The sequence below is a fragment of the Pseudomonas sp. H2_A10 genome (assembly GCF_054680085.1).
The window spans coordinates 1,763,697-1,879,039 of record NZ_CP162821.1; the positions used below are offsets into that span (position 1 = coordinate 1,763,697).

Consider the following 115,343-nt stretch of genomic DNA (forward strand, 5'->3'; position numbering starts at 1 on the left):
TTGGTCAGGCCCATTACGAACCATTTCTGGCCTGGCTCATCAGGATCTACCTGTGATTCGAGAACAGGGAGCACGCCGGGTATGTCTGCACAGAGTCGCATGGACATTACTTCGTCATGAAAACGGTTTCTGGCTTTGGGCGAGTCATAACGCAATATTTTCATTGCGCCTTTTTGCTCTCCCTTTTGGGCAAGTCGAACGATTCCGTTCCCACCACTTCCGAGTTTTTTGGAGAGGCGCCACCCGCCGATCTCGTTCACTCCAACATCCTTGTTACCCGCCATTACGTCACACCACCTAGACAAAAATTGCAGTCTAGCAACATACCTTGTGCATGTGAGTACCCCGAGGGCGACTGAATCGCCTCGGATTCTCTAGGCACTTGCAAGCCCATGAGTTGTACCCCGCCAAAAGGTTGAGTTGTAGGCGGTTGCGGGGTATTTGAGATTCGAAGCGAGCAAGCTCGGAATGTTGAGCTAGCTTGATAGGCTAGTGACACGCCACGCCTACGAGAAAATCAACAGCCAGTACATCGGCAAGGAGCGCTTCATGCAGAATAATTGCTTGGCCAGAGATGTTGGGGCAACCACTATGCGTCATTCCGGGGGGGAAATGAGGAAAGCCATACTCGTTGCGTTAATCCTTTTCACAGTCGGCATTGGCGGGTGTAGTAGCAATAGATTCTCCCCTTTCCCAAAATTCGGTGGAAAAATTGAAGGGGTCGCGTGGTGCAGCTCGCGATACCTCGACATGGTAAACGAGTATCAGGTAATTAAGCCTAATGGGGAAGTTGCGAGAAAGCTTAAGTTGGCCAGCGACGGCTATATTTATGCTTTGGCCGCGACTTTGACACTCCAGAAGGAGAACGCCGACCAACAATATAATTTTGTGCGCCCTAGTGAGCTGGAGTTAATACCAGAACTGTCAGTTGATTCGTGGAATGGCTTTCAGGCCGAGACCTACAAGCTGAATAAAGGCAGCATAGGAAACAATGAGATGATCATTGCATTCCGTGGCTCAGACCAAATGTTTATCGATTATGTCTTCCAGAACTTTGGAATTTGGCAAGTGCAGAATAAACCGGCCAGAGAGTATGTACATAAAGCAGTGGCTTACAGAAATGCGCATTCGAGCGAGTTCGGACCCAAGGTTGTAGTTACCGGAAACTCCCTCGGCGGGGCGCTCGCCGTTCACGTAACAAATAATGCTGAAACGGGAGGTTTAATTACTGACGCCTGGGTATTTAATCCTAGCCCTCGCCCTGGTGTATCACCTCCCCCGAACGGTAATCCGAAAATTCGACTGCTTTCGACGTACTCTGAACAGCTAAATATGTTCAATCGAGACAAACTTGGCGCCCAGTCCCAGAACACCTACACAGATTTCAATTTGATTGAGAGCAGTGCCATCTACAATCATTACCGCTGGATTTTAGCGAGAGAAATTCTTTGGTATGCTGACTTTGGTTTATATATCGAATCTAATAAAAAAGCTGTTGATACACCTCCTTTGTTAATTCTTAAACAGCAGCACGTGAGAGATGCCAACTGTGAACTTACGGAGCCTAAAACCCAAGCGTTGCGGACGGCTTATAACAAAAAAGTAGAAGCTGCAAAGTCTGCGAGCAAGTCGCCTGATCCGGCACTCGGAATGATCGAAGCAAGTCAGTTGCAAGGGATCGATGCCAAAGTCCTGACCGAGTAGTTTTAGGGTATGACGTGTACACATGCCAGGGAGCGACCTTGAAAAGGTCATCCCAGGCAAACAAACGCTTTGGTTGTGAATAGCTAGGACAACCCACGAAGCGAAGCCGCGTGCTCCAAGCGGCGGTGTAGGCCGATTCCTGACCGTCGTAACTGTCAGCTAGTGGGGGGACTGGAAAGCATAGAGCATTGAGATTTTGGATAAAGTGATAGTGTTAAAGCACGTCCTCGATACGACGATCGTATCCTGAGTTTTGTGGCCTTAATGGACGAGAGCTGGTCGTTAGGGTGACCCGCGGTAACTGAAAGCGGTTTAATACCTTGTGAGAGGATGCTTACATTGATTTGACCGATACCAGCTCTACAAACCTGAATTTTTTTCGGGCCGTTTTAGTTGCTTCTTGCTCTGCAATTAAGGAGCTCAGCGTATCGGCCTCATGTACCATTTCGTGCATCTTGCCTTCAAATTCATTTCCAACCCGTAGCGTGACTCTCAGCCTGGGCGTGAAGCCTTTTGAGACTTTCTTTTTCTTCGCTGCCTTTACCGGTTGCACCATCACGACACCCGGGGCAGTGTCTTGCACGTATTTGTTAATTGAAGGCGCAGGGGACTCAGAATCACCGAATAGCGCCCGGCGCATCTCTTCTTCCGTCAATTCTGTATTCATACCATTTCTCAGAGGGTGTTATGTACCATCTCACTGATTCTATCAGCCTGGGCGGACTTTGCAGTAAATCGTCACAGAGTCTGTCATGAAGCGGTAGAGGGCCACCAACTACCAGCGAGCGTTAGCGTCTGGGCCAGCAGCCTTCGTTGGAATGTATATCTTATTGATACTGCCCGCTTGTGTTGTCGCGTCTTCACATTTACGCTTTGCTCCGTCGCGGTCAATCCCGTGGCCGGGTGTCAGAACCTGAATTGTTCGAGGCGCATAGCGCCATAGCCAGCGTTCAAGTGCTTAGAGAGGCTTAGCCGCTGCTTTTCTATGGCGGTCCGTGCGGGGCAGGCTTCGGCCTCGGTCGGTTCCCTCGGACGCCGGTTTCTGACCCCCGTACGGTCCGCCACCCAATTCGTGTCAGAACGGCTGGGTGGACGGCTCCTTAACTGTCCGAGGAGATAAGGAAAATGACCTGTCCCCCTTTTAAGCTCGTGCGCCACCCCGGTCAAATGGTCCAAGCTGCAAACGATCTCGGAGGATTCCGTGATGTTTGATCTTTCGCTTCTCATCGGCCTCCCCAAACCCAACCGCATCGATACTTCATCGCTTACCCCTGAAGATGCAGCGGTTAAACTGCGGCAGGCTGCCACTCTCCGGCTTAACGGAGCCCAGAGTATTCTGCTTCATTTTCCGCAAGACGTTGAGCTGGCAGTAGAGCTGTTAGATGACGCCGCCGTGTTGTACGACAAGGCATTCCGGAATTTAACTGGCATTCCAGCTCAAAGCTTTCATCAACAGATCCATGAGTATGTCTCTGTCCCCTCCGCTGAGGGGGCTCCCGCGATCCAAACCCCGTGGGGCGATGAGTTCGCTTCGGTAATCAAGGAGGGTGTTCGTTGCGCAGAGACTTGGCTTGAGGGCTCATCATTACCGTTATGGTGGGCGCTGTCTCAGAACCGAAAACGTCATCGTCTAGGTGATCCCCAAGAGGCATTTGAAGCAGGTTTTTTGTTGCGGTTGCAGCAGACGCTGATCATGCGACGTGAGGTCGTCACTTCCCAATCAACCCGCTTTGATGCCTGAGTCTGTAATTGACGTTTGAGATTTGCTTTTCCCGCTAAACCCTCTGATCAAGCGATCTTTGATCGCGCCGATCGGAGGGTTCACTCGCTTTTTCTCGAATCCGCTGCGTTCCACTCTCCATGCTCAAATTTAATTCACACCACGCCTGCTTTCACCATCAGTAATTCCCCGCGATTTCTATCGAGCGCAACATTATTCAGTGCGTGTGTTCGAATCCTTTCGTTGGGTATAGATGTAGGTATGGCGACAGCGGCGACGCCGGCGACAACCCAGGTATAACGTGGTCTGGAGCATGGCGACAGAAGTGGCGACAGTCGCCACTTTCTCAGCGCATTGGCTGTGACGCTTGACCGCCTTTTCGAGTGGGTATAAAAATTGGCGCACGGAACGCTTTCGTTGACAGCGCCTGCCCAGGTAGCCAGAACCTTTAAGGCTACGCCACTCGTGTGGTGGTTCTTCCCCAAGTGCGATTAGCGTCCGGCGGCTCGCACGGTCACTCCCCAAGAGTGATGGATGCCCACTCGACCAATCTGCCCACTGCGGCTGACGATGGACCTACCTCGCTGCATTGCAGCAACCTCACCCTTCGGCACTATTCGCTGCGCCAGACTGCGCCCGTCTCTTTCTCCTGGAAAGAGACGGGCGCTTGTACCACTGCTGCAAGCCACGTCGTACAGGGCACTGCCGCAACTCTCCTCGTGACAATCGGCCTGACAAATCCGATTCGTCGCCATCCGCAACGACACAGGCACCGGTGCCGCAGCCCATGGAAGTGCTGCACCTGACTGACAGTCAGGCATGCCCCAGGTGCCTAGGTCTTTGCCTTCTCCCTCCCAGGGTCTCTAGCTGCCGAACTCGTCAGTCGGCACAGCCTCCACCCGCCCGCATTTTCTGATGCGTCTAAGGAGGCCAGATTTATGGGTTCATGCCCTCGCTCCCGGTTGTAAGGAGCCGTTCGTTCCGCGTCAGTGAACACCTCACAGGCCGCAGGGGCCTTGATCCCTGATAACACTCAACAGCCGTGGCGGGAATACGTGAGGACAGTCAGCAATCACCGAGGAGAGGGCCCATGCAGCAGTTAGATCCGAAGCTTGAACTACCACGATCACCTCGACCGTTGATTGAGTCGAACCCCGTGCCCCAGCCTTATCCGGTGCAGGCACTGGGTGGGATTCTTGGGCCTGCGGTGGAGCGCATGGCCGAGGTCATCGGCGTGCCCAAAGCACTGGCCGCGCAATCAGTGTTGGCTGCCTCGGCGCTGGCCACTCAAGGTCATGCGGGCTTGCAGCTCGACGGGAGAAATTATCCCCTGTCGCTGTACCTGATCACGGTGGCCGCGTCAGGTGATCGCAAGACCGCCGCAGACCGATGTGCATTGCTGCCTGCACGGCAATGGGAGCGTGAACAGTGGCAGCGCTATCGCGAACAACTTGCCCGGTACCGTGCCGCACAGCGACAGGCGCAGCGTATCAAGCCTGGCGATCCTGAGCCCTCAAACGGAATGTCGCTCGAAGCGGAGCCCTCAGCCCCTAGACTGATCACCACCGACCCGACTATCGAGGCCCTGATCAAGGGGCTCTGTCATGACTTGCCCAGCATGGGGCTGTTCTGTGATGAGGGCGGACAATTTCTTGGCAGCAGTACCATGAGTCGGGATAACCGTTTGAAAGCGGTCACGACCTTGTCGTCACTCTGGGATGGCAGCCCGATAGATCGCGCGCGTTCCATGGTTGGTGAAAGCTTGCGAGCCTATGACCGACGCTTGAGCCTCCACCTGATGCTGCAACCGTATTTGGCCATGCAGTTACTCAGTGATCCGTTGCTGCAGGGGCAAGGCATTCTAGGGCGCTGCTTCATGACCTGGCCCACCAGTCTAGCCGGGCAACGTAGCTACCAGGCTGTCGACTTGTCCAAAGACGCTGCCCTTAAGCGCTATCATCATCGCCTTTCGGCTCTGTTTTATCAGCCTTGGTCACTTTCCGCTGACGGGGCCTTGCAACTGTCAAAGCTGAGCCTCAGTCCGCTGGCGCGTCGTCGCTGGATTGATTTGCATGATGCTATCGAAGCTCAACTGGGTGAGTTTGGCGAGCTGGTCAGCGTGCGGCCCAGCGGTTCGAAGGCCGCCGACAACCTGTTGCGCGTCGCCGGCATTTTGGCCGTTGTGGAGGAGAGCAGTGTCGTGGAGGTCGACCATATCCAGCGGGCCTCGGCCTTAGTTGGATACTACCTCACCGAGATCCAGCGCCTGACCGAGCAGGAACCGGTGTGCAGGGTAAAAGAAGAGGCGGACCGGCTGTTGCGCTGGCTGCAGGTCAAGGAGTGGACGCGCTTCAGTATTCGAGAGCTGAATCGCAACGGTCCCCGCTTTGCCCGCAAGAGCAGTCGTCATGCCGCGAAGCTGCTGGTCGAGTTGATTGATCATCAGTGGTTGATCTCCGACGGCCACACCTTCGAGGTGCGCCATGTTCAATCTTGATGAAGCGCTGCGCAACCATCTGGCTCAACGCCAAAAGGAGCCGAAAGTGCGATTTGTCGCCGGTACTGTCGCCACTTTGTCGCCACGCTCAAAGGCAGGCAATGCAAGGGTTGTCGCCGGCGTCGCCGGTGTCGCCACCCTCCATAGAACTATCACCTCGACGACTTCCATTATCCAATGGTTGGAAGAGCAGGGCGCGCATCTTTACGTCACCGACAACACGCTGTGTTTTCGCCCGACTGATTGGGCTCAGTTCGCGATTGTAAGTGCGCACTGGCGAGCCCTTTTGCATGATCTCGCAGCAGCCGATCAGGAACAGAAAAATGGCTCGGGTCGGTAAGCGAGCAGGGCGCAATTTCGGCTTCGGTCGCCAGCTCAGCTATGCCGGACTGCAAGCACTGAAAGACCTGTTTGGCGACGGCCATTTTGCTACCGTCAAAGCCCATAGTGATCGCTGGCAGGCCTTCGTGCGTTGGTGTCTATCCGAGGAAGGGCCGAGGCTCAATGATGCGCGACAGATCGACCGCGAAGTCCTAATGCGGTACGCCGTCCACGTGCGGGAGCAGGTTGATCAGGGCAACGTCGGCATTGCCACCGCGCAGAACCGACTGTCCAGCGTGAACCGAACGATGGCTGCGCTGCGCGGTGATCAATACGTCAAAATTCCGAGTCCGAGCAAGGCGCTTGGCTTGCAGCGCTCAAGCGTGCGTAGTGAGGCGCCACAAGGCCAAGACCGTGTGCAGGTCAAGCTGATTGCGCAAGCGCTGTCAGAGCGACAGCAACTGAGGGTGAGTGCCATCTTGCTCCTCGCTCGGGAGACCGGCATGCGCCTACGTGAAGCGATCTTGGCGGACTTGCCCCGGCTGCAACGTGAGGCTCGGCAACTGGGCAAGATCAATATCCAGGACGGCACCAAAGGCGGTCGATCAGGCGCATCGGCACCGCGTTGGATTGCGGTCACGGATCTAGTTCGTGGCGCCCTCGACAGGGCCAGCGAGGCCTCACCCAAGGGCAGTCGGAATCTGTTAACACCTGATGAAAGCTACAAAGATTTCTTACAGACAATCGTACGACCGGCGCGGGACATCATGCATGAGCATGGATTGAAAGGCTTTCATGAACTGCGGGCGGCTTACGCCTGTGAGCGCTATGAACAACTGACCGGCTTCTCCGCGCCCATCAATGGCGGTCGTGGTCAACGAGAGGATCGAGCACTCGATCAGCGTGCACGTCAGCAGATCAGCCACGAGTTGGGGCATAACCGCATCGACGTGGTGAGTGCCTACATCGGAGGTCGTCTATGAAGTCCGAGTTCGATATGGCGTTGTTTCTGAGCCCCGTGCTCAAAGGTGCGCATGCCACGCGGCAGCGGCATATCAGGCAGGCAGAAAGGATGCACGAGGCGATTCGTGAGCGCTGGAGTTTTGCGACCCCTTGGTCCTGGAAGGAAAAGCACACCAGATGGTTTTTAGAGCACTACCTGCGTTGCTCAGCACCAGCGACCATCTATTACTATGAGTTAACAGCAGGGCTGATCCGCCGCAGAAAGGCGCAACTCGTGGTTGTCTGATAGATCTTTAAGCGTGAGCCCCTAAGTATGGGAATGCGGAGCCTTCCCATACTTAGGGGCTTGGCCGAAGAAGCGCAGGAATGCGGCTGATTTAGCGACAGTCGCCACTTCAGTCGCCCTGCTGCACGGCACGAATTGTCGCCTGCTCAGCGTATCGGCAAGACGTTACGGTCCCTTGTTTGATTGATGGCGGATGCCGACAGGCTGCCGGTGGCTGCCTTCTGGATATGTTCACTCCACCAGGCCATCATCGGACGCCGGCGTTCGATGTAATCCGCCCGGTTGTAGGCGCTTCGAACTTCGTCTTTATCGACATGCGCCAGCGCGACTTCGATTAGCTCCGGATCCCATCCATGCTCATTCAGAATTGTGCTGGCCATGGAGCGCATGCCGTGGCTGACTAAGCGGTCCTGAAAGCCCATTCGTTTCAATGCCATGTTGGCTGTCTGGCTATTCGCGTGGGTGCGCGGATTTCTATCTGACGGGAACACATATTCCCTGTGGCCGCTATGGGGCTTAAGCGTCTCCAATAACGAGAGTGCATGTTCGGTCAGCGGGATTGTGTGCGGACGACGCTTTTTCATTCGCTCCGGAGGGATGGTCCAGATGCGTTTTTCGAAGTCTATGTCTTCCCATCGGGTAGTCGCCGCTTCGGCAGGGCGGGTCATAGTGTGTAGCTGCCATTCGATCAGGCAGCGGGTTGTCCGCTTGATGCTGGCGTTCGCGATTTCCATCATGAGCTCCGGAAGCTCATCTGGTGGTAGCGCTGCCATGTTCTCTTTCTTAGGTTTTTTGAACACCGCTCGAATGCCGCTGAGAGGGTTGGCAAAGATCATTCCGGAATTGACCCCGTAGGTCATGATCTCGTTAAGGCGCTGGCTCACTCGCTTAACTGTCTCGAGGCTGCCTTTGACCTCAATCGGACGAAGGAGCTTGATGACCATTGGGGCGCTGACTTCGGAGAGAGGCGTTGATTTCATGCTCGGAAAAACATGCAGTGTGAGGGAGCGCCAAATGTCTTCGGCATACGCCGGCGTGACGGAATCCTTCTTCAGCTCGAACCAGGCGGTGGCCACGTTCTCGAAGGTGTGTTCCGTTTCCGCTCGTTTGGCTTCCTGTAGCTCATTGCGCTGAGCTTTTGGATCGATGCCCTGTGCAAGCAGCTCTCTAGCCTCAACGGTTTTCTTCCTCGCTTGCGCAAGAGAAACCTCGGGATAAGAGCCGAGTGCCATGTTGATTCGATTTTTGGTGACGGGATGCCGGTAGTTGAAATTCCACTGCATCGAGCGATTGACCCTAACTCGCAGCTGGAGCCCGTCGCCATCGGTGAGGACGTAATCCTTGTCTTTCGGTTTGACCGCCTTGAGCTGGCGGTCGGAGAGGCGGGTGGTTTGAGCGCACATGAGAAGTACTCCATGACACCTTTTGGTATTCCCAAGATTAGCGCCGGGTAGCCGGGAATACCATTGGGAATACCAAATCACCTGGAACTCAAAAAACCTCGAAAGCCCCCAATAGCCCTGTAAGCCGCGTATTTACTGGATTTCAGGCACAAAAAAAGACGTCCGTGGACGTCTTTAGATGTTGAAGTGGTGGAGCCGGGGGGATTTGAACCCCCGTCCGCCAGTACTCCGCTGTCGGTACTACATGCTTAGCCGTGTCTATTAAGTTAACCCTCAGCGACCCGACTGGCAGGGTGCTTTGGGCGAGTTGTGTAAGTTTTAGCCGCTTCGTCCACAACGTACTGCACGGCGATTCTGTTCTATATGACAATCACTTTGGGTTTACAGACATCCCCTGGTGATTGCTGGACCCGAAGGTACCAGAAGCTCAGGTCTAAGGCTGCTTACGCAGCGATAGCGAATTCCTGGCCGTAGTTTTCGTCATTGGCAACTATAAGTAGTTGCAACAGTGGATTTACGAGTTCTGTTACCAACTCGGCATGCACCTAAAGTTTCGCGACCGGCGTCGAATCCTAAACGGCCCCGTGCTTGTAACTCGTTGTTTCCAGTGAGTGACAAGCCTGTGCAGTGTACGCCAAATGCTCACGGAAGGCCAACCCGTAGGTTGGCCCATCGTTTACTGACCGCCTTTCTCGTTGTTCTGCAAATCTTGCAGGGCTTTGGACGTGATCTCGATGCACTTCTTGTCGTCACCGGCGGCGTGGGCGGCTTTGGCCTGGGAGACGGCGGTGTCGATTTCGCCGCTTTTGCCCGTGGTGTCGGTCGCGAGCAGCGCCTTGCCGTTGTTGATTTTATCCAGGTTGATCTTGCACAGATCGGGCTCGCCCGCCGCGAAAACAGGGGAGGCCAGCATTGCCGCGGTAATGAACAAGCCAGCAAGAGCGGAACGCTTCATAGGGTATCTCCTTGCGCAAAAGGGCTCGACGCTGCTGGCGTTCAAGTGCTGCCAGCGACATCACTGATGGGCCTCGTTCGCCGAGGCCTATGCAGATGACTGCGCCGGAGCGCAGGGGTTCTGTTTTTTTGCAGGATTAGTGGAGGGCGCGGGCCTGGGTAACGCGGTCCACGAGGTATACCAACCCGTGGTAGTCGATGCCGCCATGTTGGCTCAGGCCGATTTCGCAGGTGCGGCTGGTGGAGATACCTTCGCTGCAATGTTGCACCGCGTCTTTGAGGGAGCGCAGCGAGTGGGCGTTGAGTTCCGGCGTGGTGAAGCCTTTGTCACCGGCAAAGCCACAGCAGTGGATGCCTTCCGGGATCACTACGGTTTTAGCGCAGCGCCGGGCCAGGTCGATCAATGCCTGGCTCTCGCCAAGGTGCTGGGTGCTGCAGGTGACGTGCACGGCGATTGGCGCATCCTGAGGTGTGAAATCAAGGCGGTCGATCAGGTGCGTGCGGATAAAACGCACGGGGTCGTAGAGGTCCAGCCGCGTTTCGCCGAGGTCTTGCACCAGGCGCAGGGTGCAGGGGCTGGTGTCGCAATAGATGGGGTCAAGGCCACCACGGCTGGCGTGGAGCAGGGCGCCGATCAGTTCCTGGCGTTTGTGTTCGGCCTGTTCGGTGTAGCCTTTGGAGGCGAACGGCTGGCCGCAGCACAGGCTGTCCTGGTTGTCGGGAAGTACCACCTGGTAACCGGCTTTTTCCAGCAGGCCACGGGTTTTGTCGTACAGCGACATTTGCTCTTTATCATCGGCAGCCGGGCCCATGGCACGTGACACGCAAGCCGCGAGGTAGACAACGCGAGGGCGTTCGTCCATCACCGGCGGGCTGAAGCGAATGGCTTTTTCCGGCTGAGGCATGGCGTTGGTCCACTGCGGGATTTGCCCGTTGGACAGTTTGGTCACCTTAGCCGATAGCTTCGCCAGGCGAGGTGCGCCCAGCAGCATGCGTGCGCCATTAGCCACGTGCAGGGTAAAGCGTGCTCCCTGCAATGCGGTGGCGAAATGGGTGGCAAGCCATTCGGCCGTTTTCGTACGGTCGGCGTTACGGCTGCGCAACTTTTTCACCAGATCGCCGGTATTTATTCCCACAGGACAGCGTTGGGCACACAGCCCGGTAGCCGCGCAGGTGTCGATGCCTTGATAGTGGTAGGCCTCTTCCAGTTTTGCGGTATCGATGCCGGCGCGTTTCTTCGCCTGGATATCACGCCAGATCACGATGCGCTGGCGCGGGCTCAAGGTCAGCCCCTTGGATGGGCAGACCGGCTCGCAGAACCCGCACTCGATGCACTTGTCCACCAGTTCATCGGCGGCAGGCAGCGGTTTGAGGTGCTTGAGGTGAATCTGCGGGTCTTCGCTGAGCACCACATCCGGGTTGAGGATGCCGCTGGGGTCGAGCAGGCGCTTGAGCTGCCACATCAACTGGTAAGCCTCGCTGCCCCATTCCAACTCCACGAAAGGCGCCATATTGCGGCCGGTGCCGTGCTCGGCTTTCAATGAGCCGCCGAACTCCACGGCTACCAACTGTGCGACGTCGTCCATGAACGCTTGATAGCGTGCGACTTCTTGCGCGCTGTTGAAGCCTTGGGTGAACACGAAGTGCAGATTGCCTTCCAGGGCGTGTCCGAAAAGGATGGCTTCGTCGTAGTGATGTTTGTCGAACAGCTCGATCAAACGGTTCACGCCGATGGCCAGTTGTTCGACCGGGAAGGTCACGTCTTCGATAATTACCGTGGTGCCGGTTTTGCGCACCGCGCCGACGGCGGGGAAGGTGTCTTTGCGGATTGCCCACAGCCGCGCGTTTTCTGTGGGGTCTTCGGTGAAATCGACCTGTTTCTCAACCGGAAAAACGGCCAGGGACGCCATGATCAGCGCCAGTTGTTCGTGCAGCAGGGAGGGCGACGCAGCGCGGGATTCGATGAGCAGGGCGCAGGCATTTTCCGAAAGGTGCTGTACGAAAGGCGGCATGCCCGGTTTGTCCTGCACCGAGCGCATGCTGCGTCGATCCAATAATTCTACGGCTGAGACTGGTTGGGTTTTCAGAACGGTCACTGCGTTGCAGCAGGTTTCAACGTCCGGAAACACGATTAATGCCGACGCCTTGTTCGGGTGATCGACCACAGTGTCGTAGGTGATGGCGCTGATAAACCCCAAGGTCCCTTCGGAACCTATCAGCAGATGGCTGAGAATATCCAGCGGCTCGTCAAAATCGACCAGGGCGTTGAGTGACAGGCCGGTGGTATTTTTCAGGCGATATTTGTGGCGGATTTTCGCAGCCAGTTCGGCATTTGCCCGCGTCTCGCGCCCCAATGTCGCCAGGCGCTCAAGCAGAGCGCCGTGCTGTTCGCGAAAGGCGCTGACGCTGGCCGCGTCTTCGGTGTCCAGGCGACTGCCGTCGGCCAGCACCAGGCGGATGCCGGCGAGGGTGTGATAGGTGTTTTGAGCGGTACCACAACACATGCCGCTGGCATTGTTGGCGGCGATTCCGCCGATCTTGCAGGCATTGATCGACGCCGGGTCCGGCCCGATCTTGCGCCCGAACGGTGCCAGCCACGCATTGACCTGGGCGCCGATCACGCCGGGCTGCAAGCGGATCTGCGTGCCTTGCCCGCGAATTTCGCGGCCGTTCCAGTTATCCCCCAGCACGATCAGCACCGAGTCGCTTATCGCTTGCCCGGACAGGCTGGTGCCGGCTGCGCGAAAAGTCACCGGCACGCGGTCGCGCTGGGCCAGTTGCAGCAGAGCGACCACTTCGTCTTCCGACTCCACGCGGATAACCAGTTGTGGGATCAGTCGGTAAAAGCTGGCGTCTGTGCCGAATGCGAGGGTGGAAAGCGGGTCGTCAAAGCACCGCTGTTTCGGAATCAGCTGTGCGACGTCAGCAAGGAAAGCGGCAGGCAGGCTCATGGGTCCTCCAGAAGTAGCTGACGCCGGTATAAGGGACCGGCGTCGGTTCTTACCCTATTACGTGCAGGTCTCAGTGCACCAGCATGCCGGTAAACCAGTAGGCCTGGGCCAGCGTGATCAGCCCGACGATCGTGGCGAAAAACAGGCTGTGCTTGAGGGTGAAGCGGAACAGGTCGGATTCTTTGCCGACCAGCCCGGTGGCGGCGCAGGCCACGGCGATTGATTGTGGTGAGATCATTTTGCCGGTCACGCCGCCGCTGGTGTTCGCGGCCACCAGCAGCGTGTCGTTGACGCCGATCTGGTGCGCGGTGGTGGCTTGCAGCGAGCTGAACAAGGCGTTGGAGGATGTGTCGGAGCCTGTCAGGAAAACCCCCAGCCAGCCAAGGAACGGCGAGAAGAACGGGAAGGCTGCGCCGGTGCCGGCCAATACCAAGGCCATGGTCGAGGACATGCCGGAGTAGTTGGTGACAAAGGCGAATGCCAACACCATGCCGATAGACAAGATTGGCCAGCGCAGTTCGTAAAAGGTCTCTTTAAAAGTGGTAAGACCAGTTTTTATGTCGATCTTCAGGACCAGCATTGAGATCAGGGCAGAGAAGAAGATCGCGGTGCCGGTCGCTGAAATCGGGTCCAGCTTGAAGACGGCCGCAACGGCGGTCGGGGCGGTGACGATCGGCGCGACTTTGACCACCAATTGGTCCAGATGTGGGATCGCGAAGTTGAACACCCAGCTGTACATCGACCCGCCGGCGGCGAACATCGCCTTGAACGGTTTGAGGGTCCAGATGGTGACGAGTACGGTGAGGATCAGGAACGGCGACCAGGCTTTGAAGATCTGGCCCAAGCTGTAAGGCGAGGCGACGGTGCTGCGGGGTAAGCCGAAGCCGCCGGCGCTGGCGGTGATCGCTACGCCGGAGGTGGCGCCGGCAATCTGCGCGCCTGCGGTGCGCTTGGGTTGCCAGACTTTCAGGAATAGGGTGAGGGAAATCAGGCTGGCCAGGGCCGAGGTGATGTCCGGCAGTTCGGGGCCGATGAAGTTGGAGGTGAAGTATTGGGTGATAGCAAAGCTCAAGCCTGCCACCAGTGCTGCCGGCCAGGTTTCGCGCACGCCGCGCAGGCCGTCCATCATGAACACTAGCCAGAACGGCACGAACAGTGACAGCAGGGGCAGTTGCCGGCCTGTCATGGCGCCAATCTTGAACGCATCGATGCCGGTCACTTGGCCGGCAACGATGATCGGGATGCCCAGGGCGCCGAAGGCAACGGGCGCGGTGTTGGCAATCAGGCACAGCCCGGCTGCGTACAGCGGGTTGAAACCCAGGCCTACCAGCAATGCGGCGGTGATCGCCACGGGAGCGCCGAAGCCGGCGGCACCTTCGAGGAAGGCCCCGAAGCAGAAGCCGATCAGCAGGACTTGCAGGCGCTGGTCGTCAGTGATCGACAGGACTGAGCTGCGAATGATCTCGAACTGGCCGCTCTTGACGGTGAGTTTGTAGAGGAACACGGCCGCGACGATGATCCACGCGATAGGCCAGAGGCCATAGGCGAAGCCATAACCGGCGGCTGCGAACGCCATGTCCACCGGCATCTGGAAGGCAAAGATTGCGACCAGGATCGACAGCGCGAGCGTGATGCTGCCAGCTACATGGCCTTTGAGGCGGAACACGGCCAGGGCCAGGAAGAAGAATACGATCGGAATGACGGCGGCCAATGCGGACAGGCCGAGGCTGCCGAGTGGGCTGTAGAGCTGTTGCCAGGTTTGCATATGGGGTGGCCCCTGATTGTTGTTGTTTGGTCAGCTTGGATAATTGGTAATACCAATTTACAATCGCTGTCGGCTAGGTTAAAAGCCTTCGGAGGATGTGTCAATTTGCCGCCTGCGAAACTTTGGTCGTAGGTCGCTGCTGGAGGCCTCTGATCGGGTAAAACGAAGGTGTTCTGATAGGTGCTGGAAGTTTGGCGATAGGCCAGAATAGAGGGCCCGGCGAGTGGTCGGGATGGTGGAGAGCGAGTTATGGGGTTTGATCAGGTGCGTCAGCGCCGTTTGTCTGACGATATTGTCGAGCAACTTGAGGGCATGATTCTCGAGGGCACGTTGAAGTCGGGCGAGCGCTTGCCGGCCGAGCGCGCCTTGGCTGAGCGGTTTGGCGTATCGCGCCCATCGTTGCGGGAGGCTATCCAGAAGCTGGCTGCCAAAGGGCTGTTGGTGAGTCGTCAGGGCGGCGGCAATTATGTCGCAGAGTCCCTGGGGTCGACCTTCAGCGATCCGCTGCTGCACTTGCTGGAAAACAACCCTGAAGCGCAGCGCGACCTGCTGGAGTTTCGTCAGACGCTTGAAGCGTCCTGTGCCTATTACGCCGCGTTGCGTGCGACCGAAGTCGATCGCGAGCGGCTGACCGCTGCGTTTGATGCCCTTCAGGATTGCTACACCCGTGTCGACGAAGTGAGCCGGGCCGAGGAGGGGGTGGCGGATGCGAGGTTCCACTTGGCAATTGCCGAGGCCAGCCATAATGCGGTGTTGCTGCACACCATTCGCGGTTTGTTCGACCTGCTCAAGCGTAACGTGGTGACCAACATTGGTGGCATGTACCAGCAGCGTACGGAAACCCGCGACATGCTGATCAGTCAGCACCGGGATTTGTACCTGGCGATTATCGAAGGGCGGGCCGAGCAGGCGCGAGAAGTCTCAACGCGTCATTTGGAGTATGTGCAGGAGGTGTTGGAGGAAGTGCGTCAGGAGGTTCAGCGGGTAGCGCGTGCGGAGCGGCGTAAAGGAATGTAGCCCAGGGGTTACCCAGGGCTACATCGTGGCAACGGCTATTCTTCCTTGCCTTTGTTGCGTACCGCGCGGTGCAGCTCGCGGTTGGAATCGCGCTCGCGCTCGGTATCACGCTTGTCGTATTCCTTCTTGCCCTTGCCCAGGGCGATCTCGCACTTGACCAGATGCTTGCTCCAATACCAGGACAGGCAGATGCAGGCATAGCCCTTCTGCTGTACGGCGGCAGCGAGTTTTTCCAGTTCGCGGGCATTGAGCAATAGCTTGCGCGTGCGCACCGGGTCGGCAATCACGTGGGTGCTCGCGGTGGTCAGCGGGGTGATATGACTGCCGAGCAGCCATGCCTCGCCATCTTTGAGCAGTACGTAGCTGTCGACCAGTTGCAGCTTGCTGGCGCGCAGACTTTTTACTTCCCAGCCGGCCAGGACCAGACCAGCCTCGAAACGATGTTCGATGAAGTAATCGTGTCGCGCCTTTTTATTTTGCGCGATGGTCCCTGTGGGGTGTTTCTTTTGTTTAGCCATAGGGGCGGCATTATAGGGAGTTGCGAGCGTATCGGCTACGGTCAACCTGCGTGCTTGAGCGTGTTGGACGAATCCCGGACAATGCGGGCAGTTCTTTGGTTTTTTTCTCTCGCGAATCGGCCTGTTCTTTCGCGATGTTTGCTGCTCAGCTGTGGAAATAACGCACACATGACGACGCATATTCAACGCTCGGCCCTGCTGCCTTATCCGGCGCAGGCGCTATATGACCTGGTCAACGACGTGGCGCGTTACCCGGAATTCTTGCCGTGGTGCTCCACCGCCGAAGTGTTGGAAGGCAGTGAGGAGCACATGGTCGCCAGTGTCGGGGTGGCCAAGGGTGGCCTTAGCCAGCATTTTGTGACGCGCAATGTGCTGGTGCCGGGCAAGTCCATTGAAATGAATCTGCAGGAAGGGCCATTTACCCAACTGCACGGCGTGTGGGTGTTCAAGGCGCTGACCGACAAGGCTTGCAAGATCAGTCTGGACCTCTCGTTCGATTACGCGGGGCCGATTGTGCGCGCGACGTTGGGGCCTTTGTTCAATCAGGCGGCCAACACCTTGGTCGATGCATTCTGCCAGCGAGCCAAGCAACTGCATGGTTGAGATTGAGGTGGTGTACGCCGCTGTTGATCGTCAGGTTCTGTTGGCGGTTGCGGTGGCGCCGGGAACCAGTCTGCGAGCCGCGGTGCTGGCGTCGGGGATGGCGGCGCAATTTCCTGGAGTGGACCTGGCGGGCTGCCCTTTGGGGGTCTTCGGCAAGGTAGTCGCAGACGCTGATGCGCGCGCTGTGCAAGCGGGGGATCGTATTGAAATCTACCGCCCCTTGCTGGTAGACCCTAAGGAAGTCCGCAGGCTACGTGCGGCCAAGGCGGCGCTGGCCAAGCAGCAGTCTTTATAAAGTCGCCAAACCACAGGCAACAAAAAGCCCGGCATGCCGGGCTTTTTGTTGAGCGCCACGAAGTTACTGCGGGCTGGTGTCCAGAGGCTGAGGCGTCGGGACTGGAACGGTTTCGACCCCGTCGACGTCCTTCTGGATCTTGTCGAGCAAGGACCCAGGCTTGGCCGGTACTTCGGACTTCGGCTTCTCGCTTTCCTGCGCTGGCGCGGTCACGTTGGTCCCGTTGTCCTTGCCGAGCAGGGCTTCGTCACGGCTCACGCCAGGCATGAAGTCGCCGGACAGGCTGACGAGCTGGTCATTGCCATTGAAAATGACGCTGACGCGCTCCTGTTGGCGTTCACCGCCACCAGGCTGGAGGCTATAGAGATAATCCCAGCGATCGGCATGGAAAGTGTCGGTCAGCAGGGGATTGCCCATGATAAACCTTACTTGCCGTCGGGTCATTCCCGGGCGTAACTGGTCTATCATGTCCTGCGTGACGACATTGCCCTGCTGGATGTCGATTTTGTAAACCCCGGGGAATGAACAACCGGCGAGTGCGAGCAGTCCCACAAAGGTGAAACTGGTTAGCAAGAGCTTGGTGTTTTGCATCGGTGGGCGACTTCCACTATCTTGGCTGGGACAACGTAAACGCCGATCATACCCGTATTAAGAGAAGCTGCGAAGCAGCATCCGCGAGAAAGCTAACCATGGTTGAAAATAGCGAACTACGCAAAGCCGGTCTTAAAGTGACTCTGCCACGAGTCAAGATTCTACAAATGCTCGATTCTGCTGAGCAGCGTCACATGAGTGCCGAGGATGTTTACAAGGCGCTGATGGAGTCTAACGAGGATGTCGGCCTGGCCACGGTTTACCGTGTACTGACCCAGTTTGAAGCCGCAGGGCTGGTGGTTCGTCATAATTTCGACGGCGGTCATGCGGTGTTCGAATTGGCTGACGGTGGTCATCACGATCACATGGTTGACCTGGATACCAACGAGGTTATCGAGTTCACCAGCCCCGAAATCGAAGCGCTGCAGCATAAGATTGCTGAAGAGCATGGCTTCGATCTGGTCGACCACAATCTGGTGTTGTACATCCGTAAGAAAAAGTAAAAACGACGCAGAATTGCTCTGCGAAACGATCGAAGGCGACCTTAGGGTCGCCTTCGTGCTTTCTATAGGAGAGGTATTCAGGCCTTGGCGGCTACAACCATTTTTTTGGCGTGAGCCAAAGACTCTTTGGTCAAGTCTATCCCGCCGAGCATTCGCGCCACTTCTTCCACTCGCTCCGACTTGTTCAGCTTGGATACCGCAGTATGTGTCGCATCGCTGCCTCTTACCTTGTGCACAAACAAGTGCTGGTGCCCTTGGGCTGCCACTTGTGGCAGGTGCGTGACCGTAAGCACCTGGCCCCGGTCCCCCAGGCGGCGCAACAGCTGGCCAACAATTTCCGCAGTCGGCCCGCCGATACCGACGTCAACTTCGTCGAATACCAATGTCGGTACCCGTGAGGTTTGCGCGGTAATCACCTGGATCGCCAGGCTGATTCGCGACAGCTCGCCACCAGACGCCACTTTTGCCAGTGCCTTGAGCGGCTGGCCTCGGGTTGGCGCTGACCAGTAGTTCTACCTGTTCCAGTCCGTGGGGCTGCAGCTCATGGCCGGCGTTGGCGCGCAGCTCAATGGTGAAGCGCCCACCCGGCATGCCCAGGCGCTGAATTTCCTGCTCTACGGCGCTGGCCAGGCTTGTGGCGGCCTGTTGGCGCAGGTCGCTCAGTTCCCGGGCTTTCTCTTGATAGTGGCGGGCAAAAGAGGTGAGCTCTTCGCCCAGTCGCTCAATGGATTCGTCATTGGCATTCAACGTCTCGATTTCATCGAGCAGTTTTTGCTGCATCGTTGCCACTTCAGTGGGCTGGATTCGATGTTTGCGCGCCAGGGTATAGATGGTGTCCAGGCGCTCTTCTATTTCTTGCAGGCGCGCCGGGTCGGCATCGAAGTGGTCCAGAAAACGATTCAGTTCGCCCACAGCCTCCTCGACTTGTATTTGCGCACTGGTCAGCAGCGTGGTCGCCTCGCTTAGCGAGCCTGAGGCGCTATTTACGCTGGATAGCCGATTGAGGCTGGCGGTAAGTGCGTTGAGCACATTGCCAGAATCGCTTTCGCTGCATTGCTCCACCACCTGGCGGCAGATACCCAGCAGGGTTTCGGCATTGGTCAGGTTTTTGTGTTCCTGCTCCAGTTGCTCCAGCTCCGTCTCGCCAAGACCCAGGCTTTCCAATTCTTCAAGCTGGTAGCTGAGAAGTTGATGCCGAGCACGTTGTTCATCGCCCGAGTTGGAGAGGCGTTCCAGCTCTTGGCGCGTTTGGCGCCAGCGTTGGGCAGCCAACTGGACTTGGCGCGCAAGGTCAGTGGCGCCTGCGTATTCATCGAGCAGCCGGCGATGGGTATCGGTTTTGAGCAGTGACTGGTGTTCGTGCTGGCTGTGGATGTCGATCAACAACTCGCCCAGGGCTTTCAAATCGCCAAGAGGGCAGGGGGTGCCGTTGATATAGCCGCGGGAGCGCCCTTCGGCGGTGATGACCCGGCGCAGAATGCAGGGGCCTTCATTATTGAGGTCGCGCTCGGTCAGCCAGGTTTCGGCTTCGGGAATGTCTGATAGATCGAAGGTGGCGAGGATGTCGGCCTTTTCTGCACCGGGGCGCACTACGCCACTGTCGGCGCGGTCGCCCAGGGTCAGGCCCAGGGCGTCGAGCATGATCGACTTGCCGGCGCCGGTTTCGCCTGTGATTACGCTCATCCCGCGATCCAGTTCGAGATCCAGATGTTCAACGATGGCGTAGTTATGTACAGACAGGTGCACGAGCATGACGGCCGCTCCCAGGTGTTAGGTCTGGTTATTTATACAGTGTTTTGTCTGGAGCTGACAATCCTCGCGCTTAGCTCGATTCGTTTGATGTGAACGTTTTTTAAGCGCGACGGGGAATGTAAGGAGCAGGAATTGATCCTGGGCACCGGAAAGACTTTTGCTGACGTTCGCGCTCTTGAACCTGGAAATTGTGACCCCATATACCGGAACAGAAGCGCGAGTTGAGCTCGTGCATGATTTTGAAAGGAGAAAACTATGGCTGACGAACAGACGCAGGATACGCAAGCTCCAGACGCCAATTCGGCCGTCGGTGATGAACTGGCAACTCGCGTGCAAGTGCTCGAAGAGCAGTTGGTCGCTGCGCAGGATCAGTCTTTGCGTGTTGCCGCCGATCTGCAGAACGTCCGCCGCCGTGCCGAGCAGGATGTAGAAAAAGCGCACAAGTTCGCGCTGGAGAAATTTGCCAGTGATTTGCTGCCGATCATCGACAGCCTGGAGCGTGGTCTTGAGCTGTCCAACCCGGACGACGAAAACATCCGTCCGATGCGCGAAGGGATCGAGCTGACGCTGAAAATGTTCCAGGACACCCTGAAGCGTTATCAGTTGGAAGCCATCGATCCGCAAGGCGGCGAGCCATTCAATGCTGAGCATCACCAGGCAATGGCCATGCAGGAAAGCCATGACCTTGAGCCAAACAGCGTGTTGAAAGTGTTCCAGAAGGGTTATCTGCTCAACGGCCGCTTGCTGCGCCCGGCGATGGTGGTGGTGAGCAAGGCTCCTGCACCCGTTTCGCCTTCTATTGATGAGCAGGCTTGAAATCTGCCGCAAGGCCCCCATTTATAAGTCAAGCGTTTAAGTGCTACCGCAGTTAGCCACCACTGCTGCGGCAACCAAATTCAAGTTTCGGGAGAGTAAATCATGGGCAAAATCATCGGTATCGACCTGGGGACCACCAACTCCTGCGTCTCCGTCATGGAAAACGGCAAAGCCAAAGTTATCGAAAACGCCGAAGGTGCGCGTACTACGCCGTCGATCATTGCTTACGCCAACGATGGCGAGATCCTCGTTGGTCAGTCGGCCAAGCGTCAGGCTGTCACCAACCCGCACAACACCCTGTACGCGGTAAAGCGTCTGATCGGTCGTAAGTTCGACGAAGAAGTCGTACAAAAAGACATCAAGATGGTGCCGTACAAAATCGCCAAGGCTGACAATGGTGACGCCTGGGTTGAAGTAAACGGCAACAAAATGTCTGCACCGCAGATCTCGGCTGAAGTCTTGAAAAAGATGAAGAAGACAGCCGAAGACTATCTGGGCGAAGCCGTCACCGAGGCGGTGATCACCGTTCCGGCCTATTTTAACGACAGTCAGCGCCAGGCGACCAAAGACGCCGGCCGCATCGCGGGCCTGGACGTAAAACGTATCATCAACGAACCTACCGCGGCTGCTCTGGCCTACGGCATGGATAAGGCCAAGGGCGATCACACAGTGATCGTTTATGACCTGGGTGGCGGTACCTTCGACGTTTCCGTGATCGAGATCGCTGAAGTGGACGGCGAGCACCAGTTCGAAGTGTTGGCCACCAACGGTGACACCTTCCTGGGTGGCGAGGACTTTGACATTCGTCTGATCGACTACCTCGTTGACGAATTCAAGAAAGAAAGCGGCATGAACCTCAAGGGCGACCCGCTGGCGATGCAGCGCCTGAAAGAAGCTGCCGAGAAAGCCAAGATCGAACTGTCTTCCGCTCAGTCGACCGACGTGAACCTGCCGTACATCACTGCAGACGCCACGGGTCCTAAGCACTTGAACGTGAAAATTTCCCGCGCCAAGCTGGAAGCGCTCGTTGAAGACTTGGTGCAGCGCACCATCGAGCCTTGCCGTATCGCACTGAAAGACGCCGGTATCGACGTTGGCTCCATCAATGACGTCATCCTCGTTGGTGGCCAGACTCGTATGCCGCTGGTGCAGCAGAAAGTCACCGAGTTCTTCGGTAAAGAAGCGCGTAAGGATGTGAACCCGGACGAAGCAGTTGCCATGGGTGCTGCCATCCAGGGCGCGGTATTGGCCGGTGACGTGAAAGACGTGCTGCTGCTGGACGTCAGCCCGCTGACCCTGGGTATCGAAACCATGGGCGGCGTGATGACTGCGCTGATCGAGAAAAACACCACGATTCCTACCAAGAAATCCCAGGTGTTCTCGACGGCTGATGACAACCAGGGCGCTGTGACCATCCACGTGCTGCAAGGTGAGCGTAAGCAGGCTGCGCAGAACAAGTCCCTGGGCAAGTTCGACTTGGCCGAGATTCCACCGGCTCCACGTGGCGTGCCGCAAATCGAAGTGACCTTCGACATCGATGCCAACGGCATCCTGCACGTCGGCGCGAAAGACAAGGCGACCGGCAAAGAGCAGAAGATCACCATCAAGGCCAACTCCGGTCTGTCTGATGAAGAAATTCAACAGATGATTCGTGATGCTGAAGCCAACGCCGAAGCGGATGCCAAGTTCGCAGAGCTGGCCGGTGCGCGTAACCAGGGTGATGCGCTTGTTCACTCGACGCGCAAAATGGTTGCGGATGCTGGCGACAAAGTGACCGCTGAAGAGAAGACCGCGATTGAAGCTGCCGTGGTTGCCCTGGAAGCTGCCATCAAGGGCGACGACAAGGCCGCGATCGAGGTCAAGGTCGAGGAGCTGTCGAAAGTCTCCGCGCCGGTTGCCCAAAAGATGTACGCCGAGCAAGGCCAGCCGGCTGAAGGTGCTGCGCAGCAAGCAGAGTCTGAAGCCAAGCATGATGACGTTGTCGATGCTGAGTTTGAAGAAGTCAAAGACCACAAGTAAGTTGGTCGCCCGGTTGACCGCTGTCCAGCGGTGACTGGTAGGATGTCGCCGCGCGGGAGCTTGCTCCCGCGTTGGTGTGTCTGGGGTATGCGAATTTTTACAGCGTGCGACAACGTTCGGATGCTGGCGGTGTGATCGGGAATGCTCCTGCTTTCCGAGCAATAAATACCGCTTTTTTGGCCGGGTCCCTGGCTAAAAGCAGTAATGTCCAGGATCGTTGAATTGACGTGAGTTGGGTCCGGGCCTGTATTGGGGCTCAACGAGTTTGGCGAGGCTCAGGAGGGTCTGGCTGAACGTCCTTAAGAGTGCAAAGACTTATGGCAAAGCGTGACTATTACGAAGTATTGGGTGTGGAGCGTGGCTCCAGCGAGGCGGACCTGAAAAAGGCTTACCGTCGCCTGGCGATGAAGCATCACCCAGACCGTAATCCGGATAGCAAAGAATCCGAAGAAATGTTCAAGGAGGCCAACGAGGCCTACGAATGCCTGTCTGATCCCAACAAACGTGCGGCCTACGACCAGTATGGCCATGCTGGTGTCGATCCAAGCATGGGCGGCGGCGGTGCCGGTTTTGGTGGTCAGAATTTCTCCGATATTTTTGGCGATGTATTCAGCGACTTCTTCGGTGGTGGTCGGGGTGGCCAGCGTGGTGGCGCCCAGCGTGGCAGCGACTTGCGCTACACCCTTGAGCTGAACCTGGAAGAAGCCGTGCGCGGTACCAGCGTCAATATCCGTGTGCCGACGCTGGTGAACTGCAAGCCGTGCGACGGTTCGGGTGCCAAAAAAGGCTCCGCGCCGATTACGTGTCCGACCTGTGGCGGTATTGGCCAGGTGCGGATGCAGCAGGGCTTCTTCTCGGTGCAGCAGACCTGCCCGCGCTGCCATGGCCAGGGCAAGATCATTTCCGATCCGTGCGACTCCTGCCACGGCGAAGGTCGTGTCGAAGAGTACAAGACGTTGTCGGTGAAAGTGCCGACCGGCGTGGATACCGGGGATCGTATTCGTCTGTCGGGTGAAGGCGAGGCGGGTGCTCAGGGTGGCCCAACGGGCGACCTGTACGTGGTGATCAATGTGCGCGAGCATTCGATCTTCCAGCGCGACGGCAAGCACCTGTTCTGTGAAGTGCCAATCAGCTTTGTCGATGCGGCCTTGGGTGGCGAGCTGGAGATCCCGACTCTTGATGGTCGCGTGAAGCTCAAGATCCCTGAGGGGACGCAGACCGGCAAGCAGTTCCGTATTCGCGGCAAGGGCGTTGCCCCGGTGCGTGGCGGCGGTGCTGGCGACCTGATGTGTCGGGTGGCGGTGGAGACACCGGTCAATCTGAATCGCCGTCAACGCGAGCTGCTTGAGGAGTTTCGCAGTTCGCTGGAAGGCGACGACACCCATTCGCCGAAAACCACTGGCTTCTTCGAAGGCGTGAAGCGCTTCTTCGGCGACCTGTAAGGAAGTGAGTATGCGACGTATAGCCGTAATGGGTGCCGCCGGGCGCATGGGCAAAACATTGGTCGAGGCGGTGCAGCAGCGCTCGCCGGCCTCGGGGCTGACAGCGGCCATTGTTCGCCCTGGCAGCACGTTGATCGGTGCGGACGCCGGTGAGTTGGCCTCGTTGGGTCGTATCGGGGTGTCGATGTCCGGCAGTCTTGAGCAGGTGGTTGAGGAGTTCGACGTACTGATCGATTTCACCTTGCCCGACGTCATGCTCAAAAATCTTGCATTCTGCCGCAAGGCAGGCAAGGCCATGGTCATTGGTACCACCGGCTTGACGGCTGAGCAAAAGCAATTGCTGGTGGAGGCGGGCAAGGATATCCCTGTCGTCTTCGCCGCCAACTTCAGTATCGGCGTGAACCTGTCGCTCAAGTTGCTGGATATGGCGGCTCGTGTGCTTGGGGATGAAGCGGATATCGAGATCATCGAAACTCATCACCGTCACAAGATCGATGCCCCGTCCGGGACTGCGCTGCGTATGGGAGAAGCGATTGCCGATGCGCTGGGTCGCGACCTGTCGAAGGTGGCGGTGTACGGTCGTGAAGGTCATACCGGCGCACGTGCGCGTGACACCATTGGTTTTGCAACCGTTCGCGGTGGTGATGTGGTGGGTGACCATACCGTGCTGTTCGCCACAGAAGGCGAGCGGCTGGAAATCACTCATAAGGCCTCCAGTCGCATGACATTTGCCAAGGGCGCGGTGCGTGCGGCGCTCTGGTTGGAAGGTCGCGAACCTGGCCTGTACGACATGCGCGATGTGCTGGATTTGCACTAATCAGTAGCTAAAACAGGGCCTCGGGATTATCCTGAGGCCCCGTTTTTACCCGCTAAGCGACGCCCTGTCGCATTCTCCTGCCTTTTAGGCTCTTTAGCGGTGGACCAAAAAAACCTTTTTCTGTAAGCTACAGCTTTAGTGTGTCCACTAAAAGCGCGCAGAATAATTCAGTGAAGAAGCGGGGTGACGTGTCCATACGTCACTCCGCTTTTTTACAACCTGCGATCGCCCTTTCAGGCTTTATTTACGGGAGGTCTTCTTGACTAAGCCAGCCATACTCGCCCTTGCTGATGGCAGCATTTTTCGCGGCGAAGCCATTGGAGCCGACGGTCAGACCGTTGGAGAGGTGGTGTTTAACACCGCCATGACCGGCTATCAGGAAATCCTTACCGATCCTTCCTACGCCCAACAGATTGTTACCCTGACCTATCCGCACATCGGCAACACCGGTACTACGCCGGAAGACGTCGAGTCTGATCGTGTCTGGTCGGCCGGCCTGGTGATCCGTGACTTGCCGCTGGTTGCAAGCAACTGGCGTAACACGATGTCGCTGTCGGACTACCTGAAAGCCAACAACGTTGTGGCGATTGCCGGTATCGATACGCGCCGCCTCACGCGCATCCTGCGTGAAAAAGGCTCGCAGAACGGCTGCATCATGGTCGGCGACGATATTTCCGAAGAGGCGGCGATTGCCGCGGCGCAAGGCTTCCCTGGCCTGAAAGGCATGGACCTGGCGAAAGTCGTCAGCACCAAGGAACAGTACGAGTGGCGCTCCACCGTCTGGGATCTGAAGACTGACAGCCACGCGACCATCGAGTCCGCGGACCTGCCTTACCACGTTGTCGCTTATGACTACGGTGTGAAGTACAACATCCTGCGCATGCTGGTCGAGCGTGGCTGTCGCGTTACCGTGGTGCCGGCGCAAACGCCTGCCAGCGACGTACTGGCCCTGCAGCCGGACGGTGTGTTCCTGTCCAACGGGCCGGGTGACCCGGAACCTTGCGACTATGCCATCCAGGCAATCAAGGAAGTGCTGGAGACCGAGATTCCGGTATTCGGTATCTGCCTCGGCCACCAGTTGCTGGCCCTGGCCTCCGGCGCCAAAACCCTGAAAATGGGTCACGGCCATCATGGTGCCAACCATCCCGTGCAAGACCTGGATACCGGCGTTGTAATGATCACCAGCCAGAACCACGGTTTTGCGGTGGATGAGGCGACTTTGCCGGGCAACGTCCGCGCCATTCACAAGTCGCTGTTCGACGGCTCCCTGCAAGGCATCGAGCGCACCGACAAGAGCGCGTTCAGCTTCCAGGGCCACCCTGAAGCCAGCCCGGGCCCGAACGACGTCGCGCCGCTGTTCGACCGTTTCATCAATGAGATGGCCAAGCGACGCTGAGTGAGCGGCCTGCGGGCGGCCCCGAACCTCGGTGGCCCCCGCTGGCTCTTCAAAGATTGTTCAAGACGGCTTGCCGACTGACCTGCGGATTTGAGTGACAAACCCATGCCAAAACGTACAGACATAAAAAGCATCCTGATTCTCGGCGCTGGCCCGATTGTGATCGGCCAGGCCTGCGAATTCGACTACTCCGGCGCCCAGGCCTGTAAAGCCCTGCGCGAAGAGGGCTACCGCGTCATCCTGGTGAACTCCAACCCGGCCACCATCATGACCGACCCGGACATGGCCGACGCCACCTACATCGAACCGATCAAATGGCAGACCGTTGCCAAGATCATCGAAAAAGAGCGCCCGGACGCGTTGTTGCCAACCATGGGTGGCCAGACTGCCCTGAACTGCGCCCTGGACCTGGAGCGCGAAGGCGTCCTGGAGAAGTTTGGCGTAGAGATGATCGGCGCCAACGCCGATACCATCGACAAAGCTGAAGACCGTTCGCGTTTCGACAAAGCCATGAAGTCCATCGGCCTTGACTGCCCGCGTTCCGGCATCGCCCACAGCATGGAAGAGGCCAACGCGGTTCTCGAAAAACTGGGCTTCCCGTGCATTATCCGTCCGTCCTTCACCATGGGCGGCACCGGCGGTGGCATTGCTTACAACCGTGAAGAGTTCGAAGAAATCTGCGCCCGTGGTCTGGATCTGTCGCCGACCAAAGAGCTGCTGATCGACGAGTCCCTGATCGGCTGGAAAGAGTATGAGATGGAGGTTGTCCGCGACAAAAAGGACAACTGCATCATCGTCTGCTCCATCGAAAACTTCGACCCGATGGGTGTGCACACCGGCGATTCGATCACCGTTGCTCCGGCGCAGACCCTGACGGACAAGGAATACCAGATCATGCGTAACGCCTCGCTGGCGGTATTGCGTGAGATCGGCGTTGAAACCGGTGGTTCCAACGTTCAGTTTGGCATCTGCCCGGATACCGGCCGCATGGTCGTGATCGAGATGAACCCGCGTGTATCGCGTTCTTCGGCGCTTGCCTCGAAAGCTACTGGCTTCCCGATTGCGCGTATCGCTGCCAAGCTGGCTATCGGCTATACCCTGGACGAGCTGCAAAACGAAATCACGGGCGGCGCTACGCCGGCCTCTTTCGAGCCGTCCATCGACTACGTTGTGACCAAGCTGCCGCGCTTTGCCTTCGAGAAATTCGCCAAGGCTGACGCGCGCCTGACCACCCAGATGAAGTCTGTGGGTGAAGTCATGGCCATCGGCCGCACTTTCCAGGAATCCCTGCAGAAAGCCCTGCGTGGCCTGGAAGTGGGCGTTTGCGGTCTGGACGAGAAGCTTGACCTGAGCAACCCGGAGAGCATGAGCGTGCTCAAGCGCGAGCTGACCGTGCCGGGTGCCGAGCGTATCTGGTACGTGGCTGACGCCTTCCGTGCGGGCATGACCGTCGAAGATATCTTTGGCATGAACATGATTGACCCTTGGTTCCTGGTGCAGATCGAAGATCTGATCAAGGAAGAAGAGAAGGTCAAGACCCTAGGTCTGTCGTCTATCGACCGCGACCTGATGTTCCGCCTCAAGCGCAAAGGCTTCTCCGACCAGCGCCTGGCCAAATTGCTGGGTGTGACCGAGAAAAACCTGCGCACGCATCGCCATAAGCTGGATATCTTTCCGGTCTACAAGCGCGTTGACACCTGCGCCGCCGAATTTGCCACCGACACTGCGTACCTTTACTCCACCTACGAGGAAGAGTGCGAAGCCGCACCGTCGGGCCGCGACAAGATCATTATCCTGGGCGGCGGTCCGAACCGTATCGGCCAGGGCATCGAGTTCGACTATTGCTGCGTACACGCCGCGCTTGCGCTGCGCGAAGACGGGTACGAGACCATCATGGTCAACTGCAACCCGGAAACTGTTTCAACTGACTACGACACGTCCGACCGTTTGTATTTCGAGCCGGTAACGCTGGAAGACGTGCTGGAAATCTGTCGCGTCGAGAAGCCTAAAGGCGTGATCGTCCAGTATGGCGGCCAGACACCGCTGAAACTGGCGCGTGCCCTTGAGGCCGCCGGCGTGCCGATCATCGGTACCAGCCCGGATGCAATCGACCGTGCCGAAGACCGTGAGCGCTTCCAGCAGATGGTTGAGCGCCTGAACCTGCGTCAGCCGCCGAACGCCACCGTGCGCAGCGAAGACGAAGCCATCCGTGCAGCCAGCAAGATCGGCTACCCGTTGGTGGTGCGCCCGTCCTACGTACTGGGCGGTCGTGCGATGGAAATCGTCTACGAGGAAGAAGAGCTCAAGCGTTACCTGCGTGATGCGGTGAAAGTATCCAACGACAGCCCGGTGCTGCTGGATCACTTCCTCAACTGTGCTATCGAAATGGACGTAGATGCGGTCTGCGACGGTACCGACGTGGTGATCGGCGCGATCATGCAGCACATCGAGCAGGTCGGTGTTCACTCCGGTGACTCCGCGTGCTCGCTGCCACCTTACTCGCTGCCGCTGCATATCCAGGACGAGATGCGTGAACAGGTCAAGAAGATGGCGCTGGAGTTGGGCGTGGTCGGCCTGATGAACGTACAGTTGGCGCTGCAAGGCGAAGACATCTACGTCATCGAAGTCAACCCGCGCGCTTCGCGTACCGTGCCGTTCGTTTCCAAGTGCATCGGTGTGTCCCTGGCCATGATCGCTGCCCGCGTGATGGCTGGTAAGACCTTGAAGGAAATCGGCTTCACCAAGGAAATCATCCCGAACTTCTACAGCGTGAAAGAGGCGGTGTTCCCATTCGCCAAATTCCCTGGCGTGGACCCGATCCTGGGCCCAGAGATGAAGTCCACCGGTGAAGTGATGGGCGTGGGCGATACCTTTGGCGAGGCGTTCGCCAAGGCTCAGATGGGCGCAAGCGAAGTGCTGCCGACCGGCGGTACCGCGTTCATCAGCGTGCGTGATGACGACAAGCCACTGGTTGCAGGTGTGGCGCGTGATCTGATCAACTTGGGCTTCGAAGTCGTCGCCACTGCCGGGACCGCCAAGCTGATCGAAGCTGCCGGCCTGAAAGTGCGTCGCGTGAACAAGGTAACGGAAGGCCGTCCGCATGTGGTCGACATGATCAAGAATGACGAAGTCACCCTGATCATCAACACCACCGAAGGTCGCCAGTCGATCGCGGACTCCTACTCCATTCGTCGTAACGCCCTGCAGCACAAGATTTACTGCACCACCACCATTGCTGCTGGCGAAGCTATCTGCGAAGCGCTCAAGTTCGGTCCGGAAAAGACCGTGCGTCGCTTGCAGGATCTACACGCAGGATTGAAGGCATGACCAAATACCCAATGACAGTCCAGGGCTTCAAGGCGCTGGAAGAGGAGCACGCTCATCTGACCAAGGTCGTACGTCCAAAGCTGAGCCAGGACATCGGTACGGCCCGCGAGCTGGGTGACTTAAAGGAAAACGCCGAATACCACGCTGCTCGCGAGCAGCAAGGTATGGTCGAGGCGCGGATCCGTGACATCGAAGGCCGCCTGCAAAATTCGGTGGTGATTGATGTGACGACCATTCCTCGCACCGGCAAGGTGATTTTCGGTACTACCGTGGAAATCGCCAACGTTGAGACTGACGAAAGCGTTGTCTACCACATCGTTGGAGAGGATGAAGCTGACTTCAAGCTCGGCAAGATCTCTGTGGGTTCACCGCTGGCCCGCGCCTTGATTGCCAAGGAAGAGGGTGATGTGGTGGCCGTCAAGACGCCTGGCGGCGTGATCGAGTACGAGATCGTTGAAGTTCGTCACATCTGAAAGGCGGCGCCCGCTTCGTGCGGGCGCCATGCTTTGGCAGCTTGTCCAGATGTTGTGGGTGGGCGGCCTTTGGCTGCTGCACATCGGTGTATTGCCGGCGCTGGGTCTGATAGGCCTGGCTCCGCTGCTCATCGATGAAATCGATGGATTGCTGAGCGGGTTGCTGGTGGGTTTTTCGGCGGCGTGCGTGACGATCCAGGCATTGGTGCTGGTCAAGGCTGAAGGCTTGGGGAGTTTGTGGCGGGATATTCGCGGCCAACTGCTGTTGATGGCGCTGTATGCATGCGCATTGTTTTGCGTATTGCATGTGTGGGTGCCGGAAGCGTTGCGCTGGCAGTTATTCAGCTATCTTGTGCTAGGGTTCTCTGGCTTGGTGCTGATTATGCAGCCTGCACCGGGGTGGAGTGGCGGGGCGCGCGAAGCACGCCCTTGACCCTTTTCATCACTTGAAGCGATGGACGTTCGACAATTGCTTATTGGCGCTGAAATTCTTGCGATACAGCAGCGCCATCTTGCCGATGACTTGAACCAAGTCTGCCTTGCCCACCTTGCACAGTTCTGCAACGGCGGCCAGGCGCGCTTCGCGATCAAGGATATTGACCTTGATCTTGATCAGTTCATGATCATTGAGTGCGCGTTCAAATTCGGCTAACACACCTTCAGTCAAACCGTTGTCTGCCACAATCAGAACTGGTTTCAGATGGTGGCCAATGGATTTGTACTGTTTCTTCTGCTCTTGAGTGAGCGGCATAATCTGACCCCTGCGTCTGATCTTGTAAAAAGCGGCGGCCAGTTTACCCGAGCGAGTCCGGGACCGCCCAGTTAATCACGACCCGTTTTATTTTCGAGGTGGCCCGTGGCCCGTTCCAAAACCAGCCTTAAGTGGCTACAAGAGCATTTCAACGATCCTTACGTCAAAAAGGCGCAAAAGGATGGTTACCGTTCCCGGGCCAGCTACAAGCTGCTGGAGCTGCAGGACAAGGACAAATTGTTTCGCCCCGGCATGAGCGTGATAGACCTGGGCGCTGCGCCGGGTGGCTGGTCCCAGGTGGCCAGTCGTCTGATTGGTGGGCAAGGTCGGTTGATCGCTTCCGATATCCTGGAGATGGACAGCATCCCCGATGTGACCTTCGTGCACGGCGATTTTACCCAGGATGCCGTTCTGGCCGAGATCCTGGAGGCTGTGGGAAATTCACAGGTTGACCTTGTGATTTCCGACATGGCCCCCAATATGAGTGGATTACCGGCTGTTGATATGCCGCGAGCCATGTTCCTTTGCGAGCTGGCGCTGGACCTGGCCGGGCGGGTATTGCGTCCGGGTGGGGATTTCCTGGTCAAGGTCTTCCAAGGGGAAGGCTTCGACGAATATCACAAGAACATCCGCAAGCTGTTCGACAAGGTTCAGATGCGTAAGCCGGACTCTTCCCGAGACCGCTCGCGCGAGCAATACCTGTTGGCGCGGGGGTACCGCGGCATCGAAGGTGCCGCCAGTGATGAGCGTCTTTGAAGGTTTGAAGGGAGTCGATAGGTTTTTTTATATCGCTTTCGTCACGAAGCTTTACGAATATTGTGTAGTCAAAGTTTCACAAAGGGTTACAGACGGCGCCTGCCAGAGTTGTAGGTAATGTAGTAAGTTAGGCCGGTGAATATCATGCGAAGCACGCGCCAGTAGCGGAGCTTGCTTCAGAGGGTAGTTAATTGAACGATATGGCAAAGAATCTGATCCTGTGGTTGATCATCGCGGCTGTCCTTGTGACGGTGATGAACAACTTCTCCAGCCCTAACGAGCCACAGACCCTCAACTATTCCGACTTCATCCAGCAAGTCAAGGATGGCAAGGTAGAGCGCGTGACGGTCGATGGCGCGGTTATCACCGGCAAGCGCAACGATGGCGATGGCTTCAAGACCATTCGCCCGAATATCCCAGACAATGGCTTGATCGGCGACCTGGTGGATAACCACGTGGTTGTCGAGGGCAAGCAGCCTGAGCAGCAGAGCATCTGGACTCAACTGCTTGTAGCCAGCTTTCCTATCCTGGTGATTATTGCTGTGTTCATGTTCTTCATGCGCCAGATGCAAGGCGGTGCTGGAGGCAAGGGCGGGCCGATGAGCTTTGGCAAGAGTAAGGCGCGCCTGCTCTCCGAAGATCAGGTAAAGACTACCCTGGCGGACGTTGCCGGTTGCGACGAAGCCAAGGAGGAAGTCGGCGAACTGGTCGAGTTCCTGCGCGATCCAGGCAAGTTCCAGCGTCTGGGCGGTCGTATTCCCCGTGGCGTACTGATGGTTGGACCTCCGGGTACCGGTAAAACCTTGCTGGCCAAGGCGATTGCCGGCGAGGCCAAGGTGCCGTTCTTCACTATTTCCGGTTCTGACTTCGTAGAAATGTTTGTCGGTGTGGGCGCCAGCCGTGTTCGCGATATGTTCGAGCAGGCCAAGAAGCATGCTCCCTGCATCATTTTTATCGACGAAATCGATGCCGTAGGTCGCCATCGTGGCGCCGGCATGGGTGGCGGTCATGATGAGCGTGAGCAGACTCTCAACCAGTTGCTGGTCGAGATGGATGGCTTCGAAATGAATGACGGCATCATCGTTATTGCCGCAACCAACCGACCAGACGTACTGGACCCGGCGTTGCTGCGTCCAGGCCGTTTCGACCGGCAGGTCGTGGTGGGCTTGCCAGATATTCGTGGGCGTGAGCAGATTTTGAAAGTGCACATGCGCAAAGTGCCAATGGGTGATGACGTAGCCCCAGCGGTGATTGCGCGGGGTACGCCAGGCTTCTCTGGTGCTGACCTGGCCAACCTGGTGAACGAAGCGTCGCTGTTTGCTGCCCGTACCGGCAAGCGCATCGTTGAGATGAAGGAGTTCGAGCTGGCTAAAGACAAGATCATGATGGGCGCTGAGCGTAAATCCATGGTCATGTCTGAAAAAGAGAAGCAGAACACTGCTTATCATGAGGCGGGTCATGCCATTGTCGGTCGCGTAGTGCCTGAGCACGATCCGGTCTACAAAGTGTCGATCATTCCTCGTGGTCGGGCGCTGGGTGTCACCATGTTTCTGCCGGAAGAAGATCGTTACAGCCTCTCCAAGCGTGCGCTGATCAGCCAAATCTGTTCTTTGTATGGCGGTCGTATCGCTGAAGAGATGACCTTGGGTTTCGACGGCGTAACCACCGGCGCTTCCAACGACATCATGCGGGCCAGTCAGATTGCACGAAATATGGTGACGAAATGGGGCTTGTCGGAAAAGCTGGGCCCTCTGATGTATGCTGAGGAAGAAGGTGAAGTGTTCTTGGGGCGTGGCGGTGGCGGTCAGAGTGCCAGCTTCTCCGGTGAAACAGCCAAGCTGATCGACTCCGAAGTGCGCAGCATCATTGACCAGTGCTATGGCACGGCCAAGCAGATCCTGACCGATAACCGCGACAAGCTGGACGCAATGGCTGATGCGCTGATGAAGTACGAAACCATAGATGCCGATCAGATCGATGACATCATGGCGGGTCGCGAGCCTCGTGAGCCTCGCGATTGGGAAGGCGGTTCGGGCACTTCTGGCACCCCGCCAGTCGTTCAGAATGAGCGGCCTGAAACCCCTATCGGCGGCCCGGCAGCTGATCACTAAGGTTTGAAATGACTTCTGTGTTGTCCTCCACCCGGTTGCCTTGCGGCAACCGGGTTCTTGATTTGGCCCATACGCATGTCATGGGCATTCTCAATGTAACCCCCGATTCCTTTTCCGATGGTGGCCGCTTCAGCCAGTTGGATGCCGCGTTGCGTCATGCCGAGGCGATGATGAACGCTGGCGCGACCTTGATTGATGTCGGTGGTGAGTCCACCCGGCCGGGCGCTCGCGTAGTTTCTCCTGTGGAGGAGCTTGAGCGAGTGGCTCCAATAGTAGAGCTTATCGCCCGTGAGCTGGATGTGATCATCTCGGTTGATACATCGACGCCTGCCGTGATGCACGAAACGGCGCGTCTGGGGGCGGGGCTGATCAATGATGTGCGTTCCCTTCAGCGTGACGGCGCCTTGGATGCGGCTGCGGCTACCGGCTTGCCCGTGTGCCTTATGCATATGCTGGGAGAGCCCGGCAATATGCAGGACAGTCCGCACTATGATGATCTCGTTGGTGAAGTAAGTGGGTTTCTTGCTGAAAGGATGACTCAATGTGCCAGCGTAGGAATTGCGCCGGAGAAAATCATCCTTGATCCCGGATTTGGTTTCGCCAAGACCCTGCAACATAACTTAAGCCTGTTCAAGCATATGGAATCCCTGCATGCCCTTGGTCGGCCTTTGTTGGTCGGTGTTTCGCGCAAGAGCATGATAGGGCTCGCGTTGAATCGCCCGGTGGGTGAGCGGCTGTACGGTGGTCTTGCACTGGCAGCGCTTGCGATGACCAAGGGCGCGCGTATTTTGCGTGTACATGACGTCGCCGAAACCGTGGATGTGGTGCGCATGCTTGCCGCAGTAGAATCAGCCGAATAAGAATGATGGAGCACTTATGACTAAAAAATACTTTGGCACCGACGGTATCCGTGGTCGGGTCGGCGAATTTCCGATTACTCCTGATTTTATGCTCAAGCTGGGTTGGGCGGCAGGCATGGCGTTCCGCAGCATGGGCGCTTGCCGCATCCTGGTGGGCAAGGACACCCGAATTTCGGGATACATGTTTGAGTCCGCGCTGGAGGCTGGTCTGTCTGCCGCAGGTGCTGATGTGATGTTGCTGGGGCCAATGCCGACACCGGCGATCGCTTACCTGACGCGTACCTTTCACGCTGAAGCCGGTATCGTGATCAGCGCCTCGCACAACCCTCATGATGACAATGGCATCAAGTTCTTCTCGGGGCAGGGCACCAAGCTGCCGGACGAAATCGAGCTGATGATCGAAGAGCTGCTGGATGCGCCGATGACGGTGGTTGAGTCCAGTAAATTGGGCAAGGTGTCGCGTATTAATGACGCGTCCGGCCGCTATATCGAATTCTGCAAGAGCAGTGTGCCAACCAGCACCAACTTCGCAGGCCTGAAAGTCGTGGTGGACTGTGCTCATGGCGCCACCTACAAAGTGGCGCCAAGCGTATTCAGAGAATTGGGTGCGGATGTGACGGTGCTGTCGGCCCAGCCAAACGGGTTGAACATCAACGAAAACTGCGGTTCCACCCATATGGAGCAGTTGCAGGCAGCCGTGCTTGCTGAGCATGCCGATCTGGGTATCGCCTTCGATGGTGACGGTGATCGTGTCTTGATGGTCGATCATACGGGTGCAGTGGTCGATGGTGACGACCTGTTGTTTATCATTGCTCGCGATTTGCATGAGCGTAACAAGCTGCAAGGTGGTGTCGTCGGGACGCTGATGAGCAATCTCGGTCTCGAGTTGGCGCTGGCAGACCTGGGTATTCCCTTTGTGCGCGCCAATGTCGGTGACCGTTATGTCATTGCCGAACTGTTGGAGCGTAACTGGCAAGTAGGTGGTGAGAACTCCGGGCATGTCGTGTGCTTCCAGCACACCACCACGGGCGATGCGATTATTGCGGCATTGCAGGTGTTGCTGGCCTTGCGTCGTCGAGACGAGAGCCTGGCCCAGGCGCGTCAGGCGCTGCGTAAATGCCCTCAAGTCTTGCTTAATGTGCGTTTTGCGGGCGGTGAAAACCCGATTGAGCACCCAGCTGTCAAAGAAGCGTGCGAGCGTGTGACCCTGGCAATGGCGGGGCGTGGCCGGGTGCTGTTGCGCAAGTCCGGCACAGAGCCTTTGGTGCGCGTTATGGTCGAGGGTGACGATGAAATACAGGTTCGTGGCCATGCCGAAGACTTGGCAAAACTAGTAACTGAAGTTTGCGTCTGAATTCGGCTTGCCAGTGATGATGTGGTTGGGTAACATCTGCGCCCACTTTGACCGACGAGGTACAGCATGCGTCGCACTATGGTAGCTGGTAACTGGAAGATGCACGGTACCCGCGCCAGTGTCGCTGAGCTGATCAACGGCCTTCGTCACTTGGCCTTGCCTAGCGGTGTTGATATCGCGGTTTTCCCGCCTTGCTTGCATATCACCCAAGTGGTTGATGGCTTGAAAGGTAAGTCGATCCAGGTCGGCGCGCAGAATTCTGCGGTGGAAGCCATGCAAGGTGCCTTGACCGGTGAGATTGCACCGAGTCAGCTGGTTGATGCGGGTTGTTCCTATGTGCTTGTCGGGCACTCCGAGCGCCGTCAGATGATGGGCGAGCGTGATGGGACACTCAATCGCAAGTTCGCAGCGGCACAGGCTTGTGGCTTGATTCCGGTGTTGTGCATAGGGGAAACCCTTGAGCAGCGCGAATCGGGCAAAACTCTTGAGGTTGTCTCGCGTCAGCTTGGCAGCATTATCGAGGAGCTGGGTGTTGGTGCGTTTGCAAAGGCAGTAATTGCTTACGAGCCGGTCTGGGCCATTGGTACCGGGCTGACTGCTACACCACAACAAGCGCAGGATGTGCATGCAGCCATTCGCGCTCAGTTGGCGGCAGAGAATTCTGAAGTCGCACAAGGTGTGCGTCTTCTATACGGCGGCAGCGTGAAGGCGGCCAATGCGGTCGAACTGTTCGGCATGCCGGATATCGATGGGGGGCTCATTGGTGGAGCCTCCCTGAATGCAGATGAGTTCGGTGCGATCTGTCGCGCCGCGGGAAACTGAAAAAATGCTGGAAACAGTCGTAGTCGTTTTTCATCTGTTGGCTGCCCTGGGCGTAGTTGCCCTGGTTTTGTTGCAACAGGGTAAAGGTGCGGATGCTGGTGCGTCTTTCGGTGCAGGTGCTTCAAATACTGTGTTCGGAAGCCAAGGTTCCTCTACCTTTCTTAGTAAGTTTACTGCTATACTTGCCGCCGGTTTCTTCATAACCAGCTTAGGGTTAGGTTACTTTGCTAAAGAGAAAGCTCATGTGCTGACTCAGGCAGGTTTGCCAAACCCAGCAGTGTTGGAAGTACCAAAAGCAAAACCGGCTTCTGATGATGTCCCGGTGCTTCAAGAGCAAAAGTCGGCTACTCCAGCGACTGACGTGCCTCCAGCTCAAGAGCAGAAGTAAGAAGGGTTGTAAACGCTGTATTGCCGAGGTGGTGGAATTGGTAGACACGCAACCTTGAGGTGGTTGTGCCCATAGGGTGTAGGGGTTCGAGTCCCCTTCTCGGTACCAATTATCAGGAGAGCCCGCTGTTGCGGGCTTTCTTGTAGGTGGAAGGTTACATTGACCCTGTAAGGGATCGGTCGTATACTTCCGCCCCAGCTTTGTCGCGGGGTGGAGCAGTCTGGTAGCTCGTCGGGCTCATAACCCGAAGGTCGTCGGTTCAAATCCGGCCCCCGCAACCAGTTTTAGCGGAGCCCCTTTTAAGGGGCTTTTTGTTAGCTGGACACTTTCAACGCCGCTATTCGACGGCGTTTCAAGGATGGGCGTTTCGCCCATTTTTTTATTTTGCACAGCATGCACATACATGCACGAGGGGGTTCAGGTGTCGAGCAAGCTAGAAGAGTTGCAGGCCTTGTTGGCCCCGGTGGTCGTGGCCCTAGGCTATGAATGCTGGGGTATTGAGTTTTCGGCTCAAGGTCGCCACTCAATGTTGCGCGTTTATATCGATAAAGAGGGCGGCGTGCTGGTGGACGATTGTGCCATTGTCAGCCGTCAGATCAGCGGTGTCCTGGATGTTGAAGATCCGATCGCCGTTGAGTACACCCTCGAAGTTTCCTCGCCAGGCATGGAACGCCCACTGTTCACTATTGATCAGTTTGCAAAATTTGCCGGTGAACAAGTGAAGATCAAGCTGCGATCTCCCTTTGAGGGGCGACGCAACTTTCAGGGCCTTCTGCGTGGTGTAGAAGAGCAGGATGTCGTGGTGCAGGTAGAAGACCATGAGTTCCTGTTGCCGATCGATATGATCGACAAGGCCAACATTATTCCCAGTTTTGACTGAGACGCGGATCCCGCGGATCCAATGGCTTGCGAAAGGCGAGGCGTACGATGAGCAAAGAAGTACTGCTGGTTGTTGAGTCGGTATCCAATGAAAAGGGCGTACCGGCAAGCGTGATTTTTGAAGCGTTGGAGCTGGCCCTGGCCACTGCTACCAAGAAACGTTTTGAAGACGAAGTAGATCTGCGTGTGGAAATCAACCGTCACACGGGTGCCTATGAGACTTTCCGTCGTTGGACGGTGGTTGAAGAGGACGATCTTGATGATCCGGCGATCGAGACCTGGCCGAGCAAGGTTGCGCAAACGCACCCGGGCGCCAAGGTGGGTGACGTCGTCGAAGAAAAGATCGAGTCGATCGAATTCGGCCGTATTGCTGCACAGACCGCCAAGCAGGTGATCGTGCAAAAGGTTCGCGAAGCCGAGCGCGCTCAAGTCGTTGACGCCTATCGCGAACGCCTGGGTGAAATCATCTCCGGCACCGTGAAAAAAGTAACTCGCGACAACGTGATCGTTGACCTGGGCAACAACGCTGAGGCGTTGCTGGCTCGCGAAGACATCATCTCTCGCGAAACTTTCCGAGTTGGCGTGCGTCTGCGTGCGCTGCTCAAGGAAATCCGCACCGAGAACCGTGGCCCTCAGTTGATCCTGTCGCGCACTGCGCCGGAAATGCTGATCGAGCTGTTCCGTATCGAAGTGCCGGAAATCGCCGAAGGCCTGATCGAAGTCATGGCTGCGTCCCGCGACCCGGGTTCGCGCGCCAAGATCGCGGTTCGCTCCAAGGACAAACGCATCGACCCGCAAGGCGCGTGCATTGGTATGCGCGGTTCGCGCGTCCAGGCCGTGTCGGGCGAGTTGGGTGGTGAGCGTGTGGACATCGTCCTGTGGGACGATAACCCGGCGCAGTTCGTGATCAACGCCATGTCGCCAGCTGAAGTGGCGGCAATTATCGTTGACGAAGATGCCCATGCGATGGACATCGCCGTTGGCGCAGACAATCTGGCTCAGGCCATTGGTCGTGGTGGTCAGAACGTGCGTCTGGCCAGCCAACTGACCGGTTGGACCCTGAACGTGATGACCGAATCGGACATCCAGGCTAAGCAGCAAGCTGAAACCGGCGACATCCTGCGCAACTTTATCGAAGAGCTTGAAGTCGATGAAGAACTGGCACAGGTGCTGGTGGACGAAGGCTTTACCAGCCTGGAAGAGATTGCCTACGTACCGGTGGAGGAAATGCTCAACATCGACGGCTTTGACGAGGATATCGTCAACGAGCTTCGCGCTCGGGCCAAGGATCGTTTGTTGACCAAAGCCATCGCTACTGAGGAAAAGCTGGCAGACGCCCATCCGGCCGAAGACCTGCTCTCGCTTGAGGGTATGGACAAGGATTTGGCGATGGAACTGGCGGTGCGCGGCGTAATTACCCGCGAAGACCTGGCCGAGCAGTCTATTGACGATCTGCTCGACATCGACGGCATTGACGATGATCGTGCCGGCAAGTTGATCATGGCCGCCCGAGCCCATTGGTTCGAGTAATTAGGCGCGGCCTGAGGAGAGAAGTGCATGACGCAAGTCACGGTGAAACAACTGGCCGATGAGGTCAAAACACCGGTAGAGCGCCTGTTGCAGCAGATGCGTGAGGCAGGTCTGCCGCACACCGCCGCCGATGAAGGTGTGAGCGATAGTGAGAAGCAGTCTTTGCTGACTCACTTGAAGAGCAGCCACAAGGCGAAAGTGGAAGAACCGCGCAAGATTACATTGCAGCGCAAAACCACCAGCACCCTGCGTGTTGCTGGTAGCAAAAGCATCAGCGTTGAAGTACGCAAGAAGAAAGTCTTCGTACAGCGCAGCCCGGAAGAAATCGAAGCCGAGCGCAAACGCGAACTGGAAGAACGTCGCGCAGTAGAAAATGCTGCTCGTCAGAAGGCTGAAGAAGAAGCCAAGCGTCGCGCCGAAGAAGAAGCGCGTCGCCAGCCTGCTGCTGCGCAACCTGCTTCCACTGAAGCGGTCGCCGCGCCCGGCGCTCCTGCAGAGGCTGTACGCGAGGCCGCTCCGGTTGCCGCTGCGCCGGCACCTGCTGCCGATGCGCGCAAGCGCGACGAACCTCGTCGCCCGGACAAACCACGTGCCGACGATAACAATCGTCGTGGCGGTGGTGGCGATGGCGAGCGCAAAAACGCTCCGCATCGTGCGTCGGTCAAAGAAAAAGCGCCCGCACCACGCGTTGCTCCACGTACTACCGACGAAGAAAGCGATGGCTTCCGTCGTGGTGGTCGCGGCAAGGCCAAACTGAAAAAGCGCAACGCCCACGGTTTCCAGAGCCCAACCGGCCCTGTCGTGCGTGATGTGCAGATCGGCGAGACCATCACGGTTGGCGACCTCGCCAACCAGATGTCGGTCAAGGCTGCTGAAATCATCAAGTTCATGTTCAAACTGGGTACTCCAGCGACCATCAACCAGGTGCTTGATCAGGAAACTGCTCAACTGGTAGCCGAAGAGCTGGGCCACAAAGTGACCCTGGTCAGCGACACGGCCCTGGAAGACTCCCTGGCCGAGTCCCTGAAGTTTGAAGGCGAGACGTTCTCTCGTGCGCCAGTTGTGACCGTAATGGGTCACGTTGACCATGGTAAGACATCGCTGCTCGACTATATCCGTCGTGCCAAGGTAGCTGCGGGCGAAGCCGGCGGCATCACCCAGCACATCGGTGCCTACCACGTTGAAACCGAGCGCGGCATGGTCACCTTCCTCGACACCCCAGGTCACGCCGCGTTTACCGCGATGCGTGCCCGTGGTGCCAAGGCGACTGACATTGTGATCCTGGTAGTTGCAGCGGACGACGGCGTGATGCCGCAGACCATTGAAGCTGTCCAGCATGCCAAGGCCGCAGGTGTTCCATTGGTTGTTGCCGTGAACAAGATCGACAAGCCGGGCGCCGATCTGGATCGCATCCGTAGCGAACTGTCGGTTCACGGTGTGACCTCTGAGGAGTGGGGCGGTGATACGCCGTTCGTTTCGGTCTCGGCCAAAGTCGGTACCGGCGTAGACGAGCTGCTCGAAGCGGTCCTGCTGCAAGCTGAAGTACTCGAACTCAAGGCAACCCCATCGGCCCCAGGCCGCGGTGTTGTGGTTGAATCGCGTCTCGACAAAGGTCGTGGCCCGGTTGCTACCGTACTGGTTCAAGACGGTACCCTGCGCCAAGGCGACATGGTTCTGGTCGGTTCGAACTACGGCCGTGTACGTGCCATGCTCGACGAAAACGGTAAGCCGATCAAAGAGGCCGGTCCTTCCATCCCTGTCGAGATCCTCGGCCTGGACGGTACCCCGGACGCTGGCGACGAGATGAGCGTGGTTGCGGACGAGAAGAAAGCCCGTGAAGTGGCTCTGTTCCGTCAAGGCAAGTTCCGCGAAGTCAAACTGGCTCGTGCTCACGCCGGCAAGCTGGAAAATATCTTCGAGAACATGGGTCAGGCAGAGAAGAAGACGCTCAATATCGTCCTCAAATCTGACGTCCGCGGTTCTCTCGAAGCGTTGAACGGCGCCTTGAACGGCCTGGGTAACGACGAAGTGCAAGTGCGTGTGGTGGGTGGCGGTGTCGGTGGTATCACCGAATCCGACGCCAACCTGGCACTGGCTTCGAACGCTGTACTGTTCGGCTTCAACGTGCGTGCCGATGCCGGCGCTCGCAAGATCGTTGAGCAGGAAGGCCTGGATATGCGTTACTACAACGTCATCTACGACATCATCGAAGACGTCAAGAAAGCCCTCACCGGTATGCTTGGCAGCGACGTTCGGGAAAATATCCTGGGTGTTGCCGAGGTGCGTGATGTGTTCCGTTCGCCGAAGTTCGGCGCGATCGCCGGTTGCATGGTTATCGAAGGTGTTGTGCACCGTAACCGTCCAATCCGTGTACTGCGTGAAGACATCGTTATTTTTGAAGGCGAGCTGGAGTCCCTGCGCCGCTTCAAGGATGACGCTTCCGAAGTGCGTGCCGGTATGGAATGCGGTATTGGCGTCAAGAGCTACAACGACGTCAAAGCTGGCGACAAGATCGAAGTGTACGAGAAGGTTCAGGTTGCTCGCAGCCTCTAACTCGCGCACTTCAGGAGCCACGCAGCGTGTGGGCATGCACATGCCCCGCGCCGTGTCAGGACTCTAAACGCAACGCCCGGTCTGGCTTTTGTCAGGCCGGGCGTTTGCCGCTTTCAGACCCCATGGGTTTCACCATGTGGCAGTAACAGGTAACAAGACATGGCAAAAGAATACAGCCGCACCCAACGTATCGGCGATCAGATGCAGCGTGAGCTGGCCCAACTGATCCGTCGCGAAGTCAAAGACCCGCGCGTTGACCTGGTCACCATCACCGCCGTTGAAGTGAGCCGTGACGTGGGTCACGCCAAAATCTTCATCACCGTGATGGGCCAGGACAACAGCGAAGAAATCGCGCAAAGCATCAAGGTGCTCAACTCGGCTGCAGGCTTCCTGCGCATGCAGTTGGCCCGTGAAATGAAGCTGCGCAGCGTGCCTCAGTTGCACTTCCACTACGACGAAAGCGTCGTGCGGGGGGCGCACCTGTCGGCACTGATCGAGCGTGCGGTGGCTGAAGACAGCCAACATCCGTCCACACCTGAAGACGCCAAGGAGTAAGCGGTGGCTCAGGTCAAACGTATCCGTCGCAACGTCAGCGGCATTATTCTGCTCGACAAGCCCATTGGCTTTACCTCCAATGCCGCTTTGCAGAAGGTTCGCTGGCTGCTCAATGCCGAGAAGGCCGGGCACACCGGCAGCCTCGACCCCCTGGCCACCGGTGTGTTGCCGTTGTGCTTTGGCGAAGCTACCAAGTTCTCGCAATACCTGCTCGATTCCGACAAGGGTTACGAAACCCTGATGCAACTGGGCAAGACCACCACCACGGCCGATGCTGAAGGTGACGTCTTGCAGGTTCGCGACGTGACCGTTGGTCGCGCTGATATCGAAGCGGCTTTACCCGCTTTTCGTGGGCAAATCAGCCAGATACCGCCGATGTACTCGGCTCTCAAGCGCGACGGGCAGCCTCTTTACAAGCTGGCACGTGCAGGCGAAGTGGTGGAGCGTGAACCGCGTTCTGTTACTATTGCCCGGCTGGAATTGCTCGCCTGTGAGGGTGACACTGCCCGATTGGCGGTGGACTGCAGCAAAGGCACCTATATCCGTACCCTGGTAGAGGATATTGGTGAGCAACTGGGCTGCGGCGCATACGTTGCCGAACTGCGACGTACACAAGCCGGTCCTTTCACCTTGGCCCAGACGGTCACGCTGGAAGAGTTGGAAGCGGTACACGCCGAAGGCGGCAACGAAGCGGTTGATCGCTTCCTGATGCCTTCGGACAGCGGTTTGCTCGATTGGCCATTGCTGCACTTCTCGGAGCACAGCGCGTTCTACTGGCTCAACGGCCAGCCGGTACGCGCCCCGGATGCCCCGAAGTTCGGCATGGTGCGAGTACAGGATCACAACGGTCGCTTTATCGGTATCGGTGAAGTGAGCGAAGACGGGCGTATCGCGCCGCGTCGACTGATTCGGTCAGAATGACCGAACGAGTGTGGCTGTTAACAGGCACGGTCACTACTCATTTTTAGATACAGGGATTTGTCCCTGGCCTGTTGAAACTGCCCTTTGGGTGGTTTCCTGAAAAAAGGATTGCCTCATGGCTCTCGACGTTCAAGAAAAAGCACAAATCGTAGCTGACTATCAGCAAGCTGTTGGTGACACTGGTTCGCCAGAAGTGCAAGTTGCACTGCTGACCCACAACATCAACAAACTGCAAGGTCACTTCAAGGCCAACGGTAAAGACCACCACTCCCGTCGTGGTCTGATCCGCATGGTAAACCAGCGCCGTAAGCTGCTGGACTACCTGAAAGGCAAGGATCTGGGTCGTTATCAGACTCTGATCGGTCGCCTGGGTCTGCGTCGCTAATCAGCGATTGCGCTAGAGGTTGGTTGTCTGCCGTGTGTCATCGGGATTCCCGTTGGCCCATGGTAGGCTCCCAGCCTCAAGTTTTATCTGGATGCATGTTTTACCCCTGGACAAGGGTTGGGCCGATTCCCGACATTGCCCAAGAATTTCGCAAGAAGACACGTTCCCCCAAGAGCCACAAAGAAGGTAGGACACCGTGAACCCGGTTATCAAAAAATTCCAGTTCGGTCAGTCGACCGTTACCCTCGAGACAGGCCGTATCGCCCGTCAAGCCTCCGGCGCAGTGCTGGTTACCGTTGACGATGACGTGACCGTATTGGTGACCGTTGTTGGCGCCAAGACCGCTGACCCGAGCAAGGGCTTCTTCCCTCTGTCCGTTCACTACCAGGAAAAGACTTACGCTGCCGGTAAGATCCCTGGCGGTTTCTTCAAGCGCGAAGGCCGTCCTTCCGAGAAAGAAACCCTGACTTCCCGACTGATCGACCGTCCGATCCGTCCGCTGTTCCCAGAAGGCTTCATGAACGAAGTGCAGGTTGTCTGCACCGTCGTTTCCACCAGCAAGAAGACTGATCCGGACATCGCTGCGATGATCGGTACTTCGGCGGCCCTGGCCATCTCCGGCATTCCTTTCGATGGCCCGATCGGCGCTGCCCGCGTTGCGTTCCACGAAAGCACTGGTTACCTGCTGAACCCGACTTACGAGCAACTGAAAGCATCGAGCCTGGACATGGTCGTTGCCGGTACCTCGGAAGCCGTCCTGATGGTTGAATCGGAAGCCAAAGAGCTGACCGAAGACCAGATGCTGGGCGCCGTACTGTTTGCCCATGACGAGTTCCAAGCGGTTATCAAGGCTGTCACCGAGCTGGCTGCCGAAGCTGCCAAGCCAACCTGGACCTGGGCTGCTGCCCCGGAAGCCACCGAACTGCTGGGCGCTATCCGCTCCGAGTTCGGCGCTGCCATCTCCGATGCCTACACCATCACCGTCAAGGCCGACCGTTATGCTCGCCTGGGCGAGTTGAAAGACCAGGTTGTAGCCAAACTGTCCGGTGAAGAAGGTCAGCCTTCGGCCAGCGACGTTAAAGCTGCATTCGGTGAAATCGAATACCGCACCGTTCGCGAGAACATCGTTAACGGCAAGCCACGTATCGACGGTCGCGACACCCGCACCGTACGTCCGCTGAACATCGAAGTCGGCGTTCTGCCGAAAACTCACGGTTCGGCACTGTTCACCCGTGGCGAAACTCAGGCTCTGGTAGTCGCGACCCTGGGTACTGCCCGTGACGCACAGCTGCTGGACACCCTGGAAGGCGAGAAAAAAGACCCGTTCATGCTGCACTACAACTTCCCTCCGTTCTCGGTGGGCGAGTGTGGTCGCATGGGCGGTGCTGGTCGTCGCGAAATCGGTCACGGCCGTTTGGCGCGTCGTTCGGTCCAGGCCATGCTGCCTGCCGCTGACGTGTTCCCGTACACCATCCGTGTTGTGTCGGAAATCACCGAGTCCAACGGTTCCAGCTCCATGGCTTCCGTTTGCGGTGCTTCCCTGGCCCTGATGGATGCCGGTGTGCCGATGAAGGCACCGGTTGCCGGTATCGCCATGGGCCTGGTTAAAGAAGGCGAGAAGTTCGCCATCCTGACCGACATCCTGGGTGACGAAGACCACCTGGGCGACATGGACTTCAAAGTAGCCGGTACCGCTAAAGGTGTTACCGCGCTGCAGATGGACATCAAGATCAAGGGCATCACCGAAGAAATCATGGAGATCGCCCTGGGCCAAGCCCTGGAAGCGCGCCTGAACATCCTCGGTCAGATGAACCAGATCATTGGTCAGTCGCGTACCGAGCTGTCGGAAAATGCTCCGACCATGATCGCGATGAAAATCGACACCGACAAAATCCGCGATGTTATCGGTAAAGGCGGCGCGACCATTCGTGCGATCTGTGAAGAGACCAAGGCTTCGATCGACATCGAAGACGACGGCTCGATCAAGATCTTCGGCGAAACCAAGGAAGCGGCTGAAGCAGCACGTCAGCGCGTTCTGGGCATCACCGCTGAAGCCGAAATCGGCAAGATCTACGTTGGTAAGGTTGAGCGCATCGTCGACTTCGGCGCATTCGTCAACATCCTGCCTGGCAAAGACGGTCTGGTTCACATCTCCATGCTGAGCGACGCTCGCGTTGAAAAAGTGACCGATATTCTGAAAGAAGGCCAGGAAGTGGAAGTGCTGGTACTGGACGTGGACAACCGCGGTCGTATCAAGCTGTCCATCAAGGACGTAGCAGCAGCCAAGGCTTCGGGCGTTTAATCACCCCACAGCTCAAGCTGAAAAAAAGGACTCTTCGGAGTCCTTTTTTTATGGGGACCGGAAAGTGCCTAAAAATCAGTCGCTTAATACACTGCAAAACCCGCAACTTGCATGCAGGCGCGATCCACTTCATGCAAGTTGCACGATTTCAAAAAGCACAGGTTTTTGTAACCTGTTGATTTAAAAGGTTTTAATGGGTGATTGGGAGTTGGCACACTGCCTGCAATATCCCTGTCAACGCTGCAGCATCAAGGTTCACACACTGCAGACTTTTAATAAAACAGGAGTTACTCGTATGAAGAAGTTCGCTCTCGCTACCGCAACTGCTACTGCCCTGACCCTGGCCATGGCTAACGCCGCCTTTGCTCAGCCTACCCAAGCGCCAATGACCCTGGCCGCTGGCGAAATGACCAAAGCCAAAGAGTCCACTTCGGATACCTGGATCACCACCAAAGTCAAAGCCGACCTGCTGACTGAAAAAGGCATCCCAGGTTCGGACATCAAGGTTGAGACCAACAAAGGTGTGGTTTCCCTGTCGTCGGACGTAGCTATCTCGGACGCGCAGAAAGCGACTGCTGTAGCGATCACCAAAAAAATCAAAGGTGTGACTGCCGTATCCGCTGATGGCCTGCTGGCTGGCGGCGCTACCAAAGCAGACGGCATCGACAAAACCAAAGGCGCAGCCCATGACGCCAAAGAGACCACCAGCGACACCTGGATTACCACCAAAGTGAAAGCTGACTTGGTGACCGAGAAGGGTATTCCTGGCACCGACATCAAGGTCGAGACCAATAAAGGCGTGGTTTCCCTGTCGTCCGCCACTGCCGTGACGGAGTCGCAGAAAGCCACCGCTGTAGCGATCACCAAGAAAATCAAAGGCGTTAAAGCTGTATCGGCTGACGGTCTGAAAGCCGAGTAACGCTTGACACTGAGTTTGAACTAAACAGCGGCGGCGGCGCGTGAGTTAGATATCCACTCAATGCACCTCTGAGGTTCATGCGACCGACCACACGGATGTGGTCATTACAGGCCCCGGCACTTTGTGTCGGGGCCTGTTCTATTGCGGGGCGGTTATTCGGCGTCCAGGTGCAGCGGCGTGACCACCCGGCCGTCTTTCTCTGCCTGGCCCAGGTTGGCATCGATGAAGTACACCCGGTCATCTTCCAGTTGGCCCTTGTCGACCAGGTAGTCTTTGATGGTGCTGGCACGGTCCTGGCCGAGTTGGCGCAGCAGCACATCGCTGCCGCTCCAGAACTTGATCACACCTTCACGCAGCTTGGCGGTGCGGTCGTCACGGCTCAGGTCCTTCCACTCGGCCGGGGGCTGTTGTTTCACGCGGGTCCGGAAGATACCTTCGAGCAACGGTGCTTTTTCGCTTTCCGGAACTTCCAGCAACGAGGCCTGGGCCGGAACCTTGTCGCCGCGACGCTGGAGCATCTTGTAATAGTTGTATTGGTATTCACGTTCCAGTCGCTGGGCGGCCAGGAAGGGGCCATCGCTGCTGGCAGCGGCCGTGCCTTCGATTTCCAGGCGCAGGGCAGGACGTTCCTTGAGCGCCTTGGCCAGCGTGTTAAGAGCGCCTTCGGCATCTTTGTTCAATTCGCTGGACCCGGCGGCGAATGACACGTTGCCAAGGTCCTCCGCGCCGCCGCCGGTGACCAGCCCGCCGATAAACTTGAACGGCGCGGTGGCCGCGCGTGCCACCAGGTTGCGCAGGGTCTGCCACACAATCGGCATCACGCTGAATTGCGGGTTATTCAGGTCGCCGCTCACCGGCAGTTCGATGGAGATCTTGCCGTCAGTGTCCTTGAGCAGGGCGATTGCCAGGCGAATCGGCAAATCCACGGCATCGGCGCTGTCGACTTTCTCACCCAGTTGCAGCTGCTCGATCACCACTTTGTTTTCGGCCTTCAGCTGGCCCTTGGTGATCACGTAGTGCAGGTCGAGGTTGAGACGGCCCTTGCGGATACGGAAGCCGGCGAATTTGCCGGAGTAAGGTGTCAGTGTGGTCAGCTCTACGCGCTTGAAGCTGGTGGCGATATCCAGCGCGGCCATAGGATCAAACGGATTCACGCTGCCTTTGATGGTCACCGGGGCATAGCGATCCACCTTGCCCTTGATATCGACGCTGGCCGGTTTGTTCTGGCGACTGTCAATGGTGCCGATCTGGCCGTTGAGCTGTTGAATCGCCGTGGCAAAGTTGGGCGTGAGGCTGAAGTCGGCAAAGTTGGCCGAACCGTCGTTGATCGCAACCTGCCCGATATGAATGCCCAGGGGCTTCTCTTTGCTCGCGGGGGCTTTGCTCGACGACTTGGCGCCGCTGTCGGCCGGCTGCGGAATCAGCAAGTCGTCAACGTTGGTGGTGCGGTCGTCGTTGATCATGAAGCGCGCATAAGGTTGCAACAGGTTGACCTTGTCGATCGACAGGCTGTCCCCGTGTTGATAGTTCAGGCCCTCGATGACCAACCGCTGCCATTTGAGAAAATCACGGGTCTTGAGCGTATCAAGGGTGTGCAGTTGGTCGACCTGCGCACGGTCGGTGATCTGCAAGGCCAGTGGCGCGGTGCTTTTCAGGTTCACGTCGAGGTCGCTGCCGAGCATACCGCTACGCAGTTCCAGGCGGATAAACGGGCTGATGTAGGACTGCGCAACCCGCAGGTCGATGTCTTTGGTATTGACCTTCAGTTTGGCGCTGACTGGGTTGAGGTTGACCACGCCGGCGGCCTGGAGCTTGCCTTGCTTGCCCACGCCGCTGTCGATCTTGAGTGTGAAGGGGTTCTGGTTGAGGCTATCGAAGTTCTGCACATCGACGTTCAATGGGCCCAACTCCAGTGCCACAGCGGGCTTAGCCTGGCGGTCAGCCAAGTGCACTTGATAGTTGCGCAGCTGTACGTCCTTGAGCAGTACTTGCCAGGGTTTGCTTGGCGCAGCGGGCTCGGGCTTTGGCGAGTCAGCGGTGGCGGGGGCCGTCGCCGGCTCCGGCGCCTTGGCGGGTTTGCTCGGTTGGCTGGCGAACAGTTTTTGCCAATCCAGTTGACCATCGGCTTCAAGGGCGGCCCAGGTTTCCAGCTTATTGCTGCGAATCTTGCCGACTAGCACCTGCTGCTTGGCCAGGTCTACGGAGGCTTCGCTGACGTCCAGACGCTCCAGGCGTACCAGCGGACGGCCATCCGGTGCCTTGATGGCGAATGGCGCGATGCTGGCGGCGGTGTTGGTCAGGTTCAGTTCGGTTTGTTTGGCCAGGCTGAATTTATACTCGGTGCTGAAATTGAGCACGCCGTCTTCCAGTACCAGAGGCAGTGCGTCGCGCACGTAGGGCCACCAGGCTTTCATCTTGCCGCCGGTGACTTTCAAGGTGCCTTCGGAGGTGATTGGCACCAGGCTGAAGTTGCCCTTCCAGTCGATCTGCCCGCCTTCAGGGCCTGCCGCCACGAGGGTCATGTCGGCATTGTCTTCGGGCAGGGTGCTGAGGTTCTTCAGTTCGAAGTCGAGTGTGTCGTAGAGGAACTCGATGGGCTCGCTGGGGCGCAGGTCTTCGAAATGCACGTAGCCGCCGGCCAGCTTGATGCTGTCGATGCGCAGCGGGAACGGCTTGGCATCGGGGTCAGTCGGCGTTGGTTCGCTTGGTGGCAGTTTGAACAGCTGCGCCAGGTTCAACTTCCCGCTCTTGTCGAACAACAGCTCGGTCTTGGGTTTGTCCAGTTGCACGTCAGCCAGGTGCAGGGCGCGGGTCCACAGGCTGTCGATCTGCAGGTTGGCATAGAGCCGTTCGAAACCCACCTGCTCCTTGCCGGGTTCGCCGATTTTCAGGCCCCAGAGCGTCAGTTCCAGGCTGAATGGGTTGAGTTCGATACGCTCGATGCGTGCAGGTGTCGTGGCGTAATGGGCCAACTGTTGGTTGGCAACGCGAAGGGCGATGCCGGGCAGAATCAAAAAGCCCAGCAAGCTGTACAGAGCAAGGGCAGTCAACAAGGCGCCAGTGGCGCGGATCAATCCTTTGGGCATGGGGCGGCGCCATCTATGTCGAACAAGAGTGCCTTGGAGTATGGCACGGGTTTTCGGTTCCGAAGAACCGAGCCTATGGGAAGAGTCCTACAGCTGAAGTATCAGAGTTTTCAGGGGAGGCTGCTGGTCCAGTGAAGGAAAATCCGCCCCCGGCGTCATGATTTTCCAGTCACGTACCGGTCGCCCGGCTTTTTCCGCGCAACGCAGGACCTGTTCGCGCCACTCGTGCATGCTGACTTTTGCCAGGTTGTTGCAGCAGATCAGCACGCCGTTGTCGGCAGTGGCGAGCAGGGCGGGCTTGAGCAGGCTCTGGTAGTCGCGCAACAGGTCGACGGTGCCGAATGCACTCTTGGCCCAGGCGGGTGGGTCGAGCAGCACCAGGTCGTATTGGCGTTGTTCCAGGCGCGGATAGCTCGGCAGTTTCTGCCCTCGACGCTGGGTGATCGGCAAGCCGGCCAACTGGCGAATCGCCGGGAAGTAGTCCGATTGCACGAACTCCATGGCCGGCAACTGCGGGTTGAGCAGGCCGTTCTCACGGCCGACCGCCAGGTTGCTTTCGGCGAAGTCCAGGTTGCACACCTCGCGTGCGCCCCCGGCGGCTGCGCTCAGGCCCACGCCGCAGGTGTAGGCGAACAGGTTCAGCACGCTTTTGCCGGCGCTGTGGGCTTTGACCCAGCCGCGGGTGTTGCGCAGGTCCAGAAACAGCAGCGGGTCTTGCCCGACATGGCGCCCACGTACGCGGTAATTCAGGCCCCATTCGTGACCGACCAGGTCTTGCAGCGCGGCGGGTTCTGCGCGGTACACCGAGTCTTCGCGATCGATCCGCGAGTTGCCGCGGGAGCGGTCGTTGTACACCAACAGTAATTCCAAACCCATGTACTGGTTGATCAGTTGGTGCAGGTCCAGCAGCTCTGCGGTTTCCAGCGACTGGTGAAAGCTTTGCACCAGCAACTGCGGGCCATAGCGGTCGATGGTCAGGCCGCCGGCGCCTTCCTGGCTGCCGTGGAACAGGCGATAACAATCGGTACCCTGGGCGTGCAGTTCGCTGATCAGGTCTTGGCGATGATCGAGGGCGGCGCGCAGCGCCTGATTCAAGGAAGACATGGAGCGCGCCTTGCTAAGTAAGGGGGGGCAGTGAGGGCGCGGAGTTTAACAGCTATGGGGCCTCGGCTACATCAACCCCATCCGTCGGTGTGCCCGTTGCACCGAACCATTGCGCATTGCCCAGCGCAACAATGGCGCGCTGCGCTTGACCCCGGCACGAATCAGATGGCGCTGCAGCGGGCTTTGGTGCTGGTCGAGCAGGGCGCTGGCCCAGTCCGGCAGCAGGTCGATACCGGCTTGCATCATTAATGCGCCAAACGGCTTGGCCAGCGGACTTGGCGCGGGCGCATTCAATAGCAGGCGCAGCACTTCGCGGCTGCGCTCGTCGCACAGCAATTGCGGGCGGATGCGTGCCAGGTAAGTGGAAACTTCCTGCCGTGAGTGCGGTACTTGCCGTGCGCCCAAGCGTTCCGCCACCAGGGCGATTTCACTGTAGTAACGGTCTTGGTCGCGCCCCGAAAGCCCGGGGTTGCGGTAGCGCAGGTGAGCGGCCAGAAAGTTGCTCACTTCGGCAACATGCACCCAGGTCAGCAGTTCCGGGTCGCTTGCCGCATATGGCCGCCCGTCCGGTGCATGGCCGACTACCTGCAAGTGAATGGTGCGCACCTTTTCGATCAGCCAGTCGGCGTCCTTGCGCGAACCGAAGGTGGTGCCGGAAATGAACTGTGATGTGCGCCGCAAGCGCCCAAGCATGTCCTGGCGAAAGTTCGAATGGTCCCACACGCCCGCCAGGGCCAGCGGGTGCAAGGCTTGCAGCATCAAGGCGCTGATGCCGCCGATGAGCATGCTGCTGAAGTCGCCATGCACTTGCCAACTGACCGAATCCGGTCCGAACAGGTCGGGGTCGCCCTTGGGGTTTTCCAGGTCCAGTTGGCCCAGTGACAAACCGGTAAGGCTCATCAACTGGGTTTCGATACGGCTGCGGATAAATTCCATGGCGACTCGGGGTGTCTCCTAGCGGTTCAGGCGTTTGTCGATAAGACCGTCCACCACGCTGGGGTCGGCCAGGGTTGAGGTATCACCGAGGCTGTCCAGTTCGTTGCAGGCGATCTTGCGCAGAATCCTGCGCATGATCTTGCCGGAGCGGGTTTTCGGCAAGGCCGGTGCCCATTGAATCAGTTCCGGTTTGGCAAAGCTGCCGATTTCCTTGCTGACCAGTTCCAGCAGGTGTTTTTTCAGCGCTTCGCTGGGCTCCACGCCATTCATCGGGGTGACGAAGGCGTAGATGCCCTGGCCTTTGACATCGTGGGGGTAGCCGACCACGGCGGCCTCGGCGACCTGGTCGTGCAGCACCAGTGCGCTTTCCACCTCGGCCGTGCCGATACGGTGGCCGGACACGTTGATCACATCATCGATGCGTCCGGTGATCCAGTAGTCGCCGTCCTCGTCGCGGCGCGCGCCATCGCCGGTGAAGTAATAGCCGGGGTAGGGTTTGAAATAAGTGTCGACCATGCGCTGCGGGTCACCATAGACGCTGCGGATCTGCCCCGGCCAGCTGGCTTTGATGACGAGTACGCCGCTGCCGGCGCCGCTGATTGCTTTGCCGTGCTCATCCAGCAGCACAGGCTGTACGCCAAACATCGGTTGGGTCGCGCAACCCGGTTTGATCCGTTGGGCGCTGACCAGTGGGCTGAGCATGATGCCGCCGGTTTCGGTCTGCCACCAGGTGTCCACAATCGGGCAGCGCTGTTCGCCTACCGCATTGAAATACCAGTCCCAGGCCTCCGGGTTGATCGGCTCACCCACACTGCCGAGCAGCCGCAGGCTGGCGCGGGAGGTGTTCTCCAGCGGGCCGTGGCCCTCACGCATCAAGGCGCGCAGGGCGGTGGGCGCGGTGTAGAAGATATTCACCTGATGTTTATCGATCACCTGCCAGAAGCGCGAACTGTCCGGGTAGCTCGGCACGCCTTCGAACATCAGCGAGGTCGCGCCATTGGCCAGCGGGCCGTAGACGATATAGCTGTGGCCGGTGACCCATCCCACATCCGCCGTACACCAGAACACTTCGCCATCACGGTAATCGAGTACGTACTTGAAGGTCATCGCGGCCTGCAGCAGATAGCCGCCGGTGGTATGCAGCACGCCCTTGGGTTTACCGGTGCTACCCGAGGTGTACAGGATGAACAGCGGGTCTTCGGCGCCCATCGGCTCGGGGGGGCAGTCATCGCTGGCGGCATCCAGGGCTTGCTGGTACTTGAGGTCGCGGCCTTCGCTCCAGTCCAAGGGCGCACCGGTACGCTCCACTATCAGCACGGTATTGACCCCCGGGCAGCTTGCCAGGGCCTTGTCGACGTTCTTTTTCAAGGCCACTGGCTTACCGCCGCGCACGCCTTCATCGGCGGTGATCACGGTGCGGCAGTCGGCATCGAGGATGCGGTCGCGCAGGGCATCCGGCGAGAAGCCCCCGAACACCACCGAGTGCACCGCGCCAATCCGCGTGCAGGCCAGCATGGCGTAGGCCGCTTCCGGGATCATCGGCATGTAGATGCACACGCGGTCGCCTTTCTTCACGCCACGGCTTTTCAGCACATTGGCCAGGCGGCAAACGTTGTGGTGCAGTTGGCGGTAGGTGATTTTGGCAGACTTTGTCGGATCGTCGCCCTCCCAGATGAAGGCCACTTGATCGGCGCGTTGCGCCAGGTGACGGTCGATGCAGTTGTAGCTGACGTTCAGTTGGCCGCCGGCAAACCATTGGGCTGCGCCGGTGTGGATATCCGAGTGTTGAACGGTGTGCCAGGGGGTTATCCAGTCGAGAAAGCCCTTGGCCTGTTCGCCCCAGAAGGTATCGGGTTGCTCGATGGATTGACGATAGAGGCGCTGGTAGTCCTCTTGACTGAGTTGCGCAGCCCGGCGGACGGCATCGGCGGTTGGAAACGTGCTGATATCGAACATGAGCGATCCTTATTCTTGTTTTTGCGACAAGTGATAAAGATGCACCCTGTGGGAGGAGGGTTCAAGGCCAACGTCCAAACGGATGTTGGCCTTGCGTTACCTGCATCAGCCGCGGTGACGACCGCGGAAGTAGTTGATCAGGCCCTGGGTCGAGGCATCCTCGGCTGAGGTTTCTTCAGCGCCGGTCAGGCGGTTGTACACGCCCTTGCCCAGCTCTTTGCCCAGCTCAACGCCCCATTGGTCGAAGGCATTGATGCCCCAGATCACGCTCTGCACGAACACCTTGTGCTCATACATTGCCACCAGCGCGCCCAGGCGACGTGGGCTGATGCGCTCTACCACCAGGGTGTTGCTTGGACGGTTGCCCGGGATCACCTTGTGCGGGGCGAGCTTCTGCACGTCGTCTTCGGCGATGCCCTTGTCGCGCAGCTCGGCTTCGGCTTCGCTGCGGGTCTTGCCGAGCATCAGCGCCTGGCTTTGCGACAGGCAGTTGGCGTACAGCCACTGATGGTGGTCGGACACCGGGTTGAAGCTGACGATCGGCACGATGAAGTCGGCCGGGATCAGTTGGGTGCCTTGGTGCAGCAGTTGGTGGTACGCGTGCTGACCGTTGCAGCCCACGCCCCCCCAGATCACCGGGCCGGTGTCGGTGGACACCGGTTTACCGTCCTGGCGCACGCTCTTGCCGTTGGATTCCATGTCCAACTGTTGCAAGTGTTTGGTGATGTTACGCAGGTAGTGGTCGTACGGCAGGATCGCATGGCTCTGCGCGCCCCAGAAGTTGCCGTACCAGACACCCAGCAGGCCCAGCAACACGGGCATGTTTTGCTCGAACGGCGCGTTCTGGAAATGCTGGTCCATGGTGTAGGCACCGGACAGCAGTTCCTTGAAGTTGGACATGCCAATGGCCAGGGCGATTGGCAAGCCGATGGCCGACCACAGCGAGTAGCGGCCGCCGACCCAGTCCCACATCGGGAAGATGTTTTCTTCACGGATGCCGAACGCCACGGCTGCCGCGTTGTTGCTCGATACGGCGATAAAGTGGCGGTACAACTCGGCTTCCGAGCCACCCTGGGCCAGATACCAGGCGCGGGCGGCCTGGGCGTTTTTCAGGGTTTCCAGGGTGTTGAAGGATTTCGACGAGACGATAAACAGCGTGGTCTCGGCGCGCAGCTTCATGGTCAGCTCGTGGAACTCGCTGCCGTCGATGTTCGCCAGGTAGTGGCAGCGCACGCCTTTATGGGCGTAGGACAACAGCGCTTCAGAGACCAGCTCCGGGCCGAGGAACGAACCACCAATGCCGATGTTCACCACGTCGGTAATCGGCTTTTCGGTGTAGCCACGCCACAGACCATCGTGGATGCGGCCGACCAGATCGGTGATCTGGTTCAGCACCTTATGCACGTCCGGCATGATGTTCACGCCGTTTACCGACAGCTTGTCGCCCACCGGGCGGCGCAGGGCGGTGTGCAGGGCAGGGCGGCCTTCGGACGAGTTGACCGGCTCGCCGGCGTACAGCGAATCGATCGCGTCTTTCAGACCGACTTCCTTGGCCAAACCCACCAGCAGGTCGCGGGTTTCGCTGGTAATCAGGTTTTTTGAGTAATCGAGGAAAAGTCCGCAGCTGCTCAAGGTGAACTGGGAGAAGCGCTGGGGATCGGCATTGAACGCTTCGCGCATGCTGAAATCCTGCATGGCTTGGCGGTGTTGGTTAAGCGCTTGCCAGGCGGGCAGAGCGGTAACGTCATGAGGGGTGCGGTAGTACGCCATCGCTGCGGGTTTCCTTTTATTACGGGGACTGCCTTTAGGACACTTCAAAGTCCGGAACATCCAGTCTTTCTATCAAGGATTGGGTTCCAGACAGCGCTAACCTTAGCGCCGGGCGATTACATTAAACCTAGCGTGTCGATATGTCTTGGCTTTGTCTGCGCTGTGGCCGGTACTTTTTTATACCGGCGCAGCATTCAGGGCAACAGGCGAGCTGTTCGGAGGGGGTCAGTTGAGGTTCAGGTGCAAGTTGTCGATGAGGCGGGTCGTACCCAGAAAGGCCGCGACCAGAATCACAATGTCCCGATCTTCAGGCGTGGCGGGGCGCAGGTGCAGGCCTTGGCGAACTTCCAGGTAGTCCAGGCGCAGTCCGGCGGCTTGGATCTGTTGTACCTGTTGCGCGCGCAATTTGGCGAAATCGAGGTCACCGTCCTTGATGGCGGCGGCAATCTGGCTGAGGCTGCGAAACAGCACCGGCGCAATCGCACGTTGCTCTTCGCTGAGAAAGCCATTGCGTGAAGACAGCGCGAGGCCGTCGTCGGCGCGCACGGTAGGTTCGCCGATGATCTGGATCGGCATGTTCAGGTCGTGGACCATGGCGCGGATCACCGCCAGTTGCTGGTAGTCCTTTTGGCCAAACACCGCGATGTCCGGCTGCACCATGTTGAACAGCTTGCTGACCACCGTGGCCACGCCTTCGAAGTGCCCGGGACGGCTGGCGCCGCACAAGCCTTCGGACAATTGTGGAACGCTGACGCGGGTCTGGCCGGTCATGCCGCCGGGGTACATTTCTTCGACGGTGGGCGCGAACAGCAGGTTGCACCCGGCTTGCAGGAGTTTTTCCTGGTCGGCGGCGAGGGTGCGGGGGTATTTGTCCAAGTCTTCGCCGGCGCCAAATTGCAGCGGGTTGACGAAGATGCTCGCGACGACAAAGTCGGCCTGCTGCACCGCCTTGTTCACCAGGGTCGCATGGCCGCTGTGCAGGTTGCCCATGGTGGGCACGAAGCCGATGCGTTTGCCGGCTTTGCGGGCGTGGGCGACGGCAGCGCGTAGTTCGCGTACGGTTTTTACGGTGTTCATGCAGAGAATCCGTGTTCGGCGCCTGGGAAGGTCACGCCTTTGACTTCAGCGACGTAAGCACTCAACGCAGCATGGATGCTGTCCTGGCCGGTCATGAAGTTCTTCACGAACTTCGGCACGCGGCCGGTCATCGACAGGCCGAGCATGTCGTGCAATACCAGCACCTGGCCATCCGTTGCCGAGCCTGCGCCAATACCGATCACCGGCACCTTAACGGCCTGGGTGATTTCCGCGGCCAATTCGCTGGGCACACACTCAAGCAGGATCATCGCCACGCCCGCTTGCTCCAGGGCGATGGCATCGGCACGCATCTGGCGCGCCTGGGCTTCATTGCGACCTTGCACTTTATAGCCGCCGAGGATGTTCACCGACTGCGGCGTAAGGCCCATGTGCGCACACACCGGCACGCCGCGTTCAGCCAGCAGGCGGATCGATTCGGCAAGCCATACGGCACCTTCCACCTTGATCATGTGCGCGCCGGCCTGCATGAGTTTGCCGGCGTTCAGGAAGGTCTGTTCAAGCGTGGCATAGCCCATGAACGGCAGGTCGGCGATGATGAACGCGCCCTCATTGCCGCGCTTGACGCTGGCGGTGTGGTAGGCGAGTTCATCGGTGGTCACGGGCAGGGTGCTGTCATTCCCTTGAAGAACCATGCCCAGGGAGTCGCCTACCAATAACACTTCAACCCCAGCCTGGCAGCAGGCGTTGGCGAAGGTGGCGTCATAGCAGGTCAGCATGGTGATTTTTTCACCTTTGAGCTTGAGGCTCTGCAAGGTGGTCAGGGTAATGTCTGGCATGAAAAGGGTCCTCGTTCAGGCGCTTGGAAACAGCGAGTAACGCGCGTGAGTCTTCGTTTATACAGGCGCACCGTCTTGAGAGCAGTGCTTATAAGGCCTGGATTGCGCCCTTTAGCGCCGGGTTGGCGGCAGCGGGACGCCTATAGTCGTGAGGAGGACACGGGAAGTCAATTGGATGTGTTACCGCATTGTTACGACGGGGGTGTTACCGCTGTTACTGATGCGATTCAGCAGCGCGAAGGCGTTCCAGGCCGACAAACGGGCAGGCTTCAAGCAGGGCACCGAGGCATGTGCCATCCGGCAGTTGCAATGCCGCGGGCGCCAGTTCGGCCAGCGGATACAACACAAACGCACGCAGGTGCATCTGGTAGTGGGGCACCTTCAGGCGCGGTTCATCGATCAGGCGATCGCCAAACAGCAGAATGTCCAAGTCAAGCGTGCGTGGGCCCCAGCGCTCCAGGCGCTCGCGGCCTTGGTCGTTTTCGATGGCTTGCAGCGCATCCAGCAAGTCGAGAGGCGCAAGGCTGCTGTCCAGGGCGGCAACCGCGTTGGTGTAGCGCGGTTGGCCAGGGAGCAGGGAGTCACTTTGGTAAAAGGCGGACACACCCGCGACGCAAGTGCCTGGCAACTGAGCCAGCGCTTGGATAGCGCTGCGCAATTGCTGGTCCGGGGCGGCCAGGTTGCTGCCCATGCCGATGTAGATGCGTTCCACGTTTATTCGCCTGCGGCGCCCGAGGCATCGGCTGCGCTGCGCTTGCGCTTGGTACCGCTGCGCCGGCGCTTCTTCGGCCCTTCGCCGGTTGCTTCACCTTTGCTGCCCAGCTCACGAATCATCTCGCGACGCTCGCTGTCATTGGCGTCCTGGTAATCGGTCCACCATTCGCCCAGGCCGTCGGTCTGTTCGCCGGCGCTTTCGCGCAGCAGCAGGAAATCGTAGCCGGCGCGGAAGCGTGGGTTGTCCAACAGCAGGTCGGCGCGTTTTCCGCTGCGGCGCGGCAGGCGCTCCTGCATGTCCCAGATCTCTCGGATCGGCATGGTGAAGCGCTTTGGAATGGCGATGCGCTGGCACTGTTCGGCAATCAGTTCGTGAGCGGCTTCCTGCATGGCCGGAATCGGCGGCATGCCACGGTCCTGCAAACGCAGTACACGTTTTGGCAGGGCTGGCCACAACAGGGCGGCAAACAGGAACGCCGGGGTGACCGGTTTGTTCTGCTTGATGCGCAGGTCGGTGTTGATCAGCGCTTCGCTGATCAGCGTGTGGGTATAGGTTGGGTTGTATTCCAATGCTTCGGCGCTGGCCGGGAACAGAGGGTCGAACAACTGCAGGTCGACGAGCATCTCGAACGTGTCGGCGGCGTAGCCCGAGAGGAACAGCTTGAGCACTTCTTCGAACAGACGTGCCGAGGGAATTTCCCGCAGCATGGGCGCCAGTTCGCGAATCGGCGCAGCGGTATGCTTCTCGATGCCGAAGTTGAGCTTGGCGGCAAAGCGCACGGCCCGCAGCATACGTACCGGGTCTTCCTGGTAGCGTTGCGTCGGGTCGCCGATGAGGCGGATCAGGTTGTTGCGGATGTCGTGTACGCCGTTGGCGTAATCGAGGATGCGTTCGCTGACCGGGTCGTAGTACAGGGCATTGATGGTGAAGTCGCGGCGTTGCGCGTCTTCTTCCAGGGTGCCATAAACGTTGTCACGCAGGATGCGACCGCTCTCGTTGCGGGAGGACTGATTGGTGTCTTCCTCTTCATCGTTTTGCGGATGGCCGGCGCGGAACGTTGCGACTTCGATGATTTCGCGCCCGAAATGGATGTGCACCAGCTTAAAGCGGCGGCCGATGATGCGCGCATTGCGAAACTCGGCGCGCACCTGTTCAGGCGTGGCACTGGTGGCGACGTCGAAATCCTTGGGCGTGATATTAAGTAGCATGTCGCGTACGCAACCGCCGACCAGATAGGCCTGGTAACCGGCGTTCTGCAAACGTTCGACGATATTCACCGCATAACGGCTGAACTGAGCGCGTTGCAGCGAATGTTGGCTGCTATTGAGCACTTCAGGCGTGCTGCGTTTGTGTTGCGTACGACGCAAGGGAGAACGGAATGACTGGAACAACTTCTTCAGCATGGGATGCACTGTTTGAAGGAATGTTCGGCCATAACGAAGAATGACCGCATGATGGGCGGGGATTCTAGCATTTAGTCGGGGGATGGTGTAGGAACAAGCTGCAGGCTTTGCGCCAGAAGCCTTTGAGCGTCGAATTCGTAGCTATTTACCAGAAACTACAAGGGGAGCCGAAGCTCCCCCAGAAGTAGTTGCGTGCTCTATTTTTATTATTGGTTTCGGGCTTCTTGTTTTTGTTGATCGCCCTCGCCATGAAGCTTCACCTTCATGACACTCCCAATCGGGAGTCAAGAGCAAACGGATTGCTTTGGTCGCTGTGTTGCTGATCTATGATCCAACCAGTTCAGGCTCTGCCTTAGGGCAGTTTTTGTTGTTCTCGGCCTGGTTGCGGGGCAAGCCCCAAATGCAACGCCTCTCCAAAAGAATCAGTTAGCTGCGCCTCCGCCGTGTTGTTTTTGTTATGCGTGAGTCGATTCGTCTTATTTTTATTGTCTTGTACAAAGCTTGTTATTGTTTTTGTACTAAGCATATAGCAGGGTGCGTGCCAACTTTTGCGCCGCCTAACAAAACCGGGGGTTTGAGGGGTTTTTGGGTTTTTGACGGGCCAAAAAAAGCCGGGGCTTCGTTACCGTAAGCCCCGGCTTTTGTTACGCAAAAAATCAGCGGTAACAGTTTTTTCACATCTGTGGGTGTTACCTAAGGGCGCGCGCCCTCAACTTTCGCTGGCCACACCGGTCTTGCGCCGTGGGATGCCCAGGCGCTGGCGCCGCTCCCACAGGCATTTACGGCTCACGCCCAGTTTGCGCGCCAGTTCGGTTTCGGTCATATGGTCCTGATGTTCCAGAACAAAATGCTGGAAGTAATCTTCTAGTGACAAATCCTCGGTTGGCTCATGGCTGGTATTGCTACCGCCCTGTTGCGGGGCCAGGCCGATGAAATCGTCATCCTCCAGGTCGCTGAGTTCGATATCGATGCCCAGCAGCTCGGCGGAAATTTCCGGGCTCTCGGACAGGATCACCGCGCGCTCGACCGCATTCTCCAGTTCCCGCACGTTACCCGGCCACGAGTAGTGCCTGATCGCCTGCTCGGCATCCGGCGCAAACCTCAGGTCGGTACGGTTGATGCGCGCACTCTGGCGCAGCAGGAACGCGTTGGCGATCTCGTTGACGTCGGCACCACGCTCGCGCAAGGCCGGCAGCTTGAGCGCGATCACATGCAGGCGGTAGTACAAGTCTTCACGGAACTGGCCGATCTTGGCCAGGCTCTTGAGGTCACGGTGGGTGGCCGCGATCAGGCGAACATCTACCTTCTGCGACTGCACCGAACCCACGCGGCGGATCTCGCCTTCCTGCAGCACGCGCAGCAATCGCGCCTGTGCTTCCAATGGCAACTCGCCAATTTCGTCGAGGAACAATGTACCGCCGTCCGCCGCTTCCACCAGGCCCGCACGCCCGGCGCTGGCACCGGTAAACGCGCCTTTTTCGTGGCCGAACAATTCGGACTCGATCAGGGATTCGGGGATTGCCGCGCAGTTCACCGAGATCATCGGTGCCTTGGCGCGCTTGGACAGGTTGTGCAGGGCGCGAGCCACCAGTTCCTTACCGGTGCCCGACTCGCCCTGGATCAGCACATTGGAGTCGGTAGGCGCCACTTTGCGGATCTTGCCGTACAGGTCCTGCATCGGTGGGCAGGAGCCGATGATGCCGATCTCGCCATTACTGTTGTCGACGCCCGGTTTGTCGGCGCCGCCGGCGGCTTTGCCGGTGGGGCGTTGTTCGGCCGGTGCGCTGCTGGCCGACTGACGGTCGCGCAGGATGCGCGCCACGGCCTGGAGCATTTCATCGTGATCGAAAGGCTTGGCAATGTAGTCCACCGCGCCCATCTTCATCGAGTCTACCGCCGAGCGCAGGCTCGCGTAGCTGGTCATGATCAGCACCGGGGTGCCTTGGCCAAGCTTGATCAACTCGGTGCCAGGTGCGCCAGGCAGGCGCAGGTCGCTGACAATCAGGTCGAACGTGGGGATGCTGAAACGCTCTTGTGCTTCCTGCACCGAGCCGGCTTCGCTGACCTGGTACTGATTGCGTTCAAGCAGGCGACGCAAGGCAGAGCGGATAATGGTTTCGTCTTCGACGATCAAAATGTGCGGCATTGATTCAATTCTCTCGACGGTCTCAGTTCACAGCGGACGTCGCTTCGACATGACGCGGCAAGGTCACCCGAATACGGGTGCCGCGTTGGCTTTCGGTGTCAGCCGGGCTGTCGATGGTGATTTGTCCATAATGCTCTTCAACGATGGAATAGACCAGTGCAAGGCCCAGACCGGTGCCTTCACCCGGATCCTTGGTGGTGAAGAAGGGTTCGAACAATCGGTCCATGATGTTCTGTGGAATGCCGCTGCCTTCGTCCTCCACGATCAGGTCGACCGTGTGCTCGAAAGCCTCACTCTTGACCCGTACTGCGCCACCGGCGGGCGTCGCATCGCGGGCGTTTGACAGCAGGTTGATCAACACTTGGGCCAAGCGTTGTGAGTCGCCGTCGACCCAATGGTCCGGGTCGCACAGGTTGAAAAACTGTACTTCGAAATTGCGCCGGTTCAAGGCCAGCAGCCCAATGGCGTCCTGTGCCACTTCGGCCAGGCACACGGCCTCATCAAGGTTCTGATGGGCGCCGGCGTGGGCAAAACTCATCAGCGACTGCACGATGCGTGACACGCGTTTGGTCTGTTCGAGGATCTGCCCGCTGATTTCGATGATTTCGCCATCTTCCTCGCGTTCTTCGCGCAGGTTTTGCGCCAGGCAGGCAATCCCGGTAATCGGGTTGCCGATCTCGTGGGCCACGCCCGCCGCCAGCCGCCCGATGCTGGCCAAACGTTCGGAGTGTACCAGTTTGTCTTCGAGCATCTGGGTTTCGGTCAGGTCTTCGACCAGCAGCACCAAGCCGCTGTTACCGGGGGCCAGGGGCTCGTCGATGGCCGCTTTGTGCAGGTTGAGCCAGCGGGTCTGGCCATCGAGGGCCAGGTGCTGCTTGTGCAAATGCTCATCGGGCACGTCGATAAAGCCTTGCAGCAGTTCTTTCCACGGCTCGCCCAGGGTGTTCAGGCGCGACCCCACGACCCGTTGCGCGGCGATACCGGTGAGTTCTTCCATGGCTTTGTTCCACATCAGGATCTCTTGATCCTTGGCCAGTGAGCACACGCCCATCGGCAGTTCCTGCAGGGTCTGGCGGTGGTAGCGGCGCAAGGCGTCGAGTTCGGCGGCAAGGCCGGTAAGGCGTGAGTGGTAATCCTCCAGCCGGCTCTCGATGAAGTGGATGTCTTCGGTGACATAGTTTTCGCCGCCAGCCTTGTAGGGCAGGAAGGTTTCCACCATGTCCTGGGACACGCTGGGGCCCATCAGGCCGGACAAGTTGGCCTCGATCCTGTCGCGCAAGCGGCGCAGCGCATAGGGGCGCCGCTCGTCGAACGGCAGGTACAGATCGCGCAGCGCCTGCTCGACTTCCTTTTGTGCGGCCTTGGCGCCCAGTGGCTTGGCCAACTGCGTGGCGAACTCCTGGGGCGAGGCGGCGTGCAATTCGCGACGTTGCGGGCGACGCACGTTATCCACGGCGCAGGCTTCGGCGGCGCTGGTTTCCTCGGGGCTGGCATTGGTGAACAGCGAGATCAGGGTGAACATCAGTACGTTGGCGGCCAACGAAGCAATCGCGGCCATGTGCCAACTGGTGTCGTCCAGCACATAGATCATATTCAGCAGCGGGATGTAGAAGCCCTGCAGGTTCCCGACCAGCGGTAGCAGCATGGTCACGACCCAGACCAGAATCCCGGCGAGCAGACCGGCGATAAACCCACGGCGATTGGCGGTCGGCCAGTACAGCACCGACAACACGCCCGGCAAGAACTGCAGGGTGGCGACAAACGCAACGATGCCAAGGTTGGCGAGGTCTTGCCCGGCGCCCAGCAACAGGTAGAAGCCGTAGCCGGCCATGATGATCGCGACAATCAGCGCGCGACGCGTCCACTTCAGCCAACGGTAGATATTGCCTTCGGCGGGGGGCTGGTACAGCGGCAGCACCAGGTGGTTAAGCGCCATGCCCGACAGCGCCAGGGTGGTGACGATGATCAAGCCGCTGGCGGCCGACAAACCACCTACATACGCGAGCAGGGCCAGCGCGGGACTATTGGCGGCAATGCCGATGCCGAGCGTGAAATATTCGGGGTTGGTGGTGGCGCCCAGCTTGAGGCCCGCCCACAGAATCAACGGCACCGCCAGGCTCATCAGCAGCAGGAACAGCGGCAAGCCCCAACTGGCGCTGACCAGCGAGCGTGGGTTGAGGTTCTCGGTAAATGTCATGTGGTACATGTGCGGCATCACGATTGCCGAGGCGAAGAACACCAGCAGCAGCGTACGCCAAGGGCCCTCCTGCAATGGCGTGTGCAGGGCGGCGAGGGCGGTCTGGTTTTGCAGCAGCCACAGTTCCAGCTGTTGGGGACCATCGAATACGCCGTAAAGCGCATAGAGGCCCACGCCGCCGATGGCGATCAGCTTGATCACCGACTCGAAGGCAATCGCAAATACCAGGCCTTCGTGCTTCTCGCGGGTGGCGATATGGCGCGAGCCGAAGAAAATCGTAAACAGGCTGATCAGTGCACAGAAGGCCAGGGCAACCACATGTTGCACCGGTGCGCGGGTGAGGATGCTGATGGAGTCCGCCACGGCCTGGATTTGCAAGGCCAGCAAGGGCAATACGCCAATCAGCATGAACACGGTTGTCAATGCGCCGGCCCAGGTGCTGCGAAAGCGGAAGGCAAACAGGTCGGCCAGGGACGACAGTTGGTAGGTGCGGGTGATCTTCAGGATCGGGTACAGCAGCACCGGCGCCAGCAAAAAGGCGCCGGATACACCGAGGTAGCTGGACAGGAAACCGTAGCCGTACTGATAGGCCAGACCGACCGTGCCATAAAACGCCCAGGCGCTGGCGTACACGCCAAGGGACAAGGTGTAGGTCAACGGATGGCGAATGATCGCCCGCGGGATCATTCCGCGCTCACTGATCCAGGCGACGCCGAACAGCGCGGCCAGGTAGGCGGCGCTGATCAGCAACATCTGGGTGAGGCTAAAGCTCATCGGCATCTTTTTGGCTCTGCAGGATGAAAGTCACGACGATCAGGATCAGCCACAGCAGATAGGGGCGATACCAGGCGCCCGTGGCGTCGATCCACCAATCCATGATGGCGGGGGAAAACAGGTAGATCCCGACGACCAGCAGCAGGACCAATCGATAGATGTACATGTTGGCCTCTGATTAAAAAACTGCGGCGATGGTAACGGATGCCGGGCAAGCTGCAAGCGCCTTCAGCTCAATTGCGCCTCGGCCAGCGTCAGTGTGCGTGGGATCAGTGTGGCATCCCAGTGCTCGATGCCCCAGTCGAGCAGCTCCCGCGGGCTGGCATGAAGCAGTTCGGCCGCCGGTTGCTGGCCGAGCGCGCGCAAGGCCCTGACCAGCAAGGGGGTGGCCTGGCCTGGCGTCAACGGCGGTGAACGGTAGGACTTGCCCAGCTTGTTACCGTCCGGCTGGACGATCAATGGCACGTGCAAATAGCGTGGTTGGCGCAGGCCCAGCAGCTCTTGCAGGTACAGCTGGCGCGGGGTGGAATCGAGCAGGTCGGCGCCGCGCACGATATCGGTAACGCCTTGCCAGGCATCATCCAGCACCACGGCCAGTTGGTAGGCGTAGAGACCGTCACGGCGACGGATAACGAAGTCTCCTGCATCGCGGCCCAAGTGTTGTCGGAATTCGCCTTGCACGCGGTCGGTAAAGTGGTATTCCAGCTCAGGAACACGCAAGCGGATGGCCGCATTCTGCTGCTCATGGCCGGCATTGCGGCACAGGCCGGGATAGATCCCGTTATAGGGTTCCAGCTGTTTGCGCGAGCAGGTGCAGGCGTAGGCCAAGCCATGGTTGAACAGGTCGTTCAATACCTTGGCGTAGGCATCATGCCGCTCGCTTTGTCGGACCAGTTCACCGTCCCATTCGAAACCATAGCTTGCCAATGCATGAAGAATCGCAGCCTGTGCGCCGGGCTCTTCGCGGGGAGGGTCAAGGTCTTCCATGCGCATCAGCCAACGGCCTTTGTGGGCGCGGGCGTCAAGGTAAGAAGCGAGGGCGGCGACCAGTGAGCCGAAATGCAAATGGCCGCTGGGCGTGGGGGCAAAACGCCCGATATAGGTAGAGGCTGTCATGGGCCGGATACTACTGGAAAATCGGTAAACGCCAGAAACAAAAATGGGGCGTTCGCACGCCCCATTCGTTCAGCCCGGCAGGATTACTTGCCGACCTGTTTTTCCTTGATTTCGGCCAAGGTCTTGCAGTCTACGCACAGGTCCGCAGTCGGGCGGGCTTCCAGGCGGCGAATGCCGATCTCGACGCCGCAGGATTCGCACCAGCCGTATTCTTCGTCCTTGATCAGTTGCAGGGTCTTGTCGATCTTCTTGATCAGCTTGCGCTCGCGGTCACGGGCGCGCAGTTCGAGGGCAAATTCTTCCTCCTGGCTGGCACGGTCGGCCGGGTCAGGAAAATTGGCTGCTTCGTCCTTCATGTGGTCAACGGTGCGGTCAACTTCCTGCATCAAGTCCTGTTTCCACTTGTTCAGGATCTTGGTGAAATGCGCGCGCATGGGCTCGCCCATGTACTCCTCACCTTTCTTTTCTACGTAAGGTTCGAAGCCGCTGATGTTTTGCTTGTCTTGGGTGGACATGAATAGACCGCCTCTCACTCTTCTAATCCATTGCGCAGGATTGCAACGTCACCGACACCTGCCGGCCCTGCGGCTGCAAGCGGGCGAACTTACCAGATAGATTCGGGGTGCGCCACTCCCGGTTGTCGAGGCCCGTCGCGCAGAGGTTGCAAACTGCAATCGCCTGTCGTGGCTGGGTATGTCTCGGCTCGGATGTTGATTTTAGTCGTTTTGTACGCGCTTGCCCGGACCACACAGGCGGCCGAACAGGCAATAGAGCATGTTTTAGCGCCAGGGTTCGGTAGAATCCGGATTTTGTCCTCACCGTTAAGGAAGGCTAATGGCTCAGCCCTACAGTGCGCGCAGTCGCGCCATCGAACCTTTTCATGTCATGGCATTGCTGGCGCGGGCCAATGAGCTGCAGGCTGCTGGCCATGATGTGATCCACCTGGAAATCGGCGAGCCGGATTTCACTACCGCCGAGCCGATTATCCAGGCCGGCCAGGCGGCGCTGGCCAATGGCAAGACCCGTTACACGGCCGCTCGTGGCTTGCCGGAGTTGCGCGAAGCCATCAGCGGGTTTTACCAGCAGCGTTACGGATTGTGCGTAGACCCCGAGCGCATTCTGATCACGCCTGGCGGTTCCGGCGCGTTGTTGTTGGCCAGCAGCCTGCTGGTCGATCCGGGTAAGCACTGGCTGCTGGCAGATCCCGGTTACCCCTGTAACCGGCACTTTCTGCGGCTGGTTGAAGGTGCCGCCCAACTGGTGCCCGTGGGCCCTGAAGTGCGCTACCAGTTGACTGCCGACCTGGTCGCCAAGCACTGGGACCAGGACAGCGTAGGCGCGCTGGTCGCCTCTCCGGCCAACCCTACCGGGACGATGCTCACGCGGGACGAGTTGGCTGGGCTTTCGAGCGCGATCAAGGCACGTGACGGCCATCTGGTGGTGGACGAGATCTATCACGGTCTGACTTACGGCACAGACGCCGCGAGTGTGCTGGAAGTCGACGACGATGCCTTCGTGCTCAATAGTTTTTCCAAGTATTTCGGTATGACCGGCTGGCGCCTGGGGTGGCTGGTAGCCCCGCCGGCGGCGGTAAGTGAACTGGAAAAACTGGCGCAGAACCTCTATATCAGCGCACCCAGCATGGCTCAGCATGCGGCGCTGGCCTGCTTTACCCCGCAAACCCTGAGCATTCTGGAAGAGCGCCGCACCGAATTTGGCCGCCGTCGCGACTTTCTATTGCCGGCCCTGCGCGAACTGGGTTTCGGCATCGCGATAGAGCCGCAAGGTGCATTCTATTTGTACGCCGATATCCGCGCGTTCGGCGGTGATGCCTTCGCGTTTTGTCGTCACTTCCTGGAAACCGAACACGTCGCCTTTACCCCCGGATTGGATTTTGGTCGCTATCAAGCCGGCCACCACGTGCGTTTTGCCTACACCCAAAACCTTGAGCGCCTACAGGAAGCCGTAGAGCGAATTGCCCGTGGTCTGCGGAGTTGGCAAGGCTGATGCGTTTTTATCCTCCCCTCGAAGAGGGTCGGCTGATCCGGCGCTACAAGCGCTTTCTCACCGATATCGAAACCGTTACCGGCGAGTTGCTCACCATTCACTGTCCAAACACCGGTTCCATGCTCAATTGCATGGTCGAAGGCGGGCAGGTCTGGTTCAGCCGTTCCAGTGACCCCAAGCGTAAATTGCCTGGTACCTGGGAAATTGCCGAAACACCGCAAGGGCGCCTGGCATGTGTGAACACGGCGCGCGCCAATCAGTTGGTGGAGGAAGCGTTGCGCGCGGGCGTGATCACGGAACTCAACGGCTTCACCGCATTGAAGCGTGAAGTGCCCTACGGTCAGGAGAAAAGTCGGATCGACTTCCGGCTGGAATACCCGGACGGCGCGGCCTACGTGGAAGTTAAAAGCGTCACCCTGGGCTTTGACGACAGCAGGGTTGCCGCTTTCCCCGATGCGGTGACCCAGCGTGGCGCCAAGCATCTGCGCGAGCTGGCGCACCTGGCGCGGCAGGGTGTGCGGGCGGTGCAGTTGTATTGCGTCAACCTGTCGGGCATTGATGCGGTGCGCCCGGCGGTGGAAATCGACGCCATCTACGCTGCGGCCCTGCGCGAAGCCAAGGCGGCCGGCGTGGAAGTGCTGGCCTATGGCGTACGGGTGACATCCGAGGAAATTGGCGTGGACCGCCGATTGGACGTGCTGCTCGACTAGACGTCTACCCACAGGCCTTGTTCGTCTTCACGGCCGGGCAGCGCAATGAGACTCTTGCCGGCGCACGGGCCTGCGATGCATTCGCCGCTCTCGATCAGGAACAGTGCACCGTGGGTGGCGCACTGGATCAGGCTGGCGCTGTCGTCGAGGAAGCGATCAGGGTGCCATTCCAGGGGGATGCCTCGATGGGGGCAGCGGTTGATATAGAAGTAGGCAATGCCCTCCCGGCGCACCGCCAATAGCTTGCAGCCGTCGATATCAAACCCGCGGCTGCTGTCTGGCGCTAGCTCATCAGAGGGGCAGAGAAACTTCATTACAATCCTTAAGTGCCTTGACGTTCAAATGCAAACAATTATCAAATGCCGGCTTCGCCCGTTTGCTGACTGGGTACTCGGTTCGATGCCTGGCAGGGATTATCTGTCACATTCGTGAGCGCTCAAGAGGCCCTGCTTCTGGAAGGAAACCCTGTTATGCGCCTGAGTGCCAGCGCTATTGCGCTTGTTGTCGGACTGCTGGTCAACCCCGGGGCGCAAGCCTCTGAGCCGCCACAACGCTGGGTGAGTGCCGGTGGGGCGCTGTCTGAATGGGTGACGGCGTTGGGCGGCGAGTCGAAACTGGTGGGGGTGGATACCACCAGTCAGCATCCTGAATCGCTCAAGGCCCTACCCAGCATTGGTTATCAGCGGCAGTTGTCGGCCGAAGGTATTCTCAGCCTGCGCCCCCAGGTGTTGGTGGGTACCGAAGAGATGGGGCCGCCGCCGGTGCTGGCGCAGATTCGCAACGCAGGTGTCCAGGTCGAAATGTTCTCCGCGCAGCCAGATCTGCCGAGCTTGAACGGCAATCTTCAACACCTGGGCAAATTACTCGGGGACGAAACCAAGGCCCGCGAATTGTTTGCCGGATATGAACAGGCGCTGGTTCAGCAAAAAAACTGGGTTGCCAAGGCCCGGTCCACGCAAAAGGCGCCGGGTGTGTTGCTGCTGATCGGCCATGCCGGGGGCAAGCCGTTGATCGCCGGTAAAGACACGGCGGGCGATTGGGTGCTGCAGCAGGCGGGTGGGCATAACTTGGCCACCCATAGTGGTTACAAACCGTTTTCCGTGGAGTCGCTGGCAGGGTTGAGCCCGGATGTACTGGTATTTGCTGACCGTGCCCTTACGGGGGATGCGGCACGCGCGGCGTTGTTCAAGGAAAATCCGATCCTGGCTTCAACGCCTGCCGCAAAGAATGGGCGAGTATTTGAATTGGATCCGACGCTGTTGGTGGGCGGGCTTGGGCCGCGCCTGCCGCAAAGCCTGGTGCATTTATCCAGCGGCTTTTATCCGCCTCAGGCCAAGCCTTCCCCATGACCTCTCTGGTTAAACCGAAAACACTGTTTGTCGGGCTGTCGCTGTTGTGTGTGTTAGCGACCTGGCTCTCGTTGGCACTGGGGCCGGTGAGTTTGCCGTTGCTGGATACGCTCAAGGCGGCGTTGCGGTTGGTCGGCGTGCCGATCGAAGCGCAAGGTTTGGAGCAGGCTGAACTGATCCTGGGGCAGATTCGTCTGCCGCGAACCTTGCTGGCCTGGCGGTGGGTGGCGTATTGGCCTTGTCGGGCGTGGCGATGCAGGGGCTGTTTCGCAACCCGCTGGCAGATCCGGGTTTGGTGGGCGTTTCCAGTGGCGCGGCGCTGGGGGCGGCTATCGCGATTGTCGGCGGTTCGCTGTTGGGTGGGCTGCCGGATGCACTCGGGCCCTACTTGCTGTCGTTGTGCGCTTTTTTGGGCGGGTTGGGCGTTACCGCGCTGGTCTATCGCCTGGGGCGGCATAACGGCCAGACCAATGTCGCGACGATGCTGCTCGCGGGTATCGCCCTTACGGCGTTGGCCGGTTCGGCGGTAGGCCTGTTCACCTACCTGGCGGATGACGCCACTCTGCGCACTCTGGCGTTCTGGAATCTGGGCAGCCTCAACGGTGCCAGTTATTCGCGGTTGTGGCCGTTGCTGCTGGTCAGCGCTGGGGTGGCGCTGTGGTTGCCGCGCCGGGCGAAAGCACTGAATGCATTGTTGCTGGGTGAATCCGAGGCCAATCATCTTGGAATTGACGTTGAAAGGCTCAAGCGTGAATTGGTGTTCTGCACTGCCTTGGGGGTAGGGGCTGCGGTGGCGGCGGCGGGCATGATTGGTTTTGTCGGGCTGGTAGTGCCGCATTTGGTGCGGTTGCTGGCGGGGCCTGATCACCGGGTGTTGTTGCCGGCTTCGGTATTGGCGGGCGCGAGTTTGCTGTTGTTTGCCGATCTGGTCGCGCGGCTGGCCTTGGCACCGGCTGAACTGCCCATCGGTATCGTGACCGCGTTCATTGGCGCGCCGTTTTTTCTTTACCTGTTGTTGCGGGGGCGTGCCTGATGTTGAGTGTGCAAGACCTGCAGATTCGTCGCGGCGGCAAGACTGTGCTGGCGGATATCACCCTGGACCTGCTGCCGCGCGAAGTGCTCGGCGTGCTGGGCCCCAACGGCGCCGGGAAAAGTACGCTGCTCGGTGCGTTATGCGGTGAGTTACGCCCCAATCAGGGCAAGGTGTGGCTGGATCAGCAAGCGCTGGAAAACTGGAGCGGATCGCAGCGTGCACAGCGACTGGCGGTGTTGCCGCAAACCTCGACCCTGGATTTTGCGTTCCGTGTCGAAGAGGTGGTCGGCATGGGCCGTTTACCTCATCAAACCGGCCGCGTACGCGATGACGAAATCATCCAGGCGGCCTTGCAGGCGGCGGATGTCGCGCACTTGAAGGGCCGCAGTTACCTGGCGTTATCCGGCGGGGAGCGTCAACGCGTGCACCTGGCGCGCGTGCTGGCGCAGCTATGGCCTGGAGAGGCGGGGCAGACCTTGTTGCTGGATGAGCCCACATCAATGCTTGATCCTCTACACCAACACACGACCTTGCAGGCTATTCGGGCGTTTGCCGATCGCGGGGCGGCGGTGCTGGTAATCCTTCACGACTTGAACCTGGCCGCGCGTTACTGTGACCGCATTTTGCTGCTGGAGAAGGGGCGCCCGCATGCTCTGGATATGCCGGCACAGGTGATGCGGCCCGAGCCGCTTAAAGCGGTGTTTGGGCTGGATGTGTTGGTGCAGCCGCATCCGGAACGTGGGCATCCGTTGATTATCACGCGGTGATGCCAGCTTTCGCGCAGGCAAAAAAAGACCCGGCAAGAGCCGGGTCAAATAACCGTGATTAGCCTGATGAGGAGATAATCTGAGAGTCCGAACCAATGGTCTTTCAGTTATCGGCTGATCTCGCGACCAGTTGTGATAATCATAACGATTCTCATTTGTGAGTCAACAGTTGTTTTTGCCTGCTTTTGGTTTTTTCTCAAACATCTGTTCGAAACCCGCGTAGACCTTGGGTTTGCCGGCCATTTTAAATTTTCTGGCGCGCTGCAATCGCCTCCAGTTGCCGGTTCAATGCTTCCTTGCGCTCCGCAGGAATGTCGTTCCAGTGCACATCCATCAAGGCGCCTTCAATGGCGTACAACAAAACCTTGGAGGCCCGGAAGCCACGGGTCCTTACGGCTCGATATGCATCGACCGCCCCCAGGCGACGCAAGTCCGATGCACTGTGGATGCCCACCGCATGCAGCCATTGTGCTGATGTCTTGCCGAGGTTCTTCAGGTGTTGCAGCTCATCGTTCATCAAGCCTCCTTGCAACGGCCGAATGGTGCGGTGGGTATCGTGACCAGGCAAGCCTGAAAGGGAGTGTAGCGCTCAGTAGGAAAAGCGTGGTTCTTTGGTCCGAAACGGCCCAAAAGCTTATAAGAATGGCGCGGGGATTTTGACGGCGGGCAGGGTAAAGCGCCCGCTACGCATTGCGCGTAGTCGGGCCTTGGGCGGATGTATTACTTGGTGCGATAGCGCAGGCGGGTGCCGAAGTTGACCGACATAAGGATTTCGTCGGCGGTCAACTCAGGCGGGAAGTAGGTGCCCGAAATCTGTGCATGGGCCAGGCTGGCGCCCTCCAGCGAGCAGTGACGCAAATCCAGGCCGCGCAGATCGGCGGAGCGGAAGTACGCATCAGTGAAATCCACGTCATCCGCGTGCAGGTCGCGTAAGTCCAGCCCACGGAAGTCGCCACCGCGCATGTCGATGACGCCTTCTTTCGGGCGTTGATGATTGAAACCTCGAATATCGTCTTTATGCAGGAGCGCGTAGAGCGGGGTATCAAGAAGCTTAGGCTGACTCATGAGGGCACCTCCTGTTGGATTTATGACGCCATTATAGTGCCACTATTGCTGGGGCGTGCGCCCAAGAAGACGACACGCCCAAGAAATTTTTCTTACAGACCAGGCAGGCGTTGACGAATTTGTGCGACCAACGCATCGAGGGTTCCGCTTTGGTTGGTCTCGACACATTTGCTCAGCAGCAGCTCTTCAGCGGTCAGCGGGTCACGGTTGGCCTGCTGTTCTTCAATAACGGCCAGCGTAGCGTCAGACGGATCATTTTTATCTGTCTGACGTTGTGCCAGCCAACTGGCGATAACAGCTGATGGCGCGTTGCAATCCAGGATCAGGAAGGGAGCGCCAGTGGCTTCGGCAACCTTGGCGGCTGCGTCGCGCTGCTCGCGCTTGAGGAAAGTGGCATCCAGCACCACCGGGAAACCGGCGCGTAGCACGGTGTCGGCGATTTCATTCAGGCGAGCGTAGGTCTTGGCGCTGGCATCTGTGGTGTAAATACCCGCCTGCGGGGTGTTTTCTACCTGCTGCTCGCCGAACAGGCGCTTGCGCTCCACGTCCGACCGCAAGCGTATGGCCCCCAGTGCTTCTACCAGGCGCATGGCGACGTGGCTTTTGCCCACTGCGGACACGCCGTGGGTAATCGCCAGGAAACGCGAAGGAATGGTGCTGTAGCTTTCCGCCAGGTTGGCGTAGTTGCGGTATTGACGCAGGGTGGTGGCGCGCTGCACCGGGCTTGCCTCGCTCGGCATACTGAACAGCGACACCTTGGCGCGTACCAGTGCGCGGTAGGCTTTGTAGAAATTCAGCAGTTCAAGGCCCTGATAATCGCCGGTCAGCTCCAGGTATTGGCTGATGAAGCGGCGAGCGAGGGACTTGAGGCCGCGGTCTTCCAGGTCCATGGCCAGGAACGCGGTGTCGGCGTACACGTCGGTGAAACGGAACGGTTCGTTGAACTCGATGCAGTCGAAGATCACTACGTGGCCATCGATCAAGGTGGCGTTACCCAGGTGAATGTCACCGTGGCACTCGCGAGTGAAACCGTCGATTTTGCGCTGTGCCAGCAGGGGTTTAAGGCGTGCGAAGCTGCTTTCGGCCCAGGCTTGGAGCGCTTCCAGTTGGGCCAGGTCGGCTTTATCGCTGAGAAACGGGCGAATCTGATCGAAGTTCTGCCGAACCGGTGCCATCACTTCGTTCGCGGTACCGGCGGGGTGTTCCTGCGGGACCTTTGGTGCGGTGAGATGAAAGTGCGCAATTTGTTTGGCCATCTCATCGATGTGTACGCTGGTCAGCTCGCCGTTGGCCTGCAAAGTGCTGAGCAATTGGCTTTGCGGGAACTGACGCATCTTCAGTGCGTACTCGATCACCGGCCCTTCACCGCCCAATCGAGGTGTGTCGGCCGTACCGGTAATCGGCAGCACGTCCAGATACAAATCCTGGGTCAAGCGTTGGTTGAGGCGCAGTTCTTCGTTGCAAAAGTGGCCGCGTTTTTCCAGATCGGTGAAATCCAGAAAGCCGAAGTTCATCGGCTTCTTCAATTTATAAGCGTAAGGCCCCGTGAGCACTACCCACGAAATATGGGTTTCGATGACGTGGAACGCTTCAACCGGATGAGGGTATAAAGCCGGGTTTTGCAGGGCAGCGATCAGTGTTTGGCTCACGGGCGATCCTTCAGAGTCTGGGGGAAATCATGGCGGGCATTATGGCCGCTACGGGCGGTCGTGCAAACCGCTGTCGGGCTCATGTTGAACATCAATAAAGTGCGTATAATCCGCCGCCATGACTCGAACCCGATCTCCCCGTTCCCGTAAAAAACCTCCTTCCAGTGGCCTGCGTCCGTGGCTCGGCTGGGCGCTCAAGCTCGGCCTTGTGGGCCTTGTGGTGCTCGCAGGCGTCGCGGTGTACCTCGACGCCGTGGTCCAGGAGAAGTTCTCCGGCAAGCGCTGGACCATTCCGGCCAAGGTGTACGCGCGCCCGCTGGAGCTGTTCACTGGCCAGAAGCTGAGCAAGGATGACTTCCTCACTGAGCTCGATGCCCTGGGCTACCGTCGTGAACCCGTGAGCAACGGGCCGGGCGCGGCGGCTGTCAGCGGTAATACGGTCGACCTGAATACCCGCGGCTTTCAATTCTATGAAGGCCTGGAAAAAGCCCAGCCGGTACGCGTGCGTTTTTCCGGTGACTATGTGGCGGAGCTGTCATCGCTCAACGGCTCTAAGCTACCGGTGGTGCGCCTCGAACCACTGATGATCGGTGGGATTTACCCGAAGAACCTTGAAGATCGCATCTTGATCAAGCTTGATCAGGTGCCGCCGTATCTGCTTGAAACCCTGGTTGCCGTCGAGGACCGCGACTTTTATAGCCACTGGGGCGTCTCGCCGAAGTCGATTGCCCGCGCGATCTGGATCAACACCTCCGGCGGCAAGATGACTCAGGGCGGCAGTACGCTGACCCAGCAGTTGGTCAAGAACTTCTACCTGACCAGCGAGCGCAGCCTGACCCGCAAACTCACCGAAGCCATGATGGCGATGCTGCTTGAGCTGCACTACAGCAAGCAGGAAATCCTCGAGGCGTACCTCAACGAGGTCTTCGTCGGCCAGGATGGCCAGCGTGCGGTACACGGTTTCGGTCTGGCCAGCCAGTTCTTCTTCGGTCAGCCGCTGTCCGAGCTGAAGTTGCATCAGGTCGCCTTGTTGGTGGGCATGGTCAAGGGCCCGTCCTACTACAACCCGCGCCGCAACCCTGAGCGTGCGTTGGAGCGTCGCAACCTGGTGCTTGATGTGTTGGAGCAGCAGGGTGTGGCCACCGCTGAGCAAGTTGCAGCAGCGAAGAAAATGCCATTGGGTGTGACCACTCGTGGCAAATTGGCGGACAGCTCTTTCCCCGGCTTCATCGATTTGGTTAAACGCCAGTTACGTGAAGATTACCGCGACGAAGACTTGACCGAAGAAGGCCTGCGGATCTTTACCAGTTTTGACCCGATCCTGCAGATGAAAGCGGAAGCGTCGGTCAACGACACCTTCAAGCGTCTGACGGGCCGTAAAGGTTCCGATGAAGTAGAAGCGGCGATGGTGGTGACCAACCCGGAAACGGGTGAAGTCCAGGCCATGATCGGCAGTCGCCAGGCCAGCTTTGCCGGCTTCAACCGTGCTCTGGATGCGGTGCGGCCGATCGGCTCGCTGGTCAAGCCGGCGGTCTACCTGACGGCGTTGGAAAAACCGAGCAAATACACCCTGACCAGTTGGCTGTCGGATGACCCATTGTCGGTCAAAGGCGGGGATGGCCAGGTGTGGACGCCGCAGAACTTCGATCGCCGCTCCCATGGCACCGTATTCCTGTACCAGGGGCTGGCGCATTCCTACAACATTTCCACTTCGCGCCTGGGCCTTGAAGTGGGCGTGCCGAATGTTCTCAAGACCCTGGCGCGACTGGGTATTACCCGTGAGTTCCCGGCCTTTCCGTCGATCCTGCTGGGTGCTGGCGCAATGACGCCGATGGAAGTCGCGACCATGTATCAGACCCTCGCCAACGGCGGTTTCAATACCCCTATGCGCGGGATTCGCAGTGTGCTGACCGCTGAAGGTGAGCCGCTCAAGCGCTACCCGTTCCAGATCCAGCAGCGTTTCGATGCGGGTTCGATCTACCTGATCCAGAACGCGATGCAGCGCGTGATGCGTGAAGGTACCGGCAGTTCTGTCTATAAAGTGCTGCCGTCCAACCTCACGTTGGCGGGCAAGACCGGTACCAGTAACGACTCACGTGACAGTTGGTTCGCCGGTTTTGGTCAGGACGTGCTGGCGGTGGTGTGGCTGGGTCGTGACGATAATGGCAAGACGCCGTTTACCGGTGCGACCGGTGCGCTGCAGGTCTGGACCAGTTTCATGCGCAAGGCCGACCCGCTGCCGTTAAACATGCCGCAGCCGGATAACATCGTGCAGGCCTGGATTGATCCGCACACAGGTCAAGGCTCCGATGCCAACTGCCCGGGCGCGGTGCAGATGCCGTATATTCGCGGCAGCGAACCACCTCCTGGAGCTGCGTGCGGTGGCGGTGCCCCCGCTGACGCGGAATCGGTGATGGACTGGGTCAAGGGCTGGATGAATTAAGCAAAGAGGGTTTCAAGTGAACAAGTGGTGTATTCCAGCGATTACAGTTCTGGCTTTGCTCGGCGGCTGTTCCAGCGTGCAGCGCGGCTCCATTCCCGTGGTGGACTCGAGCACGGCCGTTTCCAATAACGACCGCATCTCGGCCGATGGCGGTTTCCGCCAGACCGTGACCAACCGTCCGGCGCAAGCCAAGCCGCAGGCCATGCCTCAGGATTCGGGCGTTGTAGTGATGGTGCCGGGCGGCGGTGCTGCCACGTCGGCGCCGATCAGTGCGGAGCCGTGGACGCCAGGGCCAAGCACTTCCGGGCCGATCGACGCTGCGCCGATTCAGGCGGCGCCGGTCAACCAAGGCACCTACACGATGCCGTCGACGCCGAGTGGCATTCCTTCGTCTTCCAATGCGGGCGGCCTGTCGGCTGATGAGCAGTTGGATGGCCCGGTGCTGGCGCTGCTGACCACTGCGCAGCAACAACAGGCGGGGGGCGATTTGAACGGTGCGTCGTCCAGCCTTGAGCGCGCGCAACGCGTTGCGCCTCGCGAGCCGCAAGTGCTGTACCGCCTGGCACAGGTCCGCATGGCCCAGGGGGATGCGCCGCAAGCCGAGCAGTTCGCTCGTCGTGGGCTCTCGCTGGCCAATGGTCGTCCCGACCTGCAAGCCAGCCTGTGGGCTCTGATTGGTGATGCACGTGCTGCGCAAGGCGATGCCGCCGGCGCTGCGCAGGCCCGTCAAAAAGCCAAGGTCAACCTCTGATGGATGCACGGTTTCCCGCGATAGCCGAACAGTTATTGCTGATCGAGCGCGAGTTGCGCGTGCAGGGCTGGTGGGACGAAGTGTCCCCCAGTGCGCAGGCGCTCAGCAGCGTCGAGCCGTTTTCGGTGGACACACTGGATTTCCATCAGTGGCTGCAGTGGATCTTCCTGGCACGTATGAAGCAGATCCTCGAACAGGACCTGCCGTTGCCCAATGCCTCGGGCATCCTCGAAATGGCAGAGATGGTTTACGCCGATCGGCCACGCGAGAGCCTTGGATTGCGCAATGCGCTGAAAAAGTTCGATCAATTGATCGTCGACGCTCGTTAATTGCCTGACTGCCGGGTTTTTCGGCAGTCTTGCGCATATTTCTACCGCTTGACGACATTCAGGCGAGTTTTATCCCTCCTCAAAGGCCTTTCTTCTACGTTCTCATGCGCTTAGTTGGAAAAAAGCGCAATTATTGCTTGACTTGAAGGGCCTGAAACACAAGAATCCAAAGTCCGCTGTATCGGGACTGCCAGAAGCAGGCCCGCTCGGCAGATCATGAGGCGCACATCCGCGCCGACCTGTTACACCCGCAACGCGTTACCTCGCGCTGGGTGGGAAAAGCCCGCAACACTTGGGACGATCCCAATACTTGCTCAGTCAGTGCTGACGTAGTCGGCGACCACCGTCGCTCATGCTCTGTTGAGAAGTAAACCTATTAAGACCCGTCGGTTTTCAACGGACGGTATTCTGGCGTTTTAGAGGTGAACAACGTGGAGCTTTTATCTGGCGGTGAGATGCTCGTCCGCTTTTTGCGTGACGAAGGCGTCGACTATATCTACGGGTACCCAGGTGGTGCTCTGCTGCATGTTTACGACGCACTGTTCAAGGAGCCGGCTGTTACCCACATCCTGGTTCGCCACGAACAGGCCGCGACCCATATGGCTGACGGTTATGCCCGTGCCACCGGTAAAGCCGGTGTGGTACTGGTGACCTCTGGCCCAGGCGCAACCAATGCCATTACCGGCATCGCGACTGCGTATATGGACTCTATCCCGATGGTGATCATCTCTGGCCAGGTGCCTAGCACCATGGTCGGTACCGATGCATTCCAGGAAACCGACATGATCGGTATCTCCCGGCCGATCGTGAAACACAGCTTCATGATCAAGCATGCGTCGGAAATCCCGGAAGTCATGAAAAAGGCCTTCTACCTCGCTCAGTCCGGTCGTCCGGGTCCTGTAGTGGTCGATATCCCGAAAGACATGACCAACCCGGCTGAAAAATTCGAATACGTTTTCCCGAAGAAAGCCAAGCTGCGCTCCTACAGCCCGGCCGTGCGTGGGCACTCTGGGCAAATCCGCAAGGCAGCAGAAATGCTTCTGGCGGCCAAGCGCCCAGTGCTGTACTCGGGCGGTGGCGTGATTCTGGGCGGCGGTTCCGCACCGTTGACCGAACTGGCCAAGATGCTCAACCTGCCGGTCACGAATACCCTGATGGGCCTCGGCGCATTTCCAGGCACGGATCGTCAGTTTGTCGGCATGCTCGGCATGCACGGCAGCTACACCGCCAACCTGACCATGCACCACGCCGACGTGATCCTGGCGGTGGGCGCACGGTTTGATGACCGTGTGATCAACGGCGCGAGCAAGTTCTGCCCGAATGCCAAGATCATTCACATCGACATCGACCCGGCGTCCATTTCCAAGACCATCAAGGCCGACGTGCCGATCGTTGGGCCGGTGGAAAGCGTGTTGACCGAAATGGTCGCCGCGCTCAAGGACATCGGCGAGACGCCGAACAAGGAATCCGTTGCCAGCTGGTGGAAGCAGATCGATGAATGGCGCGGCGATCGCGGCTTGTTCCCTTACGACAAGGGCGACGGCAGCATCATCAAGCCACAAACCGTGATCGAGACCCTGTGCGAAGTGACCAAGGGCGATGCCTTTGTGACCTCCGACGTAGGTCAGCACCAAATGTTCGCCGCGCAGTATTACAAGTTCGACAAGCCCAACCGCTGGATCAACTCCGGTGGCCTGGGCACGATGGGCTTCGGTTTTCCCGCGGCCATGGGGGTGAAACTGAGCTTCCCGGATGCCGACGTTGCCTGCGTCACCGGCGAAGGCAGCATCCAGATGAACATCCAGGAGTTGTCGACGTGCCTGCAGTACGGCCTTCCGGTGAAGATCGTCTGCTTGAACAATGGCGTACTGGGCATGGTTCGTCAGTGGCAGGACATGAGCTACGGTAGCCGTCACTCCCATTCCTACATGGAATCGTTGCCGGATTTCATCAAGTTGGTTGAAGCCTATGGCCATGTCGGCATTCGCATCACTGATTTGAAAGATCTAAAGCCGAAGATGGAAGAAGCGTTCGCCATGAAAGACCGCCTGGTGTTCATCGATATTCAGGTGGATACCAGCGAGCACGTCTATCCGATGCAGATCAAAGACGGCTCTATGCGCGACATGTGGCTGAACAAGACGGAGCGTACTTAATCATGCGGCATATTATCTCCCTGCTTCTGGAGAACGAACCCGGCGCTCTGTCTCGTGTTGTCGGCCTGTTTTCGCAACGCAACTACAACATCGAAAGCCTCACCGTGGCCCCGACCGAAGACCCGACCCTGTCGCGCCTGACGTTGACCACCGTGGGTCATGATGAAGTGATCGAACAGATCACCAAGAACCTCAACAAGCTGATCGAAGTGGTCAAGCTGGTCGACCTGTCGGAAAGTGCCCACATCGAGCGCGAGCTGATGCTGGTTAAAGTCAAGGCCACGGGTGCTCAACGTGCCGAGATCAAGCGCACTACCGACATCTATCGCGGGCAGATCGTCGATGTGAGTGCCAGCGTTTATACCGTTCAACTGACCGGTACAAGCGACAAGCTGGACAGCTTCATCCAGTCGATCGGGACGGCCTCGATTCTGGAAACGGTACGCAGTGGTGTCACCGGGATTGCCCGTGGCGACAAAGTACTCAGCATCTAACCCAAATTAGTGAATGGCCTTACGGCCTGGATATATAGAGGAACCTCATGAAAGTTTATTACGATAAAGATTGTGACCTGTCGATCATCCAGGGCAAGAAAGTCGCCATCATCGGCTACGGCTCCCAAGGTCACGCGCAAGCCTGCAACCTGAAAGATTCCGGCGTTGACGTGACTGTTGACCTGCGTAAAGGCTCGGCCACTGTTGCCAAGGCTGAAGCTCACGGCCTGAAAGTGACTGACGTTGCTTCCGCTGTTGCGGCTGCCGACCTGGTCATGATCCTGACTCCGGACGAGTTCCAGTCCTCGCTGTACAAAAACGAAATCGAGCCGAACATCAAGAAAGGCGCCACCCTGGCCTTTTCCCACGGCTTCGCGATTCACTACAACCAGGTTGTGCCGCGCGCTGACCTGGACGTGATCATGATCGCGCCAAAAGCGCCAGGTCACACCGTACGTTCCGAGTTCGTGAAAGGCGGCGGTATTCCAGACCTGATCGCTATCTACCAGGACGCCTCCGGCAACGCCAAGAACGTTGCGTTGTCCTACGCTGCCGGCGTGGGTGGCGGTCGTACCGGCATCATCGAAACTACCTTCAAGGACGAGACCGAAACCGACCTGTTCGGCGAGCAAGCCGTTCTGTGTGGCGGTACCGTTGAGCTGGTCAAAGCAGGTTTCGAAACCCTGGTTGAAGCTGGCTACGCGCCGGAAATGGCCTACTTCGAATGCCTGCACGAACTGAAGCTGATCGTTGACCTCATGTACGAAGGCGGTATCGCCAACATGAACTACTCGATCTCCAACAACGCCGAATACGGCGAGTACGTGACTGGCCCGGAAGTGATCAACGCCGAGTCCCGTCAGGCCATGCGCAACGCCCTGAAACGTATTCAGGACGGCGAGTACGCCAAAATGTTCATCAGCGAAGGCGCTACCGGCTACCCTTCGATGACCGCCAAGCGTCGTAACAACGCTGCTCACGGTATCGAAGTGATCGGCGAGCAACTGCGCTCGATGATGCCGTGGATCGGTGCCAACAAGATCGTCGACAAAGCCAAAAACTAAGTCGAGCGCATCAAGAGAAAACGCGGCCTAGGCCGCGTTTTTTCGTTTGAGAGGCCGGTTCTGGTATAAAGCTGCATCGTTTGCGTGCGAACACTCGCCGCGAGTATTTGTCGAATTTTTCACACCGTTGCAAGGTAAAGTCCATGAGCGAACGTCCCGAAGAGCCAAGCCAGGCTTCTGACGCCGAAAGCCTGCTGCCGATCGATGAGCATGTCGAAGAAGGGCATGACGCGGAAGGCCGCAAGGTCCGGCATCGTGGCATCTATCTTTTGCCCAACCTGTTCACCACGGCGAACCTGTTCGCCGGGTTCTATTCCATTATCAACTCCATGAGTGCTCAGAGCGCGCTGGCGGCGGGTGATGCTGCGAGTGCCAGCAAGTATTTCGGCTTTGCTGCCATTGCGATCTTTGTCGCCATGGTGCTCGACGGCCTGGATGGTCGCGTGGCGCGTATGACCAATACTCAAAGTGCCTTCGGTGCCGAGTACGACTCGCTCTCGGACATGGTTGCCTTTGGTGTTGCTCCGGCGCTTTTGGCATTCGCCTGGGCGCTGGGTGATATGGGCAAGGTGGGGTGGATGGTTGCCTTTATTTATGTCGCGGGCGCGGCGTTGCGTCTGGCACGCTTCAATACCCAGGTAGGAACTGCCGACAAGCGTTACTTCATCGGCCTGGCCAGTCCGGCGGCGGCGGGTGTAGTGGCGGGGATCGTCTGGGCGTTTAGTGACTATGGCATCCAGGGATCGAAAATGTCGTTCCTGGTGGCCTTGATGGTCGCTGCGGCCGGGATGTTGATGGTCAGTAACATCAAGTACAACAGCTTCAAGGAGCTGGACCTTAAGGGGCGCGTTCCCTTCGTGGCTATCCTGGTGGTCGTGCTGGCGTTCGCCGTGGTCTTCAGTGATCCGCCGCGTATCCTGCTGTTGGCATTTCTGGTTTATGCCGTCTCGGGGCCGATTCAGTACCTGCTGCATCTGCGTCGGGACAAAACGTTGCCTTAATGTAATTTCCCCCATACTCCGCAGTCTATTGGTGCATCAGTCCTCCAATGCTGCGGAGTTGCCATGTTAATCAAATTGTCTAAAGCGTCCGATTGTCATGAATCGGATGTCACGCCTGAATCTTTTTATCTCTCTCGCCGCAGCTTACTCGGTGGTGCGTTGGCGGGTATTGCCGCCAGCAGCTTGCCGCGTTGGGCCAGTGCCGAGGATGCTGCGCGTTATGCCGACGTTGAACCGGGCAAAGCGCCTGATTGGTTTGCCGAGAAACTGCCGGCTACCAAATGGCAGGCAGTGACGGCTAAAGACGAAGCCATTACGCCATTCAAGGATGCCACCCACTACAACAACTTCTATGAGTTCGGCACAGATAAGGGCGACCCTGCGAACAATGCAGGCTCACTCAAGACCGAGCCCTGGAGCGTGGTGATTGATGGTGAGGTTGCAAAACCGGGGCGTTATGCCTTGGAAGACTTCATGAAGCCCTATCAATTGGAAGAGCGGATCTATCGTTTGCGCTGTGTGGAAGCTTGGTCGATGGTCATTCCATGGATAGGCTTTCCAATCTCTGCCTTGCTCAAGCAGGTTGAGCCAACTTCCAAGGCCAAATACATTCGCTTCGAAACCCTTCAGGATCCCAAGAGCATGCCTGGGCAGCGTTCGAGTTTCGGCTTGATCGACTGGCCGTATGTAGAAGGGTTGCGTCTGGATGAAGCAATGAATCCCTTGGCGATTCTTGCTGTTGGTATGTATGGGCGGGAGCTGCCGAATCAGAACGGCGCGCCGTTGCGTCTGGTTGTGCCGTGGAAGTACGGTTTCAAGAGCGTGAAGTCAATCGTGCGGATCAGCCTGGTAAGCGAGCAGCCGAAAACCACCTGGCAGAGCATTGCGGCGGATGAGTATGGGTTTTATGCAAATGTGAACCCGACAGTCGATCATCCTCGTTGGACCCAAGCGCGCGAGCGTCGCTTGCCGAGTGGCCTGTTCAGTCCCAATGTGCGTGAAACGCAGATGTTCAATGGCTACTCAGAGGAGGTTGCTTCTCTTTATAGCGGTCTCGATCTGCGGAAGAACTACTGATGCGTTACCCCATCTGGCGCATTGGCATCTTTATCGCTGCGGCGGTGTGGCCGTTGTTATGGCTATATCAAGCGTGGAGCTTTGCGCTGGGGCCGGACCCGGGCAAGGTATTGGTTGATCGACTCGGCTTGGGTACGTTGATCCTGTTGTTGGTTACCCTGGGTATGACGCCACTGCAGAAGCTCAGTGGTTGGGCGGGGTGGATTGCTGTGCGCCGCCAGCTTGGTTTGTGGTGCTTCGCTTATGTCGTGCTGCACCTGGCTGCCTATTGTGTGTTTGTCCTGGGTCTTGATTGGTCACAGTTGGGCGTGGAGTTACGTAAGCGGCCTTACATTATTGTCGGGGCGTTGGGCTTCTTGGCGTTGTTGGTGTTGGCGGTAACGTCCAATCGCTATAGCCAGCGTCGGCTGGGTAGCCGCTGGAAGAAATTGCATCGCCTTGTTTATGTGATTCTGGGGCTTGGCCTACTGCATATGTTGTGGATTGTGCGGGCTGATCTGAAGGAGTGGGCTATCTATGCTTCTATAGGTACGCTGCTCCTCGTATTACGGATTCCGCCCTTGATGCGTCGAATCCCTCGCCTTATTGCAAAAAAAGCACCTTCTGCAACGAAAGTGTAATTAACGCTTGACCGCAGATTCTGGAAGCCTATAATTCGCCCCACTTCCGGCGCAGTCGAAACGGAAAACTCCTTGGTAAACAATGAGTTACGCAGTTTTCGGCAGCAAGTTGCTTCAGTTCATCGAAGCCAAAAGGAAGTTGAAAAAGAGGTGTTGACAGCAGCGTGTAACGCTGTAGAATTCGCCTCCCGCTGACGAGAGATCGGAAGCGCAAGTGGTTGAAGTTGTTGAGGAAATCTTCGAAAGCTTCTGAAAATAACCGCTTGACAGCAAATGAGGCTGCTGTAGAATGCGCGCCTCGGTTGAGACGAAAGCTCTTAACCAACCGCTCTTTAACAACTGAATCAAGCAATTCGTGTGGGTGCTTGTGGAGTCAGACTGATAGTCAACAAGATTATCAGCATCACAAGTTACTCCGCGAGAAATCAAAGATGTAACCAACGATTGCTGAGCCAAGTTTAGGGTTTCTTAAAAACCCAAAGATGTTTGAACTGAAGAGTTTGATCATGGCTCAGATTGAACGCTGGCGGCAGGCCTAACACATGCAAGTCGAGCGGTAGAGAGAAGCTTGCTTCTCTTGAGAGCGGCGGACGGGTGAGTAATGCCTAGGAATCTGCCTGGTAGTGGGGGATAACGTTCGGAAACGGACGCTAATACCGCATACGTCCTACGGGAGAAAGCAGGGGACCTTCGGGCCTTGCGCTATCAGATGAGCCTAGGTCGGATTAGCTAGTTGGTGAGGTAATGGCTCACCAAGGCGACGATCCGTAACTGGTCTGAGAGGATGATCAGTCACACTGGAACTGAGACACGGTCCAGACTCCTACGGGAGGCAGCAGTGGGGAATATTGGACAATGGGCGAAAGCCTGATCCAGCCATGCCGCGTGTGTGAAGAAGGTCTTCGGATTGTAAAGCACTTTAAGTTGGGAGGAAGGGCAGTTACCTAATACGTGATTGTTTTGACGTTACCGACAGAATAAGCACCGGCTAACTCTGTGCCAGCAGCCGCGGTAATACAGAGGGTGCAAGCGTTAATCGGAATTACTGGGCGTAAAGCGCGCGTAGGTGGTTTGTTAAGTTGGATGTGAAATCCCCGGGCTCAACCTGGGAACTGCATTCAAAACTGACTGACTAGAGTATGGTAGAGGGTGGTGGAATTTCCTGTGTAGCGGTGAAATGCGTAGATATAGGAAGGAACACCAGTGGCGAAGGCGACCACCTGGACTGATACTGACACTGAGGTGCGAAAGCGTGGGGAGCAAACAGGATTAGATACCCTGGTAGTCCACGCCGTAAACGATGTCAACTAGCCGTTGGGAGCCTTGAGCTCTTAGTGGCGCAGCTAACGCATTAAGTTGACCGCCTGGGGAGTACGGCCGCAAGGTTAAAACTCAAATGAATTGACGGGGGCCCGCACAAGCGGTGGAGCATGTGGTTTAATTCGAAGCAACGCGAAGAACCTTACCAGGCCTTGACATCCAATGAACTTTCTAGAGATAGATTGGTGCCTTCGGGAACATTGAGACAGGTGCTGCATGGCTGTCGTCAGCTCGTGTCGTGAGATGTTGGGTTAAGTCCCGTAACGAGCGCAACCCTTGTCCTTAGTTACCAGCACGTCATGGTGGGCACTCTAAGGAGACTGCCGGTGACAAACCGGAGGAAGGTGGGGATGACGTCAAGTCATCATGGCCCTTACGGCCTGGGCTACACACGTGCTACAATGGTCGGTACAGAGGGTTGCCAAGCCGCGAGGTGGAGCTAATCCCATAAAACCGATCGTAGTCCGGATCGCAGTCTGCAACTCGACTGCGTGAAGTCGGAATCGCTAGTAATCGCGAATCAGAATGTCGCGGTGAATACGTTCCCGGGCCTTGTACACACCGCCCGTCACACCATGGGAGTGGGTTGCACCAGAAGTAGCTAGTCTAACCTTCGGGAGGACGGTTACCACGGTGTGATTCATGACTGGGGTGAAGTCGTAACAAGGTAGCCGTAGGGGAACCTGCGGCTGGATCACCTCCTTAATCGACGACATCAGCTGCTCCATAAGTTCCCACACGAATTGCTTGATTCATTGAAGAAGACGATAAGAAGCAGCCCGAAATTGGGTCTGTAGCTCAGTTGGTTAGAGCGCACCCCTGATAAGGGTGAGGTCGGCAGTTCGAATCTGCCCAGACCCACCAATTTTGTGTGGGAAACGCCTGTAGAAATATGGGGCCATAGCTCAGCTGGGAGAGCGCCTGCCTTGCACGCAGGAGGTCAACGGTTCGATCCCGTTTGGCTCCACCACTACTGCTTCTGACGTATGAAAGCTTAGAAATGAGCATTCCATCCTGGCGATGGTGAATGTTGATTTCTAGTCTTTGATTAGATCGTTCTTTAAAAATTTGGGTATGTGATAGAAAGATAGACTGAACGTTACTTTCACTGGTAACGGATCAGGCTAAGGTAAAATTTGTGAGTGATTACAGATTTTCGGCGAATGTCGTCTTCACAGTATAACCAGATTGCTTGGGGTTATATGGTCAAGTGAAGAAGCGCATACGGTGGATGCCTTGGCAGTCAGAGGCGATGAAAGACGTGGTAGCCTGCGAAAAGCTTCGGGGAGTCGGCAAACAGACTTTGATCCGGAGATGTCTGAATGGGGGAACCCAGCCATCATAAGATGGTTATCTTGTACTGAATACATAGGTGCAAGAGGCGAACCAGGGGAACTGAAACATCTAAGTACCCTGAGGAAAAGAAATCAACCGAGATTCCCTTAGTAGTGGCGAGCGAACGGGGACTAGCCCTTAAGTGGCTTTGAGATTAGCGGAACGCTCTGGAAAGTGCGGCCATAGTGGGTGATAGCCCTGTACGCGAAAATCTCTTAGTCATGAAATCGAGTAGGACGGAGCACGAGAAACTTTGTCTGAATATGGGGGGACCATCCTCCAAGGCTAAATACTACTGACTGACCGATAGTGAACTAGTACCGTGAGGGAAAGGCGAAAAGAACCCCGGAGAGGGGAGTGAAATAGATCCTGAAACCGTATGCGTACAAGCAGTGGGAGCCCACTTTGTTGGGTGACTGCGTACCTTTTGTATAATGGGTCAGCGACTTATTTTCAGTGGCGAGCTTAACCGAATAGGGGAGGCGTAGCGAAAGCGAGTCTTAATAGGGCGTCTAGTCGCTGGGAATAGACCCGAAACCGGGCGATCTATCCATGGGCAGGTTGAAGGTTGGGTAACACTAACTGGAGGACCGAACCGACTACCGTTGAAAAGTTAGCGGATGACCTGTGGATCGGAGTGAAAGGCTAATCAAGCTCGGAGATAGCTGGTTCTCCTCGAAAGCTATTTAGGTAGCGCCTCATGTATCACTGTAGGGGGTAGAGCACTGTTTCGGCTAGGGGGTCATCCCGACTTACCAAACCGATGCAAACTCCGAATACCTACAAGTGCCGAGCATGGGAGACACACGGCGGGTGCTAACGTCCGTCGTGAAAAGGGAAACAACCCAGACCGTCAGCTAAGGTCCCAAAGTTATGGTTAAGTGGGAAACGATGTGGGAAGGCTTAGACAGCTAGGAGGTTGGCTTAGAAGCAGCCACCCTTTAAAGAAAGCGTAATAGCTCACTAGTCGAGTCGGCCTGCGCGGAAGATGTAACGGGGCTCAAACCATACACCGAAGCTACGGGTATCACGTAAGTGATGCGGTAGAGGAGCGTTCTGTAAGCCTGTGAAGGTGAGTTGAGAAGCTTGCTGGAGGTATCAGAAGTGCGAATGCTGACATGAGTAACGACAATGGGTGTGAAAAACACCCACGCCGAAAGACCAAGGTTTCCTGCGCAACGTTAATCGACGCAGGGTTAGTCGGTCCCTAAGGCGAGGCTGAAAAGCGTAGTCGATGGAAAACAGGTTAATATTCCTGTACTTCTGGTTATTGCGATGGAGGGACGGAGAAGGCTAGGCCAGCTTGGCGTTGGTTGTCCAAGTTTAAGGTGGTAGGCTGGAATCTTAGGTAAATCCGGGATTCTAAGGCCGAGAGCTGATGACGAGCTAACTTTCAGTTAGCGAAGTGGTTGATGCCATGCTTCCAAGAAAAGCTTCTAAGCTTCAGGTAACCAGGAACCGTACCCCAAACCGACACAGGTGGTTGGGTAGAGAATACCAAGGCGCTTGAGAGAACTCGGGTGAAGGAACTAGGCAAAATGGCACCGTAACTTCGGGAGAAGGTGCGCCGGTGAGGGTGAAGGACTTGCTCCGTAAGCCCATGCCGGTCGAAGATACCAGGCCGCTGCGACTGTTTATTAAAAACACAGCACTCTGCAAACACGAAAGTGGACGTATAGGGTGTGACGCCTGCCCGGTGCCGGAAGGTTAATTGATGGGGTTAGCTAACGCGAAGCTCTTGATCGAAGCCCCGGTAAACGGCGGCCGTAACTATAACGGTCCTAAGGTAGCGAAATTCCTTGTCGGGTAAGTTCCGACCTGCACGAATGGCGTAACGATGGCGGCGCTGTCTCCACCCGAGACTCAGTGAAATTGAAATCGCTGTGAAGATGCAGTGTATCCGCGGCTAGACGGAAAGACCCCGTGAACCTTTACTATAGCTTTGCACTGGACTTTGAATTTGCTTGTGTAGGATAGGTGGGAGGCTTTGAAGCGTGGACGCCAGTCTGCGTGGAGCCAACCTTGAAATACCACCCTGGCAACTTTGAGGTTCTAACTCAGGTCCGTTATCCGGATCGAGGACAGTGTATGGTGGGTAGTTTGACTGGGGCGGTCTCCTCCTAAAGAGTAACGGAGGAGTACGAAGGTGCGCTCAGACCGGTCGGAAATCGGTCGTAGAGTATAAAGGCAAAAGCGCGCTTGACTGCGAGACAGACACGTCGAGCAGGTACGAAAGTAGGTCTTAGTGATCCGGTGGTTCTGTATGGAAGGGCCATCGCTCAACGGATAAAAGGTACTCCGGGGATAACAGGCTGATACCGCCCAAGAGTTCATATCGACGGCGGTGTTTGGCACCTCGATGTCGGCTCATCACATCCTGGGGCTGAAGCCGGTCCCAAGGGTATGGCTGTTCGCCATTTAAAGTGGTACGCGAGCTGGGTTTAGAACGTCGTGAGACAGTTCGGTCCCTATCTGCCGTGGACGTTTGAGATTTGAGAGGGGCTGCTCCTAGTACGAGAGGACCGGAGTGGACGAACCTCTGGTGTTCCGGTTGTCACGCCAGTGGCATTGCCGGGTAGCTATGTTCGGAATAGATAACCGCTGAAAGCATCTAAGCGGGAAACTAGCCTCAAGATGAGATCTCACTGGAACCTTGAGTTCCCTGAAGGGCCGTCGAAGACTACGACGTTGATAGGTTGGGTGTGTAAGCGCTGTGAGGCGTTGAGCTAACCAATACTAATTGCCCGTGAGGCTTGACCATATAACACCCAAGCAATTTGACTACTCGAAAGAGCATCAGATTGCGGTGTGTGAAGACGAAACGAACCGAAAGTTTGTAACTCACAAAACACCGACTGCTGTCACATACCCAATTTGCTGAAGCGAGGCCATTTGGTCACGAGTCAGTACCCGAATTTCTTGACGACCATAGAGCATTGGAACCACCTGATCCCATCCCGAACTCAGTAGTGAAACGATGCATCGCCGATGGTAGTGTGGGGTTTCCCCATGTGAGAGTAGGTCATCGTCAAGATTAAATTCCAAAACCCCATTTGCGAAAGCAGATGGGGTTTTGTTTTGGGCGCTCGGAAAGTGCAAGAAGCTCATCAGAGCGACCTTCAATGCTAAAGTCCTTTCCTCGATTTAGCTTTTCCCAAGGAAGCCGTTATGCCGGATGCGACGTCACTCAGCGCTGGATTCATGGTGGTTCACGGCAATCGCCTGGACGAACTGCGCAGCTTGGTGGTGAGTTGGATGCGCCGTTACCCTCTGGCGCCCCTGGAAAACGAAATCGCGTTGGTACAAAGCAACGGCATTGCTCAATGGCTCAAGTTGGCCCTGGCGGAAGACCCGCAAGAGGACGATATGGGCGGCTGCGGCATCGCCGCCGCCATCGACGTGCAACTTCCCGGCAGCTTCATGTGGCAGCTCTATCGCATGGTCTTGGGACGTGACGAAATCCCCCCCAAGTCTCTGCTCGATAAAGCTCCACTCACATGGCGCTTGATGCGCTTGCTTCCGGAACTCATCGATCGACCGCATTTCGAGCCATTACAACGCTTTTTGACCCACGACACGGATCTACGTAAACGCTACCAACTGGCGGAGCGCCTGGCCGACTTGTTCGACCAATATCAGGTCTACCGCGCCGACTGGCTGGAAGACTGGGCTGCCGGTCGCCACCAATTGCGCAACGGTCGAGGCGAACCCAAGCCACTCAACCCCTCCAACTGCTGGCAAGCTGAGTTATGGCGCGCATTGCTACTGGATGTAGGGGCAGAGGGCATGGCCCAAAGCCGGGTCGGTGTTCATCAGCGCTTCATCGAACGCATCAATGCCCTTGCGCAAGCACCTAATGGGCTGCCTTCGCGGGTGATCGTTTTCGGGATTTCTTCCCTGCCTGCCCAAGCGCTCGAAGCCCTTGCCGGACTCGCCCGTTTCAGCCAAGTCCTGCTGTGCGTGCACAACCCTTGTCGCCATCATTGGTCCGACATCGTTGCCGACAAAGACCTACTGCGTAACGAATACAAACGCCAAGCGCGCAAAGCTGGCATGCCGCTCACGCTCGATTCACAGACCCTGCACCAGCACGCCCACCCGTTACTCGCTGCCTGGGGCAAGCAAGGCCGCGACTACATCAGCCTGCTGGACAGTTATGACGACCCCAACAGTTACCGCGCAGCCTTCCACGACGGTCGCATCGACCTGTTCAGCGACAGCGTCCCCACCACACTGCTTAACCAACTCCAGGACGATATCCTCGAGCTACGCCCACTCAATGAGACGCGTGAGCGATGGGCTGCTGTCGATCTGCAACGTGATACGTCAATCCGCTTCCACATTGCCCACAGCGCTCAACGCGAAGTGGAAATTCTCCACGACCAATTGCTTCAACGCTTCAGCGACGATCCGGCACTGCGCCCCCGCGACATCATCGTCATGGTCCCCGATGTCGACAGCTACGCGCCGCATATTCGCGCCGTGTTCGGCCAGTTGGAAAGAAGCGACTCCCGCTTCATCCCCTTCACCCTTACCGATCAAGGCCAGCGTGGCCGCGACCCGCTGCTGATCGCCGTTGAACACCTGCTCAAACTCCCTGACAGCCGCTTCCCCGTCAGCGAAATTCTTGACCTGCTCGACGTTCCCGCGCTGCGCGAACGTTTCGCCATCAAGGAGCGCGACCTGCCCACGCTGCACCGCTGGATCGAAGGCGCCGGCATTCGTTGGGGCCTCAACGCCGAACAACGTGCCGGCCTCGGTCTGCCGGTAGACCTGGAGCAGAACAGCTGGCGATTTGGCCTGCGTCGTATGCTGTTGGGGTACGCCGTCGGCACCGGTGCCGCTTGCAACGGCATTGAACCCTACGATGAAATCGGTGGCCTCGACGCGGCGTTGATTGGCCCCTTGGTCGCTCTGCTCGACGCATTGCATGACGCGCATCAAACGCTCTCCCAACCGGCCGCGCCCCAAGAGTGGGGCGAACGTCTACGACGATTGATGCAACTTTTCTTCCTGCCCAGCAGCGAGCACGACGACTACCTGCTCGGCCAACTCGAACAACTCCGGGAAACGTGGCTGGAAACCTGCGAGTCCGTTGGCCTGCAGGACCAATTACCTCTCACTGTAGTGCGCGAAGCCTGGCTGGCCGGTCTCGATCAAGGCCGCTTGTCCCAGCGTTTCCTCGCCGGTGCTGTCAATTTTTGTACCCTGATGCCTATGCGAGCGATCCCGTTCAAGCTCGTTTGCCTGCTCGGCATGAACGACGGCGACTACCCTCGCGCGCAACCGCCGCTGGATTTCGACCTGATGGGCAGCGACTACCGCCCCGGTGATCGTTCACGCCGCGAAGACGACCGCTACCTGCTACTCGAAGGCTTGCTGTCCGCCCGCGATCAGCTCTATATCAGTTGGGTGGGCCGCAGCATCCGCGACAATAGCGAGCGCCCCGCATCAGTACTGATCGGCCAACTGCGCGATCATATCGCCAGCGGCTGGCATAACGCACAAGCAACCCCCCTAGTGGAGGCGATGACCCAGGAACACCCTCTTCAACCTTTCAGCGCCCGCTATTTCCACGAAGACGACCCGCTGTTCAGTTATGCCCGCGAGTGGCAATTGCTCCACCAAACGGCCGACGCCGTGGTTAATGCAGATGAGCTGGCGCAGCACCACCAGGAGGAACCGCTGAGCCTTGGCCAGCTACAAGACTTCCTGCGCAACCCGGTCAAACACTTCTTCAGCCAGCGCCTCAAGGTGTTTTTCGAAGCTGCCGAAGTGCCTTTGGCTGATGAAGAACCCTTCGTCCTCGATGCATTGCAACGCTACAGCTTGAGTGACAGCCTGTTGAACGCCGCGCTGTCACAGCCGGCTCAGCTCGACCAAGCCCTCAACGCCCAGGCCTTGCGTTTGCAAGGCAGCGGTCTGTTGCCCATGGTCGGTTTCGGCGAGTGCCTGCGCAACGAACTGATCGAGCCTTTGCCCGACCTGCTACAGCGCTACCACCAATTACTGGCCCTCTGGCCAACCCCGCATCCCGGTGCCGAACCGATCAGTTTCGAGCATCAAGGCATTGCGCTGGAGGGCTGGATCAGTGGGCTGCATCGACGCAGTGATGGCGGGTTGCTAAGCATCACCACCATCCCCAACAGCATTGGCTCGGTCAAAACGCGCAAGTGGCATCGCCTGATCCGTCCGTGGGTCAATCACCTGGTGGCGTGTGCCTGCGGTCTGCCGCTGAGCACCGGTCTGGTGGCCAGCGACGACACCTTGCTGCTGGCCCCGCTGGATAAAGCCGCCGCCCGGGAAACCCTCGGCGAACTGCTGCTGGCCTGGCGCTACGGCATGCAAAAACCACTTGCGGTAGCCGTTAAAACTGCCTTCGCCTGGCTCAGCCAAACCGACCCGGACAAGGCCCACGCCGCAGCGCGCAAAGCCTTCGAAGGCGACGGCTTGACCTCCGACGGCGAGCGCCGCGAAACCCCCGCGCTCACCCGACAATTCCCCGATTACAGCGCCTTGATCGCGAATGAAGAATTCGAAGGTTGGTGCGAAACCCTCTATCGCCCACTGCTCAATGCTCCCTGGCGATCACTTACAGGCGAGGAGGTCGGCACATGAACAACAAACCCTTGGCCCTGGCCTTCCCGCTAAAAGGCAGCCAACTGATTGAAGCCAGCGCCGGTACCGGCAAAACCTTCACCATCTCCGCGTTGTACCTGCGCCTGGTGCTTGGCCACGGCGGTCAAGAGTCCGGCTTTGGCCGCGAACTGCTGCCGCCGCAAATCCTGGTGGTGACCTTCACGGATGCGGCAACGAAAGAGTTGCGTGAACGTATCCGCATTCGCCTGGCTGAAGCCGCGCGGTTTTTTCGCGACGAAATCGATCAGCCCGATGCCCTGATCGCAGAGCTGCGCGAAGAATACCCACCCGAGCAATGGCCCGGCTGCGCCAACCGCTTGGACATTGCCGCGCAGTGGATGGACGAGGCCGCCGTTTCGACCATTCATAGTTGGTGCCAGCGCATGCTGCGCGAACATGCGTTCGACAGCGGCAGCCTGTTTACCCAGACCCTGGAGACCGACCACAGCGACCTGCTGGGCCAAGTGCTGCGCGATTACTGGCGGTTGTTCTGCTACCCCATGCACGACGACGCCCTCAACTGGGTGCGCAGTAACTGGGGTGGCCCCGCTGCGTTGATGCCACGCGTGCGCGCACTGTTCGGCAGCGAACGGCCGACAGATGAAAACCGCGAACCCGCCGAGTTGATCAGCGCTTGCCTACAAGAACGCCGCGAAGCGTTGATCAACATCAAAGCTCCCTGGCAACAATGGGCCGCTGAGCTACGCGATATCTGCCTGCAAGCGGTGGCCGCCAAAGCGGTCGACGGCCGCAAGATGCAAGCTCGCTACTTTGAGCCCTGGTTCGAGAAGATCAGCGCCTGGGCCGCAGACGACATCCTGGAACAACTGGACATCGGCACCGGTTTTACCCGGCTCACCCCCGACGGTATAGCCGAAGCCTGGAAGGGCGACCCACCGCAGCATCCCGGCATTGACGCCATGGCCAGCCTTAAAGCCAGCCTTGACGCCCTGCCTACCCCCGATGCCGCCGTGTTGCAACACGCCGCCGGCTGGGTGAGCAAGCGCTTCGAAGAAGAAAAACGCCGCCGCGCCGAAATGGGCTTCGACGACATGCTGATCCGCCTCAACGCGGCCTTGCAAGCCGACGGCGGCGAGCGCCTGGCTAACGTGATTCGTGAGCAGTTCCCGGTAGCCCTGATCGATGAATTCCAAGACACCGACCCCGTGCAATACAGCATCTTCGACAGCATTTACCGCATCGAAGAAAACCACCCCGACAGCGGCTTGTTCCTGATCGGCGACCCCAAGCAGGCGATCTACGCCTTCCGTGGTGCCGATATCTATACCTACTTGCGTGCGCGGCAGTCCACCACCGGACGGCACCACACCTTGGGCACCAACTTCCGCTCCAGCCATGCGATGGTCGAGGCGGTAAACCATGTATTCCAGCGCGCGGAAACAGGTCGCGGTGCGTTCTTGTTCCGTGAACCCAATGGTGATAACCCGGTGCCGTTCCAGCCGGTGCTGTCCCAAGGACGCAAGGAAAAACTCCAGGTCGATGGCCAAACGCTGCCGGCGATGAACCTCTGGCACCTGCCTACCGACCAACCCGTATCCAACGCGGTGTACCGCCAGCAATTGGCCGGCGCCTGCGCCACGCAGATTGTCGCGTTGCTCAACGGCGGCCAGCAGGGCACGGCCGGCTTCCTACACTCAGATGACAGCTTCAAAGGCGTACTACCGTCAGACATCGCCATCCTCGTGCGCGACGGTAAAGAAGCCCAGGCCGTGCGCGCCGAGTTGGCTGCTCGTGGTGTGCGTAGCGTGTACCTGTCCGATAAGGACTCGGTGTTCGCCGCCCAAGAAGCCCACGACCTGCTGGCCTGGCTCAAGGCCTGCGCAGAGCCCGACGTCGAGCGCCCGCTGCGCGCCGCGCTGGCCTGCGTCACGCTCAACCTTTCCCTGCCGGAACTGGAGCGTCTGAACCAGGACGAACTGGCGTGGGAAACCCGTGTGATGCAATTTCGTGGCTATCGCGCGATCTGGCGTACCCAAGGCGTGCTGCCGATGCTGCGTCGCCTGCTCCACGATTTCAAACTGCCACAAACCCTGATCGCCCGCAGCGACGGCGAGCGCGTGTTGACCAACCTGCTGCACCTGAGTGAACTGCTGCAACAGGCCGCTTCGGAGCTGGATGGCGAACAGGCGCTGATCCGCCATCTGGCCGAACACCTGGCGTCGTCCGGCCAGGCCGGCGAAGAGCAGATCCTGCGGCTGGAAAGCGATGAGCAGCTGGTCAAGGTAGTGACCATCCACAAATCCAAGGGCCTGGAGTACGACTTGGTGTTCCTGCCGTTCATTTGTTCGGCCAAACCGGTAGACGGCAGCCGATTGCCGCTGCACTACCACGACGAACACGGTAAATCCCAGGTCAGCCTGCGCCCAACCGCCGAGTTGATTGCCCAGGCCGATGACGAGCGTCTGGCCGAAGACCTGCGTCTGTTCTACGTAGCCCTGACGCGCGCCAAACATGCCTGCTGGCTTGGCGTTGCCGACCTCAAGCGCGGCAACAGCGCCAGTTCGGTATTGCACCTGTCGGCGCTGGGCTATTTGCTCGGCGGCGGGGCCTCGTTGGCGGAATCGGCAGGCCTGGCGCGTTGGCTGCTGGACCTGCAGCAAGGCTGCCCGGCCATCCACTACGCCCACGTACCCGAAGCGCAAGAAAGCCTGTTTCACCCACCGCGCAACCAGGCCACCTTGCTCGCGCCGTTATTGCCCAAGCGCAAGGCCGCCGAAAACTGGTGGATCGCGTCCTACAGCGCCTTGCGCATTGGCGACAGCATGAGCGTCGCCAATCTCGAGGCACCAGAAAGCCCGCAAGCGCAAAAGCTGTTCGATGACGAACGCCTCGACCCCGACGCACCGCGTGAAGTGGCGGTGTCCGGCGGCGACATACACCGTTTCCCACGCGGCCCCAACCCCGGCACCTTCCTCCACGGCTTGCTGGAGTGGGCCGGCGAAGAAGGCTTCAACGTGTCACCGCAGGCCATCGAAAACGCCGTAGGCGCCCGTTGCAATCGCCGCAACTGGGAAGGCTGGATCATCACCCTCAGCGGTTGGCTGGGCCATTTGCTGCAAACGCCGCTGCCGGTGGATAACGCTCACGTTACCCTCAGCAGCCTGCAGCAATACCAGATCGAAATGGAGTTCTGGTTTGCCAGCCATAAAGTCGACGTGCTCGCCCTCGATAAGCTGGTGTGCCAGTACACCCACAACGGTGTCGCGCGGGTAGCCGCCGAGCCGGTGCTGCTCAACGGTATGTTCAAGGGCTTTATCGACCTGACTTTCGAACATGACGGCCGCTATTACGTGGCCGACTACAAATCCAACTGGCTCGGCCCAGACGATTCGGCCTACACCCTCGATGCCATGGAGCGTTCGATCCTTGAGCATCGGTATGACTTGCAATACGTGCTTTACCTGCTGGCCCTGCACCGCCAACTGAAGGCTCGTCTGCCGGACTATGACTACGACCGTCACGTCGGTGGTGCGCTGTATGTGTTTCTGCGCGGCACCCAGTCCGCGAGCCGGGGCGCGTATTTCACCCGGCCGCCACGAGAACTGATCGAAGGCCTGGACCTGTTGTTCCAGGGCAAGCCCATCCCGCCCAAGGTTGAGCCCGCCTGGGAACAAGGAGTGTTGTTATGAGCCTGTCGCCGTTACCGCTTGAAGCGCTGGAGCCCCTGGGCCGCGCCGCCGACCTGGTGCAGTTGCTTGAGCGATGGGTTGACCGTGGTTGGCTGCGGGCGTTGGACAAGGCCTTTGTCGGTTTCCTGCATGAACTCGACCCGCAGGCCGACCCCTTGGTGCTGCTGGCGGCGGCCTTGACCAGCCATCAATTGGGCCACGGTCACGTGTGCCTCGACCTGTTTGAAACCCTCAAGGCGCCGGATTTCGCCTTGTCCTTGCCGCCCGAAGGCGACCTGCAAACCGGTGCCATGCTACTGCCGTCGCAATTGCTTGATGGTCTCGACGGTGCCCATTGGTGCCATGCCCTGGCCGCGAGCCCGCTGGTCGCCCTGGCGTTGGACGCCAGCGAAGCCGCGCAAAGCCGTCCGCTGGTGCTGTCCGGCAAACGCTTGTACCTGCGCCGCTACTGGGCCTACGAGCGCCGCATCGACAGCGCTCTACGCCAGCGGCTGGCGAGCGAAGAAGCGGTCGCCGCCGATTTGCCCGAACGCCTCAACGGTCTGTTTGACCAGCCGGCGCCCGATGGCGTGATCGACTGGCAAAAGCTCGCCTGCGCCCTGGCTACCCGAGGTGCCTTCAGCATCGTCACCGGCGGCCCCGGTACCGGCAAGACCACCACCGTGGTGCGCTTGCTCGCCTTGTTGCAGGCGCCTGCCGTCGAGGCCGGCAGCCCGTTGCGCATCCGTCTTGCCGCGCCCACCGGTAAAGCCGCCGCGCGCCTTACCGAGTCCATCAGCCAGCAAGTGCTGTCGCTGAAAGTGCCGCAAAGCGTGAAGGAAAAGATCCCGACCCAAGTCACCACTGTTCACCGTTTACTGGGCAGTCGCCCCGGCACCCGGCACTTCCGTCATCACCTGGGCAACCCATTGCCATTGGATGTGCTGGTGGTGGACGAAGCCTCGATGATCGACCTGGAGATGATGGCCAACCTGTTGGACGCGTTGCCGCCCCATGCGCGCCTGGTGCTGTTGGGCGACAAGGACCAACTCGCCTCGGTGGAGGCCGGCGCCGTACTCGGCGACTTGTGCCGCGACGCCGAAGCCGGCTGGTACAGCCCCCAGACCCGCCAATGGCTGCAAACCGTCAGCGGCGAAGACCTCAGCGCCGGCGGCCTGCGCGAAGACCTCGACGGTAGCCATCCCCTGGCCCAGCAAGTGGTGATGCTGCGTTACTCGCGACGTTTCGGCGAAGGCAGCGGCATCGGCCAACTGGCACGCTGGGTTAACCAGCAGAACGCCGAAGAGGCGCGCAAACTGCTGGCCGCGCGCAGCCACCGCGACCTGTTCTGCGTAGGCCTTAAGGGTGAGCACGACCACGCCTTGGAACGTCTGGTTTTGGACGGGCAGGGTGAGGGTGCCGAGGGCTATCGCTATTACCTCAAGCTGCTGCACAGCGCCCGTCCGTCCCTCGACACCCCGCGTGAAGACGCCGCCTGGACCCACTGGGCGCAGCAATTGTTGCAAGCCTTCGATGCGTTTCAGCTGCTCTGCGCGGTGCGCAAGGGCCCGTGGGGCGTGGAAGGGCTGAACCTGCGCATCACCGCGGCCTTGCGCAAAGTTCGGCTGATCGAGGGCGAAGAGCAATGGTATGAAGGCCGCCCGGTACTCATGACCCGTAATGACTATGGCCTGGGCCTGATGAACGGCGACATCGGCATCGCCCTCAAACTCCCCGAAAGCAACGGCGGCCCCCACGTGTTGCGCGTGGCGTTCCCACGTAACGACGGCCAGGGCGGCGTGCGATTTGTGCTGCCCAGCCGGCTTAACGATGTGGAAACCGTGTACGCCATGACCGTGCACAAATCCCAGGGCTCGGAGTTCACTCACACGGCATTGATCCTGCCAGACGCCTTGAACCCGGTATTGACCAAGGAGCTGATCTACACCGGCATTACCCGCGCCAAGCGCTGGTTCAGCCTGATCGAACCGCGTGGCGGGGTGTTTGAGGAGGCCGTACGGCGCAAGGTCAAGCGCTTGAGTGGGTTGATGCTGGAGCTGGGCCAGGAAGCAGACAAAACTGACTGAACGGTTATTTAATCTTTCTGGTTGAGTTGTAGGTGTTTTCTGAAAAAATAGCAGGACCCTTCGAGGTGGCACCCTCACGGGGTTTTCCTGCCGTGTGCTATCGTTGCGGCATCATCCCAACAAGACCAAAGAGAATCGCTGCATGAACGTGGCTGTCTCGCCCATAGGCCGTAGCTTGAGCTGGAGACGCGTGTGGTTGGTGGCGATTCTCTGCCTGCTGGCACCGTGCGCGTTTGCCGAGGCGCCCAGCGCAGCGGACCAGCGCGCCCAGGCGGTCACCCAGGTGGTACTCGGTATTCTCAGCTATGCCCGCTGGCCGGTAGAACCCACCCAACTGCACCTGTGCATTGTCGGCCCGACCCAATACACCGATGACCTGATCAAAGGCACCACCCAAGCCACCGGGCGCCCGGTGGAGGTGCGGCGCTTGTTGGCCGACCATCCCGATATCGTCAATGCCTGTGACGCGGTGTACATCGGCAAGCTCAGCAATGACGAACGCAGCCGCCTGTTTACCTCCTTGATCGGCCACCCGGTGCTCAGCATCAGCGAAGGCGGCGACCAATGCACCGTGGGCAGTTTGTTCTGCCTGCGAGTGGGCGATGAGCAGGTGTCGTTTGAGGTTAACCTCGACTCGGTGGCGCGCAGCGGCGTGCGCATTCATCCCAGTGTGCTGCAACTGTCACGTCGTCGGGCACCCGGTTCATGACAGCCGTGAAAGCGCGACCGACCCTGCGTTCCGTCATCGGTCGAGGGCACTTGATCCTGGCTCTGGTGGCAGTGACCCTGGCCAGTGTGTCGCTGACCCTGCTCGGCGTATTGGCGCTTAGGGTCTACGCCGAACACAACCTGCACCTGATCGCTCGCTCCATCAACTACACCGTGGAAGCCGCCGTGGTGTTTAACGACCGCGCCGCTGCCACCGAGGCGCTCAGCCTGATTGCGTCTACCGAGGAAGTGGCCGAGGCCCAAGTGTTGGATGCCAACGGCAAGTCACTGGCGAACTGGGAACGCCCGGAAACCGGCATGCTCTCGCGGCTGGAACTGGCGCTGGCGCACACCCTGCTCGAACAGCCCATCAGCCAGCCGATACTGCACCAGGGGCGTACCATCGGCAGCATCCACCTGAGCGGCCACGGCGGCAGCCTGTTGCGCTTTTTGCTCAGCGGCCTGGCCGGCATTCTGGTGTGTACCGCCCTCAGCGCCTGGGTGGCCCTGCACTTGGCGCGGCGCCTGCTGCGGGGCATCACCGAGCCGCTGCAAAGCCTTGCCGCCGTGGCCCACGCCGCACGCAGCGAGCGCGATTTTAACCGCCGCGTGCCGCCGGCGCGCATCGCCGAACTCGACAGCCTGGGCAGCGACTTCAATGCCTTGCTGGGCGAAATGCAAGCCTGGCAAAACCACCTGCAAAGCGAAAACGAAACCCTGGCGCACCAGGCCAATCACGACAGCCTCACCGGCCTGCCCAACCGCGCGTTCTTCGAAGGCCGGCTGATCCGCGCCCTGCGCAGCGCCGCGAAGCTCGACGAAAAAGTGGCGGTGCTGTTCCTCGACAGCGACCGTTTCAAAGAAATCAACGACAGCTTTGGCCACGCCGCCGGCGATGCCGTCCTCGTCGCCGTGGCCAACCGCGTGCGTGCGCAGCTGCGTGAAGACGACCTGGTGGCGCGTCTGGGCGGTGATGAGTTCGCCATCCTGCTGGCACCCTTGCACACGGTCGAGGATGCCCAAGGCATCGCCGACAAGATCATCGCCAGCATGGATTTACCCATCGTTGTACCTGGCGACGCCCAAGTGCTGACCTCACTGAGCATCGGTATCGCGATCTATCCCGACCATGGCGCGACACCCGGCGCCTTACTCAATGCCGCCGACACGGCGATGTACCAGGCCAAACGGTTTTTCCAGGGCGGCCATCAAACGGCAGAGTCGGAGCACTCCGCCGTCAATGTTCAACACAGGAGTTGATCCCTTGTTTTCGACTGCACGCGTTATGTTCTTCATGTTATGGGTGGCGCTGCTGGCCCTCGGCGGCTGTCAGACACCACCCCCCAAAGGCCTGACCCCGGCGCAGGTGGCGGTCCTCAAACAACAAGGTTTCGAACTCACCGACGAAGGCTGGGCATTCGGTTTGTCGGGCAAAGTGCTGTTTGGCAGCGACGTCGAAACCCTAAACCCACCCAGCACCGAGATCGTCCAACGCATCGGCAAGGCCCTGCTGGGCGTCGGCATCGAACGTGTGCGCATCGACGGCCATACCGACACCTCGGGCAAGGAAATCTACAACCAACAACTCTCCTTGCGCCGCGCCAAAAGCGTGGCCACGGTGTTGACGGGCGTAGGCATGAAAGAAGAAAACGTCCAACTGCGCGGGTTGGGCAGCAGCGAGCCGGTGGCATCCAACGACACCGCAGCAGGGCGTACCGAGAATCGGCGGGTGTCGATCGTGGTGATTGCCGACTGAGCGCACTCGCCAGTTCTTATCTGAAATGCAATCAACTGTGGGAGGGGGCTTGCTCCCGATAGCAATGCATCAGTCACTACCTCCAGTGACTGACACACTGCTATCGGCGGCAAGCCCCTCCCACATTTCAACCGCCGAATGCTGGCCTTCAATCTGCAAACCTCATCTCCCGCGTCTCCCCCATCAACAACCCCTGGTTCTGCTCCGTCACTTCCCTGATGTAGTCCCACAGCAACGTAATGCGCTTCAACTTCCTCAGATCCTCGCGGCAATACATCCAAAACTGTCTGGTAATCGCAATCTGCTCCCCCAGCACCGGCAATAACCGCGGGTCCTGCGCCGCCAGAAAGCACGGCAGTATCGCCATCGACCGGCCCTGCTGCGCCGCCACGTATTGCGCGATTACGCTGGTACTGCGCAGGCTGGCGCTGGCGCCGGGCACCACGTTCGCCAGGTACAGCAACTCCGAGCTGAACGCCAAGTCGTCTACGTAGCTGATAAACGGATGCTCGGCCAAATCCGCCGGGCGTTGGATGGGGGGATGTTGGTCGAGGTAGCCCTGGGTGGCGTACAACTGCAATTTGTAGTCGCACAGTTTGCAGCACACATAGGGCCCGTGTTCCGGGCGTTCCAGGGCGATGACGATGTCGGCTTCGCGCTTGGACAGGCTGATGAAGTGGGGCAGGGGCAGGATGTCTACCGAAATCGCCGGGTAGGTGTCGACGAAGTGGCTCAACTGCGGGGTAACAAAGAAACTGCCGAAGCCCTCGGTGCACCCCATGCGCACATGCCCGGACAGCGCCACGCCAGAGCCGGAGACTTGCTCGCAGGCCATGTGCAGGGTGCTTTCGATGGACTCGGCGTAGCCCAGCAAACGCTGGCCTTCGGCGGTGAGCACGAAGCCGTTGGTCCGGGATTTTTCGAACAGCAGCGTGCCGAGCGACACTTCCAGTGAACTGATGCGCCGCGACACGGTGGTGTAGTCCACCGCCAGGCGCTTGGCGGCGACGCTGGCCTTGCGGGTGCGCGCCACTTCGAGGAAAAACTTCAGGTCATCCCAGTTCAGGGAACCCAGTGATGTGATGTTTTTTTGCATATTGGACCGGCTTTTATGTGCGTTCTTATTAGAGATTTGCACATCTATACTCCAAAAACAGTCCGAACGCCTCATTCTTCAAGGCGATTCAAGCGCCTTGTCTCTAGATAAATATAAGAGTTGGAGACCCCATGAACGCATCTGCCGATATTTCCGTACAACAGGTCAAATTGCTGATCAATGGCGAGTGGGTCGAGTCCAAGACCACCCACTGGCAAGACATCGTCAACCCGGCCACCCAGCAGGTACTGGCCAAAGTCCCGTTTGCCACGGCCGAGGAAGTCAACGCCGCCATCGACGCCGCCCATCGCGCCTTCCAGACCTGGAAGCTCACGCCGATCGGCGCACGCATGCGCATCATGCTCAAGCTGCAAGCCTTGATCCGTGAACATTCCAAACGTATCGCCGTCGTCCTCAGCGCCGAGCAGGGCAAGACTATTGCCGACGCCGAGGGCGATATTTTCCGTGGCCTGGAAGTGGTGGAACACGCCTGTTCCATTGGCACCCTGCAAATGGGCGAGTTCGCCGAGAACGTCGCGGGCGGGGTCGACACCTATACCCTGCGCCAGCCCATCGGCGTGTGCGCCGGCATCACCCCGTTCAACTTCCCGGCGATGATCCCGCTGTGGATGTTCCCGATGGCCATCGCCTGCGGTAACACCTTCGTCCTCAAGCCATCCGAGCAGGACCCGCTGTCGACCCTGCTGCTGGTGGAGCTGGCGCTGGAAGCCGGTGTACCGGCCGGCGTGCTCAACGTGGTGCATGGCGGCAAGGACGTGGTGGATGCGCTCTGTACCCACAAAGACATCAAGGCCGTCTCCTTCGTCGGTTCGACGGCGGTCGGCACTCACGTCTATGACCTGGCCGGCAAACACGGCAAGCGCGTGCAGTCGATGATGGGCGCGAAGAACCACGCGGTGGTGCTGCCGGATGCCAATCGCGAACACACGCTCAACGCCTTGGTGGGAGCCGGTTTCGGCGCGGCGGGCCAGCGCTGCATGGCCACCTCGGTGGTGGTGCTGGTGGGCGCCGCCAAGCAATGGCTGCCGGACCTCAAGGCGCTGGCGCAGAAACTCAAGGTCAACGCGGGCAGCGAAGCCGGCACCGATGTGGGCCCGGTGATCTCCAAGCGCGCCAAGGCGCGCATCCTGGAGCTGATCGAAAGCGGCGTCAAAGAAGGCGCCAAGCTGGAGCTGGACGGCCGTGACATTCAAGTGCCGGGCTTCGAGCAAGGCAACTTCGTCGGCCCGACCCTGTTCTCGGGCGTGACCACGGACATGCAGATCTACACCCAGGAAATCTTCGGCCCGGTGCTGGTGGTGCTGGAAGTCGACACCCTCGACCAGGCCATTGCGCTGGTCAACGCCAACCCGTTCGGCAACGGCACCGGTCTGTTCACCCAGAGTGGGGCGGCGGCGCGCAAGTTCCAGAGCGAGATCGACGTAGGCCAGGTCGGCATCAACATTCCGATCCCGGTGCCGGTGCCGTTCTTCAGCTTTACCGGCTCGCGTGGCTCCAAGCTCGGCGACCTCGGCCCTTACGGCAAGCAAGTGGTGCAGTTCTATACCCAGACCAAAACCGTCACCAGCCGCTGGTTCGATGACGACACGGTCAACGATGGCGTCAACACCACCATCAACCTGCGCTGATTTTGGAGACGACCATGAAAATTGCATTTATCGGCCTGGGCAACATGGGCGCGCCCATGACCCGCAACCTGATCAAGGCCGGCCATGCGCTGAACCTGTTCGACCTGAACCAGGCCGTGCTCAAGGAACTCGCCGAACTGGGCGGCCGCATCAGCGACTCACCGCGTGATGCGGCCAGTGGCGCCGAGCTGGTCATTACCATGCTGCCGGCCGCCGCCCATGTGCGCAGCGTCTGGTTGAACGAAGATGGCGTACTCGCCGGTATCGGCAAGGGCGTGCCGGCGGTGGATTGCAGCACCATCGACCCGCAAACCGCGCGCGAGGTGGCGGCGGCTGCCGCCAAACACGGTGTAGTGATGGCCGACGCGCCGGTCTCCGGCGGTACCGGCGGGGCACAAGCCGGCACCCTGACCTTCATGGTCGGCGCCACCCCGGAACTGTTCGCCACCCTGCAACCGGTGCTGGCGCAGATGGGTCGTAACATCGTGCATTGCGGTGATGTGGGCACCGGGCAGATCGCCAAGATCTGCAACAACCTGCTGCTGGGCATCAGCATGGTCGGCGTCAGCGAAGCCATGGCGCTGGGCGATGCGCTGGGTATCGACACCCAGGTGCTGGCCGGCATCATCAACAGCTCCACCGGGCGTTGCTGGAGCTCCGACACCTACAACCCATGGCCGGGCGTGATTGAAACCGCGCCGTCATCGCGCGGCTATACCGGCGGGTTCGGCGCGGACTTGATGCTCAAGGACCTGGGGCTGGCCACCGAAGCGGCGCGCCAAGCCAGGCAACCGGTGATTCTCGGCGCGGTGGCCCAGCAGTTGTATCAATCGATGAGCCAGCGCGGGGAGGGGGGCAAGGACTTCTCGGCGATCATCAACAGCTATCGCAAGCCCAAATAACCCGTTGTGGTGAGCGGGCTCGCGGTGGCAAGCCCGCTCACCACAAAACAGCTTCAGGCAAACACAAAATACTTACGCACCGTTTCGACCACTTCCCACGTTCCCTTCATCCCCGGCTCCACCACAAAGATATCCCCAGCCCGCAGGTGGATCGGCGCCATCCCTTCAGGGGTGATGATGCAGTAGCCTTCCTGGAAGTGGCAGTATTCCCACTTCACGTAGTCCACATACCACTTGCCCGGGGTGCAGATCCACGTGCCCATGATCTTGCTGCCGTCTTCGCTGGTGTAGGCATTGAGGTTGACGGTGTGCGGGTCGCCTTCGAGCTTTTCCCATTTGCAGGCGTCCAGGACCGGCAGGGGATGGGTGTCGCGCAATACAGTGATGGGCTTGGGCATGATGACTCCGAGGCAGGGAATTAAAAGAAGCACCCTAAAGCCTTGGGCGCGGGGCCGGTGGTCTGAACTCGACACTGGGATACCCAGAAGCGCAGGCGCATACGGTTCTACTGGCACAGCGAGGACAATGTGGGGGCTTTGGTGGCAGCTCCCCTGTGGTTGGGCGGCACTTTCGAGCGTAAACCAGGCATTTCCTCGCAGTAACTGCGAAAGATTTCCCGCTCTGCGCCAGAATTCGCAAGAAAATTCACGACAGGCCCTCGTATCATTCACTTCAGTAACCGCCGAGAGCCTGCAAATGAACCCAATAAAAACGTGGTGGGATATCAGCCCGCCCTTGAGTACGGCGACCCCGACGTGGCCGGGTGATACGCCGTTCCAGGAAGAGCGCGTGTGGCAGTTCGGCCCCGAGTGCCCGGTGAATGTAGGGCGCATTACCCTGTCGCCGCACACCGGCGCCCATGTGGATGCGCCGCTGCATTACAGCGCCGACGGTGCGCCGATCGGCGAAGTGTCGCTGGATGTGTACATGGGGCCTTGTCGCGTGTTGCATTGCCTGGACAGCGGCGCGCTGGTGCAGCCGCATCAGTTGCAAGGGCGTGTGGATAACTTGCCGGAACGTGTGCTGTTGCGCACTTATCCACAAGCGCCGCTGACCGAGTGGGATTCAAACTTCACCGCCATCGCGCCGCAAACCATCGAGCTGCTCGCCAGCCTGGGCGTGCGCTTGATCGGCATCGATACCCCGTCCCTGGACCCGCAGCAGTCCAAGACCATGGATTCCCACAACGCCGTGGCCCGTCATGGCATGGCGATTCTTGAAGGCATCGTGCTTGATGACGTGCCGGAGGGCGACTACGAGTTGATCGCCCTGCCGCTGCGCTTTGCCAACCTCGACGCCAGCCCCGTCCGCGCAATCCTGCGCCCGCTTCTGGAGCCCACGCGATGAGCCAATGTCCCTTCTCTGCCGATTACCAACCCCCGGAAGAATGGCATAACGCCGAACTGAATTTTTCCGAGTCCATGAGCTATGGCGACTATCTGGACCTGGGCAAAGTGCTCAGTGCCCAGCACCCGCTGTCGCCGGACCACAACGAAATGCTCTTCATCATCCAGCACCAGACCTCCGAGCTGTGGATGAAACTGATGCTCCACGAACTCAAGGCCGCCCGCGAACATGTGCGCCTGGGCGAGTTGCCGCCGGCGTTCAAGATGCTGGCGCGGGTCTCGCGCATCTTTGATCAATTGGTACATGCCTGGGCGGTGCTGGCGACCATGACGCCGTCCGAGTACAAGGCGATCCGCCCGTTCCTGGGGCAGTCGTCGGGGTTCCAGTCGTTCCAGTACCGCGAGATCGAATTTATCCTCGGTAACAAAAGCCCTGCGCTGCTGCGTCCGCACGCCCATCGCCCGGAGCTGCTGCAACAGCTGCAAGTGGCGATTGCCACGCCGTCGCTGTATGACGAGGCGATCAACCTGATGATCAAGGCGGGCCTGGCGATTGATCCGAAGCGTGCCGAGCGCGACCCGACGGCGGCCACGGTGCATGATGAGTCGGTGGAGGCGGCGTGGCGCGAGGTGTATCGCGATCCGAACCGGTATTGGGATTTGTATCAGTTGGCCGAGAAGTTTATCGACCTGGAAGATTCGTTCCGCCAGTGGCGTTTTCGGCATGTGACCACGGTGGAGCGGATTATTGGCTTCCAGCCGGGCACCGGTGGTACCGAAGGCGTGGGGTATCTGCGCAAGATGCTCGACACGGTGTTGTTCCCCGAACTGTGGCGAGTACGCTCTACTCTGTAAACGCAATCAAATGTGGGAGGGAGCAAGCCCCCTCCCACATGGGTATTACTGCGCTGCGGCTACCGCTTTCGCCTTATTCGTGCGCAACCGGTAGGCCATATAGATAACCCCCACCCAAATCGGCATCGCATACACCGACTCGCGGATGCCCGGGATCGCCAGCATCACGCTGATGATCATCAGCATGAACGCCAGGCACAGGTAGTTGCTGAACGGGAACCAGAAGGTCTTGAACGACGGCGTCACGCCTTGCTCGCCCATGGCCTTGCGGAACTTGATGTGGGTGATGCTGATCAGCGCCCAGTTGATCATCAGTGAGGCAACCACCAGCGCAAACAGCAATTCCAGGGCGCTTTGCGGCGCGACGTAGTTGACCACCACGCACAGCATCGTCACCAATGCCGAAATCGCCAGCGCCCGCAGCGGTACGCCCTGCTTGTTGAGCTTCATCAGTGCCTTGGGCGCATCGCCCTGTTCGGCCAGGCCGAACAGCATGCGGCTATTGCAGTACACGCCGCTGTTGTACACCGACAGCGCCGCGGTCAGCACCACGAAGTTGAGGATGTGCGCGGCGGTGTCGTTGCCGATCAGCGAGAAGATCTGCACAAACGGGCTGCCGCTGTAGGCGTCGCCCGAGGCGCCAAGGGTTTGCAGCAGTTGGTCCCATGGGTACAGCGACAGCAGCACGGTCAGGGCACCGACGTAGAAAATCAGGATCCGGTACACCACCTGGTTGATCGCCTTGGGGATCACCTTGCGCGGTTCGCTGGCTTCGGCGGCGGTGATGCCCACCAGCTCCAGGCCACCGAACGAGAACATGATGAACGCCATCGACATCAACAGCCCCATGCCGCCATTGGGGAAGAACCCGCCGTGGCTCCACAGGTTGCTGATGGACGCCTGCGGGCCGCCGGTACCGCTGAACAGCAGGTAGCAGCCGAGCACGATCATGCCGACGATCGCCACGACCTTGATGATCGCGAACCAGAACTCGGTCTCGCCGAAGAACTTCACATTCAGCGTGTTGATCAGGTTCACCGCGACAAAGAACACCAGTGCGCTGACCCAGGTCGGGATTTCAGGCCACCAGAACTGGATGTATTTGCCCACGGCCGTCAATTCGGCCATGCCCACCAGCACGTACAGCACCCAGTAGTTCCAGCCCGCCAGAAAGCCCGCGTAGCCGCCCCAATATTTATGCGCGAAATGGCTGAAGGACCCGGCCACCGGCTCTTCGACGATCATCTCTCCGAGCTGGCGCATGATCAGGAACGCAATGAAACCGGCAATCGCGTAACCGAGGATCATCGACGGCCCCGCCGACTTGAGTACCCCGGCCGAGCCGAGGAACAACCCCGTACCAATCGCCCCTCCCAAGGCGATCAACTGAATATGCCGGTTCTTCAGGCCACGCTTGAGGCCCACCGGGTTAACCATGTCATCCGCCATTAAGGTTCCCTTTTACTTTGTTTTTCTTGGGGTTGATTGCACGCCACACCAGCCCCTCAGTGCTGAGGGGTCAGATATTACTCTGCGTAAACTTTTCGTAATACAGCTGAACGCTATCAAGTGCCTGATCCGCCAACCATTGTTGGATGGATTCAACCATCGGCGGGGGGCCGCACACGTACATATCCGCCGAACTGTCGCGCAAGGGAGCCAGGTCAACATGTTCGGTGAGGTAACCGCGCTTGCCGGCCCACTCGGGTGAGGCGTCGCTGAGCACCTCGGTGTAGCGAAAACCCGCCAGTGTCGAGGCGTAGGCGGCGATGCGCGCGGCCTCGCATAAGTCCTCGGCGCCGCGTACGCCGTAATAGAGGTGCACAGGTTGCTCGCAGCCTGAGGCGACCAGTTCGTCGAGCATGCCCAGCATTGCCGACAAGCCGGTGCCGCCGGCCACCAGCACCAACGGCTGAGTGACGTGGCGCAGGTAGAACGCACCCAAAGGCGCCTCCATCAGCAGCTCGTCGCCGACCTGGCAACGTTCACGCAGATAGTTGCTCATGACCCCGTCCGGCAGCAGGCGGATCAGGAATTGCACTTGATTACCCGGCCGATTGGCGAAGGAGTACGAGCGCCAACTGGATGTGCCCGGCACCGCCAGCCGCGCATATTGGCCCGGCAGAAAATCCAGCGGTGCGTCCAATTGCACCTGCAGGATCGCGGTACTGGCCGATACCAACTGCATTGCGCTCACCGTGCCGCGCACCTGCGCCGGCCCAGGCGCGTTGCACAGGCTCGAATCAAAGTCGAAGTAGAACGTGGCGTCGGACTTTACCCGGGTCTGGCAACTGAGCATTTTGCGCTGTTGCAGGTCGAGGCTGGAAAGCGCTTCGTCGTCCACGTAATCCTGGGTGTATTCGCCGGATTCGCAACGGCCCTGACAGGTGCCGCATACGCCCTCGCGGCAGTCCAGCGGGATCTTGATGCCGTTGCGCAGTGCGGCATCCAGCAGGATCTCATTGGCGCCCACCGGGAAAAACAGGGTCTTGCCGTCGGCAAAACTGAAGGCAACTTTGTGATTCATGGATTGAACTCCGTACAAACGTGCAACAGCCGCGGTCAGAGGTGATAGAAATCCAGCACCGAATTGATGGTGTCGTTGAGCAGCAAGGCATGCTTGCGCGTGATCAACCAGCTGTCGCCATCGGGCTTTAATGTGTAAGTGATCTCGCCCGTAAAACTGCTCCGAGGTCGCCAGCCGATAGAACAACGTGTGCCAGTTCAGCTTCACTTCCAGCGTGCCGCCGGCTTGCTCGGCGATGCGCACGTTGTTGATCAGGTGCACCGTGCGTGGCATCGGCGTGGCCGACGCGGCCTTGCCGGTGCGCAAGCGAAACACGCGGTCTTCCAGGCCGGAACGGTTGGCGTAATAGATCAATGACATCTCGCGCTTGGGGTCACGGGTGTACACGTGTTCCGAGTCCCACTGCGGCAGGTGGAACTCGCTCAGCGGGTCGAACAGCTGCACATAGGCGTCCCAGTCCTGGGCGTCGCACAGCTCGGATTTACGATAAAAAAACTGCTCGATCCGGTATTGCAACTCGGCGTTCATCATTCCACCTCCCGCAGTGTCAGCGCTTGTTTGTCCAGGCCCTTGAGCAGGAACTGTTGCCAGTTGCGGTGCTGGTTGACGTACAGCCCTTCGTGGGTGAATTCGGTGCCGGTCATGGCCGGTTGAATACCGATGGCTTCGCTGTTGGGCGTCGGCCCGGTGGCCCAACGGTGGCTGCCGCGCGAGATGTCGCTCCAGCGCTCCAGGCGGCCCTGGAAACCGCGCTGGGCTTCACGAAATTCCACCAGGTCATCCGGCGTGCCCATGCCCGAGACGTTGAAGAAATCTTCGAACTGGCGAATCCGGTTTTCGCGGTCGGCGTCCGACTCGTTCTTCACCCCCAGGCACTGGCTGATGATCTCGGTCTTGTTCCACGCCACCGGGCGGATGATGCGCAGCTGCGAGCTGATCTGGTCGAGAAAAAACAAGCTGGGGTAGATGTTCAGGTTGCGCAGGCGGTGCATCATCCATTCGGCTTTTTGCTGGCCGTGTTCTTCCACCAGGCGCGGCATGATGGTGGCGTAGCCGGAGCGCACGCTGGGGTTGGGCATGTCGCTGAACAGCACACTGTGGCCATTGTTGAAGGCGAACCAGCCGTCGTCGGTATTCGCATCGCCCGCGCCGAGTTTGCTGTAGTCCAACGTGGTGCCCGAGGCCGTGCCGTTCTCGGTATTCACCTGTTGGCGATGCTGCACCGTGGCCACGTAGTTGTAGTGCACGGTACTGACGTGATAACCGTCCAGGCCGTTTTCGTTCTGCAGCTTCCAGTTGCCGTCGTAGGTGTAGGCGGATTTACCCGGCAGCACTTCCAGCTCGCCAGTGGCGGACTGCGCGACCATCATGTCGAAGAACACTTTGGCGTCGCCGAGGAAGTCTTCCAGGCTGTCGGTGCCGTTCACGTCCAGGCTGATGAACACAAAGCCCTTGTAGCTCTCGATGCGCGCCTTTTTCAGGCCGCGCGTGGCCTTGTCGAAGCCTTCCGGGTATTCCCCCGGCGCCTTGACCTTCACCAGCCGGCCATCGCTCTTGTAGCACCAGGCATGGAAGGGGCAGGTGAAGGTGGACTGGTTGCCCTTGCCGACGCGGGTGAGGGTGGTGCCGCGATGCTGGCAGGCGTTGATCAACGCATTCAGGCGGCCCTCGCCGTCGCGGGTGATGATCATCGGCTGGCGCCCGGCGCGCATTGTCACAAAGTCATGGTTATTGGCCAGTTCGCTTTCGTGGCAGGCGTAGATCCAGTTCTTCTCGAAGATCAATTCCATCTCCAGGTCAAACAGCGCAGGCTCGGTGAACATGTCGCGGGCGATGCGGAACACCTCATCGGCTGGACGAAAATCCAGGCAGCTTTCGATAAAGCTCTTCCACTGCTCGACGCTTCTTGCACCACTCATGGGAGGCACCTTTATTTGATAGGGGCTGATCGGGTGGGGTATTAGAGGCAGCCGGGCAGGGCGCGGGCTATCCGCTTAATGGGGGAAGATGGGCCGCAAAGTTGGGCAGCAAATACTCATAACGGTGCGGCGCGGTGACGCAATGCGCTACCGTCCCGCTGGGCGATTGTGGGAAACGTCTGTGTTTTATCCACATAGTCGGCCGTTGCTATCCACCTGGTTGCCCCCGCGCCGCGTGGCGTGGAACTTGCTGTCCAACAACCGTGACGCGCCGCCAGAGCGCGCAAACGCCTAACCGCCGTGGGTGCCCCCTGATGAGTAGCCAGACACGCGATATCAGTATTCAACGCTTCGACCTTGAAGGCGCTTGCCGCTGGATGTCCGGCATCTGCGGGCCGCACCGCCTGGCGACAAGTACGCCGGAACGCCTGCGTTTTCATCACAGCGCCAACGTATTCAAGTCCCGCGCGACCACCCTGGGCGTGATCGAATACGGCACCGACGTGACCATCGACATCGAAGACGCCGAGCACTTCAGCAGCTACAGCCTGAGCCTGCCGCTGGTGGGCGAGCAGGAACTCTGCAAGAACGGCGAGCGCGTCAGTTCCAACCGCGATCAAGGGGTCATCATCGCGCCCAACGAGCACCAGGTGCTGGCGATTTCCGGTGACTGTCGCAAGCTGCAAGTGGTGATCACCCGGGCGGCGATGAGTGAATCCCTGGAAGGTCTGCTGCAACGGCCCATCGATGCGCCGCTGCGCTTTGAACCGGTGATGGATGCGGTGGACGGCGCGCCGGCCTCGTGGTGGCGCATGGCGCGCTACTTCATCGCCGAGCTGGAACGCAGCAGCGAGTTATACGAACAGGCCGCGTTTACCCGCGACCTGGAAAGCTCGCTGATCAAGGGCCTGATCCTGGCCCAGCCGAACAACTATTCCGAAGAACTGCGCGCTGTCCTCGGCGTGAAACTGCCGCATTACTTGATTCGGGCGCGCCAATACATTCACGACAACGCCCGCGAACCGGTGCATCTGGAAGACCTGGAAGCGGCTGCCGGCGTGTCGCGGTTCAAGTTGTTCGATGCGTTCCGCAAGTACTTCGCGCTGTCGCCCATGGCCTACGTGAAGAAATACCGACTGGTGGGGGTGCGCCAGGACATTCTTGAACAGGGCTGCACGAGCACCATCTCCGAGATCGCCCTGGGCTGGGGGTTTACCCACCTGGGGCGGTTTTCGGCAGAGTACAGAAAGCTGTTCGATGAATCCCCCAGCCAGACGTTGCAGCGCAAGCGCCTGCGCAGTCTTTGAAAGCAATGAAGATCAAAATGTGGGAGGGGGCTTGGCGTTTGAATGAACTCAGATCAGCTCTTCAACCAACTGCAAACAATGCCTCACCCCCGGCGACTGATCATTCACCCTTCGGCTCAGAATAATCGGCGACGTCGCCGTGGCCTCCACCACTGGCGTGTAGCCGATATCCGCCCGATGCAGCACCTGCACCGACGCGGGCACCAGCGTTACGCCCATGCCCGCGCCGACCAGGTCGATGGCGGTTTGCAGTTCGTTGGTCCACTGCGCCACCTTGAGGCTCAAGCCATGGGCGTCGAACAGTGCGATCACGTGGTCGGCATAGCTGGGGCGCGGATTGCCGGGGTACAGCACGAACGGCTCGGCGGCCAATTGGGCGAGGGTGGCGGGCGCGGCGAGCAACGGGTGACCGGCGGGCAACACGGCCACCAACCGGTCCTCCACCAGCACGCGTTGCACGATGGCCGGGTCGTCGATGCGGATCCGCCCAAAACCCACATCGATGCGCCCGGCCTTGAGTGCGTCGACCTGCTGCAACGTGGTCATTTCCGACAGGCCCAACTCCAACTCCAGCGCCTCGTGGGTACGCAGCCGTCGGATCAGCTCGGGCAGCACGCCATACAGCGTCGACGGCGCAAAACCGATGCCCAGCCAGGTTTTTTCGCCCTGGCCGATACGCCGCGTGCTGTCGCAGATTTTGTTCAACTGTTCGAGCAACACATTGGCATGCTCATAGAAGAATCGCCCGGCCTCGGTCAGCCGCAAGGGCCGGCCACGTTCCAGCAGGACCACGCCCAGTTCCTCTTCCAATTGCTGGATCTGCCGGCTCAACGGCGGCTGGGCGATATGCAGGCGTTCGGCGGCGCGGGTGAAGTTGAGGGTTTCGCCCAACACCTGGAAGTAGCGCAGGTGACGCAGTTCCATGACGGCTCCTTTGATACCTTAAAAGTATTGTTCGAGACTAATTCTATATTGGCTGCTTGGAAAGCACGGGCACAGAATCAGCGCAGACCTATAAAGAACCCAACGGGTATTGCCATGCCGATTTGCGCCATCGAGTCGATCGAGACGATTATCGTCGACCTCCCCACCATCCGCCCGCACAAGCTGGCGATGCACACCCTGCAAAACCAGACGCTGGTGATCATCCGCATTCGCTGCGCCGATGGCATCGAAGGCATCGGCGAGTCCACCACCATTGGTGGCCTGAGCTACGGCAACGAAAGCCCCGACAGCATCAAGATCAACATCGACCGGCACTTTGCACCGCTGTTGGTCGGCCAGGACGCCAGCAATATCAACGCCGCCATGTTGCGCCTGGAGCGCAGTATCCGCGGCAATACCTTTGCCAAGTCCGGCGTGGAAAGCGCCTTGCTCGACGCATTGGGCAAACGCCTGAATCTTCCCGTGAGCGAACTGCTCGGCGGCCGTGTGCGAGACGCCTTGCCGGTGGCCTG

At 58.7% G+C, this 115,343-nt stretch carries 90 protein-coding genes, 4 tRNA genes, 3 rRNA genes, 1 other RNA gene and 3 pseudogenes (2 of these 101 cut by a window edge); 65 read left to right on the forward strand and 36 right to left on the reverse strand.

Annotation, left to right across the window (positions count from 1 at the left end):
• Positions 1-260, reverse strand: the start of a protein-coding gene (locus AB4O23_RS08130) for a serine/threonine protein kinase (RefSeq protein WP_460105819.1). It extends 1,579 nt beyond the left edge of the window; only the first 260 of its 1,839 coding nucleotides appear in the window; the start codon lies at positions 258-260; its stop codon lies off the left edge, out of view.
• Positions 261-492: 232 nt separating this feature from the next.
• Here AB4O23_RS08130 and AB4O23_RS08135 point away from each other — a divergent pair, with 232 nt between their 5' ends.
• Entirely contained in the window at positions 493-1,704 is a 1,212-nt protein-coding gene (locus AB4O23_RS08135; RefSeq protein WP_460062835.1) for an Mbeg1-like protein, read from the forward strand.
• Positions 1,705-2,038: 334 nt separating this feature from the next.
• On the opposite strand, the gene AB4O23_RS08140 is transcribed toward AB4O23_RS08135, so the two are convergent.
• On the reverse strand, positions 2,039-2,371 hold the full coding sequence (locus AB4O23_RS08140; RefSeq protein ID WP_338478528.1) for a hypothetical protein: 333 nt from the start codon (positions 2,369-2,371) through the stop codon (positions 2,039-2,041).
• 537 nt (positions 2,372-2,908) lie between these two features.
• Between AB4O23_RS08140 and AB4O23_RS08145 the strand changes: the two genes are divergently transcribed.
• From AB4O23_RS08145 to AB4O23_RS08165, 5 genes are all read left to right on the forward strand, one after another.
• Entirely contained in the window at positions 2,909-3,445 is a 537-nt protein-coding gene (locus AB4O23_RS08145) for a LasR-specific antiactivator QslA (protein WP_460062837.1), read from the forward strand.
• 1,069 nt (positions 3,446-4,514) lie between these two features.
• Positions 4,515-5,921 (forward strand): YfjI family protein, encoded by a 1,407-nt coding sequence (locus AB4O23_RS08150; RefSeq protein ID WP_460105822.1) that lies wholly within the window; start codon positions 4,515-4,517, stop codon positions 5,919-5,921.
• Positions 5,908-6,261: a hypothetical protein gene (locus AB4O23_RS08155; RefSeq protein ID WP_338478525.1), complete on the forward strand. Its 354-nt coding sequence runs from the start codon at positions 5,908-5,910 to the stop codon at positions 6,259-6,261. Before AB4O23_RS08150 ends, AB4O23_RS08155 begins: the two co-directional genes overlap by 14 nt.
• Positions 6,245-7,225, forward strand: coding sequence for an integrase domain-containing protein (locus tag AB4O23_RS08160; protein ID WP_338481137.1), 981 nt, complete (start codon positions 6,245-6,247; stop codon positions 7,223-7,225). The genes AB4O23_RS08155 and AB4O23_RS08160 overlap by 17 nt, the downstream gene beginning before the upstream one ends.
• Positions 7,222-7,491, forward strand: coding sequence for a hypothetical protein (locus AB4O23_RS08165; protein ID WP_460062841.1), 270 nt, complete (start codon positions 7,222-7,224; stop codon positions 7,489-7,491). The genes AB4O23_RS08160 and AB4O23_RS08165 overlap by 4 nt, the downstream gene beginning before the upstream one ends.
• 146 nt (positions 7,492-7,637) lie before the next feature.
• Here AB4O23_RS08165 and AB4O23_RS08170 read toward each other — a convergent pair whose 3' ends face one another.
• The 5 genes from AB4O23_RS08170 to AB4O23_RS08190 all read right to left on the reverse strand — a co-directional run bounded on the left by AB4O23_RS08170 (position 7,638) and on the right by AB4O23_RS08190 (position 14,564).
• On the reverse strand, positions 7,638-8,894 hold the full coding sequence (locus AB4O23_RS08170; RefSeq protein WP_460069918.1) for an integrase domain-containing protein: 1,257 nt from the start codon (positions 8,892-8,894) through the stop codon (positions 7,638-7,640).
• Between the two features lie 187 nt (positions 8,895-9,081).
• Positions 9,082-9,478, reverse strand: a transfer-messenger RNA (tmRNA) gene (gene ssrA / locus AB4O23_RS08175).
• A 92-nt stretch (positions 9,479-9,570) separates the two neighbouring features.
• Positions 9,571-9,849 carry a hypothetical protein gene (locus AB4O23_RS08180; RefSeq protein WP_017528811.1) on the reverse strand — a complete coding sequence of 93 codons (279 nt, stop codon included), beginning with the start codon at positions 9,847-9,849 and terminating at the stop codon, positions 9,571-9,573.
• A gap of 136 nt (positions 9,850-9,985) precedes the next feature.
• Entirely contained in the window at positions 9,986-12,799 is a 2,814-nt protein-coding gene (locus AB4O23_RS08185) for an FAD-binding and (Fe-S)-binding domain-containing protein (RefSeq protein ID WP_460069915.1), read from the reverse strand.
• 70 nt (positions 12,800-12,869) lie between these two features.
• Positions 12,870-14,564, reverse strand: a complete 1,695-nt coding sequence (locus AB4O23_RS08190) for a lactate permease LctP family transporter (RefSeq protein WP_017528809.1) — start codon at positions 14,562-14,564, stop codon at positions 12,870-12,872.
• A 249-nt stretch (positions 14,565-14,813) separates the two neighbouring features.
• Between AB4O23_RS08190 and AB4O23_RS08195 the strand changes: the two genes are divergently transcribed.
• A complete protein-coding gene (locus AB4O23_RS08195; protein ID WP_017528808.1) occupies positions 14,814-15,581 on the forward strand; it encodes an FCD domain-containing protein in 768 nt (255 codons plus the stop codon).
• Between the two features lie 35 nt (positions 15,582-15,616).
• Here AB4O23_RS08195 and smpB read toward each other — a convergent pair whose 3' ends face one another.
• Entirely contained in the window at positions 15,617-16,099 is a 483-nt protein-coding gene (gene smpB, locus AB4O23_RS08200; RefSeq protein WP_003176160.1) for an SsrA-binding protein SmpB, read from the reverse strand.
• Between the two features lie 168 nt (positions 16,100-16,267).
• Here smpB and AB4O23_RS08205 point away from each other — a divergent pair, with 168 nt between their 5' ends.
• Both AB4O23_RS08205 and AB4O23_RS08210 read left to right on the forward strand, forming a co-directional pair.
• Positions 16,268-16,702: a type II toxin-antitoxin system RatA family toxin gene (locus AB4O23_RS08205; RefSeq protein WP_017528807.1), complete on the forward strand. Its 435-nt coding sequence runs from the start codon at positions 16,268-16,270 to the stop codon at positions 16,700-16,702.
• On the forward strand, positions 16,695-16,997 hold the full coding sequence (locus AB4O23_RS08210) for an RnfH family protein (RefSeq protein WP_267864373.1): 303 nt from the start codon (positions 16,695-16,697) through the stop codon (positions 16,995-16,997). Before AB4O23_RS08205 ends, AB4O23_RS08210 begins: the two co-directional genes overlap by 8 nt.
• A gap of 63 nt (positions 16,998-17,060) precedes the next feature.
• On the opposite strand, the gene AB4O23_RS08215 is transcribed toward AB4O23_RS08210, so the two are convergent.
• Positions 17,061-17,588, reverse strand: coding sequence for an outer membrane protein assembly factor BamE (locus AB4O23_RS08215; RefSeq protein WP_017528805.1), 528 nt, complete (start codon positions 17,586-17,588; stop codon positions 17,061-17,063).
• A 98-nt stretch (positions 17,589-17,686) separates the two neighbouring features.
• On the opposite strand from AB4O23_RS08215, the gene fur reads away from it, so the two are divergent.
• A complete protein-coding gene (gene fur, locus AB4O23_RS08220; protein ID WP_003194220.1) occupies positions 17,687-18,091 on the forward strand; it encodes a ferric iron uptake transcriptional regulator in 405 nt (134 codons plus the stop codon).
• Positions 18,092-18,168: 77 nt separating this feature from the next.
• Here the strand turns inward: fur and recN are convergent.
• Positions 18,169-19,843 (reverse strand): annotated as a pseudogene (gene recN, locus AB4O23_RS08225) (DNA repair protein RecN).
• A gap of 255 nt (positions 19,844-20,098) precedes the next feature.
• Here recN and grpE point away from each other — a divergent pair.
• From grpE to AB4O23_RS08265, 8 genes are all read left to right on the forward strand, one after another.
• Positions 20,099-20,659 (forward strand): nucleotide exchange factor GrpE, encoded by a 561-nt coding sequence (gene grpE, locus AB4O23_RS08230; RefSeq protein WP_065876784.1) that lies wholly within the window; start codon positions 20,099-20,101, stop codon positions 20,657-20,659.
• 102 nt (positions 20,660-20,761) lie between these two features.
• Positions 20,762-22,678 carry a molecular chaperone DnaK gene (dnaK, locus tag AB4O23_RS08235; protein WP_460147254.1) on the forward strand — a complete coding sequence of 639 codons (1,917 nt, stop codon included), beginning with the start codon at positions 20,762-20,764 and terminating at the stop codon, positions 22,676-22,678.
• 317 nt (positions 22,679-22,995) lie between these two features.
• Entirely contained in the window at positions 22,996-24,120 is a 1,125-nt protein-coding gene (gene dnaJ / locus AB4O23_RS08240) for a molecular chaperone DnaJ (RefSeq protein ID WP_460069913.1), read from the forward strand.
• A 10-nt stretch (positions 24,121-24,130) separates the two neighbouring features.
• Positions 24,131-24,937, forward strand: coding sequence for a 4-hydroxy-tetrahydrodipicolinate reductase (dapB, locus tag AB4O23_RS08245; RefSeq protein WP_065876785.1), 807 nt, complete (start codon positions 24,131-24,133; stop codon positions 24,935-24,937).
• Positions 24,938-25,196: 259 nt separating this feature from the next.
• The gene (carA, locus tag AB4O23_RS08250) at positions 25,197-26,333 is read left to right on the forward strand and encodes a glutamine-hydrolyzing carbamoyl-phosphate synthase small subunit (protein WP_065876786.1); all 1,137 of its coding nucleotides are present in this window, start codon (positions 25,197-25,199) and stop codon (positions 26,331-26,333) included.
• A 105-nt stretch (positions 26,334-26,438) separates the two neighbouring features.
• A complete protein-coding gene (carB, locus tag AB4O23_RS08255; RefSeq protein ID WP_460105828.1) occupies positions 26,439-29,660 on the forward strand; it encodes a carbamoyl-phosphate synthase large subunit in 3,222 nt (1,073 codons plus the stop codon).
• Positions 29,657-30,133 (forward strand): transcription elongation factor GreA, encoded by a 477-nt coding sequence (greA, locus tag AB4O23_RS08260; RefSeq protein ID WP_017528797.1) that lies wholly within the window; start codon positions 29,657-29,659, stop codon positions 30,131-30,133. The genes carB and greA overlap by 4 nt, the downstream gene beginning before the upstream one ends.
• 28 nt (positions 30,134-30,161) lie before the next feature.
• Positions 30,162-30,566: an MFS transporter gene (locus tag AB4O23_RS08265; RefSeq protein ID WP_068935257.1), complete on the forward strand. Its 405-nt coding sequence runs from the start codon at positions 30,162-30,164 to the stop codon at positions 30,564-30,566.
• Positions 30,567-30,575: 9 nt separating this feature from the next.
• Here the strand turns inward: AB4O23_RS08265 and yhbY are convergent, their stop codons facing one another.
• Positions 30,576-30,884, reverse strand: a complete 309-nt coding sequence (gene yhbY / locus AB4O23_RS08270) for a ribosome assembly RNA-binding protein YhbY (protein ID WP_017528795.1) — start codon at positions 30,882-30,884, stop codon at positions 30,576-30,578.
• Between the two features lie 105 nt (positions 30,885-30,989).
• On the opposite strand from yhbY, the gene rlmE reads away from it, so the two are divergent.
• From rlmE to AB4O23_RS08350, 16 genes are all read left to right on the forward strand, one after another.
• The gene (gene rlmE, locus AB4O23_RS08275; RefSeq protein WP_017528794.1) at positions 30,990-31,640 is read left to right on the forward strand and encodes a 23S rRNA (uridine(2552)-2'-O)-methyltransferase RlmE; all 651 of its coding nucleotides are present in this window, start codon (positions 30,990-30,992) and stop codon (positions 31,638-31,640) included.
• A 200-nt stretch (positions 31,641-31,840) separates the two neighbouring features.
• Entirely contained in the window at positions 31,841-33,751 is a 1,911-nt protein-coding gene (gene ftsH, locus AB4O23_RS08280; protein WP_032883474.1) for an ATP-dependent zinc metalloprotease FtsH, read from the forward strand.
• Between the two features lie 8 nt (positions 33,752-33,759).
• Positions 33,760-34,611, forward strand: a complete 852-nt coding sequence (gene folP / locus AB4O23_RS08285; RefSeq protein WP_068935259.1) for a dihydropteroate synthase — start codon at positions 33,760-33,762, stop codon at positions 34,609-34,611.
• 16 nt (positions 34,612-34,627) lie between these two features.
• Positions 34,628-35,965 (forward strand): phosphoglucosamine mutase, encoded by a 1,338-nt coding sequence (gene glmM, locus AB4O23_RS08290; protein ID WP_017528791.1) that lies wholly within the window; start codon positions 34,628-34,630, stop codon positions 35,963-35,965.
• A 66-nt stretch (positions 35,966-36,031) separates the two neighbouring features.
• Positions 36,032-36,787, forward strand: a complete 756-nt coding sequence (tpiA, locus tag AB4O23_RS08295) for a triose-phosphate isomerase (RefSeq protein WP_015885920.1) — start codon at positions 36,032-36,034, stop codon at positions 36,785-36,787.
• A gap of 4 nt (positions 36,788-36,791) precedes the next feature.
• A complete protein-coding gene (secG, locus tag AB4O23_RS08300; protein WP_003235031.1) occupies positions 36,792-37,175 on the forward strand; it encodes a preprotein translocase subunit SecG in 384 nt (127 codons plus the stop codon).
• Between the two features lie 22 nt (positions 37,176-37,197).
• Positions 37,198-37,283 (forward strand) — tRNA-Leu (locus AB4O23_RS08305).
• Positions 37,284-37,379: 96 nt separating this feature from the next.
• Positions 37,380-37,456, forward strand: a tRNA-Met gene (locus AB4O23_RS08310).
• Between the two features lie 140 nt (positions 37,457-37,596).
• On the forward strand, positions 37,597-38,055 hold the full coding sequence (rimP, locus tag AB4O23_RS08315) for a ribosome maturation factor RimP (protein WP_032865935.1): 459 nt from the start codon (positions 37,597-37,599) through the stop codon (positions 38,053-38,055).
• A gap of 47 nt (positions 38,056-38,102) precedes the next feature.
• Complete coding sequence (nusA, locus tag AB4O23_RS08320; protein ID WP_017528790.1) at positions 38,103-39,584, forward strand: transcription termination factor NusA; 1,482 nt, start codon at positions 38,103-38,105, stop codon at positions 39,582-39,584.
• A gap of 27 nt (positions 39,585-39,611) precedes the next feature.
• Positions 39,612-42,137: a translation initiation factor IF-2 gene (gene infB, locus AB4O23_RS08325; RefSeq protein ID WP_017528789.1), complete on the forward strand. Its 2,526-nt coding sequence runs from the start codon at positions 39,612-39,614 to the stop codon at positions 42,135-42,137.
• Between the two features lie 159 nt (positions 42,138-42,296).
• Positions 42,297-42,692: a 30S ribosome-binding factor RbfA gene (gene rbfA / locus AB4O23_RS08330; protein WP_460062849.1), complete on the forward strand. Its 396-nt coding sequence runs from the start codon at positions 42,297-42,299 to the stop codon at positions 42,690-42,692.
• Positions 42,693-42,695: 3 nt separating this feature from the next.
• A complete protein-coding gene (gene truB, locus AB4O23_RS08335) occupies positions 42,696-43,613 on the forward strand; it encodes a tRNA pseudouridine(55) synthase TruB (RefSeq protein WP_003176136.1) in 918 nt (305 codons plus the stop codon).
• A gap of 115 nt (positions 43,614-43,728) precedes the next feature.
• Complete coding sequence (gene rpsO / locus AB4O23_RS08340; RefSeq protein WP_003177875.1) at positions 43,729-43,998, forward strand: 30S ribosomal protein S15; 270 nt, start codon at positions 43,729-43,731, stop codon at positions 43,996-43,998.
• Between the two features lie 196 nt (positions 43,999-44,194).
• Positions 44,195-46,300 carry a polyribonucleotide nucleotidyltransferase gene (gene pnp, locus AB4O23_RS08345; RefSeq protein WP_017528788.1) on the forward strand — a complete coding sequence of 702 codons (2,106 nt, stop codon included), beginning with the start codon at positions 44,195-44,197 and terminating at the stop codon, positions 46,298-46,300.
• Positions 46,301-46,595: 295 nt separating this feature from the next.
• Positions 46,596-47,219 carry a BON domain-containing protein gene (locus tag AB4O23_RS08350; RefSeq protein ID WP_017528787.1) on the forward strand — a complete coding sequence of 208 codons (624 nt, stop codon included), beginning with the start codon at positions 46,596-46,598 and terminating at the stop codon, positions 47,217-47,219.
• 152 nt (positions 47,220-47,371) lie between these two features.
• Here the strand turns inward: AB4O23_RS08350 and AB4O23_RS08355 are convergent, their stop codons facing one another.
• The 14 genes from AB4O23_RS08355 to dksA form a co-directional block, all read right to left on the reverse strand.
• Positions 47,372-50,305: a DUF748 domain-containing protein gene (locus tag AB4O23_RS08355; RefSeq protein ID WP_460105831.1), complete on the reverse strand. Its 2,934-nt coding sequence runs from the start codon at positions 50,303-50,305 to the stop codon at positions 47,372-47,374.
• Between the two features lie 87 nt (positions 50,306-50,392).
• Entirely contained in the window at positions 50,393-51,409 is a 1,017-nt protein-coding gene (locus tag AB4O23_RS08360) for a class I SAM-dependent rRNA methyltransferase (protein ID WP_065876791.1), read from the reverse strand.
• Positions 51,410-51,475: 66 nt separating this feature from the next.
• Positions 51,476-52,345, reverse strand: a complete 870-nt coding sequence (locus AB4O23_RS08365; RefSeq protein WP_460062853.1) for an oxygenase MpaB family protein — start codon at positions 52,343-52,345, stop codon at positions 51,476-51,478.
• Between the two features lie 18 nt (positions 52,346-52,363).
• The gene (acs, locus tag AB4O23_RS08370; RefSeq protein ID WP_135196737.1) at positions 52,364-54,301 is read right to left on the reverse strand and encodes an acetate--CoA ligase; all 1,938 of its coding nucleotides are present in this window, start codon (positions 54,299-54,301) and stop codon (positions 52,364-52,366) included.
• A 105-nt stretch (positions 54,302-54,406) separates the two neighbouring features.
• Positions 54,407-56,071: a glucose-6-phosphate isomerase gene (gene pgi, locus AB4O23_RS08375; RefSeq protein WP_017528783.1), complete on the reverse strand. Its 1,665-nt coding sequence runs from the start codon at positions 56,069-56,071 to the stop codon at positions 54,407-54,409.
• A 225-nt stretch (positions 56,072-56,296) separates the two neighbouring features.
• Entirely contained in the window at positions 56,297-57,148 is an 852-nt protein-coding gene (panC, locus tag AB4O23_RS08380; protein ID WP_017528782.1) for a pantoate--beta-alanine ligase, read from the reverse strand.
• Positions 57,145-57,945, reverse strand: coding sequence for a 3-methyl-2-oxobutanoate hydroxymethyltransferase (panB, locus tag AB4O23_RS08385; RefSeq protein ID WP_460062855.1), 801 nt, complete (start codon positions 57,943-57,945; stop codon positions 57,145-57,147). The genes panC and panB overlap by 4 nt, the downstream gene beginning before the upstream one ends.
• A gap of 214 nt (positions 57,946-58,159) precedes the next feature.
• Complete coding sequence (gene folK, locus AB4O23_RS08390) at positions 58,160-58,657, reverse strand: 2-amino-4-hydroxy-6-hydroxymethyldihydropteridine diphosphokinase (RefSeq protein ID WP_017528780.1); 498 nt, start codon at positions 58,655-58,657, stop codon at positions 58,160-58,162.
• 2 nt (positions 58,658-58,659) lie between these two features.
• Entirely contained in the window at positions 58,660-60,063 is a 1,404-nt protein-coding gene (locus AB4O23_RS08395) for a polynucleotide adenylyltransferase PcnB (RefSeq protein ID WP_017528779.1), read from the reverse strand.
• 709 nt (positions 60,064-60,772) lie between these two features.
• Entirely contained in the window at positions 60,773-62,209 is a 1,437-nt protein-coding gene (locus AB4O23_RS08400) for a sigma-54-dependent transcriptional regulator (RefSeq protein WP_017528778.1), read from the reverse strand.
• Positions 62,210-62,231: 22 nt separating this feature from the next.
• Complete coding sequence (locus tag AB4O23_RS08405) at positions 62,232-65,186, reverse strand: sensor histidine kinase (protein ID WP_017528777.1); 2,955 nt, start codon at positions 65,184-65,186, stop codon at positions 62,232-62,234.
• Positions 65,170-65,346, reverse strand: a complete 177-nt coding sequence (locus AB4O23_RS08410; protein WP_003176118.1) for a hypothetical protein — start codon at positions 65,344-65,346, stop codon at positions 65,170-65,172. Before AB4O23_RS08410 ends, AB4O23_RS08405 begins: the two co-directional genes overlap by 17 nt.
• 62 nt (positions 65,347-65,408) lie before the next feature.
• Positions 65,409-66,296 carry a tRNA glutamyl-Q(34) synthetase GluQRS gene (gluQRS, locus tag AB4O23_RS08415; RefSeq protein WP_065876793.1) on the reverse strand — a complete coding sequence of 296 codons (888 nt, stop codon included), beginning with the start codon at positions 66,294-66,296 and terminating at the stop codon, positions 65,409-65,411.
• 83 nt (positions 66,297-66,379) lie between these two features.
• Positions 66,380-66,811: an RNA polymerase-binding protein DksA gene (dksA, locus tag AB4O23_RS08420; protein WP_065876794.1), complete on the reverse strand. Its 432-nt coding sequence runs from the start codon at positions 66,809-66,811 to the stop codon at positions 66,380-66,382.
• 319 nt (positions 66,812-67,130) lie between these two features.
• Here dksA and AB4O23_RS08425 point away from each other — a divergent pair, with 319 nt between their 5' ends.
• Positions 67,131-68,303: a pyridoxal phosphate-dependent aminotransferase gene (locus AB4O23_RS08425; protein ID WP_065876795.1), complete on the forward strand. Its 1,173-nt coding sequence runs from the start codon at positions 67,131-67,133 to the stop codon at positions 68,301-68,303.
• On the forward strand, positions 68,303-69,013 hold the full coding sequence (gene sfsA / locus AB4O23_RS08430; RefSeq protein WP_017528773.1) for a DNA/RNA nuclease SfsA: 711 nt from the start codon (positions 68,303-68,305) through the stop codon (positions 69,011-69,013). The genes AB4O23_RS08425 and sfsA overlap by 1 nt, the downstream gene beginning before the upstream one ends.
• On the opposite strand, the gene AB4O23_RS08435 is transcribed toward sfsA, so the two are convergent.
• Positions 69,010-69,327: a Rieske (2Fe-2S) protein gene (locus AB4O23_RS08435; RefSeq protein ID WP_017528772.1), complete on the reverse strand. Its 318-nt coding sequence runs from the start codon at positions 69,325-69,327 to the stop codon at positions 69,010-69,012. The two genes, sfsA and AB4O23_RS08435, sit on opposite strands and share 4 nt — an antisense overlap.
• A 156-nt stretch (positions 69,328-69,483) precedes the next feature.
• On the opposite strand from AB4O23_RS08435, the gene AB4O23_RS08440 reads away from it, so the two are divergent.
• The 3 genes and pseudogenes from AB4O23_RS08440 (at position 69,484) to AB4O23_RS08450 (ending at position 72,162) form a co-directional block, all read left to right on the forward strand.
• Positions 69,484-70,362, forward strand: coding sequence for a heme/hemin ABC transporter substrate-binding protein (locus AB4O23_RS08440; RefSeq protein ID WP_065876796.1), 879 nt, complete (start codon positions 69,484-69,486; stop codon positions 70,360-70,362).
• A 50-nt stretch (positions 70,363-70,412) separates the two neighbouring features.
• Positions 70,413-71,395 (forward strand): annotated as a pseudogene (locus AB4O23_RS08445) (FecCD family ABC transporter permease).
• Entirely contained in the window at positions 71,395-72,162 is a 768-nt protein-coding gene (locus AB4O23_RS08450; RefSeq protein WP_065876797.1) for a heme ABC transporter ATP-binding protein, read from the forward strand. Before AB4O23_RS08445 ends, AB4O23_RS08450 begins: the two are co-directional and overlap by 1 nt.
• Before the next feature lie 244 nt (positions 72,163-72,406).
• On the opposite strand, the gene AB4O23_RS08455 is transcribed toward AB4O23_RS08450, so the two are convergent.
• The 3 genes from AB4O23_RS08455 to AB4O23_RS08465 form a co-directional block, all read right to left on the reverse strand.
• Positions 72,407-72,679, reverse strand: a complete 273-nt coding sequence (locus AB4O23_RS08455) for a TfoX/Sxy family protein (protein WP_017528768.1) — start codon at positions 72,677-72,679, stop codon at positions 72,407-72,409.
• A gap of 203 nt (positions 72,680-72,882) precedes the next feature.
• Complete coding sequence (locus tag AB4O23_RS08460) at positions 72,883-73,227, reverse strand: pentapeptide repeat-containing protein (protein WP_017528767.1); 345 nt, start codon at positions 73,225-73,227, stop codon at positions 72,883-72,885.
• A gap of 92 nt (positions 73,228-73,319) precedes the next feature.
• Positions 73,320-74,876, reverse strand: coding sequence for a bifunctional aminoglycoside phosphotransferase/ATP-binding protein (locus AB4O23_RS08465; protein ID WP_065876798.1), 1,557 nt, complete (start codon positions 74,874-74,876; stop codon positions 73,320-73,322).
• A gap of 118 nt (positions 74,877-74,994) precedes the next feature.
• Here AB4O23_RS08465 and mrcB point away from each other — a divergent pair, with 118 nt between their 5' ends.
• The 20 genes from mrcB (at position 74,995) to AB4O23_RS08565 (ending at position 102,285) form a co-directional block, all read left to right on the forward strand.
• Positions 74,995-77,319, forward strand: a complete 2,325-nt coding sequence (mrcB, locus tag AB4O23_RS08470; protein ID WP_017528765.1) for a penicillin-binding protein 1B — start codon at positions 74,995-74,997, stop codon at positions 77,317-77,319.
• A 16-nt stretch (positions 77,320-77,335) separates the two neighbouring features.
• Positions 77,336-78,070: a tetratricopeptide repeat protein gene (locus AB4O23_RS08475; protein WP_460062862.1), complete on the forward strand. Its 735-nt coding sequence runs from the start codon at positions 77,336-77,338 to the stop codon at positions 78,068-78,070.
• Complete coding sequence (locus AB4O23_RS08480) at positions 78,070-78,399, forward strand: YqcC family protein (RefSeq protein ID WP_017528763.1); 330 nt, start codon at positions 78,070-78,072, stop codon at positions 78,397-78,399. The genes AB4O23_RS08475 and AB4O23_RS08480 overlap by 1 nt, the downstream gene beginning before the upstream one ends.
• Before the next feature lie 431 nt (positions 78,400-78,830).
• Complete coding sequence (locus AB4O23_RS08485) at positions 78,831-80,555, forward strand: acetolactate synthase 3 large subunit (RefSeq protein WP_026067331.1); 1,725 nt, start codon at positions 78,831-78,833, stop codon at positions 80,553-80,555.
• A 2-nt stretch (positions 80,556-80,557) separates the two neighbouring features.
• Positions 80,558-81,049, forward strand: a complete 492-nt coding sequence (gene ilvN / locus AB4O23_RS08490; RefSeq protein WP_003176102.1) for an acetolactate synthase small subunit — start codon at positions 80,558-80,560, stop codon at positions 81,047-81,049.
• A gap of 47 nt (positions 81,050-81,096) precedes the next feature.
• Positions 81,097-82,113 carry a ketol-acid reductoisomerase gene (gene ilvC, locus AB4O23_RS08495; RefSeq protein WP_460138473.1) on the forward strand — a complete coding sequence of 339 codons (1,017 nt, stop codon included), beginning with the start codon at positions 81,097-81,099 and terminating at the stop codon, positions 82,111-82,113.
• 143 nt (positions 82,114-82,256) lie between these two features.
• Positions 82,257-83,114, forward strand: a complete 858-nt coding sequence (pssA, locus tag AB4O23_RS08500; RefSeq protein WP_065876800.1) for a CDP-diacylglycerol--serine O-phosphatidyltransferase — start codon at positions 82,257-82,259, stop codon at positions 83,112-83,114.
• A gap of 63 nt (positions 83,115-83,177) precedes the next feature.
• Positions 83,178-84,191 (forward strand): protein-methionine-sulfoxide reductase catalytic subunit MsrP, encoded by a 1,014-nt coding sequence (gene msrP / locus AB4O23_RS08505; RefSeq protein WP_065876801.1) that lies wholly within the window; start codon positions 83,178-83,180, stop codon positions 84,189-84,191.
• Complete coding sequence (msrQ, locus tag AB4O23_RS08510; protein WP_017528759.1) at positions 84,191-84,811, forward strand: protein-methionine-sulfoxide reductase heme-binding subunit MsrQ; 621 nt, start codon at positions 84,191-84,193, stop codon at positions 84,809-84,811. The genes msrP and msrQ overlap by 1 nt, the downstream gene beginning before the upstream one ends.
• A gap of 488 nt (positions 84,812-85,299) precedes the next feature.
• Positions 85,300-86,836: ribosomal RNA gene (locus AB4O23_RS08515) — 16S ribosomal RNA — on the forward strand.
• An 82-nt stretch (positions 86,837-86,918) separates the two neighbouring features.
• Positions 86,919-86,995 (forward strand) — tRNA-Ile (locus tag AB4O23_RS08520).
• Positions 86,996-87,025: 30 nt separating this feature from the next.
• Positions 87,026-87,101 (forward strand) — tRNA-Ala (locus tag AB4O23_RS08525).
• Between the two features lie 234 nt (positions 87,102-87,335).
• Positions 87,336-90,227, forward strand: a 23S ribosomal RNA gene (locus AB4O23_RS08530).
• Positions 90,228-90,384: 157 nt separating this feature from the next.
• Positions 90,385-90,500: ribosomal RNA gene (rrf, locus tag AB4O23_RS08535) — 5S ribosomal RNA — on the forward strand.
• The 16S, 23S and 5S rRNA genes sit together here with 2 tRNA genes alongside, the layout of an rRNA operon.
• Positions 90,501-90,634: 134 nt before the next feature.
• Positions 90,635-94,084 (forward strand): exodeoxyribonuclease V subunit gamma, encoded by a 3,450-nt coding sequence (gene recC, locus AB4O23_RS08540; protein ID WP_460085050.1) that lies wholly within the window; start codon positions 90,635-90,637, stop codon positions 94,082-94,084.
• Complete coding sequence (gene recB / locus AB4O23_RS08545) at positions 94,081-97,755, forward strand: exodeoxyribonuclease V subunit beta (protein WP_267864544.1); 3,675 nt, start codon at positions 94,081-94,083, stop codon at positions 97,753-97,755. Before recC ends, recB begins: the two co-directional genes overlap by 4 nt.
• Positions 97,752-99,821 carry an exodeoxyribonuclease V subunit alpha gene (gene recD / locus AB4O23_RS08550; RefSeq protein WP_223496612.1) on the forward strand — a complete coding sequence of 690 codons (2,070 nt, stop codon included), beginning with the start codon at positions 97,752-97,754 and terminating at the stop codon, positions 99,819-99,821. The genes recB and recD overlap by 4 nt, the downstream gene beginning before the upstream one ends.
• A gap of 142 nt (positions 99,822-99,963) precedes the next feature.
• Complete coding sequence (locus AB4O23_RS08555) at positions 99,964-100,530, forward strand: YfiR family protein (protein WP_017530723.1); 567 nt, start codon at positions 99,964-99,966, stop codon at positions 100,528-100,530.
• Positions 100,527-101,789, forward strand: coding sequence for a diguanylate cyclase domain-containing protein (locus tag AB4O23_RS08560; RefSeq protein ID WP_017530722.1), 1,263 nt, complete (start codon positions 100,527-100,529; stop codon positions 101,787-101,789). The genes AB4O23_RS08555 and AB4O23_RS08560 overlap by 4 nt, the downstream gene beginning before the upstream one ends.
• 4 nt (positions 101,790-101,793) lie before the next feature.
• Positions 101,794-102,285: an OmpA family protein gene (locus AB4O23_RS08565; protein ID WP_065876582.1), complete on the forward strand. Its 492-nt coding sequence runs from the start codon at positions 101,794-101,796 to the stop codon at positions 102,283-102,285.
• A 148-nt stretch (positions 102,286-102,433) separates the two neighbouring features.
• On the opposite strand, the gene AB4O23_RS08570 is transcribed toward AB4O23_RS08565, so the two are convergent.
• A complete protein-coding gene (locus AB4O23_RS08570) occupies positions 102,434-103,381 on the reverse strand; it encodes a LysR family transcriptional regulator (protein ID WP_017531082.1) in 948 nt (315 codons plus the stop codon).
• A gap of 131 nt (positions 103,382-103,512) precedes the next feature.
• Between AB4O23_RS08570 and AB4O23_RS08575 the strand changes: the two genes are divergently transcribed.
• Positions 103,513-105,030, forward strand: coding sequence for a CoA-acylating methylmalonate-semialdehyde dehydrogenase (locus tag AB4O23_RS08575; protein ID WP_017531081.1), 1,518 nt, complete (start codon positions 103,513-103,515; stop codon positions 105,028-105,030).
• Between the two features lie 14 nt (positions 105,031-105,044).
• A complete protein-coding gene (gene mmsB, locus AB4O23_RS08580; protein ID WP_460150433.1) occupies positions 105,045-105,932 on the forward strand; it encodes a 3-hydroxyisobutyrate dehydrogenase in 888 nt (295 codons plus the stop codon).
• 53 nt (positions 105,933-105,985) lie between these two features.
• Here the strand turns inward: mmsB and AB4O23_RS08585 are convergent, their stop codons facing one another.
• Positions 105,986-106,330 carry a cupin domain-containing protein gene (locus AB4O23_RS08585; protein ID WP_017531079.1) on the reverse strand — a complete coding sequence of 115 codons (345 nt, stop codon included), beginning with the start codon at positions 106,328-106,330 and terminating at the stop codon, positions 105,986-105,988.
• A 298-nt stretch (positions 106,331-106,628) separates the two neighbouring features.
• On the opposite strand from AB4O23_RS08585, the gene kynB reads away from it, so the two are divergent.
• Together kynB and kynA are read left to right on the forward strand one after the other, a co-directional pair.
• A complete protein-coding gene (kynB, locus tag AB4O23_RS08590) occupies positions 106,629-107,279 on the forward strand; it encodes an arylformamidase (protein WP_065876581.1) in 651 nt (216 codons plus the stop codon).
• A complete protein-coding gene (gene kynA, locus AB4O23_RS08595) occupies positions 107,276-108,133 on the forward strand; it encodes a tryptophan 2,3-dioxygenase (RefSeq protein ID WP_017531077.1) in 858 nt (285 codons plus the stop codon). The genes kynB and kynA overlap by 4 nt, the downstream gene beginning before the upstream one ends.
• 45 nt (positions 108,134-108,178) lie before the next feature.
• On the opposite strand, the gene AB4O23_RS08600 is transcribed toward kynA, so the two are convergent.
• From AB4O23_RS08600 to antA, 4 genes and pseudogenes are all read right to left on the reverse strand, one after another.
• Positions 108,179-109,582 (reverse strand): amino acid permease, encoded by a 1,404-nt coding sequence (locus AB4O23_RS08600; protein WP_065876579.1) that lies wholly within the window; start codon positions 109,580-109,582, stop codon positions 108,179-108,181.
• A gap of 70 nt (positions 109,583-109,652) precedes the next feature.
• Positions 109,653-110,660 (reverse strand): anthranilate 1,2-dioxygenase electron transfer component AntC, encoded by a 1,008-nt coding sequence (gene antC / locus AB4O23_RS08605; protein WP_017531075.1) that lies wholly within the window; start codon positions 110,658-110,660, stop codon positions 109,653-109,655.
• A 35-nt stretch (positions 110,661-110,695) separates the two neighbouring features.
• Positions 110,696-111,188: pseudogene (antB, locus tag AB4O23_RS08610) on the reverse strand (anthranilate 1,2-dioxygenase small subunit).
• The gene (gene antA / locus AB4O23_RS08615) at positions 111,188-112,579 is read right to left on the reverse strand and encodes an anthranilate 1,2-dioxygenase large subunit (protein WP_017531073.1); all 1,392 of its coding nucleotides are present in this window, start codon (positions 112,577-112,579) and stop codon (positions 111,188-111,190) included. The pseudogene antB and the gene antA overlap by 1 nt, the downstream one beginning before the upstream one ends.
• Before the next feature lie 314 nt (positions 112,580-112,893).
• Between antA and AB4O23_RS08620 the strand changes: the two genes are divergently transcribed.
• A complete protein-coding gene (locus AB4O23_RS08620) occupies positions 112,894-113,886 on the forward strand; it encodes an AraC family transcriptional regulator (RefSeq protein WP_017531072.1) in 993 nt (330 codons plus the stop codon).
• A 48-nt stretch (positions 113,887-113,934) separates the two neighbouring features.
• Here the strand turns inward: AB4O23_RS08620 and AB4O23_RS08625 are convergent, their stop codons facing one another.
• On the reverse strand, positions 113,935-114,810 hold the full coding sequence (locus AB4O23_RS08625) for a LysR family transcriptional regulator (protein ID WP_460105836.1): 876 nt from the start codon (positions 114,808-114,810) through the stop codon (positions 113,935-113,937).
• Positions 114,811-114,924: 114 nt separating this feature from the next.
• On the opposite strand from AB4O23_RS08625, the gene AB4O23_RS08630 reads away from it, so the two are divergent.
• Positions 114,925-115,343 carry the 5' portion of a muconate cycloisomerase family protein gene (locus AB4O23_RS08630; protein WP_017531070.1) on the forward strand. The gene runs 709 nt beyond the window's last position, so 419 of the gene's 1,128 nt are visible here — the first part of the coding sequence; the start codon lies at positions 114,925-114,927; its stop codon lies beyond the right edge, outside the window.

What these genes read in the sequence shown, in the direction of transcription:
- AB4O23_RS08140 (WP_338478528.1), bottom strand. Translation starts at nt 2,371, where the DNA reads ATGAATACAGAATTGACGGAAGAAGAGATGCGCCGGGCGCTATTCGGT.
- AB4O23_RS08145 (WP_460062837.1), top strand. Translation starts at nt 2,909, where the DNA reads ATGTTTGATCTTTCGCTTCTCATCGGCCTCCCCAAACCCAACCGCATC.
- AB4O23_RS08150 (WP_460105822.1), top strand. Translation starts at nt 4,515, where the DNA reads ATGCAGCAGTTAGATCCGAAGCTTGAACTACCACGATCACCTCGACCG.
- AB4O23_RS08155 (WP_338478525.1), top strand. Translation starts at nt 5,908, where the DNA reads ATGTTCAATCTTGATGAAGCGCTGCGCAACCATCTGGCTCAACGCCAA.
- AB4O23_RS08160 (WP_338481137.1), top strand. Translation starts at nt 6,245, where the DNA reads ATGGCTCGGGTCGGTAAGCGAGCAGGGCGCAATTTCGGCTTCGGTCGC.
- AB4O23_RS08165 (WP_460062841.1), top strand. Translation starts at nt 7,222, where the DNA reads ATGAAGTCCGAGTTCGATATGGCGTTGTTTCTGAGCCCCGTGCTCAAA.
- AB4O23_RS08170 (WP_460069918.1), bottom strand. Translation starts at nt 8,894, where the DNA reads ATGTGCGCTCAAACCACCCGCCTCTCCGACCGCCAGCTCAAGGCGGTC.
- AB4O23_RS08180 (WP_017528811.1), bottom strand. Translation starts at nt 9,849, where the DNA reads ATGAAGCGTTCCGCTCTTGCTGGCTTGTTCATTACCGCGGCAATGCTG.
- AB4O23_RS08185 (WP_460069915.1), bottom strand. Translation starts at nt 12,799, where the DNA reads ATGAGCCTGCCTGCCGCTTTCCTTGCTGACGTCGCACAGCTGATTCCG.
- AB4O23_RS08190 (WP_017528809.1), bottom strand. Translation starts at nt 14,564, where the DNA reads ATGCAAACCTGGCAACAGCTCTACAGCCCACTCGGCAGCCTCGGCCTG.
- AB4O23_RS08195 (WP_017528808.1), top strand. Translation starts at nt 14,814, where the DNA reads ATGGGGTTTGATCAGGTGCGTCAGCGCCGTTTGTCTGACGATATTGTC.
- smpB (WP_003176160.1), bottom strand. Translation starts at nt 16,099, where the DNA reads ATGGCTAAACAAAAGAAACACCCCACAGGGACCATCGCGCAAAATAAA.
- AB4O23_RS08205 (WP_017528807.1), top strand. Translation starts at nt 16,268, where the DNA reads ATGACGACGCATATTCAACGCTCGGCCCTGCTGCCTTATCCGGCGCAG.
- AB4O23_RS08210 (WP_267864373.1), top strand. Translation starts at nt 16,695, where the DNA reads ATGGTTGAGATTGAGGTGGTGTACGCCGCTGTTGATCGTCAGGTTCTG.
- AB4O23_RS08215 (WP_017528805.1), bottom strand. Translation starts at nt 17,588, where the DNA reads ATGCAAAACACCAAGCTCTTGCTAACCAGTTTCACCTTTGTGGGACTG.
- fur (WP_003194220.1), top strand. Translation starts at nt 17,687, where the DNA reads ATGGTTGAAAATAGCGAACTACGCAAAGCCGGTCTTAAAGTGACTCTG.
- grpE (WP_065876784.1), top strand. Translation starts at nt 20,099, where the DNA reads ATGGCTGACGAACAGACGCAGGATACGCAAGCTCCAGACGCCAATTCG.
- dnaK (WP_460147254.1), top strand. Translation starts at nt 20,762, where the DNA reads ATGGGCAAAATCATCGGTATCGACCTGGGGACCACCAACTCCTGCGTC.
- dnaJ (WP_460069913.1), top strand. Translation starts at nt 22,996, where the DNA reads ATGGCAAAGCGTGACTATTACGAAGTATTGGGTGTGGAGCGTGGCTCC.
- dapB (WP_065876785.1), top strand. Translation starts at nt 24,131, where the DNA reads ATGCGACGTATAGCCGTAATGGGTGCCGCCGGGCGCATGGGCAAAACA.
- carB (WP_460105828.1), top strand. Translation starts at nt 26,439, where the DNA reads ATGCCAAAACGTACAGACATAAAAAGCATCCTGATTCTCGGCGCTGGC.
- greA (WP_017528797.1), top strand. Translation starts at nt 29,657, where the DNA reads ATGACCAAATACCCAATGACAGTCCAGGGCTTCAAGGCGCTGGAAGAG.
- AB4O23_RS08265 (WP_068935257.1), top strand. Translation starts at nt 30,162, where the DNA reads ATGCTTTGGCAGCTTGTCCAGATGTTGTGGGTGGGCGGCCTTTGGCTG.
- yhbY (WP_017528795.1), bottom strand. Translation starts at nt 30,884, where the DNA reads ATGCCGCTCACTCAAGAGCAGAAGAAACAGTACAAATCCATTGGCCAC.
- ftsH (WP_032883474.1), top strand. Translation starts at nt 31,841, where the DNA reads ATGGCAAAGAATCTGATCCTGTGGTTGATCATCGCGGCTGTCCTTGTG.
- folP (WP_068935259.1), top strand. Translation starts at nt 33,760, where the DNA reads ATGACTTCTGTGTTGTCCTCCACCCGGTTGCCTTGCGGCAACCGGGTT.
- glmM (WP_017528791.1), top strand. Translation starts at nt 34,628, where the DNA reads ATGACTAAAAAATACTTTGGCACCGACGGTATCCGTGGTCGGGTCGGC.
- tpiA (WP_015885920.1), top strand. Translation starts at nt 36,032, where the DNA reads ATGCGTCGCACTATGGTAGCTGGTAACTGGAAGATGCACGGTACCCGC.
- secG (WP_003235031.1), top strand. Translation starts at nt 36,792, where the DNA reads ATGCTGGAAACAGTCGTAGTCGTTTTTCATCTGTTGGCTGCCCTGGGC.
- nusA (WP_017528790.1), top strand. Translation starts at nt 38,103, where the DNA reads ATGAGCAAAGAAGTACTGCTGGTTGTTGAGTCGGTATCCAATGAAAAG.
- infB (WP_017528789.1), top strand. Translation starts at nt 39,612, where the DNA reads ATGACGCAAGTCACGGTGAAACAACTGGCCGATGAGGTCAAAACACCG.
- rbfA (WP_460062849.1), top strand. Translation starts at nt 42,297, where the DNA reads ATGGCAAAAGAATACAGCCGCACCCAACGTATCGGCGATCAGATGCAG.
- rpsO (WP_003177875.1), top strand. Translation starts at nt 43,729, where the DNA reads ATGGCTCTCGACGTTCAAGAAAAAGCACAAATCGTAGCTGACTATCAG.
- AB4O23_RS08350 (WP_017528787.1), top strand. Translation starts at nt 46,596, where the DNA reads ATGAAGAAGTTCGCTCTCGCTACCGCAACTGCTACTGCCCTGACCCTG.
- AB4O23_RS08355 (WP_460105831.1), bottom strand. Translation starts at nt 50,305, where the DNA reads ATGCCCAAAGGATTGATCCGCGCCACTGGCGCCTTGTTGACTGCCCTT.
- AB4O23_RS08360 (WP_065876791.1), bottom strand. Translation starts at nt 51,409, where the DNA reads ATGTCTTCCTTGAATCAGGCGCTGCGCGCCGCCCTCGATCATCGCCAA.
- AB4O23_RS08365 (WP_460062853.1), bottom strand. Translation starts at nt 52,345, where the DNA reads ATGGAATTTATCCGCAGCCGTATCGAAACCCAGTTGATGAGCCTTACC.
- acs (WP_135196737.1), bottom strand. Translation starts at nt 54,301, where the DNA reads ATGTTCGATATCAGCACGTTTCCAACCGCCGATGCCGTCCGCCGGGCT.
- pgi (WP_017528783.1), bottom strand. Translation starts at nt 56,071, where the DNA reads ATGGCGTACTACCGCACCCCTCATGACGTTACCGCTCTGCCCGCCTGG.
- panC (WP_017528782.1), bottom strand. Translation starts at nt 57,148, where the DNA reads ATGAACACCGTAAAAACCGTACGCGAACTACGCGCTGCCGTCGCCCAC.
- panB (WP_460062855.1), bottom strand. Translation starts at nt 57,945, where the DNA reads ATGCCAGACATTACCCTGACCACCTTGCAGAGCCTCAAGCTCAAAGGT.
- AB4O23_RS08395 (WP_017528779.1), bottom strand. Translation starts at nt 60,063, where the DNA reads ATGCTGAAGAAGTTGTTCCAGTCATTCCGTTCTCCCTTGCGTCGTACG.
- AB4O23_RS08400 (WP_017528778.1), bottom strand. Translation starts at nt 62,209, where the DNA reads ATGCCGCACATTTTGATCGTCGAAGACGAAACCATTATCCGCTCTGCC.
- AB4O23_RS08405 (WP_017528777.1), bottom strand. Translation starts at nt 65,186, where the DNA reads ATGCCGATGAGCTTTAGCCTCACCCAGATGTTGCTGATCAGCGCCGCC.
- AB4O23_RS08410 (WP_003176118.1), bottom strand. Translation starts at nt 65,346, where the DNA reads ATGTACATCTATCGATTGGTCCTGCTGCTGGTCGTCGGGATCTACCTG.
- gluQRS (WP_065876793.1), bottom strand. Translation starts at nt 66,296, where the DNA reads ATGACAGCCTCTACCTATATCGGGCGTTTTGCCCCCACGCCCAGCGGC.
- dksA (WP_065876794.1), bottom strand. Translation starts at nt 66,811, where the DNA reads ATGTCCACCCAAGACAAGCAAAACATCAGCGGCTTCGAACCTTACGTA.
- AB4O23_RS08425 (WP_065876795.1), top strand. Translation starts at nt 67,131, where the DNA reads ATGGCTCAGCCCTACAGTGCGCGCAGTCGCGCCATCGAACCTTTTCAT.
- sfsA (WP_017528773.1), top strand. Translation starts at nt 68,303, where the DNA reads ATGCGTTTTTATCCTCCCCTCGAAGAGGGTCGGCTGATCCGGCGCTAC.
- AB4O23_RS08435 (WP_017528772.1), bottom strand. Translation starts at nt 69,327, where the DNA reads ATGAAGTTTCTCTGCCCCTCTGATGAGCTAGCGCCAGACAGCAGCCGC.
- AB4O23_RS08440 (WP_065876796.1), top strand. Translation starts at nt 69,484, where the DNA reads ATGCGCCTGAGTGCCAGCGCTATTGCGCTTGTTGTCGGACTGCTGGTC.
- AB4O23_RS08450 (WP_065876797.1), top strand. Translation starts at nt 71,395, where the DNA reads ATGTTGAGTGTGCAAGACCTGCAGATTCGTCGCGGCGGCAAGACTGTG.
- AB4O23_RS08455 (WP_017528768.1), bottom strand. Translation starts at nt 72,679, where the DNA reads ATGAACGATGAGCTGCAACACCTGAAGAACCTCGGCAAGACATCAGCA.
- AB4O23_RS08460 (WP_017528767.1), bottom strand. Translation starts at nt 73,227, where the DNA reads ATGAGTCAGCCTAAGCTTCTTGATACCCCGCTCTACGCGCTCCTGCAT.
- mrcB (WP_017528765.1), top strand. Translation starts at nt 74,995, where the DNA reads ATGACTCGAACCCGATCTCCCCGTTCCCGTAAAAAACCTCCTTCCAGT.
- AB4O23_RS08480 (WP_017528763.1), top strand. Translation starts at nt 78,070, where the DNA reads ATGGATGCACGGTTTCCCGCGATAGCCGAACAGTTATTGCTGATCGAG.
- ilvN (WP_003176102.1), top strand. Translation starts at nt 80,558, where the DNA reads ATGCGGCATATTATCTCCCTGCTTCTGGAGAACGAACCCGGCGCTCTG.
- ilvC (WP_460138473.1), top strand. Translation starts at nt 81,097, where the DNA reads ATGAAAGTTTATTACGATAAAGATTGTGACCTGTCGATCATCCAGGGC.
- pssA (WP_065876800.1), top strand. Translation starts at nt 82,257, where the DNA reads ATGAGCGAACGTCCCGAAGAGCCAAGCCAGGCTTCTGACGCCGAAAGC.
- msrP (WP_065876801.1), top strand. Translation starts at nt 83,178, where the DNA reads ATGTTAATCAAATTGTCTAAAGCGTCCGATTGTCATGAATCGGATGTC.
- msrQ (WP_017528759.1), top strand. Translation starts at nt 84,191, where the DNA reads ATGCGTTACCCCATCTGGCGCATTGGCATCTTTATCGCTGCGGCGGTG.
- recC (WP_460085050.1), top strand. Translation starts at nt 90,635, where the DNA reads ATGCCGGATGCGACGTCACTCAGCGCTGGATTCATGGTGGTTCACGGC.
- recB (WP_267864544.1), top strand. Translation starts at nt 94,081, where the DNA reads ATGAACAACAAACCCTTGGCCCTGGCCTTCCCGCTAAAAGGCAGCCAA.
- recD (WP_223496612.1), top strand. Translation starts at nt 97,752, where the DNA reads ATGAGCCTGTCGCCGTTACCGCTTGAAGCGCTGGAGCCCCTGGGCCGC.
- AB4O23_RS08555 (WP_017530723.1), top strand. Translation starts at nt 99,964, where the DNA reads ATGAACGTGGCTGTCTCGCCCATAGGCCGTAGCTTGAGCTGGAGACGC.
- AB4O23_RS08560 (WP_017530722.1), top strand. Translation starts at nt 100,527, where the DNA reads ATGACAGCCGTGAAAGCGCGACCGACCCTGCGTTCCGTCATCGGTCGA.
- AB4O23_RS08570 (WP_017531082.1), bottom strand. Translation starts at nt 103,381, where the DNA reads ATGCAAAAAAACATCACATCACTGGGTTCCCTGAACTGGGATGACCTG.
- AB4O23_RS08575 (WP_017531081.1), top strand. Translation starts at nt 103,513, where the DNA reads ATGAACGCATCTGCCGATATTTCCGTACAACAGGTCAAATTGCTGATC.
- mmsB (WP_460150433.1), top strand. Translation starts at nt 105,045, where the DNA reads ATGAAAATTGCATTTATCGGCCTGGGCAACATGGGCGCGCCCATGACC.
- AB4O23_RS08585 (WP_017531079.1), bottom strand. Translation starts at nt 106,330, where the DNA reads ATGCCCAAGCCCATCACTGTATTGCGCGACACCCATCCCCTGCCGGTC.
- kynB (WP_065876581.1), top strand. Translation starts at nt 106,629, where the DNA reads ATGAACCCAATAAAAACGTGGTGGGATATCAGCCCGCCCTTGAGTACG.
- kynA (WP_017531077.1), top strand. Translation starts at nt 107,276, where the DNA reads ATGAGCCAATGTCCCTTCTCTGCCGATTACCAACCCCCGGAAGAATGG.
- AB4O23_RS08600 (WP_065876579.1), bottom strand. Translation starts at nt 109,582, where the DNA reads ATGGCGGATGACATGGTTAACCCGGTGGGCCTCAAGCGTGGCCTGAAG.
- antC (WP_017531075.1), bottom strand. Translation starts at nt 110,660, where the DNA reads ATGAATCACAAAGTTGCCTTCAGTTTTGCCGACGGCAAGACCCTGTTT.
- antA (WP_017531073.1), bottom strand. Translation starts at nt 112,579, where the DNA reads ATGAGTGGTGCAAGAAGCGTCGAGCAGTGGAAGAGCTTTATCGAAAGC.
- AB4O23_RS08620 (WP_017531072.1), top strand. Translation starts at nt 112,894, where the DNA reads ATGAGTAGCCAGACACGCGATATCAGTATTCAACGCTTCGACCTTGAA.
- AB4O23_RS08625 (WP_460105836.1), bottom strand. Translation starts at nt 114,810, where the DNA reads ATGGAACTGCGTCACCTGCGCTACTTCCAGGTGTTGGGCGAAACCCTC.